The sequence below is a fragment of the Halomonas korlensis genome, assembly GCF_900116705.1.
GTDB lineage: Bacteria > Pseudomonadota > Gammaproteobacteria > Pseudomonadales > Halomonadaceae > Halomonas > Halomonas korlensis.
In genome coordinates this window covers 55291-163299 of the sequence record NZ_FPBP01000010.1, presented here as the reverse complement: position 1 = coordinate 163299, position 108009 = coordinate 55291, and the positions used below count along the sequence as shown (strand labels likewise).

Sequence of the window (108009 nt, the reverse complement as noted above, 5' to 3'; positions counted from 1 at the left end):
AGTTGCCCGTCAGGTGCATGGGTCGTTAGCTCAGTTGGTAGAGCAGTTGGCTTTTAACCAATTGGTCGTAGGTTCGAATCCTACACGACCCACCAGTCATCAAAATGCCCTCGCTTCTCACGAAGCGAGGGCATTTTTTTGACCATCATGCGTAGCGCGCAGGACTCAGTAATTTCTGGAAATCCGCCGCCGGAAGTGGCCTGCTGAACAAGAAGCCCTGGGCGCCATCGCAGCCTTGAGAGGTGAGATGGTCGAGCTGTGCTTGGGTCTCGACGCCCTTGGCGATGACGTTCAGGGACAGATTCTGACCAAGAGTGATGATGGCCTTGATGAAACGAGCATCGTCGGGGTTGCCGGTCATGTCGTGGACAAAACAGGGGGCGATGTTGAGGGCATCGATCGGAAAGCGCTTCAGGTGCTTCAGGCTGGTATCCCCGGCCCCGAAGTCGTCGATGGCAATGCGAAGCCCCAGCGCGTTCAACTCGACCAGCGTCGATACCGAGGCGTTGGTATGATGCATGAGACTGCTTTCGGTCACTTCCAGTTCGAGAAACCGCGCGTCGAGTCCCGTCTCGGCAAGGATATCGGCAATGCGGGTGGGCAGCGTCTTATCGCTCAGTTCGATGGCCGACATGTTCACCGCAATGGGCACGATGTCGACACCTTCCTCACGCCACGCCTGTAGCCGGCGGCAGGCTTCACGCAGCACCCAGTGACCAAGCGGGACGATCAGCCCGCAGGCCTCCGCGACGGGAAGAAACGACGGGGGCGGCATGAGGCCCAGTGTCGGGTCGCGCCAGCGAATCAGCGCTTCGGCACTACACATGTCACCGGTGGCGATGTCTATCCTGGGCTGAAAGTCGAGGAAGATGGCGTCTTCCTCGAGCGCCCGATGCAGTTGGGCCTCGATATAGCTACGTTGCATCATCAGGGCGTTCATGTCGGCCCGGAAGAACTGGTAGTGGTTACGACCACTTTTCTTCGAGTGGTACATGGCCGTGTCGGCATTGTGGAGCAAGGTATTGTCATCGGTACCGTCATCGGGATAGAGACTGATGCCGATACTCGTGGTGATGCGCAGTTCATGATTGCCGATTCGATACGGCTCGGCTAACGCACCAAGGATTTTCTCCGCAATTCTGGCGGCGTCCTGCGGCTTTTCGATTTCACTCAGCAGCACCACGAACTCATCGCCGCCCTGGCGGCATACCGTGTCCGTATCGCGGATGCAATCGCTCAGCCGACTTGCGACCGATTGCAGCAGACGATCCCCCAGGGCATGGCCAAGCGAGTCGTTGATGGGCTTGAAGGCATCGAGATCCAGATACATCAGGGCAACCTGATGCTGGTGTCGGTGTGCCAGGCCGATCGCCCGGGTGAGACGTTCAGAAAGCAGGACACGATTGGGAAGCCCGGTGAGGGCATCATGTTGTGCCTGATAAGCCAGCTTCGCCGATTGGGTGGGAGACTGACAGGCATCATGAAACACGATCACCGCCCCGGTGACGCGACCGTTACGGTCATGAATAGGCGCCGCCGAATCTTCTATCTCCAGTTGGCTGCCATCTTGGCGAATCAGTACGCAGTTCATGGTGAACCCGACGGTGCGGTTTTCTTCCATGGCTTGCTGCGCCGGATTGGTTGCCCCCTGGAGCGTCTGTCCATTGATGAGCGGGAAGACTTGAGCCAGTGGCTTATCGATCGCATCGGGACTCGACCAGCCGGTCAGCCTTTCAGCCATACGGTTCAGATAGGTGACACGGTTGTCCCGATCAGTCGTAAGTACGGCATCGCCAATCGAGTTCAATGTCACCTGGGCCCATTGCGCCGCGGCATGCAAGGCGGCTTCGGTGTCGCGCAGCCGCGCGTCGTTAGCTTTCTGCTCGGTAATATCCTCGACCGTCTGGACCTCACCTTCATGGCACAGGCCGCCTTGAACGGTGCCTGAGTTGATGCGCACCCAGACAGTGCGGTGGTCAGGCCGCACCATGCGCGCTTCGGCGTGGAAGGGCTGCTGATGGGATTTCGCCCGTGCCCATGCTTGCCGTAGCCAAGGGCGGTCTTCAGGATGGATCGGCAGGCTCCAGTGATCTCCCACACCATACGGCGCTGATTGCCCGGTTATTCTCTGGTAAGCCGGGTTGCTGTATAGGCAGTAGCCCTGGCTGTCGATGACCAATGTCCCGATGGGAGAAGCATCGATCATCCGGCGAAAGCGCTCATCGCCATGACGCAACGCTGCCATGGTGGCCTTATGGCCGAGAGCGGTTTCCAGGGCGCGTGGCAGCCAGTAGCCATCCAAATGGCACTTGAAGAGGAAGTCATGTATGCCGCGCTGCATGACCTCATGCTGGATCGGTGGGTCCTGGGGATCGCTCAGGCCGATAATGATGGCGTGGGGTGCCGCTGCGACCAGCCGATCAAGGGCGTGGGCCCAGAATGTATCGGGCAGTGTCAGATCGAGCAGGATGATATCGGGTATATCTTGGCTAAGCGCCGCCTCGGCGTCACCCAGTGATTGTCGCCATTCGAGACGGAAGCGCCCCAAGGGCGACACGAGGGCTGCCATGACCTGACGTGCCTGTTGCGGCTCGTCCTCGATGAGCAGTACATGCCGTATGGCGTCTTTGCGCCTTTCGGCATTGTTCGAAGTGATAATGGGCATTGATCTGGTTTGCAAGATCGTTTCCAATTCCATGGGGCCCGCTCCTTATTCCTCTACTCGCCAGATACCGGAGAGGAGTTCACCCTTTTCTTATAAAGCATTGCATTAGATACTGCCGACTCTAGGGGCATCCATGCTCCGCTTCTGTGCGCTACCGTACAAATAGCGCATTTTGCGGTGCTTTGCATGATAATGACGGAAAAAATCATGAGAAAGTATGGGGAGTGATTATTTTTTTATATTTTCTCATTAGAATGTTAATTTATTTAACATTGATCAACCTGATAATCGCTAATTAAAGAAGTTTTTTTTCAATGATACAAGAAGCGCCATGCGGGAGCGTCGAGTGTAGGATGTGGCAACAAAAAAACTGTAGAATCTCTGGTTCATGTTTATTACTAAATTAGTGTTGTTTTTCTCATAGAAAAGTTACACGGAAAGGAATCCGCCATGTCGATAAAGCCCTCCCAAGACAAATTGTTATCATATGCATTGGGGAACGGCCTGCTCAACGGATTGCTGGCACCAGAGCATGAAAGACTTAGGCCACATCTTGAAACGGTCGAGTTGGTATCAGGTGATCCACTGGGTGAGTCGGGTAAGCCGATGTCTCATGCGTATTTTCCCATAGATGCCGTCGTATCGCTACTCTGCGCAATGGATGATGGTGCCTCCACCGAAATTGCCATGGTGGGCGACGAGGGGGTAATAGGGCTCTCGCTGGTCATGGGCAGGGGGGGTATGCCTGGGCGCGCCATTGTGCAACGTGCAGGCGTTGCCTACCGGATCAAGGCCGAGTGGTTTCAGGATGAGTTCAATCGTGGCGGAGGCTTCCAGAAACAGTTGCTTTACTATATGCAGTTGTTATTGATTCAGGTATCACAAATTGCGGCATGTAATCGTTATCACACCCTCGATCAACAACTGTGTCGCTGGTTGCTGTCGAGCCTTGATCGCTTGCCGACCCATGAGTTGTTGGTGACGCAGGAATTTATGGCCAATCTGCTCGGTGTGCGTCGCGAAGGCGTCACGGAATCCGCTGGTAAACTTCAGAAGGCAGGGTTGATTTCCTATCACCGTGGGCGCATTACCATCTTGGATAGGAAAGGTCTTGAGGCGCGTGCTTGCGAATGCTATCGCGTCATCAAGCAGGGGCGTGAATATGCTTTATAACTCTGTTTGAGTAGGAAGTTAGCATCTGCGAACGCCATTCTGGCAAGAGTTGAGTATTAGGGTAGGGGAGGTTGTTTGCCGCTATTCATTGTGGTGCGTCTGCAGGAATGACTAATTATTTAATATAATAAGATTAAATACTCTGATTGCCTAACGTAGCGACCTTATCGATAATCATGATGCCACCTACGCAGGCGCTGCGTATCGAGGTGCGCAAGCGCTTGGTGCGCGCCGTCGCTCTCGCTGCTGATGGCGTCAGCTATAGAGGCATCGAGAAAAGGAAGCGGGTGGCGCTACGTTCCCTGCAGCGCATAGTGCAACGTCCTGTTTAGGCATGTCCTTTGCCACACTCGGTCCGATAATGAGCGGGAACGTTCACGCTTACTGTGCGGCAGCGTACATAGCGTTACGAAATCGCCTCTGCTGCTTTTTGATCAGGAGTCATCACCGACGTGCCCACTCACGCGCTTGGCATACGGTTACCCCTACCTTGGCAGCTATCTGTTCGGTAGCGTACAGAGTTTGCCTCCAAGCACTTTATACTGAAAAAAAGTGTGCCTAGTGTTCAAGGGAACGTTAGGCAGGAGCGGTGGAATCAAATACTCGATGGGGAATCGTAAGCCGGCGCTGGGTCCTAGACAGCGCAACAGCGAGTGATAGGGGATAAGTCACAATGCTTGCACAGCATGATTTTCAGAAAAACGGTTTGCTAGGCTCGCTATCGGAAGATGAGCTATCGAGGATCTTGCCTCATCTTGAAAAAGTGACCCTGCCGCTGGGTGAATCGCTTAGCGAATCGGGCAGGGTCATGAACCACGTTTATTTTCCGCTTGATAGCATCGTCTCGCTGCTTTGCGTGATGGAGGATGGGGCGTCGACAGAAATTGCCGTGGTGGGTCATGAAGGTGTCGTCGGCGTTTCGCTGTTCATGGGCGGAGAAACCACGCCCAGTCGAGCGATCGTGCAGAGTGCCGGGGAGGCCTACCGTCTCAAGGGCCATCTACTCAAGCGCGAATTCTATCGTGCCGGCGCGATGCAGCGGTTGCTGCTGCGCTATACCCAAGCACTGTTGACGCAGATGGCCCAGACGGCGGTCTGCAATCGCCATCACAGCGTCGATCAGCAGCTATGTCGCTGGCTGTTGCTCAGCCTCGACCGCATACCGGGTAACGAGCTGAACATGACCCAGGAGTTGATCGCCAACATGCTCGGCGTGCGTCGCGAGGGAGTGACCGAATCAGCGGGTAAGCTTCAGAAAGCCGGGTTGATCGACTATCGGCGTGGCCGTATCACCGTGGTCGACAGGCGAGGCCTGGAAGAGCGCGTCTGTGAGTGCTACGAGGTGGTCAAGCAAGAGTACGATCGCCTGCTGGAGCATGACGCCGTCATGTAAGCGACCCGAGCCGATGCGGTGACATTCGCGAGTTATGTACGCTAGCGTGCCGACGGCAGAAGTGCCTGATGGTAATCTATTGATATACCATCGAGAAACAGTTGATGGGGTCTCGATCTGCAGCCGACATCGAAATGAGTGTGACCTTCATTGTGCCGTTTGCCAGGTTCTTTTAACCGGAGCGGAACATGACCTCTCTCACTCAAATTCCCGTTACCAATCAACTTCTTGCCCAGCTACCGGCTGATGAGCGGGACGTCTTCATGGCTGCCTGCGATACCGTGGAGCTGGCCTTCGGCGAGGTGTTGGTCGAGCCCGCGGGACAGATCACCCACGTTTATTTCCCCCTCGACGGCTTCATATCATTGATCGCCATTCTTGTCGATGACAATCGGCTGGAAGTGGCGATGGCGGGACGCGAGGGCATGATGGGGATCTCCCTAGTGCTCGGCGTCGATGAAGCGCCGCTGTCAGCGTTGGTTCAAGGCGCGGGATCGGCGCTGCGGATGGAGGCTGCCCGCTTCCAGCTGCTTCTGCTGAGCAGCCCGGTATTACATCAGCGGCTGAAGCGTTATCTCTATGTGATGATGAATCAACTCGCACGCTCATCAGCCTGTAACCACTTCCATCAGGTCGAGGCACGCCTGGCGCGCTGGTTGTTGATGACCCAGGACCGTGCAGGTTCTGACCGATTGCAGCTGACCCATGAATTTCTTGCCATGATGCTGGGGGTCAGACGTGCGGGCATTACCCTCGCGGCGATTGCCTTGCAAGCGCGTGGATTGATCCATTATCACCGTGGTGAGATTACGGTGCTTGACCGGCCGGGCCTGATCGAGGCGTCCTGTGGATGCTATACCGCCGATCGTGCGCTATATGCCAAGGTGCTGGCACCATCTTGAGGGATCTATTGGCGTCGATTGTGGTCTAGAATGGGTGATGGGTTGGCCGAGGCGAGAGACGCAAGGGCCAACCCTCTGGTGTATCGCCTCGCACGGAGCGTGCAAGCGCGATACCTGGCGAAACGCAGGGGGAGCCCCTGCCAGTCACGGTGATAGACACATGACAATCATGACTTCCCGCCTTGAGGTGCGCGAGCACCTGGCACGCGCCTACTGCCCGACCCGGATTCCCGCTGAGGATGAGGCGCGCATCGATGACATCAAGCGCTTGCTGAAAGTGCACAATGCTGTGCTGGTGGCGCACTATTATACCGACGACGCCATTCAGCAGTTGGCCGAGGAAACGGGCGGCTGTGTGGCTGATTCGCTTGAGATGGCGCGCTTCGGCGCCCGTCACGACGCCGATACCTTGGTGGTGGCCGGCGTGCGCTTCATGGGCGAGACCGCCAAGATACTCTCCCCCGAAAAGCGCGTGCTCATGCCCACCCTCGAGGCAACCTGTTCGCTGGACATCGGCTGCCCGGCCGACGAATTTTCGGCCTTCTGCGATGCCCATTCCGACCGCACCGTGGTCGTCTATGCCAACACGTCTGCCGCCGTCAAGGCGCGCGCCGACTGGGTCGTGACTTCGTCGATCGCGGTTGAGGTCATCGAGCATCTCCAGGCGCGTGGCGAGAAGATCCTCTGGGCTCCCGACAAGCATCTGGGCGGCTTTATCCAGCGCAAGACCGGTGCCGACATGGTGCTGTGGGATGGCGCTTGCATCGTCCACGAGGAGTTCAAGGCCAAGGGCCTCGAGGATCTCAAGGCGCTCTACCCGGAGGCGGCGGTGCTGGTCCACCCCGAGTCGCCGGCATCCGTGGTGGCGCTCGCCGACGTGGTGGGTTCCACCTCCCAGCTGATCAAGTCGGCCAAGGAGCTGGCGAGTAACAAGCTGATCGTGGCCACCGACCGAGGCATCTTCTTCAAGATGCAGCAGGCAGTACCGGAGAAGACGCTGTTCGAGGCCCCTACCGCCGGCACCGGGGCGACCTGCAAGAGCTGCGCGCATTGCCCGTGGATGGCGATGAACGTGCTGGATAATCTGGCCGGGGCCCTGCGCGATGGCAGTGGCGAGATCTTCGTCGACGATACGCTGCGAGCGAAGGCGCTCAAGCCGCTGGAGCGGATGCTCAATTTCCAGCGTTGAGTCTCCGGCAGGTTCCTAGAACTTCTCCAGCGCTTCCCGGTAGCCCAGGAAGGCTTCACGGCGCTGCTCAATTCGGTTGGTCGCTTGCGAGTCGTCTGCCTGTTCGGCGACTCGCCTGGCCACGCTCAACTGACGGATGGCGTCGTCGATATGTCCGGTGAGCTGGAGCTGTTCGGCTCGTGCCAGATGCCCCAACGCCTCTCGACCGCTGCGCCCAGCGGCTTCCGCCAACAGCGTGAATACCTGGGGGTCTTCCGGCCGCCGGTCTGCCAACGCGTCGAGGACTCGCCAGGCCTGGTCAGGGTCGCGCTGCAGCAAGGCCTCTCCCAGCAGGCGCGTGGCAGGGACATGGCCCGGCATCAACCGCAATTGACGCCGACTACGTTCGATGGCCTCGTCGATGCGGCCGGCGTCGAACGCCACATAGGCGGCGGAGGCAGGCAGCATGGCCAGGTCGGGCAGTTCGCGGGCGAGGGAGTCGAGTTCGCGCAGGGCGGGGTCGGTCTTGCCGGCTTCGGCGTCGGTCAGCGCGGCCAGGTAGCGCTGAGCCGCTGGCGGCGCGTCATCCTGGGCGAGGCGCGTGACGGCCTGTGCGGGTTCGCGGTCATGGATCGTCAACAACGCACGGGCGCGGATCAGATGATACTCAAGGGCGTCTCTGGGAGTCGCCTCGACGCCCAATCGTTTGGCGCGATCCAAGGTGTCGCTGAGACGCGATTCAGTGACCGGGTGGGTGAGCAGAAACTCCGGCGGGTTGCCGCCCTGCAGGCTGGCCATGCGCTGCATGGCGCGAAACATCTCGACCATGGCCATGGGGTCGAAACCGGCCTCGGTCATGGCTTGCAGGCCGATGCGGTCGGCCTCCTGCTCGAAACGGCGCGAATAGGCGAGCTGGTCCTGCAACAGGGCGGCCTGGGACCCCATGGCAACGCCGATCCCGGCATCGCCCCCGCCACCCGCGGCGATCAGCATGCCGGCGAGCATGGCTGCCATGGCGGGAATCTGGGTCTGTTCGGCGCGCGCCATGCCGCGGGCATAGTGTCGCTGAGAAAGGTGACCCAACTCGTGGGCGAGCACGGAGGCTAGCGCCGCTTCTCCCTCGGCGAAGGCAAAGAGGCCCGCATTGACCCCGACCACACCACCGGGGACGGCAAAAGCATTGAGGGTGGGGCTTTCGACCAGGGTAACGAGAATGTTGGCATTTCCGAGACCACTGTGAGGCAATAGCCTGGCGATCAGCGATTCCAGATAGTCTTGCGAGATAGGATCGTCCCATTGTGGCGCATGGGCTCGGAACTGCCGTAACCAGGCGCGCCCTAGCTGGATTTCCTCATTGCTGGCTGCTTGACTGGCGCCGCTGGCAAGGTTTGGCAATCCCGGCCCACTGTAATCTTCGTCCCTGAGATCACGGACGCCGGAATCTCGCACACTGAAATCGAGTGGTGGGGCCTGCCACTGGGGCTGGCCAACAACGGGCGAGGCGAGCACCAGGCTCAGCGAGCCGGCAATGAAACAGCGGGTGATTCGGCGCGACATGTCCATCCTCGGTTGTCGGGGTTGGCGGCAGGGTTCTCTTCCGACATTGATTCGACCCGCAAAGTGCCTTTAAATCAGCAAGTGCCTTTAAATCTCAAGGGGTTTCATGCTGACAGACCTAAGACAGTCACGCGGCATACCCTTATCGCATTCTCATGGGAGACAACATGGCGCTGCAACCCGATGACGTGCTCGATGCCCGAGGTCTTCCCTGTCCGTTGCCGCTACTCAAGGCCAAACAGGCACTATCTCGGCTGGCGCCTGGCCAGGTGCTGGAGGTCATGGCGACCGATGCCGGCTCCTGGCGTGACCTTGAAACCTTCATCGAACAGAGTGACTACCAGATGCCGGCCCGTGAAGCACGTGGGGACGTTTACCATTACTGGATTCGCAAGGCCGCGGAGCCTTCTCGATGACCCTGCGATCGGTTTTCCGCGGCTGGGTTGACCATTACTTTTCGGATGAAGAGGCGGTCATACTGCTGGTGGTGCTGATTCTCGGCTTCGCCGCGGTGATCTGGCTGGGACGGATGCTGGCGCCATTTTTCACGGCGCTGGTGCTGGCTTTTCTGCTTCAGGGAGCCGTGAGTTGGCTGGAGCGCCACGGTGTGCACCATCTCCTGGCGGTGATCCTGGTATTCCTGGGGTTTATCGGCATATTGATGTCGATGGCGTTCATCCTGATGCCATTGATCTGGAACCAGTTAGTGGGGCTGGTCCAGGAAACGCCGCGCATGTTCGCCAGCGGCCAACAACTGCTGGACAACTTGCAGGAGCACTATCCCAATCTGATCACCCCGGACCAGATCCAGAACTGGATCGATGTGGCCGGACGCGAGTTGACCCAGTTCGGCCAGCGGGCGCTCACTCTGTCGTTGGCGTCGCTGGGTAACGTCATGGGGCTGATCATCTATCTGATACTGGTGCCGATTCTGGTGTTCTTCATGCTCAAGGATCGCGACAAGCTGGTGGGATTCACCCTGTCGTTGCTGCCCCAGAATCGCGACCTGATGAACCGTATCTGGAAGGAAATGGACGTCCAGATCGCCAACTACGTGCGTGGGAAGTTCATCGAGATCACCATCGTGGGCAGCGTGGCCTTCGTGACGTTCGCCTATTTCGGCCTGCCCTATTCGGCACTGCTGGCGGTGCTGGTGGGGTTCTCGGTGCTGGTGCCCTATATCGGGGCTGCGGTGGCGACCCTGCCGGTCGCGGCGGTGGCGGGGTTTCACTTCGGCCTCACCGACGAGTTCGTCTATGTGCTCGTCGCCTACGGCGTCATCCAGGCGCTGGATGGCAACGTCCTGGTCCCGGTGCTGTTCTCAGAGGCTGTCAATCTTCACCCGGTATCGATCATTCTGTCGGTGCTGTTCTTCGGTGGTATCTGGGGCTTCTGGGGCATCTTTTTCGCCATTCCCCTGGCGACGCTGCTCAAGGCGCTCGTCTATGCCTGGCCGCGTGGCATCAAGCGCCGCCAGAAGGACGGGAGGGCCGCAGCGGCGCTGATCGAAGAATGAGCCTTCAGCTTCTTGAGAATGAGCCCTCAGCTTCCTGAAGAATGAGTCCTCAGCTTCCTGAAAAATGAGCCCTCGGCGCGTTTCGATGGCTAAGCGCTCAGCGTTTCGAAGACTTGAGCCATCAACGTGCGGCGTGAAGCGCCTGAGCCGCCTCGAGCACTTCCTGTGCATGCCCGGGCACCTTGACCCCGCGCCATTCCCGGGCCAGGCGGCCCTCGGCATCGATCAGAAAGGTGCTGCGCTCGATGCCCAGATGCTCCTTGCCGTAGAGCTTCTTGAGCTTGATGACGTCGAACAGCTGACAGACGGTCTCGTCCTTGTCGGCAATCAGGTCGAACGTGAACCCATGCTTGGCCCTGAAGTTCTGCTGGGCGCGCAGGCCGTCACGCGAGACACCGACAATGAGGGTATTGGCGGTCGCGAAGGCGTCCTGGCGATCCCGGAAGTCGCCACCCTCGGTGGTGCAGCCGGGGGTGTTGGCCCTCGGGTAAAAGTAGATCACGACCTGATGTCCCTTCTGCTCGGAGAGGGAGAAGGTAGTGTCACCGGTGGCGCTGGCGGTGAAATCGGGGACGGGCTGGCCGATACCTAGACTCATGAGAGGGCGTCCTGACGGTTGCGAAAAAGAGCACCGATTACACGCAAGCACGCGGCTGCTGTCAAAGTCGCGCCCGCCCGTGCTGTACAGGCTCTGATCGGCTGAGTACCATCTACCCCTTGATTATTTGTGCCATCGCTTGCGATGTCTTCCGACGAGCGATGAAACAGTGGATATCGCCGAGGCAGCGAGCAGCAGTCGTATCGAGAGGAATGAGAGGATGATCACTGGCAGCATTGTCGCCCTGGCGACGCCGATGAAGGTCAATGGCGACATCGATTGGGAGGCCCTGCGCCGCCTGGTGAACTTTCATCTCGAAAACGGTACCGATGCCATCGTCGCGGCCGGCACCACCGGTGAGCCCACGACCATGTCCTTTGCCGAGCACTTCGACGTGATTCGAGCAGTAGTGGAAGAGGTCGGCGGTCGTATTCCGGTCATCGCCGGCACCGGCGCCAATGCCACGTCCGAGGCGGTCGAGCTGGCCCGTTATGCCGGCGAAGTGGGGGCCGACTATTGTCTGTCGGTGTGCCCCTACTACAATAAGCCCACCCAGGACGGCCTCTATCTACACTTCAAGGCAGTCGCCGAAGGCAGCAAGCTGCCGGTGATTCTCTACAACGTGCCGGGGCGGACCTGCTCGGATCTTTATAACGAGACGGTGCTGCGCCTCGCCGAGGTCGACAACATCATTGGCCTCAAGGATGCCACCGGCAACCTCGAGCGCGCCGAGGATCTGATCGCCCGCCTCGAGGGTAGCGGCTTCATGCTATATTCCGGCGATGACGGCACCGCCTGTGATTTCATGCTGATGGGGGGGCACGGCGACATCTCGGTCACCGCCAACGTTGCCCCGCAGGCGATGCACGAACTCTGTGCCGCTGCCGTGGCCGGCGACAGCGACCGCGCTCACCAAATCAACACCCGCTTGATGCCACTGCATACCAACCTCGGTATCGAGGCCAACCCGATTCCTGTGAAATGGTCTTTGCACCGGATGGGGCTGGTCGAGCCGGGCATTCGCCTGCCGATGACCTGGCTCTCCGAGAAATATCATTCCACCATCAATGAAGCCCTGCAGCTGGCCGGCGTGATCGACGACTGACCGGTGCTGAATGCCGGACCCTCAACAAGATGCAAGGTGGACGCATGAACTCTGCGCTGAAATGGATGCCACTGGTGGCGGTCATCGCCCTGGTCACGGCTGGCTGTGCCCGCGAAGGCTATTACCATGATCGCAACATCGACTACGCCGAGGCCCGAGAAGGCACGCCCCTGACGCTTCCCGAGACCCGCAACCCTGCCCGTTACCGGGACGCCATGCCGGTGCCCGAGGCGAATCGTGAGTTCCATCCCGGCGAGGAGGGCTTTGAGGCGCCGAGTCCTCAGGCACTGGGAGGCGGGCGCTCTGTCGAGCGCGAGTTCGTCGAGCGGCGCAGCGTGGGGCGCGACAGTTGGCTGATCGTTGCCGCCGATCCCGGCACTGTCTGGCCGCAGCTCGAGAGTTTCGCCAACACGCGTGGCCTCGGCGTGACCTCGACCGACTCTGCCAGCGGCGTGATCGAGACGCGCCAGGCGCGCCTCAGCCTGCGACAGGGCCTGCGCGCTGGCGACAGCGAGATACGTTGCGACCAGGGCGGCACGCCGGTGGTCGAGTGTCTCGACGCCCTGGAGCAGTATTTCAGCGCACGCAGTGCGTCTGCCAGCACCTCGTCGCTGGCCGCACAGCGCCTGGCCGGTGAGGAGCGTGTGAGCCTCGAGCAACAGGGCGATGAATGGGTCGTGGCGATTCCGCTGGATATCGATCGCACCTGGGCCGAACTGAGCTATCAGCTCGAGCAGGAATTCACCGTCGAGGAGCGCCGCGAGCTGCTCGAAAGCGACCCTCAGGCGCATGACTTCCTGATCAGCTATATGACCCTGACCGAGCGTAACCGCAACCCCCTCCAGGTCGTGTTCAGCGCCGATGTAAGGCAGATGTCCCAGCAGATCCGCCTGGTACTGGAATCGACCGGTCCGGAACAGACCGTCCTGCGCGCCGTGAACGCCAGCGAGCGTGACTTCACCTCCGGCGACCAGCGCGAGTTGCTGGAGCGGGTGGCAGGTCTGCTGCGCTGATGGCGCACTGGGTGGAGGGCAAGACCCGGCTGCGTTTTGGCTCGCTTGGCAGCGGCAGCAAGGGCAACGCTACCCTGGTCAGTGATGGCGAAACCCATGTGCTGGTCGATTGTGGGTTCGGCCTGCGCCAGACGGAGCGTCGGCTGGCCGATTTCGGCCTGCATCCGCGCCAGCTCGATGCGCTGCTGGTCAGCCATGAGCACGGCGATCATATCCGCGGTGTCGGCTCGCTGGCACGGCGTTACGATCTGCCGGTCTATCTGACGCCCGGGACCTGGCGCTCCGGCCGGCTCAACGACCTGCCGGTACGTCACTGGATCACGCCTCAGGCGCGTTTCGCCATCAAGGGGCTGGTGATCGATCCGGTGACGGTGCCCCACGATGCCCGTGAGCCGGTGCAGTTTCGCATCCATGCCCGCGGCAGGAGCCTGGGCGTGCTGACCGACCTGGGCTACCCCAGCGATCACGTGGTGGAGGCCTTCGCCGGTTGTGACGCCCTGGTGCTGGAATGCAATCACGATGTCCGCATGCTCGCCGAAGGTCCCTATCCGGCGCGGCTCAAGCGTCGCGTCGGCGGCAACTGGGGGCACCTGGCCAATAGTCAGGCAGGCACGCTGCTGCGTCGCCTGGGACTCGATGGCCTGCAGCGCATCGTCTGCTCGCACCTTTCCGAACACAACAATCGTCCCGAGCTGGTGGTCGAAACCCTGACCCCGCTGCTCGATGGCGATGCGTCACGGTTGATGGTGGCCGCCCAGGACGACAGCCTGGCGTGGCAGGCCATCGCCTGATGCCTGTTCGCTTATCCTTATCTGTGCCTGTGGAGGCTGCCATGGAAAAACGCCAAGAACTCTATGCCGGCAAGGCCAAGTCGGTCCATGCCACGGACGATCCTGACCTGCTGGTCCTGACGTTCCGCGACGACACCAGCGCCTTCGACGGTGAGCGCATGGAGTCGCTGGCTCGCAAGGGCATGGTCAATAACACCTTCAACGCCTTCATCATGGAGAAGTTGCAGGCGGCCGGCATTCCGACCCATTTCGAGAAGCGGCTGTCCGGCACCGAGAGTCTGGTCAAGAAACTCGAGATGATCCCGGTGGAATGCGTGGTGCGCAACATCGCCGCCGGTGGCCTGGTCAAGCGCCTGGGGGTCGAGGAGGGCAAGACGCTCTCGCCGCCGACTTTCGAGCTGTTCCTCAAGGATGATGCCAAGCACGACCCGATGATCAACGAGTCGCTGGCCGAGACCTTCGGCTGGGCGACCCCCGAGCAGCTCGACGAGATGAAGGCGCTGACTTTCCGGGTCAACGAGGTGCTCAAGGCGCTGTTCGAGGCGGGCGGCCTGTTGCTGGTCGACTACAAGCTGGAATTCGGCCTGTTCAAGGGCCAGATTGTCCTCGGCGACGAGTTTTCCCCGGACGGTTGCCGCCTCTGGGATGCCAAGACCCGCGAGAAGCTCGACAAGGATCGTTTCCGCCAGGGCCTCGGCGGGGTAATCGAGGCCTACGAAGAAGTGGGGCGGCGCATCGGGGTGCACTTCGATTGAACGGCGATAGTGAATCAATGAACGACCAACAGGGGCCCCGCAGGGCCCTTGTTGTGTATAGATAATGAGAGGCCATCATCGAGGCAAGCGGAAGCGCGAGCATCAAGCCGGCACGATCGCGACGACCCGCAGGGTCGTCGGCTCGCCAGGAGCTTGCTCGGCGCGAAATCGCACGTCCAGGTCGCGAAGCCTTACCCCATAGCGTCTGCCCTCGGCGCCGTGTCGGGTGTGCTGGTGGTAGGCCGGGCGCGGGTCCTGGGCCAGCACCTGGCGAATCAACTCGCGCAGGACGTCGCCATCGGCGCGACTGGCCAGCGTGCTTTCGGCCTCGGGCGAGAAGCTCACCGGCAGAACGGGTGGCGCCTCGGGCGCGAAGCCGGCGCGGGCCTCGGGGCGGGACTCTGCCCAGGGCAGGTAGGGCTTGATGTCGAGCACCGGGGTGCCACAGACCAGATCACAGTCCGCGAGATGGAGCGTGACGCCACCAGCGGTGTCGATATCGACCAGCTCGACGAGCGACAACCCCAGGCGATTGGGGCGATGGGTGCTGCGCGTGGCGAAGACACCCAGCTTGGTGTTGCCGCCGAGGCGTGGCGGGCGCACCAGGGGTGACCAACGCTCGGGATCGGGCCTTTCCGGGCTGAGGTGGAAGACGAAGGTCAACCACAGGTGGCTGAAGGCCTCAAGCCCCCGAATCGCCAGCGGGTCGTCGAAGGGCGCAGTGAGAGTCAGGCGGGCCCGTGCGGCTGGGGCGAGTCCTGGCTGGCGGGGGACGCCGAACTTGTCGGGGTAATCGCTCCCGATGCGGCCGATCGGCGTCATCGAGAAATCTGCCGTGGCAGGCGCAGGCGGTGTAGAGTCCATGGAGGCATTATGCCGACTCGTCGACGCCGGGGCGAGGGATTGGCCGGTCGCATTGGCTTGTGTAGGCTTGCAGCAAGAGGCGCCGCAAGAGACCTCACTTTTTCCGACCCATCGCAGGGCACACCATGATGAAACACCATAGCTCCGAGCAGGGGGCAGCGGGTCAGGTGCCGAGACCGCCGCGTATTGTTTACCGGTCGGCCCTGGCGCGCGATGCCGTCGATCAGGCGGAAGTCTTCCATCATGCGGTCATGCAGGGCGCCATGGGCCACTATGGCGTGGACGAGCGCGAGGCCTGGGCCGCTGCGCTGCCACGCGATGCAAGTGCCTGGGCCGCCCGCCAGGCGCTGTTCACTACCCTGGTCGCGTCCTGCGATGGCCGCTGTGTCGGCTTCCTCGAGTTGTCGCTCACCAGCGGAAGCATCGAGACCCTTTATGTCTGGCCGTCGCTGGCCAGGCGCGGTATCGGCGCGACGCTACTGGTACATGCCGAGCGGATGCTGCTGGAACATGGCGTGTCGCGGGCCCGTATCAACGCCAGCCTGGTGCTGACCGATAGCCTGGTGCGACGAGGCTGGCGCGAACTCGGCGAGGAATGGGTCGAGCGCGGGGGGCAGCGACTGAAGCGCAAGCGTCTGGAAAAGACGCTGCGCCTCGTGGAAACCTGAGGGCTGCACCGACAGAATCGTCATTTCAATACTGGATCAGGCGCATGGAAAGGTCGATGGCCTTGACATCCTTGGTCAAGGCGCCGCTGGAAATGCAATCGACGCCTGTTTCGGCGATGGTGCGTAGCGTCGCTTCGTCGACATTGCCCGAAGCTTCCAGCGTCGCCCGCCCGCCGGTACGTCTCACTGCCTCGCGCATGTCGTCGAGGCTGAAATTGTCCAGCATCACCACATCGGCCCCGGCGCTGAGCGCCTGATCGAGCTCATCGAAAGTTTCCACTTCCACTTCCACCGACAGCTCGCGAGCGATATCGCGCGCTTCCTTCACGGCAGCCTCGATGCTCCCGCAGGCAGCGATATGATTTTCCTTGATCAGAAAGGCGTCATAGAGGCCGATGCGGTGATTATGGCCACCGCCGCAGGTCACGGCGTATTTTTGTGCCAGGCGCAGGCCGGGCAGCGTCTTGCGGGTGTCGAGCAGGCGAACGCCGGTACCGTCGAGCAGGTCCACGTAATGGCGGGTGCGGGTCGCGGTGCCAGAGAGCGTCTGGAGCAGGTTGAGGGCAGCCCGCTCACCGGTCAGCAGGCTGCGCGCCGGCCCTTCCAGCTCGAGGAAGGCCTGGCCGGCGTCGAGCCTGTCACCGTCGGCGGCATGCCAGCGCAGGCTGACGCTGGCATCGAGGCGCCGGAACAGCTCGTCGACCCAGGCCACGCCGCAGAGGACGGCGGCTTCCCGCGTGATGACGGGAGCCGTTGCCATGGTGGAAGCGCCAATCAGCTGGGCGGTGATGTCACCGGGACCGACATCCTCGGCCAGCAGCCGGGCGGCACTGTCGCGGATCTCTTCGGCAAGGGCGTCCTGGTAATGCATGGTGGGCGGGTCACTCTTAAAGATGGCGAAAGGGCCGGCGAAAAAGGATAAGTGGCTGGCGAAGCTAGACAAAGCGCTGGGCGATCGCCAACTGGTTAGCCATTATAGGGGCTCAGCGGCGAGGCGTCAGGAGAACTCGAATGTCAATCAATCAGGGGTGGTGGAAAGCGGCCCGCTGCGTGCCGTCACCCAATCGGGACGCGCGTCCAAACCACGAAGTCTCGCTGCTGGTGCTGCATGCCATCTGCCTGCCACCGGGAGAGTTCGGTGGCGCGGATATCGAAAGGCTGTTCACCAACCGGCTTGATCCTGACGCCCACCCTTATTTCAAGGCCGTCGCCAAGCTAAGGGTCTCGGCCCACCTGCTGATCCGGCGCGACGGAGAAAGCGTCCAGTTCGTGCCCTTCGAGGCCCGTGCCTGGCACGCCGGCCGTTCGCGCTGGTGCGACAGCGGGTGGCCGCGCTCGGCGCTCAACGACTTCTCCATCGGCATCGAGCTTGAGGGTGACGAGCACACACCATTCACCGAGGCGCAGTATCACTCGCTGGCCGAGGTGACCCTGCGGCTGATGGAGCATTACCCGATGATCAATCAGCGCCGCATCACCAGTCATGCTCGCGTCGCCCCGCTGCGCAAGATCGATCCCGGCCCGACTTTCGATTGGGCCTACTTTCGCCAGCAGTTGAACAACCCGGTCCGTCAGACAAGTCACCAGGCGTAATTGATCGAATAGTGCCATCCTCGTTTACACGGTTGTTTCATACGCTAGTTGGTCTACAACCCGTTGGCCTGAGTCGGCTTCGACCGACGGAGGCCAACGTAAGGTATTGTGTTGCGGTGCAATAATTGTTTTTCGGAAAATATTTCCATATTCATGTGAATTGGCAGCAGCGCTGGTTTAAGGTATCTTCAGAAACATTAATAGCCGCCATGCTGGACGACCTGTAAAAACACTACATGAAGCGACGTACGGCGATAACAACAACCCTCATCCCCGAGAGAGCGTCTGGTGCCCTGGCCAGTGGCGGGGTAGCCGACACCCATCGTTATTCGGAGACACGTCTATGAGTCTGGAATCAAGAGAAGATATCGATCCGATCGAAACCACGGAATGGTTGGATTCCCTGGAGTCGGTGCTGGATCGTGAGGGAGAGGACCGTGCCCGGTATCTGATGACCCGCCTGGTGGATCGCGTACGTCGCGACGGCATGCAGGTGCCTTTTTCGGTGACCACGCCGCATCGCAACTCCATCCCGGTGCATCGGGAAGCGCCCCTGCCGGGGGATATCTTCATGGAGCGGCGGATTCGTTCGCTGGTCCGTTACAACGCCATCGCCCAGGTGATACGCAACAACCGCGCCAATCCGGGGCTGGGTGGCCACATCGCCAGCTTCATGTCGGCGGCGACCCTCTATGACGTGGGCTTCAACCACTTCTTCCGCGCGCCCCAGGGTGACTTCGAAGGCGATCTGGTCTACATCCAGGGTCACGTCGCGCCGGGCGTCTACGCCCGTGCCTATCTGCTCGGCCGGCTCAGCGAAGAGCAGATGGACAGGTTCCGCCAGGAGGTCGACGGCGACGGCTTGTCGTCCTATCCCCACCCCTGGCTGATGCCGGACTTCTGGCAGTTCCCCACGGTGTCGATGGGCCTCGGGCCGATCCAGGCCATCTACCAGGCTCACGTCATGAAGTACCTCGACGCCCGTGAGCTCAAGGCGATGTACGATCGCAAGATCTGGTGCTTCATGGGCGACGGCGAATGCGACGAGCCGGAATCGCTGGGCGCCATTCACCTGGCCAGCCGCGAGAAACTCGACAACCTGATCTTCGTCGTCAACTGCAACCTGCAGCGTCTCGACGGTCCGGTGCGCGGCAACGGCCGCATCATGGACGAGCTCGAGGGCGTCTTCCGCGGTGCCGGCTGGAACGTGCTCAAGGTAGTCTGGGGCCGCCTGTGGGACCCGCTGTTCGAGAAGGACAAGAAGGGCATCCTGCAGAAGGTCATGGACGAAACCGTCGATGGCGAGTACCAGAACTACAAGTCCAATGGCGGCGCCTACACCCGGGAGCGTTTCTTCGGCAAGTACCCCGAAACCGAGGAGATGGTCAAGGACCTGACCGACGAGGATATCTGGAAGCTCAACCGTGGCGGCCACGATCCCTTCAAGGTGTATGCGGCCTACCATCAGGCCGTGAATAACGCCAACGGCCGGCCCACCGTGATCCTGGCGCACACCGTCAAGGGCTATGGCATGGGTAGCGGTGACGGTGAGGCCGCCAATGAGGCTCACCAGGTCAAGACCATGGAATACGAGGCGCTCAAGACCTTCCGCGACCGTTTCGGCATTCCGTTGAACGACGAGCAGCTCAAGGAAGTGCCGTACTACAAGCCCGAGGAAGATTCTCCCGAGCTCAAGTACATGCATCTCCAGCGCGAGCGCCTGGGTGGCTTCGTGCCGAGTCGACGCAGCGACTTCGAGGCGCTGGATATCCCGTCGCTCGACGACAAGGTTTTCGCCTCCCAGACCGGCGGCTCCAAGGGTCGCGAAGTGTCCACCACCATGGCTTTCGTGCGCATTCTCAACGGCCTGGTCAAGCACAAGCAGCTCGGTTCGCGGGTGGTGCCAATTGTGCCCGACGAGGCACGCACCTTCGGCATGGAAGGCATGTTCCGCCAGCTCGGTATCTACACCTCGGAAGGTCAGAAATACGAGCCGGTCGACAAGGGCCAGATCATGTTCTATCGCGAGGATCAGAAGGGCCAGATTCTCGAGGAAGGGATTACCGAGGCCGGGGCAATGTCGGCCTGGATCGCCGCGGCGACCTCGTACTCCAACAACAACCTCACGCTGTTGCCGTTCTACATCTACTACTCGATGTTCGGCTTCCAGCGCATCGGCGACCTGGCCTGGTCGGCTGGCGACATGCAGGCGCGAGGCTTCCTGATCGGCGGCACCGCCGGGCGCACCACGCTCAACGGCGAAGGTCTCCAGCACCAGGACGGACACTCGCATATCCTGGCCTCGACCATTCCCAACTGCCGCAGCTACGACCCCACCTACGCTCATGAGGTGGCGGTGATCGTTCAGGATGGTCTGAAGCGGATGTTCAGCGACAAGGAAAACTGCTTCTACTACCTGACGGTGATGAACGAGAACTACGAGCATCCCCAGCTTGAGACGGTGCCTGCCGAGGACATCATCAAGGGCATGTACCTGCTGAGAGAGACCCAGGGCAAGAAGGGTCGGGTCCAGCTGCTCGGCTCGGGCACCATCCTCCGCGAAGTCGAAGCGGCGGCCGAGATGCTCGCCGACGAGTGGGGCATCGGCGCTGATATCTGGAGCGTGACCAGCTTCAACGAGCTGCGTCGCGAGGCCCTCGAGATCGATCGTCAGGCCTTCCTCAAGCCCGACGCCGAGCCGGGCAAGCCGCATATCACGAGCTGCCTTGAGGGTCGCGAGGGACCGGCCATCGTCTCCACCGACTACATGAAGCTATTCGCCGATCAGGTCCGCGCCTGGGTGCCGACCGACTACTATGTATTGGGGACGGATGGTTTCGGGCGCTCCGACACTCGCGAGAAACTGCGTCGCTTCTTTGAAGTCGATCGCTACTTCGTCACCGTGGCCGCGCTCAGGGCGCTCGCTGATCGGGGTGAAATCGATCGCAAGGTCGTCGCCGACGCCATCGCCAAGTACGGCATTGATACGAACAAGCCCAACCCCTTGACGGTGTGAGGCGTCGACCGGCTAATCCGGAGGAACGGCGGGCTTGTAGCCCGCCCCTGACAAGATTCTGAAGGAGCGCGACCTTGAGTAGCGAAATCATCAAAGTTCCCGATATCGGCGGCGACACCGATGTGGAAATCATCGAGATCGCGGTGTCCGAAGGCGATGTGATCGAGGCCGAAGATACCCTGATCACCCTGGAATCCGACAAGGCCAGCATGGACGTGCCCGCGCCCAAGGGCGGCAAGGTGCTGAAGGTGCTGGTCAAGGAGGGCGATACCGTCTCGGCGGGTGACGACATCCTCGAGCTTGAGGCCGAAGGTGACGGCGATGCCGACGCCGGAGGCGACGAGAAAAGCGACGAGAAGCCTGATGAAGCGGCCGGCAAGGCTGCCGAGTCATCGTCTGCGGAGAAGCCGCAGGAAAAGCCGCAGGAAAAGCCTGCCGCCAAGTCCTCGGGTGGCAAGCGCACCGTGGAGATCAAGGTGCCCGACCTATCGGGCTCTAGCGATGTACCCATCATCGAGATGGCAGTGGCCGTCGGTGATGAGGTGAGCGAAGAAGATCCGCTGATCACCCTGGAATCGGACAAGGCTTCCATGGATGTGCCGAGCCCCTATGCCGGCAAGGTGGCTAGCCTGGCGGTGAAAGAGGGCGATACCGTTTCCGAAGGCGATGTCATCGGCACCATGGAAATCGCCGACGAAGGCGGCGACGAGGCACCGGCAGCGTCACAACCTGAAGCCTCCGAGTCCCAGTCCGAGGCTGAATCGACCGACTCGGCACCTGCCGAGGACGACAGTGCTGGCGGGGGAGAGCCGGAGCGCAAGGAAATTCGCGTACCGGATCTGTCGGGCTCGAGCGACGTGCCGATCATCGAGATGGCGGTGGCCGTCGGTGACGAGGTGAACGAGGAAGATCCGCTGATCACCCTGGAGTCCGACAAGGCTTCCATGGACGTGCCGAGCCCCTACAAGGGCAAGCTGGTCGAGCTGACCGTCAAGGAGGGCGATACCGTCTCCGAAGGCGATCTGATCGGCTACATCGAGACGGCTGGCGCCAAACCGGCGGCCGCTGGCAAGGCGCCTGCGAAGGCTGAGCAGCCGGCGTCATCCAAGGCCGAGAAACCGGCCGCGACCCCGTCACAGGCGCCAAGCCCCGAAGCGCAGATGGCCGCCCAGAAGCCGCGTGACGGCAAACTGGTGCATGCCGGCCCGGCGGTGCGCATGCTGGCCCGTGAGCTGGGCGTCGACCTGGGTCTGGTCAAGCCGAGCGGTCCCAAGGATCGGGTACTCAAGGAAGACGTCAACGCCTACGTCAAGCAGGTCATGGCCGGCAAGGCCGAGACGCCTTCCGCTCAGGCTCCAACGGCGGCTGGAGGCGGTATTCCGCCGATTCCCGATCAGGACTTCAGCCAGTTCGGCGAGGTGGAAGAGAAGCCGATAGGCCGGCTGATGAAGATGGGGGCGACCAACCTGCATCGCAGCTGGGTCAACCTGCCCCACGTCACCCAGTTCGACGAGGCGGACATCACCGAGCTGGAAGCCTTCCGCAAGTCGATGAAGGCCGAGGCCGAGGCCCAGGGCGCCAAGCTCACCCCGCTGCCGTTCCTGATCAAGGCCTGTGCCTTCGCGCTTCGCCAGTACCCGCAGTTCAATGTCAGCCTGAAGAGCGATGGCGAGACGATGGTGCACAAGAAGTACGTGCATATTGGCGTTGCCGTCGATACTCCGGACGGCCTGATGGTGCCAGTGATTCGCAATGCCGATCAGAAATCGCTGATCGAGCTTGCCAAGGAGTCCGTGGAGCTCGCCAAGAAGGCACAGACGAAGAAGCTCAAGCGCGAGGAGATGACCGGTGGCTGTTTCACCATCTCGAGCCTGGGCTCCATCGGCGGAACAGCCTTCACGCCGATCGTCAACGCCCCCGAGGTGGCCATTCTCGGCATCTCCAAGGCGCAGATGAAGCCGGTGTGGGACGGTGGCAATTTCGTGCCGCGCCTGATGATGCCGTTGTGCCTTTCCTATGACCACCGAGCGGTCAATGGTGCCGATGCAGCGCGCCTCACTGCCTTCCTGGCCCAGGCGCTGACCGACATCCGCCGTCTACTGCTGTGAGTCAAGCGACGGCGCCTTGGGCGCCGTCGCTTGCCAGTTGGCAATCGTGGCAGACCAAAGTGCTATTACGTTGTTAAATCCTTGATCGTGAGGATTTTTTTGTTTCTGAACGTGTTATGGGGTGCCAGATTCGCTTGTCTGGGATCGGTGCCGCGGGTAAGGTTCATGTCATTCATTTTCGCCAATACACGATATTGACACTTTCAGATAATTATCAAGAATAAGGAGCCGCTAATGCGTTTGATCCTGTTGGGCGCCCCGGGTGCCGGCAAGGGGACACAGGCCCAGTTCATCTGTGAGCGCTACAAGATCCCGCAGATATCCACCGGCGACATGCTGCGCGCAGCGGTCAAGGAGGGCAGCGAGTTGGGGGTCAAGGTCAAGGAGATCATGAACAGCGGCGGCCTGGTGTCCGACGATGTCATCATTGCCTTGGTCAAGGAGCGCATCAGCCAACCGGACTGCGAGAATGGCTTCCTGTTCGATGGCTTCCCCCGCACCATCCCCCAGGCGGAAGCGATGAAAGAGGCAGACGTGAAGATCGACCATGTGCTGGAGATTGCCGTCGCCGACGAGGAAATCGTCAATCGCCTGGCGGGCCGGCGTGTCCATCCGGGGTCCGGCCGGGTCTACCACCTTCAGCATCAGCCGCCGAAAGAGTATGGCAAGGACGATGTCACCGGTGAGGCGCTGATCCAGCGCGATGACGATCGCGAATCCACGGTACGCAATCGCCTGGCGGTCTATCACGAGCAGACCGCTCCGCTGGTCAGCTACTACCAGCAGTGGGCCAAGGACGATCCGCAGACCGCACCGAGCTACCATCGCGTCGAGGGCATCGGCAGCATCGATGACATCACCGCTCAGGTGATCAAGGCCCTGGAGGGCTGAGACTGCCTCGCCAGGCGAATTCGACGGCCCGCATCCTGCGGGCCGTTATCGTATAATGCCCCGATACTTCCTTCGACACGTGTTGCCCATGCCGATCCTGCTCGCCCTGGACGCTTCCTCGAGTGCCTGTTCCGCCGCTTTGCTGCAGCGACGCGAAGGCGCCGATGACCAACTGATTGCCCGTTTTGCCCTTACGCCCCGCGAGCATACTCGCCGGTTACTGCCGATGGTCGACGAAGTACTGGCGGAAGCCGGCCTCTCCGCCTCGGCCCTCGATGCGGTGGCCTACGGACGAGGACCCGGTTCCTTCACCGGGTTGCGCATTGCCGCCGGCGTGGCCCAAGGGCTCGCCTTCGGCCTCGACCGTCCGTTGCTCGGTGTCTCGACCTTGGCCGCCCTGGCGCTCGGCGGGCATCGTCGCTATCACTATCGCTATCTGTTCACAGCCCTGGATGCCCGCATGGGGGAGATCTACGTGGCGGCCTGGCGGTGCCGTGACGGGGTGCCCGAGGCGCTGACCCCCGAGGCCGTGATGCCGCCGGATCGGCTACGCTTGCCGCCCGGCCACGAAGACCATGATTGGGTAGGTATTGGTTCCGGCTGGGGACTCTGGGAACGCATGCCGGCCGAAGTGCAGGTCGGTATCGGCCAGCACCTGCCGGAGTGGGAGGCCGATGCCAGCGATATGGCGTTGCTGGCAGCCCGGGCCTTCGAGGCCGGTGAGGGACGTCCGGCCCACGAGGTGCAGCCGGTTTACCTGCGTGACCAGGTTGCCTGGAAGAAGCCGCGATGAGAGCAGGCGTCGGTCTGTCAAAGGACGACGAGGCAGCGGCCGAGCTGACGTTGGCCTATCGTGAGGGGCGTCTCAGCCTGGTCGGCGACCCCGCACGCTACGGCCAACCGCTAGCAGTGGACTTCGTCGCGGGCCGTTCGGCCCATCGACGACGCTTCGGCGGGGGCCGAGGGCAATTGATCGCCCGTGCCTGCGGACTGAGCAAGGGTGTCACCCCTTCGGTTGTCGACGCCACCGCAGGGCTGGGGCGGGACGCCTTCGTGCTGGCGAGCCTTGGCGCCGAGGTCTTGATGGTCGAGCGAGTCGCGGCGATTCACGCCCTGCTCGAGGACGGGCTGTTGCGGGCGCTGGCCGATCCGGCGACCCGCGAGATCGCTGCACGAATGTCCTTGATTCACGGTGACGGTGCCCATCAACTGGCTGAGCTAGTGGCGGGCACCGAGGTGGCACCACAGGTGGTTCACCTGGACCCGATGTTTCCCCACCGCGACAAGTCGGCACTGGTCAAGAAGGAGATGCGCCTGTTTCGCGACCTCGCCGGGGATGATGCCGATGCGCCACGACTCCTGGAAGCCGCCCTGGAGGTGGCGACACATCGTGTGGTGGTCAAGCGGCCGCGCAAGGCGCCCCACATAAAGGGTCCCGCGCCGCGTCACGTCATCGAAGGCAAGACCAGCCGTTACGACCTGTACGTTCATCGCTCGTTAACGTCCAACTGATTCACTGTCGCAACGTCGGGTTATCAGCTGCATACGATGGCGCAGCGCCGGATCGAAGAGCTCGGCGGACAGCCTGGCCGCCGCCGGCAATCGCTCATCGAAGACCAGCTTGCCGTTCACCTGCCATAGCCAGCCTTGTACTTCCAGGCTCTCCACCAGGCTCACGAACACGCGGGTATCGAAGAATTCAGGGGCATCGAGCCCCGAGAGCACCGCGAGCCGTTCGGCCAGCTGACAGCTGAGGTTCGCCAGTTCCTCGCGCGCCAGCCGGCCCGAGCCTGCCTCGAGCAGCAGGGCGATGAGCAGGTAGCCGCGCTCCAGGGTCGGTTGCATCAACTGGCCGAGCAGGCGCAAGTGCTCGCCGGCTTCCACGGGTGTATCAGGACGCCACCAGGAGCCGCCATCGCAACACAACAAGCCCTGCTCGACCAGCAGGTCGAGCATCTCCGCCAGTGCCGCTCGCAGCGACGCGGGTGGGGCAATGACGAGTTCGCGGGCGAGTATCGGCCAGCTTGGCGCGAGCATCGCCTCCAGTTCGGAGAGGGTGTGACGCGAACGGTGCCGAAAGGCGAAGGCGGTCAGCCCGGCCAGGGCGAAAAGGTGCAGTACATTGTTGCGGTACCAGGCCAGCAGGCCGGCTTGGCTGGGGGCGGCGAGCAGCATGTCGCCGAGGGGATGGGAGCGTCGTTCGATCATGCCCAATGTCTCGACCTTCTTGATCCACGCGGTGGGTTCGCCTCCCGGCAGGCTCGCGTGGTCGCCACCGGGGCAACGGCGCTGGAGCGTGACGAGCAGGGCCAGCTGGCGTTCGAGCAGGCTGGCTTCCAGGGCATGATGCGGTGTGGCCAGCAGTACCAGCGCCACCAGATTGACAGGATTAAGCGCGGCGGCGGCATTGATGCGCCGCGAGAGCTCCTCGCCTAGCTGCGGTATCAGCGGCGTGAGCCACGCCGGTCGCGAGTCACCGATATTGTTTCGCCAGTCGCCTGCCTCGCGGTCGAGATAATCCGACAGGATCAGGGGGGCGCCGATGTTCACCGCTACGCGACCAAAAGGCTGGCGCAGCTGGCCGATTACCCGCAGCAAGGACAGCGGTGTTTCCTTGCGCTTGCGTCCGCCGCGCAGCTCACGCTGATAGCTGGCGTTCTCGATGATCCGTTCATAACCGATGTACACCGGCACGAAGGCCAGCCGCTGTGGACCGTTGCCCTTGGCGCTGCGCAGGTAGGAGCGCAGGGACATGGCGAGCATACCCGGGCGAGCCGGCAGCAGGCGTCCGCTTCGCGAGCGCCCGCCCTCAATGAAGTACTCCAGCGGGTGCCCACGGGAGAGCAGGCGATGCAGGTATTCGTTGAACACTGCGGCATAAAGGGGATTGTCGCGGAAGCTGCGCCGCATGAAGAAGGCGCCGCAGCGCCGCAACAAGGGACCGACCAAAGGCATGTCGAGATTGCGCCCGGCGGCGATATGGGGCGGCATCAGGCCTTCGTGATAGAGCACGTAGGAAAGCAGCAGGTAATCGATATGGCTGCGATGGCAGGGCACATAGACCAGCGTATGGTCCTCCGCCAGTGGTTTGAGGTCGTCCAGTCCGCGCACCTCGACTCCGTCATAGAGACGATTCCAGAGCCTTCGCAGCAGGCCGTCCATGAAACGCAGCACCGGATAGAGCATGTTCGAGGCGATCTCGCGTCCGTAGCGTCTGGCACGGGCCTGCAGGCGGGCCGGGGAGACACGCTCGCTGACGGCGAGCTCGTCGATGACCCGGCGCACCTCCGGGCTTGTGGCGACACCCTCTATCAAGGTACGGCGGTGGGATAGATCCGGCCCCAGCACGCGGGTGCGCACGCGGCGAAAATGCACGCGCAGCAGCCTGGCGGTCTTGCGGTTGGTGATGGCCGGGTCGCGGTCACCAAGGACCTCCCCGAGCCTGAGTGGGGCGCCGAAGTGAACTTCCACGTTGCGGGCATTGACCATTACCGACAGGGCGCGGCGTAGGCGTCCGGTGAGCTGCCAGCTGTCGGCCGCGAGCATGTTCCAGAAGCCGAAACGCTTGCCCGGCGCACGCCCCCAGAAAACACTCACGGGCACTAACTGCACCTCGTGTTCGGGATGTGCTTGGCGTTGCGTGAGCAGATCGAAAAAGGGCGCCTGGGGTGGCGACACGCGACGCCAGAGTCGGCGCCGCAACGTGGGCAGGGCCAGGCAGGCGGAGAGGCGCAGCGCGCCTACCCGTCGATGCCCACTTGCCGAAGGCAGGCCATGGCGTCGGGCCAACGATGCCAGCAGCAGGGCATCAGACAGCGCCGGACGCGGCAGGACGTACAACACCGGCAGCCTAGCATCGAGGCCCAGCGATTCGGGATCGGGCTCAACGAGGCGTACGTCTCCCCAAGCTACAAACAGGCGTCCCAACAGCGCATGAAAGGGAGCGAGAAGCGCTCGCCGGGGCGTCAGGCGCGAAAGGAAAAAGGCCATCCGGTCGTCCTTGCCGTGGGGAAGGAGGGCCAGTATAGCCACGCCGGCCGGCCGCGGTCAGGCCGTGTGGCTTTTCCTTCCCCGGCAATCATGCGTCAATGCGGTGGGTCTCGCTGGAGAATGCGGTTATGCATGGGGTGTGGAAGGACGGCAATCATTTCGCGTTGTTGCCGGAAGCGGCTCGCTTCCTGCCGGCCATGTTCGAGGCGGTCGGCGCGGCGCGTGAGTCAATAATGATCGAGCTGTACCTGATGGAATCGGGTCGCCTGGCCTCGGCGATGATCGAGGCATTGTGCAAGGCCGCCGGTCGCGGTGTCACGGTCATGCTCATGCTCGACGACTATGGGGCCATGGGGCTTGCCGACGAGGATCGCCGGCGACTGGAAGTCGGCGGCGTGGCGCTGCGGTTCTTCAATCCGCTGGGCTTTCATTCGCTGGCCCGCAATCTGAGTCGAGACCATCGCAAGTTGCTGGTGGTGGACGGCCGCATCGCCTTCACCGGGGGCTTCGGCGCCGTGGATGAGTTCCTGGATGCCTGGTACGAAGTGGCGGTGCGCATCGAGGGGCCTGTGGTGGCGGATTGGGTGCGGCTGTTCAGCCGCCTGTGGGATTCGTCGCTGACGCGGGGCCATGGCGACCCGGCGCTGGTGCGCCATCTGCGCCTGGCGGTATCGCCGCTGGCGGATTATCGTGGTATGCGCGGTCGAGTCGTCTGGGGCCAGGGCTACCGCTACCAGGCGATTCGTCACTCCCTGCAGTACCGCGTTTCCTCGGCGGAGAAGCGTATCTGGATATGCACGCCGTATTTCGTGCCGACCCTGGACCTGCGCCGACGCCTGGCCAGGGCCGCCCGACGCGGTGTCGATGTGCGGCTGTTATTGCCCGGCGAGCATCATGACCATCCCGGGGTGCGCTACGCGGGGCAGCGCTTCTACGGTCGCCTGTTGCGGGCCGGCGTGCGCATCTTCGAGTTCCAGCCGACCTTCATCCATGCCAAGTGCACCTTGGCCGACAACTGGGCCAGTGTCGGGTCCTGCAACTTCGATCACTGGAGCCTGCACTGGAACCTCGAAGCCAATCAGGAAGTGGAGGATGGCCGCTTCACCGACGAGGTGTCGGAGCTTTTCTCGCGCAACTTCGCGGCGAGTCGCGAGATCCACTATTCGGCCTGGTCGCGCCGCTCGCGTCTGCAGCGCTTGCGCGAATGGCTCTTCGGCTCGCTGGATGGCCTGCTGACGCGGCTTCGTTAACGGCGGTGGCTGCGCCCGGCGGAGGGCTTGCGTCGCGGCTTGGGCTTGGGGGTTTCGGGGGGGACGCGATAGTGCAGGTAGAGGTCGAGCACCAGATCGGGCAACTGTCCGGCGAGGCTCTCCAGGCGTCCGGCCTCGGCGGTGAACTCGGCCATGTCCGGCTCGTCGTCGAACAGCCCCGACAACGCCATGAACGGCAACAGCAGTGTGGCGACGGCTTCTTCATCGGCCTCGAACCACGCCCCCTCGTCCAGGAACACGCCTTCCATGAACCCGGCACACCAATCGCCGATGGGGGTTTCCTCCGGCGGCAGACCCTCGAGTACCAGTTCGAACGGCAGCTCCGGAAGCCGTCCTTGCTCGAGCGTGGCGATAGCGTTGTGCCTGAGCTGCTCCAGCAGGCCAAGAATAGTGTCGCGCTCGGCGGTATCGGCGAAGCTTGGTTCGCCATGGAACAGCTCGGCGATCCAGGTGGCGGCGTCGACCTCCCGCGGCGCTACGGCGAGCGCGACCAGGAACCCATGCGCGCCGATCAGGTCTAGCGCATCCGGGTCGACCCGCTCGGAATCGAGAAAATCGTCGAGCCTCTCGAGGTCGACATCGCTTAGCAGGGGGTGAGGGGGAAGCGTCTCGGCATCGGACATGGCGGCTCTCGCTGGGTAACGGTGGCGTGTCTTCGGCAGGGGTCTTGATCTGAGTCTTGGACGAGAAACTTTACGCGTCTTCATTGAGGCTGCATTCTACCACCCCATGACCACTCCCGTGCTTCCCTCTCCGGCGACTGCCCAACTCGACGGGCTCGATACCAAGGCCCTGCATGCCGCGCTTCACGAACGGGTGGAAGCTGCCTGGCGGCTGTGTCATGAGTTCCATCCTGGTCTGCCGCGACCGCTTGTCTGGCTGGATCTGCGCGGTAAATCGGCCGGACAGGCGCATCTGGGCCGCGGAGGATTACGCTTCAACCCGGTATTACTCGAGGAGAATCGCCTGGCCTTCATGGTCGAGGTAATACCTCACGAGATGGCGCACTGGTTGGTATTTCACCTCGAGGAGGGGCAGCGAGCCCGTCCCCATGGCCGCGAGTGGCAGACGGTGATGCGACGTCTCTTCGGTCTCGAGCCGCGCACCACGCATCGTTTCGATGTCAGCCGGGCCAGCCCTGCACCGCATCGCTATGGCTGCGGTTGCCGTGAGCATGCCTTTACCCCTCGGCGACACGCCCTGGTTCGCCAGGGTCGACCCTATCGCTGTCGTCGCTGTGCGCAGACACTGGTATATCTTGGTACGGCAAGAAGTTAAAAAACAACTTAATGTGTTGTTATAAAAAGAAAAAATATTTCTACCAATGTCTAAAGGGAAGGCAGGCCGCTGGCGTATATGCTGGGGTGAGAATGGTAGTGCCGACTTATTCGTAAAATGAGTCGGTAACATCAATCAGGGATGCATTTTTCCGGAAGAGGCCGATTCATGACCGAACAGCAGAAAGTTCACCCGGTGAGCGACGAGTTCGCTGCCAATGCTCATGCCGACAAGGCCAAGTATCAGGCCATGTATCAGCAGTCGCTCGACGACCCGGAAACCTTCTGGGCCGAACAGGCGAAGCGCCTTGATTGGTTCAGGGCGCCGACGAAGATCAAGCACACTACCTTCGATTCGCATAACGTAGACATCCGCTGGTTCGAGGATGGCAGCCTCAACGCCAGCGTCAACTGCCTCGATCGCCATCTCGATACACGCGGCGACCAGACTGCGATCATCTGGGAAGGCGATGACCCCGGTGATTCCAAGCACATTTCCTACCGCGAACTGCATGCCCAGACCGGCAAGCTCGCCAATGCGCTCAAGGAACTGGGCATCGGCAAGGGCGACGTCGTCACCCTGTACATGCCAATGATTCCCGAGGCGGCGGTCGCCATGCTGGCCTGCGCGCGCATCGGTGCGATCCACTCGGTGGTGTTCGGTGGCTTTTCACCGGATGCCGTGGCGCAGCGTGTCATCGGCGCCGATTCCAAGCTGGTCATCACCGCCGACGAATCCGTGCGTGGCGGCAAGCAGGTGCCGCTCAAGGACAACGTCGATGCGGCCCTGAGTCGCCCCGGTACCGATGTCGCCAAGAATGTGCTGGTGGTCAAGCGTACGGGCGGCGAGGTGGAATGGAAGGAAGGACGTGACGTCTGGTATCACGATCTGGTCGACAAGCAGTCGAGCGACTGCCCGGCCGAGGAAATGAATGCCGAGGACCCGCTGTTCATCCTCTACACCTCCGGCTCCACCGGTGCGCCAAAGGGCCTCAAGCACACTACCGGCGGCTATCTATTGCACGCCGCCATGACCCACCAGTACGTCTTCGACTATCAGGATGGCGAGGTCTACTGGTGTACCGCCGACGTTGGTTGGGTCACCGGCCACAGCTATATCGTCTATGGGCCGCTGGCCAACGGCGCCACTACCCTGATGTTCGAGGGGGTCCCCAGCTACCCGACCCACGGGCGCATGGGCGAGATCGTCGACAAGCACAAGGTCAGTATCCTCTATACCGCACCGACGGCGGTACGCGCGCTGATGGCGCACGGCGATGAGGTCATGGCATCAAGCCAGCGCGATAGCCTACGCGTGCTGGGCTCGGTGGGCGAGCCGATCAATCCCGAGGCCTGGGAGTGGTTTCATCGGGTCATCGGCAATTCCAAATGCCCTATCGTTGATACCTGGTGGCAGACCGAAACTGGTGGCATCATGATCGCTCCCTTGCCTGGCGCCATCGATCTCAAACCGGGGTCCGCCACGCTGCCCTTCTTCGGCGTGATGCCGGCGGTCGTCGACAATGAAGGCAATCTGCTCGAGGGTGCCACCGACGGCAATCTGGTGATGCTGGATTCCTGGCCGGGCCAGGCCCGCTCGATCTGGGGCGATCACGATCGCTTCGTGCAGACCTACTTCTCCACTTACCAGGGCATGTATTTCACCGGTGATGGCTGCCGTCGCGATGAAGACGGCTATTACTGGATCACCGGTCGCGTCGATGACGTGCTCAACGTCTCCGGTCACCGCATGGGCACCGCCGAGATCGAATCCTCGCTGGTGGCCCACGAGGCCGTGGCCGAGGCTGCCGTGGTCGGCTTCCCCCACGACATCAAGGGTCAGGGCATATATATCTATGTCACCCTGACCGATGGCGTGGACCCGAGCGATGAGCTCAAGAAAGAGCTGACCCAGTGGGTGCGCAAGGATATTGGCCCGATCGCCTCGCCGGATGTTATTCAATGGGCACCGGGCCTTCCCAAGACGCGCTCGGGCAAGATCATGCGCCGAATCCTGCGCAAGATCGCCGCCAACGAGTGCGAGGGTCTGGGAGACACCAGCACCCTGGCCGATCCCTCGGTAGTCGATGAGCTGATCGAACATCGCGCCAATCGCTGAGGTCACTTTCGGGGAGGGCTTTTCCAGCCATGCCGGCTCGCCTTGCGAGCCAAGCGATGGTAGACCCGCCTGTTCTTCGTACTTTCTTTCGCCGGCCCGAGTGGCCGGCTTTTTGCGGCCGGCATAGTCGCTCGGGGACAGCCCTGCCGTTGACATGGGTCACGATCGACGCCGCCGCGCTTGCAAGCGCTTGGGAATCGGTTTGTGCATGGGGTAACATGCCACAACAATAGCATTACCCAAGTGGCGGCCACCCGCCCGCTGCTCGAGGAACCGGAGGAGAATCCATGGCCTATGCCCAGAAATTCATCGTTGCCGATGATCATCCGCTGTTCCGTGCAGCCCTGACCCAGGCTCTCCGACAGCTGGCACCCCAGGCCGAGATCGTGGAATCCGACACCATGGCGGCCACGACAGAAGTGGTGACGCGCCATCCCGATGCCGACTTGATCCTGCTCGACCTGCATATGCCCGGCGCTCATGGATTTTCCGGCCTGATCCAGTTGCGCGGCCAGACGCCGGATATTCCCGTGGCAGTAGTATCAGGAAGTGATGAACCCTATGTGGTTCGTCGCGCCATCGATTACGGTGCCTCGGGGTTCATCCCCAAGTCCTCGTCGCTGCAGTTGATCGCCGAGGCGGTGGGTGAGATTCTCGACGGCGAGGTGTGGCTGCCCGCGGAGCTTGCCGCAACATTGGGTGATTCAAACGAGGAAGAAACGCGTTTTGCCGAGGCGATCGCCTCGCTGACGCCTCAGCAATTTCGCGTTCTCAACATGTTGACCGAGGGCCTGCTCAACAAGCAGATCGCCTATGAACTCAATGTCTCAGAGGCGACCATCAAGGCTCACGTGACCGCCATCCTGCGCAAGCTTGGGGTACATTCCCGCACCCAGGCGGTCATCGCCGCGCAAAAGCTCGAGGTTGAGCCGCCCAAGGTCGAATCCTGATCTTAAAACGGCTATCCGGACTGAAGAGAGCCCCCGCTGGCGCGAAGCCGCGGGGGTTTTTGGTTAGTTCTTGGCAGATCAGCGTGAGCCGCCGCGCGACTTGCGCTTGCGTGCGCATCAGCTCTCCTGCTGGGCCGCACGGCTGGCCTGTAGCGTGCGTGTCAGTAGCGCGCGCAGGGCTGCCGGGCGTACCGGCTTGAGTAATAGATGATAGCCGCTACGCTTGACCTCCTCGGCCACTTCCTCGGTGCGGTCGGCGGTGATCACGATGCCCGGCACCGCGCCGCTGAGCCGTTCGGCCAAGGCGTCGAGGGCCATCAGTCCGGTGACTTCGTTGTCCAGATGATAGTCGGCGAGGATGCCATCGGGGTCCGTCTCGAGATGGCGAAGCACGGATTTGGCACCGCCGATGGAAGTGGCGGTGAAGACCTCGCAGCCCCAGCCGGAAAGCATGGCCTTCATGCCCTCGAGGATCAATGTCTCGTTATCGATGCACAGGATCCGGGCGCCGGCGAGCTTGTTGCCGGCCCGCTTCGGCGCCGACTCCTCGATCTGCTGCGCCTCGCTGCGTGGTGCGACCACCGGCACGGTGACCGAAAACATGGTGCCTTGTCCCTCACGTGAACGAATGCGGATGGGGTGGTCGAGCACTCGGCTCATGCGATCGGCAATCGAGAGCCCGAGTCCCAGCCCTTTTTCGCTCTCCTTGTGCCGCGAGGCCTGATCGAGGCGGCGAAATTCCTGGAAGATCTCGGTCTGCTTGGAAGCCGGGATGCCCGGACCGCTATCCCATACTTCGATGGAAAGCCGCTCGTCGAGACGTCGACAACCGAGCAAGACGCGGCCTTCCTGGGTGTAGCGAATGGCATTGGAGAGGAAGTTCTGGACGATTCGACGCAGCATCTGCGGATCGCTGTCGACCCAGGCGCGAGTGATGACAACCACCAGGTCGAGACCTCGATCCTCGGCCATCACTTCGAACTCGGCGCGCAGCGGGCGGAAGATATCGGCGAGAGCGAAGTGGCTGCGTCGAGGCGTCAAGGCGCCGGCATCGAGCTTGGAGATGTCGAGCAGGGTGCCGAGCAGTTCCTCGGCTGCCTGTAGCGAGTTGTCGATATGGCCGATGGTGCGTTTCATGTCGACGGCATCGCTTTCATAGGCGAGGGCCGAGGTAAACAGTCTGGCGGCGTTGAGGGGCTGCAGCAGGTCGTGACTGGCAGCCGCGAGGAAGCGGGTCTTCGAGGCGTTGGCATCCTCGGCGAGTTGCTTGGCCTGGCGCAAGGCCTGCTCTGCCTCGGCGCGTACGCGGTTTTCCTGACGCAGCGCGGCATTGGCCTCCGATAGCGCCTGGGTGCGCTCACGCACACGCTCTTCGAGTGTCTCGTTGGTCTCCTTGAGGGCGATCTCCGCCAATCGGCGTTCGGTGATGTCCTGGTAGAGGGCAAAGAAGCCCAGAATCGAGCCGCTGTCACCGAAGTGGGGCGTGTAGGTCACCAGCATGTAGCGGGTTTCCTCGGCGAGAGGCAGCGAGACCTCGAAGCTGACGCGCTCCCCGGCCAGGGCGCGCTCGATCCAGGGCGCACGATGGCGAGACATCTCGGAGGAGATCACTTCGTCGATTTGTTTGCCGATCACTGCGTTACGGTCAATGCCGAAGGCCTGCTCATAAGCGCGGTTGGTAAAGAGGTAGCGACACTCCTTGTCAAAGTAGGCGATCAGTGCCGGTACGTTATCGGTATAGATGCGGATGTTGTTTTCCGAGCGGATCAGCGCTTCCTCGATGCGCTTCTGCTGGGTGATGTCCTGATAGGTATAGACGAAGCCGCCGCCGGGCATGGGATTGCCCTGTACTTCCAGCACGCTACCGTCCTGGCGATAGCGCACGTAGCGGTGGGGATGGCCCACGCGGATGTTGTCGATCAGCAGTTGCACATGCTCTTCCGGGTCGCCGGGCCCGTATTCGCCGTTGTGGGCGTTGTAACGGAAGATGCGATCGACGGGCGCCCCGACCCTGATCAGGTGGTCGGGGAAGCGGAACAGCTCCAGATAGCGCTGGTTCCAGACCACCAGGCGCAGGTTCTGGTCGACGACGCTGATGCCCTGGTTGATGTTCTCGATGGTGGCCTGAAGCAGGGCGCGGTTGAATTCGAGTACCTGGGAGGCCTCGTCGACGATCGAAATCACGTCGGATATGCCGATGCCTCGCCCCTGCAGGGCCGAGTTGACGACGATGCGTGCCGATGAGGCCCCAAGCACCGAGGCGAGAAAGCGCTCGGTGAACTGGATAATATCGATGGAGGCTCGGGTGCCGTTCTCGAGGGGTTTCGCCGTGCGTCGGGCATAGTCCTCGAAGGCGCGGTTGACCTGTTCGGCGCCCAGGAAGCGCTCACAGAGTACCTTGAGGTCGCCCACGGTCGTGGCCCCGGTCCAGGGACGGTTTACCGAGGTCTGACGGGTCTCGACACTGTCGACGAACAACGAGGCCTGAATACGCTCCACGACCCGCTGGGGAGTCATCTGGGAGACAAAGATATAGCAGAACAGGTTGACGCCCAGCGAGAGCATCACGCCATGGGTAAAGGAGTCACCGACGTTGAGGCCGAACAGCGAGGTGGGGGCTAGCCAGGCGAGCCCCAACGGACCGCCGGCAATCCAGGCCTCAGGCAAGACTCCGGCACCGATCATTGCGGGCATCAGCAGGCTGTAGGCCCAGATGGCGAAGCCGGCATTCATGCCCACGACTACGCCCAGGCGATTGCCACGCTTCCAGTAGAGCCCACCGATCAATGCCGGAGCGAACTGGGCGGCAGCAGCGAAAGACAGCATGCCGATGGAGGCCAGCGAGGCGAACTCACCGATCAGATGGTAGAACCCGTAGGCCATCGCCAGTACTGCGGCGATGGTGATGCGCCGCGCGCGCAGCACCAGACGCCCGTAATCACGGGCCTTGGTATCGAACCAGCGCAACCGGAAGAGTGCCGGAATCACGATCTCGTTGGAGATCATGATCGACACCGCCACGGCGGCGACGATGACCATCCCCGTGGCGGCCGAGAAGCCACCGATGAAGGTCAAAAGCGTCAGCCAGTGATTGTCGGCGGCCATGGGCAGCGCCAGGACGTAGGTGTCCGGCTCGACATTGCTGCCGGCGAACATCGTCAGGCCCCCAGCGGCCAGCGGCAGGACGAAGAACGAGAACGCCAACAGGTAAAGCGGAAAGAGCCAGCGCGCCTTTCTGGCGTCATCACGGTGGGTGTTTTCCACTACCGCAACATGAAACTGTCGCGGCAGGCAGAGGATTGCCAGCATGGCGAGCAGTGTCTGGGCCCAGAAGCTCTGGCCGAAGTCTTGCCGGGCTAACTGATTCTGGAGTTCCAGCAGCGCCTCGGCGCGGCCCAGCAGGTCGCCCAGGCCATCGAACATGCCCCAGGTGACATAGGCCCCGAGCGCCAGGAACGCGACCAGCTTGACCAGTGATTCGAAGGCTACGGCATGGATCAGACCTTCGTGGTGTTCGGTGGCGTCGGTATGACGGGTGCCGAAGAGAATGGCGAAGGCCGCCATGACCAGCGCCACGTAGAAGGCGGTGTCGCCGAACAGCGGTGCCCGGATAATATCGGCATCGTCGGTGAGCACGCTGAATGACGTCGAGACCGCTTTCAGCTGCAGGGCGATGTAGGGCAGGGTACCGATCAGCGCCACCAGGCTGGCGAAGGCCGCCAGCGACTGGGTCTTGCCGTAGCGTGAGGCAATGAAGTCGGCGATGGAGGTGACGTTCTGGTGCTTGGCCACGCGGATCATCTTGGTCAGCACGGGCCAGAACAACAGAAAGGTAAGAATAGGCCCCACGTAGATGCTGGCGAAGGACCAACCCGCGGTGGCGGCCTGACCCACGGCACCGTAGAAGGTCCAGGAAGTGCAGTAGATCGCCAGCGCCAGGCTGTAGATCACCGGACGTCGGCGGCTGGCGCCATGCTCACGGGCTCGACGGTCGCCGCGCCAGGCGATGCCGAACAGTACGGCAATGTAGATCAGCGAGACGACGATCAAGAGCCAGCCAGCGAACATGCAATTCTCCCTTCTTGGTGCCTGCATTCTAAGGGAATGCAGGCGGTGAGGGCAGTAGCGATCGAGGGCTGGGTAACGCTACTCCTGCTGGCAGACGACCTGAAAGAGCGGGTCCGTTTCCGTAAAGGTTTGCGTTGCCTCGGTACGGGGACGCGGCGGTTCGCCTGCCAAGGGGACGGTTTCGCGCGAGGTGCAGTTCATCAGGTAGGCCTGGTGGGTGACCTGATCCACGTATTCTTTCCTGAAGCGGTAGCGTCGATATTGTACCAGTCGCTGGCCGTCTGCCTGACCAGTGATCAGGTCGTCCTGGTCAACGACGCTGAACGCCGTGGTCATTGGAAAGGCGTAGGTCCAGGGACGCCAGAAGGCCTGCCCCTTTTCGACATCCACCACCCGAGCCGAGTCGGGTAGCTGGGTCTGCTTGTGGTCGAACCAGGAGTATTCATGGTTGATTTGGTAGGCCAGCATGCCGAGGCCAGCGCAGACCGGGACGATCCAGCGCGGTAGCCGTTTGCCGCTGACGAGACGGAGCAGTAGTCCGACCCCCGCGGCGCCCAGTCCGGCAAACACGGCGGCGATGAGGTGCCATATCATAAAGTATTCTTCCTGAAAGCAATCGGGCTTCCTGATGGAAGCCCGATTGGGTGTTGATTCCACAACGCAGACGATCTGTGTCAGGAATCCATTATCGCTTAGTGGTCAAGCGCAATACCAGCCCCTTTGGGGTAGCGCACGCTTTCCACCAGATCCTGAATTTCCTGCGGCGGCTCCTCGGTAACGCTGGAGACGGCGAAGGCAACGGCGAAGTTGATCATCGCGCCTACCGCACCGAAGGACAGCGGAGAAATACCCAGTATCCAGTTTTCCTGAGTGTTGGCGAGCATCTCGGTGCCAGGGACGAAGAACCAGCCCAGGTAGGTGAAGATGTAGAGCAGGGTGGCGAGCAGGCCGGAGAGCATACCCGCAACCGCGCCCTTGCTATTCACTCGCTTGGAGAAGATGCCCATCATCAGCACCGGGAACAGCGAGGCGCCGGCGATACCGAAGGCCAGGGCAACCGTCTGAGCCGCGAATCCGGGTGGGTTCAGACCCAGATAGGTTGCCAGCAAGATGGCCCCTCCCATGGAAATACGCGCGGCCAGCATCTCGCCTTTTTCGGATATTTTCGGGTTGATCATGGTTTTGATCAGGTCATGACTGATCGCCGAGGAAATCGCCAGCAGCAAGCCAGCGGCCGTGGACAATGCTGCTGCGATACCACCAGCAGCGATCAGGCCGATGACCCAGCCCGGCAAATTGGCGATTTCGGGGTTGGCGAGCACCAGGATGTCGTTATTGACGTCAAGCTCGCTGCCCTCCCAGCCACGCTCGGAGAAGTCAGCCGCCTCGTTGTAGAGCTGAATGCGATCATCGTTGTTCTTGTCCGTGTAGGTGATCAACCCGGTCTCTTCCCAGGTCCTCATCCAATCCGGACGCTCTTCGTAGAGGATCGGGTTGTCGATCGCCTCGTCATAGTTCTCGACCTGGCCGGCCATGTCCGGATAGACGGTGGTCAGCAGGTTCAGGCGAGCCATGGAGCCGACGGCGGGAGCGGTCAGGTAGAGCAGGGCAATGAACACCAGCGCCCAGCCGGCAGACCAGCGAGCATCGGCGACCTTGGGAACGGTGAAGAAACGGATGATGACGTGGGGCAGGCCTGCGGTACCGACCATCAGCGACATGGTGAACAGTACCATGTTCAGCTTGTTATCGACGTCGGCGGTGTAGTCGCGGAAGCCCAGCGCATTGACCACTTCATCCAGCTTTGTCAGCAGGGGGACACCGGACTCGGTGTGGGTACTGAACATACCGAACATCGGGATGGGGTTGCCGGTCAGCTCCAGGGCGATAAATACCGCGGGAATGGTATAGGCAATGATCAGCACCACGTACTGGGCCACCTGGGTATAGGTGATGCCCTTCATGCCGCCGAATACCGCATAGAGGAACACGATGAAGGCCGCGATCCAGATGCCCCAGGTGTTGGAGACTTCCAAAAAGCGCGAGAAGGCCACGCCGGCGCCGGTCATCTGACCGATGACATAGGTGACCGATGCCACGACTAGACAGATGACCGCGACCAGACGCGCAGTGTTGCTGTAGAAGCGGTCACCGATGAAGTCGGGCACGGTGAACTTGCCGAACTTGCGCAGGTAGGGCGCGAGCAGCATCGCCAGGATGACGTAGCCACCGGTCCAACCCATCAGGAAGGTCGAATTGGCATAGCCGCCCGAGGCCAGCAGGCCCGCCATGGAAATGAAGGACGCCGCGGACATCCAATCGGCCGCCGTTGCCATGCCGTTGGTTATCGGATGCACGCCACCGCCAGCGACGTAGAAGTCCTTGGTCGATCCGGCTCGCGCCCAGATTGCGATACCGATGTACACGGCGAACGAGGCGCCCACGAACAATAGGTTGATTGCAAATTGACTCATGCTGGCTTACTCCCCCAGGCCGAACTTTTTGTCGAGCCGATTCATTTTCCATGCGTAGAAGAAAATGATGCAGATGAAGGTCAGGATCGAGCCCTGCTGAGCGAACCAGAAACCCAGATCCGTTCCTCCGACGGGGATGCCCGCCAGCAGCGGACGCAGCAGGATGGCAAAGCCGTAGGACACCAGTGCCCAGACGGCCAGGCAACCTCCTATCAGGCGCTTATTCGCCTTCCAATATGCATCGGCGTTGGATGTGTCTTCAGCCATCGTGTAGCTCTCCGTTTTTTTGGGATAGTCACTTGCACCGATAGTCGGCGGACTCACCAGGGCAATTGCGCGTATACATGGTTATTTCTTCTCGCCGACATGGTGCCTTCGCATCGTGTTGCATGTCAGATGACGAGACGTCTTGTCGACGTGCAATTGCCCCTGAGTCCCGCACCGCTGAATAGTGGGCAATGAGTGCCCAAAAATAAATCCCAGACTTTGGTATCATGAGAAAAATTTTAATTACTCATATTCAACATAAAAGCATTTAAATCAACAAAATACTATCTGTTTTATGGATATATCCGGTTTCTTTTGGGCGAGGCATTGGACGATTGTCTAGGCATCAAAAGCGCCAACGAGTGTTGCCTCCCGCTAGACTCAGGGCAATGGCCTAACGGGAGCAAATAGGACGATCGTCTAGGTTCTTTCCTGAAACCCGACTTTGTTATCGTCATATCTTCGTGGCCGTGATATCTCAATTCCCCCTTGGGGGAGATGGCCACATAACGAGGACACCATCCATGGTCGAGGTCGATCTCTCTCAGCCGCCTTTTACCTTTCTCGATGAGGAAGGGCGCGAGCGCATCCGAAGTGGCATTGATTTGGCCTATTTCGATCGTGACGAGATCATTCTAGAAACCGGCCAGCCCGGAGAATACGTCTTCATCATTCACAAGGGAGAAGTCGCCGAACTGGATCCCACCCTACCCACCAATCAATCACGCATCGGCCACTACACTGCCGGCGACCTTTTCGGCGCCATCAGCATCATCAATGGAAAAAGCCGCTACCGGTTTCGTGCCGAGCAGGAGAGCCTCTGTTATCTCTTGCCCAAGGGGCTGTTCCTGCAATTGTGCGACGACTATCCGCCGTTCGATGAGTTCTTTCGCCAGACGCTATCCCACAAGACGCGCCTGCTGACTGAGCAGCGTGCCGAGGGTGGCGTAACCATGGCCGGTTTCATGCTCGCCAAGGTGAGCGAGTGCATGCGTGAACCGCTTTGCGTGAGCGAGACGGCCACCATTGCCGAGGCGGTCGCCACCCTGCACGAGAGCCATGCCGACAGCCTGCTGGTCAAGAGTGAGCGGGGGGCTGGCATGATCACCAAGACCGATCTACTCAACGCCCTCGTGCTGCAAGGGCTGGCGAAGGATAGCCCGGTCCAGTCGATTGCCCACTTTGAGCTGGTCAGCGTGGCGCCGGGTCAGTACCTCTTCGAGGTATTGGTGTTGATGACCCGCTTCAAGGTGGAACGGGTGGTCGTCGTCGACCAGGAGCGCCCGGTGGGCGTCGTGGAACTCACCGACGTGTTGAGTTTCTTTTCCAGTCGCAGTTATGTGGTCACCCTGCAGGTGGAGCAGGCCAATAGCCTCGCGGCACTGGCCACCGCCAGCCGCCGCACCCCGGAGCTGGTGCGGGCACTGATGGCGCAGGGCGTCAAGCTGCGTTTCGCCATGGGGCTGTTGGCGGCCCTCAACGGCCGCATCATGAGCAAGGCGTGGAGCTTCGTGATCGATGAGCGCTACCACGCAGACAGTTGCCTGATGGTGATGGGCAGTGAAGGGCGTGGCGAGCAGATCCTCAAGACCGATCAGGACAATGGCCTGATTCTCGCCGATGAAGTGGAGTGGCCGGACTGCGCCGAGCAGATGCAGCGGCTGACCGAAACGCTGATCGAACTGGGCTACCCGCCCTGTCCCGGCAACATCATGGTCTCCAACCCCGAGTGGGTCGCCACCGTGAGTCAGTGGCGAGACCGTATCGCTCATTGGGCGGCGACACGTAACGGCGATAGCCTGATGAAGCTCGCCATCATGCTCGATTCGCATGCCGTCGCCGGCAACCCGGTGTTGCTTGACCGAGTACGCGAAGAGCTCTTCGAGTGCTGTTCGCGAGATGAGATCCTGTTGTCCTATTTTGCTCGTACCACCCTGCGGTTCTCGACGCCATTGACGCTGTTCGGCTCCCTGAAGAAGCAGCAGCACGGTATCGACATCAAGAAAGGCGGGATTTTTCCTATCGTGCACGGCGTGCGCACACTGGCGCTGGAGCGCCGGATCCACGCCACCTCGACGCTAGAGCGTCTCGACGCCCTGGCGCAGGACGGGCGCTTGAAGCGTGACTTTGCCGATGATCTCGGTGAGGCCCTGTCGCTGTTTACCGAACTCAGGCTAAGGCAGCAGCTGGCCCGTCTCGATGATGCGCTAGACGGCAGCGACAACCCCGATCGCGTCGTGGTGCAGGACCTGTCTTCCCTGGAGCGCGACCTGCTTCGCGAAGCGCTGCATATCGTCAAGGACTTCAAACAGCGCCTGTCGCATCGCTATCACCTGGAATATTCATGAAACGGCATGAGCGGTTGTCAAGGAACGACCATTGGAAAGCAACAGAACGTCAGGGAGCATCGCAATGCTGAAGATACTGCGTCGGGCCGCCGACCGGCGCCGACAGGTTGATGGAGATTACGCCTGGCTGTTTCATCCTTATACCGGTGATGAGCTCGTAGTCATCGATTGCGAGACGACTGGCATCGATACGCGTCGCGCCGAGCTGGTATCGCTTGCAGCGGTCAAGATCCGCGGTGATCGAATACTCACCAGCGATTCGCTTGATCTGCGTCTGTCATGCCCTGCGAGCCTCAGCGGCGACTCTATTCGCGTTCACGGCCTGCGTGGCGTTGATCTGGTGGATGGCGAAACGGTCGAGTCTGCATTGGCCCGTTTTCTCGACTTCATCGGCAATCGCCCCCTGGTGGGTTGGCATCTGGGTTTCGATCTGGCGATTCTCAATCGTGAGCTGCGCCCACGCTTTGGTTTCGAGCTGCCCAATGCCGGTATCGACGTGGCTCAAACCTATGCTCGCCAGCTACGCCGCAGCCATCCCGAACTGGATGTCCGGCCGCGCTTCGAGCAGGTGGCCGAACGCCTGGGAGTGCCGGTGATGGGGCGTCACACCGCCCTGGGTGACGCCGTGACCACGGCACTGATGTACCTGCGCCTGGAGCGCGGCGCCATGCTGGCCAAACGCAGTTCATGACCCGTCACCACGCCCGATGGCGGCCTGTGGCTGGCGTCGCCAGCGAGCGGCGGCGATGGTAGGATGAGCGCCGACCATTTCCAGCCGCTCTGGCAGTGCACCGACCATGCAAGATGCCCTGAACTTCGACCCTCGCTCCACCGACTCACTATCTCCCGGCAACACGCAGCCGATGACGCGGGATAGTCTTGACGCCAACAAGAGCCGGCGTGAGTTCAACAAGCTGCAGAAGCGCCTGCGGCGGCAGGTGGGGCATGCCATCATCGATTACGACATGATTCGCGAGGGCGACCGGGTGATGGTCTGCCTCTCCGGCGGCAAGGATAGCTACACCCTGCTGGAAATCCTGCGCAACCTCCAGCGCAACGCGCCGGTGAATTTCTCACTGGTGGCCGTGAACATGGACCAGAAACAGCCGGGCTTTCCCGAACACGTGCTGCCCGAGTATCTCGACGGCATCGGCGCCGAGTATCACATCCTCGAGCGCGATACCTACTCGGTGGTCAAGGAGAAGACACCCGAAGGCAAGACGACCTGCGCGCTGTGCTCGCGACTGCGTCGTGGCTCGCTCTATGGGTTCGCCGAAGAGATCGGAGCGACCAAGATCGCGCTCGGCCACCATCGGGAAGATATCCTCGAGACGCTGTTTCTCAATCTGTTCTTCGGCGGCAGCCTCAAGGCGATGCCGCCGAAGCTGCTATCCGACGACGGCCGGAATATCGTCATCCGGCCGCTGGCCTACTGCCGCGAGGCGGATATCGCCGAATTCGCGCGGCTGATGGATTTCCCCATCATTCCCTGCAATCTTTGCGGCTCCCAGCCCAACCTGCAGCGTCAGGTGGTCAAGGAAATGCTGGCCGAGTGGGAGGCGACGCATCCCGGACGGCTGGAAAGCATGTTCAAGGCGGTGACCCAGGTTGCTCCATCACAACTCGCCGATCGAGACTTGTTCGACTTTGCGGGGCTTGAAGATAAACAGGCGCGCATGCAGGCCGACAGGATCGATATCCTCGACACCCTCAAACGGTAAGCGGGTAATGGTTGACCAGCACTTGTTGGTGAGTAACCAATGGCCAGCCACGACCGTTTAGCTAACGCCAGGCGAATCGAGGGCTTTCTTATCCCGACACAGCGCTGGGTACCCGGATCGAGGATATGAATCTCACGCCCCGAGACGGCGACCAAGCAGCTTACGCAGGTCATCGATAACCACTTTCCTGGGATCGCTCTCCCGGATCAGAAACTGTGCTTTTCCTTCCCGATCGAACGCGAATACCGCATTTGGGTGCGACACGTCATAGTGGTCGGTCTCGTCCTTTTCCCCATGGCTGTAAGTCACGCGGTAACGGCGTGTCAGGGCATTCAGCGCGTCCTCGGTGCCGGTAACCCCAACGAACTCGGGGCCGTAATTCGCAGTGTATTCACGCAAGGTATCGGGATCGTCGCGGGACGGATCCACCGAGACAAAAAGGACCTGCAGGTCGCCGCGCGCCTCTTCATCGAGTTCGCCAATGATCGAGTCGAGATGCGCCATGGTTGTCGGGCAGACGTCATGGCAGTGGGTGAAGCCGAAGAAAAGCAGCGTTACATCGCCACGAAAGGCCTGCGCAACGACCGTCTCCCCCGATTCGCTGGTGAGATCGAATTCCAACGGTGGCATGAGTCCGGAAATGTCCTTGGTCTGCCAGTCGGTGTCGGAACAACCCGCCAGCCATGAGCCGAGCATGAATACCCCTCCCATGAGCACAGCTTTCGACAAGCGCCCCGGAAGGAGGCAAGGTAGGCATCGCCCCACCGGGCCTGCAATGTGCGTCATGGCGTTCATGGTTGAGTCATCCCCCGTTCAGGGTCTGCTTTGCCCGTGTTCGCGTCGTCCTTTCCAGCGAGTATGTGGCGAACCACGATCAATATGCCGATCACGCTCATCATCGATGCGGGTATCCATGTAAGCAGGCCACCGAGCCGTTGGTCGGTCAGTGGCGCGATCGGCCAGGCGCGGCCACAGACGTCATAAACGTCGAACAGGACCCTTTCGCTGAAAGTGAAGTAGGCCCCCAACAGAACCTGTGGCGTAATCACTGCCAGCATCACCAGGATGCGTGTTCCGTACCCCAGCCCACCCTGCTCGGGGGTACGCGGATCGAGCATCAACCACCAGAACAGCAGGCCATCGAGTAGCATGCTCCAGTTCATGATCTGGTAAAGCTGACGACTGAGCATCGCATCGAAGTGGATTTCCGGGATGAGCCAGAAGTAGATCAGCCCGACGAACAGCAGCGGGGCGATCAGCGGATGTTGCAACAGGCGGTACAGCGGGCCCAGGACCCGTCCTGCCATGGCTCGCCCTGGGAGGCTCACGCTTCGAACTGGCAGACCTGCCGCCAGTACCGGCAGCGGCGCGGCCAGGGCGATCAGAAACGGCGCCATGTGATGCAATACCAGATGCTGAGCACGATGAGTGAAGAACATGAACTGGGACAGGTAGTCGTATTGCGTCTGGGTAACTGCATAGACCCCGATGACGCCCAGTAAAAAGGCGAATGATCGCCAGAGGTCCGGCGCCTGACCCTTGCTTCGCTGCCGCTTCAGGCCGCGCAGGTAGCACCCGGCCGCAACAAGACAGGCAATGGCCCAGGCGGGCGAAAACTCCCAGGGCAGCAGGTAGCCGACGACGCGCTCCAGCTCCCACATGACTCCTCCTCTGCCTAGACGAGATGCCAACCGTCTGATGCTATGTTTTTGAGCATAGCGAACATGACAAGCCGGAGCATACCGGTATCGGCAGGAGGGAATGTCTTGCCAGATGGCGCGTCCTCAACTGAATGCAGCGAATTGGCGGAAATCGAAGGGCCGACAACGAGACATCCGCAATGCTGGGCAGGAAAGAGAATCCTGGACTAGGGTAAAGCCGTTATGTTCGTAAATGTAACGATTCAGACCCAGGGCCGGTTCTGATGAGTCGTCAGGGGGATACCGCCACGCCGTGCTGATAGGCAATGGGCACAGCACCCTTGGCTACCGGTATTTGCAAGGGATGTGTCGCCATCGGTTTGCGGCGCATGATGCAACGGATTGTTCATGCAATGTCCTTGAAGAAAGTCTACCGAAAGACAGGTTGGCTCGGAGCCGTCGTTCTGCTCTTGACCGCCTGCGAAGGCTCCCAGTCGGCTCTCGATCCGGCGGGTTCGGCAGCCGAACTGATTGCCCGGCTCTGGTGGCCGACGCTGTTCGTCGCCACCCTCGTCACGTTGTTGGTGCTCACCCTGCTGGCGGTGGCTGTTTTCCGAGCCCATAAGAAACACGCTGAGCTTCCCCTGAGCGTCCGCCAGAGCCGCAACCTGGTGATTGCCGGTGGCATCATCCTGCCACTGGCCGCGACCATTCCCTTCGCCTTGTCGAGCTTTTCCATCGGACGCACGATTCATGCGCCGCTTCCCGATGACGCCCTGACCGTGGAAGTCATCGGTAAGCAGTGGTGGTGGGAAGTGCACTACCTGGATGAGGCGGGAGACCGCATCGCCACCACAGCCAATGAGATTCATATACCCGTGGATGAGCCGATCCGCTTCCTGCTGAGCTCGGACAATGTCATACACAGCTTCTGGGTGCCCAACCTGCAGGGCAAGACGGACATGATACCGGGGCGCACCAATCTCACCTCGATGACGGCGGACGAACCAGGCGTCTATCGCGGCCAGTGCGCGGAGTACTGCGGCACGCAGCATGCCTTGATGGCCTTCCTGCTCGTGGCCGAGGCGCCGGAAGCGTTCGACGACTGGTTGGCTCACCAACGCCAACCGGCCAGGGAGCCGGCGACGGACGCGCAGGCGCGGGGGCGCGAGGTGTTTCTCGAAGCAGAATGCGCCGATTGTCACACGATCCGCGGCACGCCCGCCGACGGCGAGGACGGGCCCGACCTGACCCACATCGCCAGTCGGCAAACGCTGGCCGGGGCCACAGTGCCCAATCGTATCGGACACCTGGGTGGCTGGATTACGGACCCGCAGCACATCAAGCCGGGTAACAAGATGCCGCCAAGCGAGCTGTCGCCGGAAGAGCTACAGACACTGCTCGGTTATCTGGAGAGTCTGGAATGACGGTCGAGAGCCCCGCCAACCCGCGCGACCTGACCGATTCGCCGGAGCAGACCGCTCAATTGGAGCACACCTGGCACTCGCCCGGCGGATTCATCGGCTGGTTCACCCACGTCAACCAGCGCATGATCGGCAAGCGCTTCATCATCACCGCCTTCATCTTCTTTCTGCTGGCGGGCATTCTCGGCGTGCTGATGCGGCTGCAACTGGCCGGCCCCGAGCAGCAGTTGTTCGGGCCGGAGCTCTACAATCAATTCTTCACCATGCATGGCACGGTGATGATGTTTTTCTTCGCCATTCCGGTGATGGAGGGTTTCGCCATCTATTTCGTGCCGCTGATGATCGGCACACGCGATATGGCCTTTCCCCGGCTCAACGCCTTCGGCTATTACGTCTATTTGATCGGCGGAATCGTGCTGATTGGCTCGCTACTGTTGAACATGGCGCCCAATGCCGGCTGGTTCAACTACGTACCCCTCGCCAGCAAAGAATACACCCCGGGCTACGGCGTCGACGTCTGGACCACCATGATCACCTTCATTGAAGTCTCGGCGCTGACCGCGGCGGTCGAGCTGATCGTCACTACGCTGAGGATGCGCGCGCCGGGCATGTCGCTGAATCGCATGCCGCTGTTCGTCTGGGCGGCTCTGGTGATGTCGTTCATGATCGTTTTCGCCATGCCGGCGGTGATCGTCAGCAGTACGCTGCTGATTCTCGACCGACTGGTGGATACCCAGTTTTTCATCGTCGAGAGCGGTGGCGAGCCTCTGCTGTGGCAGCACCTGTTCTGGTATTTCGGCCACCCCGAGGTGTACATCATCCTGGTGCCGGCGCTGGGTATGATCTCGACGATCATCATCACCTTCACGGGTCGTCCGATCTATGGCTACACGGCGCTGGTACTGTCGGTGGTGGCCATCGGCTTCGTCAGCTTCGGCCTGTGGGTGCACCATATGTTTACCACCGGCCTGCCGCAGCTCGGCATGAGCTTCTTTACCGCGGCGAGTGCCACCATCGCCATCCCCAGCGGGGTGCAGATCTTCTGCTGGATCGCCTCGCTATGGGGCGCCCGGATCCGCTTCGCCACGCCAATGCTCTGGGTGCTGGGATTTTTTGCCATCTTCGTCATCGGTGGTCTCACCGGCGTCATGGTGGCCTCGATTCCCTTCGATACCCAGGTGCACGACACCTTCTTTCTGGTCGCGCATTTTCACTACGTGCTGATTGGCGGGGCGGTCTTCCCGCTGATCGGCGCGACCTACTACTGGTGGCCCAAGATTACCGGGCGAATGATGAGCGAAGCGGCAGGCAAGTGGAGCTTCTGGCTGGCGTTCATCGGCTTCAATGTGACCTTCTTCCCCATGCATCAGTTGGGGCTAGAAGGCATGCCGCGGCGTATCTATACCTATGTTGAGGAGATGGGCTGGAGCGAGCTCAACCTGCTGGCGACAGTCGGCGCCTTGGTGCTGGCAACGGGCTTCGGCATCACGCTGGTCAACGCGATCTGGAGTCTGTTTCGCGGGCAGCGTGCCGAGCCGAACCCTTGGGGGGCGCCCACCCTGGAGTGGGCGGCTGACTCTCCGCCGGCCTCCTACAATTTTCGTCATATTCCCGTAGTGAAGAGCCGCTGGCCACTGTGGGACTGGGAGAGGGATCGTGAGCGTGGTGTCGTTACCGGGCTGCGCAACGACCGTCGCGAGGTGGTGCTCACCAGTATTCTGGATGCTAGGCCGATAGGCGTACAGGTGCTGCCCGAGCCGACCATCTGGCCGTTCGTCTCGGCGGTGGCCGCTTCCCTCGGCTTCGTCGGCATCATTTTCCATCCGATCTTCTTCGTGATCGCGTTCTTTCTGGTGTTCTTTAGTCTGGTGGCCTGGTTCTGGCCTCGCCGGCCATGGAGGAAAGACTGATGCGAGTGGTGCAAGGCATCGATGTCGCGGACATGACCCGCTTCAATCCGGACCGGCGGGCGCCACTGTGGTGGGGCATCCTCGGTTTGATCACGATCGAGTCGGCGGTGGTGCTGGCGTTCTGCGTTAGCTATATGTACCTGGCGGCCTATGCCGAGGCCTGGCCACCCGTTGGTGAATCCGCGCCTCCGCTGCTGTGGCCGAGCATCAACCTGGGCCTGCTGATGCTCAGTAGTCTCACCATGTTCCTGGCTGGACAAGGTATCAACCGCGGCAACAAGCGTGTGCTGGCCCTCGGCGTCAGCGCCAGCGTGCTGCTGGCCTCGGTGGTGCTGGTGTTGCGCTCGCTGGAGCTGATGGCCTACGAGTTCAGTTGGAAGGACCATGCCTACGGCTCGATTATCTGGACCATCTCCGGCTTCCATTATGTTCATGTGACATCAATCGTCGTCGGCAGCGCAGTGGTCGCCATTCTGGCCTGGCGTGGTTACTTCACCGAGCAACGCCAGATCGGTGTCGTGGTGGATACCAACTACTGGTACTTCGTCTGCTTCGCCTGGATACCCTTCTATCTGCTGCTGTACTGGGGGCCTCGCCTGTATGGCTGATGACGTGCAGGACGGCGGATTACAACATCCGCTGCGGCTATGGTCCGGCTGGGTGATCGGCCCCGCGGCTTGGGCGCTGCATCTGCTGGGCAGCTACCTATTGGTACCCAAGGCCTGCGAAGCTGAGACTGTCTGGTTGCTGCACGCCGTGACGCTGGTCACTCTGATGCTGGGCCTCGCCGGCGTGGTGGTCGCCTGGCGTCAGTGGACACGGGCCGGGCGACGCTGGCCAGGATCCGGTGACGATGGGACGTCAAACATACGTTTCATGGCGGTCATGGGGTTACTCATCAGTGCCCTGTCGTCGCTGCTCATCGTGGCCGAGGGTGTGCCTAGCTTCTTTCTGAGTCCCTGCCTATGACAGCGAAATACCTATTCATCTTGCTGTCGCCGCTGCTCCTTGCTACCGGTTGTAGCAAGGACGAAGCCGAGCCGCCGCCGGGCGATCCGGCCAAGGGTAAGGCGTTAATCCGCGACTATGGCTGCGGCAGTTGCCATGCCATTCCCGGCATTCCGGGGGCAGACGGTCGCACGGGGCCGTCGCTCGAGCGCATTGCCAGGCGTGTCTACCTGGCTGGCGTACTGCCCAATACGCCCAGTGACATGATGCGCTGGATTCGCGCTCCCGAGGCGATCGATCCACGCACGGCCATGCCGAACATGGGCGTTAGCGAAAGCGACGCACACGATATCACCGCTTACTTGTACACACTGAAATGAATAACCAGGGTCGCCAAGATTCAGTCCAGAAGATCCGCAAGCGGATCGAGATCCATGTCGGCCTCGCCATCGCGGCGCTGGTCGTTGCCATGGGGGTGGGCGCGGCCGGTTTCGTCTATTGGGGCGCCTATAACGTCTCGGCGCTGCAGCAGCATACCGAACCCGTCTTTACCGTGCTCAACCTGGCGCTGGATCGCTCCATACGCCAACGGGCCGAGGAGGTCGAGGTTCCGAAGTTGACACCCGACATGGCCGAGCAGGGACGTCGTCTCTACGAGAGCCGGTGCGTGCAGTGTCATGGCGCCCCCGGCGTGGGCCGCGATGACGTGGGCAAGGGGCTGACGCCGGTACCTCCCAATCTGGCGCATACGGCAAAAGCCAAGAGCGCTGCCGAAATTTTCTGGCCCATCAAGCACGGCATCAAGATGACCGGCATGCCGAGTTGGCAGTTCAAGTTCAACGATGAGCAGATCTGGGCCATCGTGGCCTTTATCACGCGCCTGCCGGAAATGTCTCCGGCCGACTATCAGACGATGAGCGCGAGCGGCGGCCAACCGTCTCGCGACGTAACGACCGTGAGTGCGCCCGCTCCGGCGCGGACCGCTGCTTTGCCCGACCCCGAACGAGGCAAGCTGGCTCTGTACGGTTACGCCTGCATTGCCTGCCATCGCATTCCCGGGACGGTCGGGCCGCACGCCGACGTGGGGCCACCGCTTAAAGGGATTGGTGAGCGCCGTTATATTGCCGGGGTGCTGCTCAACACCTTCGATAACATGGTGAAGTGGCTACGCCATCCCACCGAGGTGGACCCCCTTACCGCCATGCCGGACCTGGGCGTGACAGAGCAGGACGCCATGGATATGGCGGCTTATTTAAGCTCGCTGGAATGATAATCATATAATCTGAAAAAATCTTACTTACCTGCTTTCGAAATAAAAACATAATGTCCAAAAATCGAAATAACCCAAGGCCGCTTTCATGAGGTGACCAAAGGCAAAGACAGTTTATTTCTTTCTGAAAACGGGGGCGTGCTCGTGGCAAGACGTGAAAATAGGATTCCTTTATTAATATGTAATTTTATTTAAAAAACTCTTTAAGTTTCTTGCGATTTAACATTTCTGAAGGTTGCTGAGGTGTGAAGCGATACGTTAAAGGCCTTTATAGGTAATTGACCACCTCCATTCTAGCGACTATATCTTAATTGACCTTACAGGCGACTATAAACTTTATACTTTAATTATCAGCGTTCAAATTCTGGCAGGGAGGCTGGTATGAGCGATCAAGAGGTGGGCGATTTTCTCCTGAAGCGCTTGGCCGAGTGGAACATAAAGCGCCTTTATGGCTATCCCGGCGACGGCAGCAACGGCATCATGGGAGCCCTTAATCGGGCCGGCGATCAGTTCGAGTTCATCCAGACCCGGCACGAGGAGTCGGCTGCCTTCATGGCCTGTGCGCATGCCAAGTTCACCGGCGAGGTGGGCGTCTGTACCGCTACCTCCGGCCCGGGGGCAATTCATCTGCTCAACGGGCTTTATGACGCCAAGAAGGATCATCAGCCGGTGGTGGCGATCGTAGGCCAACAGGCGCGTGCCGCCATGGGCGGCGAGTATCAGCAGGAAGTCGATCTGCTGTCGCTGTACAAGGATGTCGCCCACGAATACGTGCACATGGCGACCAGCCCGGGCCAGATTCGCCATCTGGTCGATCGGGCGATTCGCATTGCTCTGTCCGAGCGTACCGTTACCGCCATCATCATCCCTAACGACCTGCAAACCCAGCCTGCCGTGGAAGAACCGCCGCATGCTCATGGCACGGTGCATTCCGGGGTCGGCTACACCCCACCGCGTTCGATACCGCATGAAGATGACCTCAGGCGTGCGGCGGCGGTGCTCAACGAAGGCGAGCGCGTGGCCATTCTGGTCGGCGCGGGGGCGCTGGACGCCACCGATGAGGTCATCCAGGTCGCGGAAAAGCTCGGGGCCGGAGTGGCCAAGGCGTTGCTGGGGCGGGCGGCGCTGCCCGACGACCTGCCGTTCGTTACCGGCTCGATTGGCCTGCTGGGCACCAACCCCAGCTGGGAAATGATGTCGAACTGCGACACGCTGCTGATGATCGGTTCCGGCTTTCCCTACTCGGAATTCCTGCCCGAGGAGGGCCAGGCGCGCGGCGTGCAGATCGATATCGACGGGCGCCAGGTAAGTATGCGCTATCCCATGGAAGTCAACCTGATCGGAGATAGCGCAACAACGCTGCAGGCTCTGCTGCCGCACCTCAAGCAGAAGACTGACCGCGACTGGCGCGAGCATCTCGAGAAGAGCATCGCCCAATGGTGGGAGGTGCTCGAGGAGCGCGCCATGGCTGAGGCCGACCCGGTCAACCCGCAGCGCGTATTCTGGGAGCTGTCGCCTCGGCTGCCCGATAACTGCATCCTGACCAGCGATTCCGGCTCGGCGGCCAACTGGTACGCCCGCGATCTCAAGCTGCGTCGCGGCATGCAAGCCTCACTTTCCGGGGGGCTGGCTACCATGGGTAACGGCGTACCCTACGCCGTCGCCGCCAAGTTCTGCTATCCCGATCGGGTCGCCATTGCCATGGTGGGTGACGGCGCCATGCAGATGCTGGGCAATGCGGAACTGGTGACAATCGCCAAGTACTGGCAACGCTGGACCGACCCGCGCCTGGTGATCATGGTGCTCAACAACCAGGACCTGAACCAGGTGACCTGGGAAATGCGCGTGATGGAAGGTGACCCGAAATACGAGGCGTCGCAGAACCTACCCGATTTCCCGTATGCCGAATATGCCGAGCTGATCGGACTCAGGGGCATCAAGGTCAGCGAGCCCGAGGCACTGGCTGGCGCCTGGGACCGTGCCTTGAGCGCCGACCGTCCGGTGGTGCTGGAAGTGATCACCGACCCCAACGTTCCACCGATTCCGCCGCATATCAAACGTGAACAGGCGCAGGCCTACATGTCGGCGCTGCTGCATGGTGATCCGGACTCGCTGGGTATCGTCAAGGCCTCGTTCAAGCAGTTCGCTCGCGCATTCATTCCCACGGCGCGCAAGCATTGATCGTGCCATGACGGCTTGCATGACACGGCGGGGGTGAGGCAATGATGGATCAACATGTCCCGATCGAAGCACTCGATGTCGCGGCCTATGAGATCCCCACCGATGCGCCCGAGTCCGATGGCACGCTCAAGTGGGATTCGACGACCCTTGTGCTGGTGGAAATCCGCGCGGGGGACAAGATTGGGCTCGGCTACACCTATGCCCATAAGGCTTGCGCCACGCTGATCCACGACACGCTGGCCGGCATCGTCGAAGGGCACAATGCGCTTGCGGTGCGCGAGGGCTGGCTGAAGATGGTCGAGGCGATTCGAAACCTCGGCCGGCCGGGAATCAGTTCGATGGCCATTGCCGCCGTCGACGTGGCGATATGGGATCTCAAGGCGCGTCTGCTCGACATTCCGCTGGTGTCGCTGCTGGGCGCGGTACGCCCGACCGTGCCCGTGTACGGCAGTGGTGGTTTCACCTCCTATTCGACCGAGCGACTTCAGGCGCAGGTAGGTGGCTGGGTCGAGGCGGGCATCCCTCGCGTCAAGATGAAGATCGGTCGTGAGCCCGAGCGCGACCTTGAGCGTATCCGCCTGGCGCGGGAAACGATCGGCCACGAAGCCGAACTCTACGTCGATGCCAACGGAGCCTATGCCCGCAAGCAAGCGTTAGCCATGGCCGACGCCTTTCAGGCTCATGACGTGAGTTGGTACGAGGAGCCGGTGTCATCGGACGACTTGGCGGGCCTGCGGCTGCTGCGCGATCGTGCTCCCGGTGGGGTCGAGGTCTCCGCCGGGGAATACGGCTTCGATCTGCCCTATTTTCGCCGAATGCTTGAGGCCGGGGCAGTGGATGTGCTGCAGGCCGATCTGACGCGCTGCGCCGGTATTACCGGCTTTCTCGATGTCGCCGCACTATGCGATGCCCATCGGGTTCCGCTCTCTTCCCATACCGCACCGGCGCTGCACCTGCATCCCGCTTGCTGTGCGACGCCGCTGCGCCATTTGGAATATTTTCACGATCATGCTCGGATCGAGGCGATGCTTTTTGAGGGAGGCGTTGACCCGGATAGCCAGGGAGACATGTGGCCAGATCTCTCGCAACCCGGTCTGGGGCTGACGTTCAAGCGACAGGACGCGCAGCATTTCAGGCTTGCCTGAGTACTCTTCATGAATTCAAGCGCAAGGATTGGCGATGAATAACGTGATCAGCACATCCCGTTTGCTGCCACGGGATGAACCGGAGTATTACCGCAGCCTGGCTGAGGAGCTGGCCGAAGCGATCGAAGGAGAAGTGCGCTTCGATGCCGGCAGCCGTGCCCTGTACGCCAACGACGCCTCGAATTACCGTCAGCCACCGATCGGTGTCACGATTCCTCGCTCGGTGGACGATATCGTCGCCATCCACCGCATCTGTCACGCCCATGGCGTACCCATCCTGTCGCGTGGCGCCGGCACCAGCCTGTCGGGTGAAACCGTCAACTACGCGGTAGTGATGGATCACTCGAAGTACCTTCATCACATCCTGGATATCGATACGCAAAACAAGCGCGTCACCGTGCAGGGCGGGGCCATCAATGACAAGGTCAACCAGGCGCTAGGGCCCTATCGTCTGGTGTTTCCACCTGACCCATCCACCCATGAGTGGTGCACGATTGGCGGCAATATCGGCAACAATTCCTGCGGTGTCCATTCCGTTCAGGCGCAGTGCTTCGGGCATGGCCCGCGCACCTGTGACAATGTGTATTCGCTGGACATCCTCACTTACGACGGCGAGCGAATGACGCTCAAGGATGGCTATAGCGAAGAGGAAATCGACGCCATTATCAACAGGGGCGGGCGTCAGGGCGAGATTTTCGCCAGATTGAGAAGCCTCCGCGACAGATATATCGAGGATATCCGCGGGAAGTACCCACAGGTCGAGCACATGCCGCGTCGCGTATCGGGTTATAACCTTGATGACCTGCTTCCGGAGCGTGGCTTCAACCTGGCAAGCGCCCTTTGCGGCACCGAGGGCACCTGCATAACCGTGCTGCACGCCACGCTCAAGCTGACGGAGGACGCCAGGCATCGCACGTTGATGGTGGTGGGCTTCGATAGCGTCGAGGCCGCAGGCGACCATGTGGCGACCATTATCGCCGCGAGGCCGATTGCCTTGGAAGCCATCGACAAGCGGCTGTTCCAGCATGAAGCCGACCAGCACATGAATGTGGAAACCCTCAAGCAGATGCCGGAAGGCGACGCCTTTCTGATGATCGAGTTCGGCGGGGAGGACTCAGCGACCACCTGTGCCCAGGCGAGACAGCTGATCGATAAACTGCGACGTTCCGACAGTGCGCCGAAGGATTACCAGATTGTCGACGACAAGGAGTACGCCAACCGTATCTGGGCAGTGCGCAAGGCCGGGCTGGGGGCGACGGCGTTTCCGCCGCCCAAGAACGCGCCGCACTGGCCCGGCTGGGAAGATTCGGCTGTTCCGCCGGAGCGTGTCGGCGATTACGTGCGTGATTTGAAGGGGCTCTACAAGAAACATGATTACGTGGGCGCGCTGTATGGTCACTTTGGCCAGGGTTGCATCCACTCGCGCATCGATTTTGACCTGCAGTCCGAGGAGGGCGTACACAAGTATCGCGCCTTTGCGGAGGAGGCGGCCGATCTTGTGGTGTCTTATGGCGGTTCGCTCTCGGGGGAGCATGGCGACGGCCAGGCGCGCGGCGAATTGCTGGAACGCATGTACGGTGCGGCGCTGATCGAGGCGTTCCGCGAGTTCAAGCGCATCTGGGATCCGCAGTGGAAGATGAACCCTGGCAAGGTCATCGATCCCTACCGGCTCGACGAGGACCTGCGCCTGCTCAATTACAAGCCAGAGAGGGTGGAGACCCACTTCCGATTTCCCGAGGACGAACGCAGCTTCGGGCGGGTTGCGTTTCGCTGTGTCGGTGTAGGAAAGTGCCGAAGCGACAGCGGCACCATGTGCCCAAGCTACATGGTCACCCGCGAGGAGAAACACACCACGCGGGGCCGGGCCCGGCTGTTGTTCGAAATGATGAACGGCGAGTTAATCAGCGACGGTTGGCAGTCGGAAGCGGTACGCGAGTCGCTCGATCTGTGCCTGGCCTGCAAGGGCTGCAAGGGCGACTGCCCGGTCAATGTCGACATGGCCACCTACAAGGCCGAGTTCCTGTCGCACTATTACGAGGAGCACCGGCGTCCCTTCAACCACTACGCCTTTGGCTTCATCGACCGCTGGTCGCGACTGGCCGCAAAGATGCCGGCGCTGACCAACTTCGTCACCCAGGCGCCGCTGCTGCGCAACGTGACCAAGGGTATCGTCTCCATGCCTCAGCAGCGCCGCGCACCGGTCTATGCACACGAGACCTTCAAGGCCTGGTTTGCCGCACGCCCCATCGTCAACGAGCATGCCACCCCGGTGATGCTGTGGGCGGACACCTTCAACAATCACTTCTATCCCGATACCGCCCAGGCGGCCACCGAGGTGCTCGAGGCGGCGGGTTATCGCGTGATGATCCCCCCTGAAGGGCTGTGCTGCGGGCGGCCGCTTTATGATTTCGGCATGCTCGATAACGCCAGGGCATATCTGGAGCGGGTGATGGCCACACTGAGTTCGGCCATTGAAATGAACCTGCCGATCATAGGCCTGGAGCCGTCGTGCATTGCCGTGTTCCGTGACGAGCTGATCAATCTGTTTCCGGACGACGCCCGTGCCAGGCGGCTCCACGACAACAGCGTGATGTTCAGTGAGTTCCTGATACAGCGCGCCGAGGACTATCGGCCGCCACGGTTTCATCGCAAGGCGCTGGTGCACGGCCACTGCCATCAAAAAGCCATCATGCACCTGGATGCTGAAAGGGCACTGATGGAAAAGATGGGGCTGGATTATGACGTTCTCGACTCGGGCTGCTGCGGCATGTCCGGTTCGTTCGGTTTCGAGCGCGACAAGTATGACGTATCGATCGGCGCTGGTGAACGGGTCCTGCTGCCGCGGGTGCGCGAGGCCGAGGCGAGCACCTTGATTATCACCAACGGGTTCAGTTGCCGCGAGCAGATTGCCCAGGCTACGGATCGACGCGCGCTGCATATCGCCGAGGTGCTGCGCATGGCCATGGACACCGTTCTGGCCGGCGGTGCGGCAGAGCAGGCCATTGTTCAACGTCGCGCTCAGGCTCAGCGTCTTGCCAACCGGCGGGCTGCCGCTGTCGCCGGCGCCGTAGTGGCCGTTGGTGGCCTGCTGGTTTGGGGATTGAAGCATCGCCAGCAGCAATATCGGTTGTAGTGGAAATCGCCATTAACGTGGGGAGAGGCTTCGCTATGCAACAGGATCAGCAAGTGGTCGCCATTACCGGCGCCGGCGCCGGTCTGATGCGTGCCACCGCGCGGGAATTCGCCCGTCACGGCGCTCGTCTGGGACTGATGTCGCGCAGCCACCAGCGTCTCGAAGCGGTGAAAAGTGAGGTCGAGGCTCTCGGAGCAAGCGCGATGACGGTGAGTACCGATGTCGCCGATGCCGAGCAGGTCGAAAGCGCGGCTGAGCAGATCGAAGCCGAGTTGGGGCCCATCGATATCTGGATCAATGGCGCGATGACCACAGTGTTCTCGCCGTTCCACGCGATGAGCGCGGCAGAATTCCGCCGCGTGACCGAGGTCACCTATTTGGGCTATGTCCACGGCACCATGTCGGCACTGCGCCGCATGCGGCCGCGCAATAGCGGCACCATCGTTCAGGTTGGCTCGGCGCTGGCCTACCGTCCCATACCGTTGCAGACGGCCTATTGCGGCGCCAAGCACGCCATCAAGGGCATGACCGAGGGACTGCGCTGCGAACTGCTGAATGAGGGCAGCAGCGTGCACGTGACGCTGGTGGAGATGCCGGGGCTCAATACACCACAGTTCGACTGGTGCAAGAGCCATCTGCCCCAGCGTGCCCGTCCCATGGCACCGGTCTACCAACCCGAGTTCGGCGCCCGTGCCATTTATTGGGCGGCGCAGCATCGTCGGCGTCAGCTATATGTGGGGACATCCTCGGCGCTAACGATCTGGGGCAACAAGCTCGCCCCGGCAGTGATGGACCAGGTTCTGGCCAGCACCGCTGTCAGCGGACAGCAGACGCCCGAGCCGCGGGATCCCAACAGTCCCGACAACTTGTGGCAGCCGGTCCGAGGCGACATGGGGGCCCGCGGCCGGTTTAATCAAGAAGCGTATGACTCAGACCCGCAGCTATGGCTGACGACTCATCGCGGTCAGGTGGGGCTTGCATTAGGCGCGGCCGTGCTCGCCGGTGCACTATGGGGCGCGTGGCGCAAGAAGCGCCAGCATCACCATCAACGTGGTGCGCCACTGGCATGGTCGCGCCGTTAGAAAATCATTGCCCTATGTCTACGTGAACTCAGGGAGCAAGGAGATCATGCCAACCGCCGTTGGACGTACTTGCTGGGTCATCGCCGAAGGGTATATTCCTGGCAATAGCCACGGTACTGAACCGCAGATGACCAGCCATGAAACGGCCTGCATTCTCAATGCTTCGCCGACTGATGCCCACATTCGCATCACACTCTATTTCAGTGACCGCGATCCGGTGGGACCGTACCGGATCACTGTGCCTGCCCTGCGCACCCATCATGTGCGATTCAACGACCTCGACGATCCTGCGCCAGTACCTCGCGATACCGACTATGCCAGCATCATTGATTCCGATGTGCCGGTCGTGGTTCAGCACACCCGACTTGACTCGCGACAGAGCGAACTGGCACTTCTCAGCACGGTGGCATTTCCTGCCTGAGCGGAAAATGGATGCCGCTGTGATGCTATGGAGTTGGGCATAAAGATAGGCCAATGCTTGGCTTCAGCCCCTTTTGCTGCGGTCTTGTGCGGGTCCCATGCGCTCGCTGAGGTTGTGGGCGCTGTTGATCAGCCCAACGTGGGAAAAGGCCTGGGGGAAGTTGCCGAGCTGGCAGCGCTTGACCGGATGATACTCCTCGGCGAGCAGACCGAGGTCGTTGCGCACGCTGAGCAGCTTATCGAACAGGGCAAGCGCCTCATCCTGTCGGCCGAGCAGCACAAGAGCGTCAACCAGCCAGAAGCCGCACACCAGAAAGGCGCCTTCGCTCTCGCTCGGATCGTGTGCCTTGTCGTGGTGACGGTAACGATACACGAATCCTTCATGGACCAGTTCCTCCTGGATGGCATCGATCGTGCCGCGTATGCGCGAGTCATCGATGGGCAGAAAGCCAACCTGTGGCAACAGCAGCAGCGAGGCGTCCAGGGCATCGGCACCATAGTATTGCACGAAGGCATTGCGCTCCCTGTTGAAGCCCTTCTCGCAGATCTCATCATGAATTCGTTGGCGAAGTTCACGCCAACTCGCGACGTCACCAGGCAGGCCGAACTCCTCGACGCTGTGAATGGCACGATCCACGGCAACCCAGACCATCACCTTGGAGTGGGTGTAATGGCGGGCCGGACCGCGGTGTTCCCATAGGCTCATACCCTTTTCCTGCCAGTGCTCCTTCAGGTATTCGATAAGCCGGCACTGGATGGACCACATGTCCTCATTGGGTTCCATGTCATGAACGCGACCAAAATGCAGGCCATCCATCAATTCGCCATAGATATCCATCTGGCGCTGCAGATAGGCGGCATTGCCGATACGCACCGGTCGGCTGCCGTTGAAGCCGCCTAGCCACTCCAGTTCGTGCTCGAAGAGGCGCCGCTCTCCCGCCAGGCCATAGATGGGCTGCAGGTTGGCAGGATCGCCGGCCACAGCGCGCAGCAGCCACTCCCGCCAGGCATAGGCCTCGTGGCGATAGCCCGACGAGAGCAGGGCATACAGCGTGAAGGTGGCGTCGCGCAGCCAGGTGTAGCGGTAATCCCAGTTGAGACCGGCGCCGAGTCTTTCTGGCAATGAGGTTGTCACCGCTCCCACCATGCCGCCGGTCTCGATATGGGTGAGCGCCTTGAGCGTAATCAGTGACCTCACTACCGGCTCGCGAAACGCTTCATCGACCTCGCAGCGCGCGCTCCACTCCCGCCACCACTGTTCGGTACGCTCCAGCGCCTGGTTGGCATCGCGTGTCTCGGGCATCTGGCCGAAGGAGCGATACCAGGTCAACACGAAGGGGATGCGTTCACCGGGGCGAACGGTGAAGCTACCCCTTAAAGTGTCATCGTGCTCCGCCAGCGACACGGGTGTTTCCAGGCGCAAGGCATCCGGGCCGGCAAACGCCGTGATGTCCTCCTGGCGTGCATGTAGCCAAGGCGTGATGTGGCCGTAGCCGAAGCGGAAGGCGACATTCGTGCACATCTTCACGCAGCCTTCGCGACCTTCAACGATACGGATCACGTCTACAACGGCATCCTCCTCGCGGGAGAGCGGCATGAAGTCAATGACCGCTACACTGCCTGAGTTCGTTTCGAACAGCGTTTCCAGCACCAGGGTTTCCCCCCGATAGCCGCGGGTAAGCGAGCGGATCTCCTCGCCACTATCGGGTGATATCTTCCAGTAGCCGTTGTCATGTTCCCCGAGCAGCGCAGCGCAGCAGGCGTCCGAGTCGAAACGCGGCAGGCATAGCCAATCAATGGATGCGTCTCGGTCGATGAGGGCGGCGGTGCGCATGTTGCCGATTAAACCGTAATCCTCTATCTGCTTCTGCCGTCCTTGTTGGCGCATTGTCGGTGCCTCTGTCCTGTTAGCAGGAATTGGCCTCAGTCCTTAACTATGGGAGCTAGACAGTAATGACTCAACCTGTATATAGAGTGGAATGTGCCAATCCTGCTGGCGGCTGGGGCAATGGGTGCCAACCCACTGTAAAGCAATATTGGATGAGGGCTTGTTGGTTCTTGGAAGTTGCTTTATTTAAAGGATGATGAACGAGGCTGAGTCAGATGACTTTGCAAGCGTCTAGCTTAAGATTCATTCTAAATAAGCTTTAATGCAAAGTTGCTGCTGTCTATTACACGCTGGAGTATAAGCAATGCGTTGAAGTACTAAACAGAGCGCTGTGCTCAGGCGATGCATCAGCACTATGTATAATATTGTTTAGTAGCTTACCGTCTTGGTTGCCCGCTAACCGGCAAATTCCAATGGAGTAGGTGAATAATGGCTGACCACTACTGACTACTGGTTGGTGAGCAGCAACTGATCAGCCACGACCGGTTAGCTAACGCCAGGCGAATCGAGGGCTCTCTCTTCCGCGACACAGCCCAGGGTATCCAGATCGAGGATATGAACCTCACGCCCCGAGACGGCGACCAGGGATTGTTGTTGAAAACGGTTGAGGATACGACTCACGGTTTCTACGGCGAGACCCAGGTAGTTGCCGATATCGGCTCGTGACATCGAGAGGCGAAAACTGTAGGGCGAGTAGCCGCGACGCCGGAAGCGCTCGGAAAGACTCACGAAGAACGACGCCAGGCGCTGATCGGCGCTCTTGCGCGAGAGCAGCCGCATCATGCGGCGGTCGTCGCGCAGCTCCTTGCTCATGGTGCGAAAGAGCTGGCTGCGTAGTTCGGGAATGTCCTGGGACAGCGCCTCCAGGCGATCGAACGGAATCTCGCAGACCGTGGTGGTTTCCAGTGCGATCACCGTGCCTGGATAGCGGGTCTCGTCGATGCCGTCCAGACCCACCAGTTCGCTGGGCAGGTAGAAATTGGTCAGCTGATCCTCGCCGCTACCTTCCGTGGTGACCTGCTTGAGGCTGCCGGAGCGAACCGCGTAGAGGCTGGTAAAAGTCGCATCCTGCAAGAACAGCGTCTCACCCTTCTTGAGCGGGGCTCGCCGACGAATAATGGCATCGAACTCATCCATATCGGTGAATTCGAGCGACAGTGGCAGGCAAAGCGGGCTGAGGCTACAGGTCTGACAGTGGGCCTCGTTGAATAGAGAGTGCCACTTGCCGGTAGTGATATCGGGCATGCTCATTCTCCCCAGTCTCCTTGAAACATCGGCTGTCCCCTTGGCGAAGGGCGTTCCCACGCGACACAGCATTCTTGGATGATCTCGATCAATTTGCGACTTGATCTTGATCAACAAACATTAGTCTAGTGGATTTCCTGGTTACCGTCGCGCTTGTATCAGGCGTGCGCATGGCTGGGCAAGAGGAGCCAGAGCTGCCAGAGGGCGAAGACAATGATCGACAGGGCCGCGAGGGTGCGTGTAGCCGGATGGCGAATCAGCGTGCCGAGCTGGCGGGCGGCGAGTCCCGTGGCGAGCAGGGCGGGTAGCGTGCCCAGGCCGAAGGCGCCCATCAGGGCCGCACCATGCAGCGGGTCGGCCACGGCAAGGCTCCAGGCCAGCATCGAGTAGACGAGCCCACAGGGCAGCCAGCCCCAGACGGCGCCCAGAGCCACTGCCTGGGGCACCTTGACCACCGGCATCAGCCGCCGGCCCACCGGTTCAAGATGCCGCCAGAGGCGGCGGCCGATGGCCTCGACCCGAAGCAGGCCCTTCCACCAGTTGGCGATATACAGCGCCATCAGAATCAGCATCACCGCGGCCAGGCCCTGGAGTATCAACCGGGTGGTAGGGGTGATGGCGACCAGCGTGCCCAGGGTAGCGACCAGCGCGCCGGCCGTCATGTAGCTGGCGATGCGTCCGAAGTTATAGCCAAGCAGCAGGCCGGTGAGTCGTGCGGGATGGCGCATGCTGGGTGGCACGGCGAAGGTCAGCGCACTCATGATGCCGCCGCACATGCCGATACAGTGGGCGCCACCAAGCAGGCCGAACACGAAGGCTGCGGCCAGGGGCGAGAGATCGAGTCCGGTGGGGTCCATCAGGTGTCGCGATCCATCCTGGTGCTGTCTGTACTGGCGTTATCCGTACCCGTATCGATGCCAGGGTTATCTTGAGCGTCTTCGGCATCGTCGCTGTCAGGTTGCTGGCGGCGCTTGCGTGCCTCTGGGGGCAAGTCGTTCTCGTCCTCGTCGAAGAGGATGCGATAGGCGGGCCCCTCGAGGTCGTCGAACTGGTCGTGCTTGACCGCCCAGAAGAATGCCCACACGGCGAGGCCCAGCAATGACAGCGACAGGGGAATCAGCAAGTAGAGGATGCTCATGCATTCACCAGGCGAAGGCTCGGATCGGCGGGCGGCGGTGTGCCGCGAAAGCGGTTAAGACGCAGGGCGTTGCCAACGACCACCAGCGAGCTTGCCGACATGCCGATGGCTGCCAGCCAGGGCGGTACGATGCCGACGGCCGCCAGTGGCAGTGCCGTGGCGTTGTAGCACACCGACCAGACGAGATTCTGATGGATGATGCGCCGGGTGGCTCGGCTGATCTCGATGGCCTCGACGATACGCATGAGCCGGGGGCCGAGCAATACCGCATCGGCGCTGGTCCGGGCAAGATCGGTAGCATCGTTCATGGCAATCGAGACATCGGCGCCGGCAAGGACCGGCACGTCGTTGATGCCGTCGCCGACCATTGCCACCGTCTCGCCCAGCGCCTGGCAAGCATGGATGCGCTCCAGCTTGTCCTCGGGGCTGGCGCCGGCCTGCCAGATGTCGAGTCCCAGCCGTTCGGCCAGCGGGCGTACCGCCAGGGTGGTGTCGCCGGAGAGCAGCTCGACCTCCAGGCCCAGCGCCTTCAGGGCCGCAATGGCCTGGGCGGCATCCTCGCGCAGCGGGTCATCGAGGCCAAACCAGGCGCGCGGTTCGCCGCCTTCGGCGAGCAGTAGCCACTGTCCCTCGCCGGGCGGCGCGGGCGGGGCCTCGGGAGCTGCGAAGTCCGGCTTGCCCAGGCGCCAGGTCTGGCCTTCGAGTTCGCCTTCCAGCCCCTGGCCGGTAACGCTGGTGACGTTGCGGGCGCGCCGCCGTGGCGTTTTCCAGGGCCGGAAGGCGCGGGCAATAGGGTGCTCGGAGTGTGCTTCCAGGGCGGCCGCCACGGCGCGGGCCTCTTCGCTTGCCAAGCCCCCCAGGGGACGGGTCTCCGCCAGCAGCATTTCGCCACGGGTCAGGGTGCCGGTCTTGTCGAAGATCACTCGGTCGAGCTGAGAGAGCGTCTCGATGGCGTTGGCCCGGGTGACCAGCACGCCGCGACGGCGCAGCTGGCCGTGGCCGGCGGTCAGTGCGGTGGGGGTCGCCAGGGCCAGCGCGCAGGGGCAAGTCACCACCAGCACCGAGAGCGTGACCCACAGCACCCGTGACGGGTCGATGAACCACCAGACGATGGCGACCCCCACGGTGACCAGCAATAACCGCAGCACAAACAGATGCGCCATGCGGGCGGCGAGTTGGGCAATGCGTGGACGGCTGGCAAAGGCGCGGTCGGTAAGATCGACGATGCCGGCAATTCGGGCGTCGCGCCCGGCATGTGTGACGCGCACCACCAGCGGGCTTTCGACGTTCTGGCTGCCTCCGGTGACCAGCTCCCCGACCCGTCGCGTGACCGGTAGCGTCTCGCCGGTGAGCATGGACTCATCGAGGCTCGACTCGCCGCTTTCGATCACCCCGTCGGCCGGGACGCCATGTCCGGGCCTGACCAGCACCCGGTCGCCGGCGACCAGATCGCTGGCCGGTAGGATGCGCTCCTCATCCTCGGCGGTCAGGCGGGTCGCCGAGAGCGGCAGGGCTCCCGAGAGCGCATTGCCGGTGTGGCCGCTGCGACGCCGGGCCCGAGATTCCACGTAACGCCCGAACAGCAGGAAGAAAGTGAACATGGCGACCGAGTCGAAGTAGACCTCGCCGGTGCCGCTGATGACCGCATAGCCACTGGCGAGATAGGCGCCGCCGATAGCCAGCGACACCGGAACATCCATGCCCATCACGCGGGAGCGCAGGTCGCGGGCGGCGCCCGTAAAGAAGGGCTGGGCCGAGAACAACACCACCGGGGTCGCCAGCGCGAAGGAGAGCCAGTGGAACAGGGCGTGAAAATCGGCGCTGAGCTCGCCAGGGTCGGACACATAGATCGGGATGGAAAACATCATGACCTGCATCATCCCGACGGCGGCGACGATCAACCGGCGCACGGTCATGCGTTCTTCATGCTGCAGTCGCTGTTGCGCCTGGTCGGGCTCGTAGGGTTGAGCCGGATACCCGATGGCAGCCATTTCGGCGAGGATGCGCGACAGCTTGAGGCGCTGCGGGTCCCAGCCGATGCGCACCCGATGATGGGTCAGGTTGACGGCGCTGGTATCGACCCCGTCCAGCGCATTGAGACGATGCTCGATCAGCCAGGCGCACGCCGCACAGGTGATGCCGTCGACCGCCAGGGTGGCCTGGACCCGCCCCTCGGCGCCGGCCTCGGGATGCACGAAGCGGCGCTGCAAGCCCGGGTCGTCGAAGACCGCCCAGGTGTCGGCGTCGGCGGCCTGGCGATCCTCCGGACGTGCGGGAAGTTCGGTGCGAAAGCGATAGTAGCTTTCCAGCCCACCGTTGACGATGGCGTGGGCCACCGCCTCGCAGCCGGGGCAGCACAGCGGATGCTGCTGCTGGTCGAGCGTGATCGACCAAGGCGTCCCATCGGGAACCCGACTGCCGCAGTGATAGCAGTCGAGGCTCGCGGTGGCGGCTGGCGCAGGGGAAGAGGCGAGAGTCATCGTCGCTCGGTCAGAGGATCATTCATCAGGAGTCGGCCGCGCGTCCCGGGGTCAGGGCGAACTCCCCTTCATCGGGAAAACGGCCTTCGCCGACCAGGCGCCAGGTCGGCGTTTCCTGGTCAGGCTGAAGCTGGAGATACCAGCGATAGCGGAGATTGTCGGGCGCCTGGCCCAGATAGCGGCCATCGCGAACGTGTTCCAGCCTCAGCTCGTGATCGCGGTCGGCCTCGGTGGGAAAGATGAGCTTCAGCACCAGGCGCTCCGGGCGGTCGTCGCCGGTCAGGTCGAGTACTGCATCGCTGGTCAGGGGGTCGATGCGCAGCGTGGCGCCAAGGTTGAGGTCGGCAGCCTGCTGCTGCTTGGCCAGTACCATGTTGATCGCCTTGCCATGCTCGTAATAGTCCTCCTGGACCATACCGTCGAAGGAGCGAATCGAGAGCACCGCGAAGCTCGTGCTGACGGCGATGGACGATAGCAGCAGGCCGATCAGAAACCAGGGCCAGAACTGCTTGTACCAGGGTTGGGGGGTGGGGTGCGATGAGCTCATCGGCGGATTTCTCCCAGAAAGCGGCTTTCCTGCTCGATCGAGATGTCGTCATTCACGGCCTCGAGGCGCATCAGGATTTCCTGGCTGGGGAGCGTGAGCGCCTCAGCGTCGACTCGGGCCTCGACGACCAGCTGACGTGCTTCCCCGGCCGGTACGCTGACCCGGTCGGTGTCCAGCGTCAGGCCCGGTAGCCCCGAGACACTCAGCCGGTAGTCATGGTCCTGGTTGTCCAGGTTGCGCACCGTCAGTGTGTAGACATTGCTGATCTGACCGTCACGGGTCATCTGGAAAAGCTGGCTGCGTTCGCGCTCGATGTCCAGGCCCAGTGGGGTACGGTCGGCGACGGCCCAGGCGAAGACACCGATCATCACCAGCAGGGCGGCGAGGTAGCCCAGCAATCGTGGGCGCAGAATCCGGCTGGGCTTGCCCTTGAGGGCATTCTCGGTGGTGTAACGGATCAGCCCGCGAGGATAGCCCATCTTGTCCATCACGCTGTCGCAGGCATCGATGCAGGCAGCACAGGTGATGCATTCGTACTGCAGGCCATTGCGAATGTCGATGCCGGTGGGGCAGACCTGTACGCAAAGGTCACAATCGATGCAGTCGCCATGCCCTGCCGCGCGCGCCTCCTGATGCGTCAGGCTCTTCCTGCGCGCTCCCCTGGGCTCGCCTCTGGTGTCATCGTAGGAAACAATCAGCGTATTGGCATCGAACATCACCGACTGGAAGCGGGCATAGGGACACATGTAGATGCAGACCTGCTCGCGCAGCCAGCCAGCATTGAGATAGGTGAAGACGGTGAAAAAGCCGATCCAGAAATAGGCCCAGCCGCTGGCATCGAGGGTCGGTAAGGCGACGACCAGGTCACGTATCGGCGTGAAATAACCGACAAAAGTCACGCCAGTGGCCAGGGCAATGGCGAGCCAGATAGTATGTTTGGCTGTCTTGCGGCGCATCTTGTCGGTCGTCATCGGCTGTTGATCGAGCTTGATGCGCTGGTTACGACTCCCTTCGAGACGGTGTTCCACCCAGATATACAGGAATGTCCACACACTCTGTGGGCAGGTGTAACCGCACCACACGCGGCCGGCGAATACCGTGATGAAGAACAGGCCGAAGGCGCAGATGATCAGCAGCCAGGAGAGCAGGATGAATTCCTGCGGGTAGAAAGTGGCGGCGAAGATATGGAACTCACGACCGGGCAGGTCGAACCAGATGGCCGGCCGGTCGCCCCAGTTGAGCCAGGGCAGCAGGAAAAACCCCAGCATCAAGGCCCAGTTGGTACCGCGGCGCAGGCGCTGAAAGATCCCCTTGATCTCGCGGACATACAGGTGTCGCCGACGGGTGTACATCTCCTGGGTAACGGTCGCCTGGGGGGCGTGATGCCCCACAGGGTCGGGTGTGATGTCACGGGTCGGTATCTGGTCGCTCATGGCAGGCTCACGCAAGTGACAGCTCGGGCAGAGTGGCAGCGGTCATTGTAGCGAGCTTTGCATGCCGCGACGCAGGATGCGACCCGTGGCCGCACCCTGCTGGCAGGCGAGATAAGGCGCTGCCTAGTCCTGCAACCGCAGGCTGTAGACGTAGGCGGCTACCAGATGAACGCGCTCCTCGCCGATATAGGCGGCCTGGGCCGGCATATGGCCGTTGCGACCATTGCGTAGGGTCTGGCGAACCGAGTCGGCCACGCTCTGCCCCGGGGCCTGATAGAGCCAAGTGTCGTTGGTCAGGTTAGGCGCACCCAATGCCTGATTGCCGGTGCCATCGGGCATATGACAGGCGGCACACACCGAGGCGTACACCGCGGCACCCTGCTCGGCACGCTCGGCCTCGTGCTCGAGATCGGAGAGGGCAAGCACGTGCTGGGTGAGGTTCTCGATGTTGTTCTCTCCCAGCTGCTGCCAGGAGGGCATCAGGCCGTTGCGACCCTGGTGCAACGTAGCTAGAAGCGCTTCGGGTTCGCCCCCGTAGAGCCAGTCCTCATCGGTCAGGTCAGGAAAGCCGTAGCCGCCACGGGCATTGGAGCCATGGCAGACCGCACAGTTGTTGAGGTAGATCCGCTCCGCTACCCGCATGGCTTCCTGATCCTCCGCCAGGTCGGGTACGGGGATTTCTTCATACTGGGCAAAGATCGGTGTGAAGCGCTCCTCGGCTTCGGCGACTTCTTCTTCCCATTGGCCTTCCTGTGTCCAGCCCAGCACCCCGGCGAAATTGCCGAGCCCCGGGTAGAGCACCAGATAGCCCAGCGCGAAGACCACTGTGGCGACATAAAGCTGGAACCACCAGCGCGGCAAGGGGTTGTCGTACTCCTCGATACCGTCGGCAGCATGCCCAGTGGTCTCGACATTGCCCTCGGCGTCTGGAGTCTTGTCGGTGCGACGATTGGCATACAGCAGCCAGAAGGCGAAACCGATGGAGCCCAGCGTGATGACAATGACCCAAGCGCTCCAGAAGCTGGAGAGGGAGTCATTCCAAAGGTAATTCATGTGTTCTTGTCTCCCTGGTTCTCTCGGGCATCGTCATCTCGGGGATCGGTCTCGTGGCGATGAGCGTCACGCGAGGCGTGCTTCGAGGAATCCTCTTCGTCGGCGAAGGGCAGGTTGGCCGCCTCGTCAAAATCGGGCTTGCGGCGCTTCGAATAGGCCCAGAACGTCAGTCCCAGAAAGGCGATGATCAAAAGGCCGGTGATGATGCCGCGGAAAGTGCCGGTATCCATGATTAACGCGTTCCCTCGAGCACAGTGCCTAATTGCTGCAGATAGGCGATCAGGGCGGTGATCTCCTGCTCGCCGCGCACCGCCTGGGTGGCACCGTCGATCTGCTCATCGGTATAGGGCACGCCCAGGGTGCGCAGGGCACGCATCTTGGCCGGGGTGGCCTGGCCATCCAAGGTATTCTCGAATAGCCAAGGGTAGGCCGGCATGATCGATTCTGGTACCACGTCGCGCGGGTTGTACATGTGGGCGCGGTGCCAGTCGTCGCTGTAGCGACCGCCGACGCGCGCCAGATCCGGGCCGGTGCGCTTGGAGCCCCACAGGAAGTTGTGGTCGTAGACCGATTCGCCGGCCACGCTGTAGTGTCCGTAGCGTTCGGTCTCGGCCCGGAAGGGCCGCACCATCTGGGAATGGCAGCCCACGCAGCCTTCGCGGCGATAGATGTCGCGGCCTTCCAGTTCCAGGGCGCTAAGCGGCTCGAGACCCTCGACGGGCTCGGTGGTCTGCTTCTGGAAGAACAGCGGCACAACCTCAGCCATGCCGCCGAAACTGATTACCACCAGGATCAATACTGCCAGCAGGCCGACGTTCTTTTCGACGATCTCATGTTTCATTGCTGTCGGGTTCCCCGGTTGGCTCAGGCGGTTTGCGCAAGCGGTTGGCGAGCTTCGGCGACGTCACTGCGCTTGACGGTCATCGTCACGTTATAGGCCATGATCAGCATGCCGACTACCCAGCACAACCCGCCAATCAGGCGCACGATATAGCCCGGTCCGCTGGCCTCGACGGACTCGACGAAGGTATACATCAGCGTGCCGTCGGCGTTGATGGCACGCCACATCAGGCCCTGCAGGATACCGTTGACCCACATGGCGGCGATATACAGCACGGTGCCGATGGTGGCCAGCCAGAAGTGCACGGCGATCAGGCTGACAGAGTGCATCTCGGTACGCCCGAACAGGCGTGGGATCAGATGATACATGGAACCGATAGTGATCATTGCCACCCAGCCAAGTGCTCCGGCATGCACGTGCCCGATGGTCCAGTCGGTGTAGTGCGAGAGGGCATTGACCGTCTTGACGGCCATCATCGGCCCCTCGAAGGTCGACATGCCGTAGAACGACAGTGCCACGACCAGAAAGCGCAGGGTTGGGTCGGTGCGCAGCTTATGCCAGGCACCCGACAGCGTCATCATGCCGTTGATCATGCCGCCCCAGGAGGGGGCCAGGAGGATGATCGACATGATCATGCCAAGGGATTGTGCCCAATTCGGCAGCGCGGTGTAGTGCAGATGATGCGGGCCGGCCCACATGTAGACCATGATCAGTGCCCAGAAGTGGACAATCGACAGACGATAGGAATAGATCGGCCGTTCGGCTTGTTTGGGCACGAAATAGTACATCATCCCCAGGAAGCCTGCGGTCAGGAAGAACCCCACGGCATTGTGGCCGTACCACCACTGCACCATGGCATCGATTGTGCCGGCGTAGATGGAGGTCGAATACATGGCGGTGACCGGAATGGCGGCGTTATTGACGATGTGCAGTACGCCGATGGTCAGGATGAAGGCAGCGTAGAACCAGTTAGCCACATAGATGTGTGAGGTCTTGCGCTGCTTGATAGTCATCAAGAAGACGATAGCGTAGCTGATCCAGACCACCGCCAGAAGAATATTGATCGGCCACTCCAGCTCGGCGTATTCCTTGGTGGTGGTGTAGCCGAGAGGCAGTGAGATTACCGCCGAGAGAATCACCGCCTGGTAGCCCCAGAAGGTGAAGGCGGACAGCTTGTCTGAGAACAGGCGCGTCTGACAGGTGCGCTGGACAACGTAATAGGACGTAGCGAACAGTGCCGAGCCGCCGAAGGCGAAGATCACGGCATTGGTATGCAGCGGCCGCAGGCGGCCGAAGCTCGTCCATGGCAGGCCCAGGTTGAGTTCCGGCCAGACCAGTTGGGCAGCGAGAAGGACACCGAGTAGCATACCCACGATGCCCCACACCACCGTCATGATCGCGAACTGCCGAACCACCTTGTAATTGTAGGTCGGGTGTTCAAGTGCTGTGCTCATGTCAGGTTCCCATCGAATGCGATCTTGGGGTTGGCCCCGCGGCATTGTGCCCGGTGGCAGCTTCCCGCAGGATGATGCAGGTCAATATCAGGTTGGAAATAGGGATTCTACCGCACCGCGGTCTCGCCTGAACATGTCAACGTGTCGATGCATGAACTCGAGAGGGTGGTCGCGTGACAACATTTTTTTACCAGAACGACCGGCGAATTTCACCTGTAAAGCTACGCGAGGCCTTGCGTTCGGGTGAGGTGGGCGAGTGGTGGGTCGATGGGCTGGGGCCGTTGGCGGTGCGTGGTGAGGCACGCCTGGGACGCCTGTTGATCGCCCATGGCGCGGGGGCTGGACAAGATTCGGTGTTCCTTGAACGCTTGCACCATGCCCTGGCCGAAACCGGCGTCCAGACCCTGGCGATGGAGTTTGCCTACCTGCAGCAGATGCGTCGTGAGGCTCGCCGGCGTCCTCCGCCCAGGATCGACCGACTGGTCGACGAACTGGCACGCTGGTGCGACACCGTGTCACATAATGATTTGCCGCCGCTCTGGGTCGGCGGCAAATCCATGGGCGGGCGAGCGGCCAGTCTGCTGGCCGCTCGTGACGCCGCCGCGGGTCTGGTGCTTTGCGGTTATCCCTTCCATCCACCCGGCAAGCCGGACACGCTGCGCCTGTCACACTGGCCGCTGATCACCTGCCCGACGCTAGTGGTGCAGGGCACCCGCGACCCCTTCGGTAGCCAAGATGAGGTGAGTGGCTATTCGCTGCCAGACAGCGTGGCGCTGCACTGGCTGAAAGACGGCGATCATGACTGGAAGCCGCGGCGCAGTTCGGGACGCACCCAGCTTGACCTGATCCAGGAGGCCGCCGAGGCCATTGCCTCCTTCATGGCCGGGGCGTCATGAGCGCCATGCTCCGGCATGAGGCTTATGCCTGGCTTGTCGGCAAGTCGATGAATGGCCGATGTTTCTCCCATCAGTACCGCTTGGTCTTGGCCAAGAAAAAGCGTTGACATTAGCGGGTACCCCTGTAGAATTCTGCGCCACGTGACCGAGGGTGGTTAGCTCAGCTGGGAGAGCACCAGCCTTACAAGCTGGGGGTCACAGGTTCGAACCCTGTACCACCCACCATTGCCGCTGGTAGTGGTCGATCATGTAGGAATCACGCAGTGGACCGGTAGTTCAGTTGGTTAGAATGCCGGCCTGTCACGCCGGAGGTCGCGGGTTCGAGTCCCGTCCGGTCCGCCATCGTGTTCCAAGCTGTCTCGTCTTATTGTGGACCGGTAGTTCAGTCGGTTAGAATGCCGGCCTGTCACGCCGGAGGTCGCGGGTTCGAGTCCCGTCCGGTCCGCCAGGATGGTCCGCAGATGCAAGATAAGTGACGCTGAGAGATGTAAGTAACGCAGCAAGATGTTCGTGGGTGATTAGCTCAGTTGGTTAGAGCACCAGCCTCACATGCTGGGGGTCACTGGTTCGAGTCCGGTATCACCCACCATGCGGACCGGTAGTTCAGTCGGTTAGAATGCCGGCCTGTCACGCCGGAGGTCGCGGGTTCGAGTCCCGTCCGGTCCGCCATCGCGATTTTGACCCCGAGGTCTCTGGCCTCGGGGTTTTCGTGTGCCTCGTGTTTTTTATGCTTAGCGTCGATTGCGCATAGTTCTTGCCCGCGCGCTCCTGATGCTGTCGTCAGTGCTCGCCGTTGCCAAGCCGGTCTTGTACTTCAACGATGACGGTCTTTTGCGTCTCCCTGTCGACTGTCATACAGTTGTTTGAATGCTGGCGATGACGACTGCGAGGATCTCGGCCGTGAGCGACACGACTCCCCATCTGTTTCGCCCCTTGAGGGTTGGCCCGCTGACGCTGCCCAACCGGGTATTGATGGGGTCCATGCACACCAACCTCGAAGAGGCACCGAACGGTTTTGCGCGCCTGGCGGCGTTTTATACTGAAAGGGCGCGCGAGGGCGTGGGGCTGATCGTGACCGGTGGTTTCGCACCCAACGCCGAAGGCGCCGTGTTTCAGGGGGCGGCGAAACTCACCACGCCCGACGAGGCCGAGCGGCATCGTCCCGTAGTCGAAGCGGTACACGCCGAGGGCGGCCGTATCTGCCTGCAGATCCTGCATGCCGGGCGTTACGCCTATTCCCCCGATCTGGTGGCTCCTTCGCCCATTCAGGCGCCGATCAACCCCTACCTTCCCCGTGAGCTTGCTGCCGATGAGGTGGCTCGGCAGATCGACGACTACGTGCGCTGCGCCACCCTGGCAAAGGTGGCCGGCTACGACGGCGTCGAGGTGATGGGCTCGGAAGGCTACCTGATCAACCAGTTCCTCTGCCGGCGCACCAACCAGCGAACGGACCAATGGGGCGGGTGTCTCGAGAATCGCCTGCGTTTTGCCGTGGAGATCGTAAGGCGCATTCGTCAGGCGGTAGGGAACAACTTCCTGCTCATCTTCCGGCTGTCGATGATCGATCTGGTGGAAGAGGGCAGCACCTGGGACGAGGTCGTGACGCTGGGTCGTGCCATCGAGACGGCCGGCGCCGATATCATCAATACCGGCATCGGCTGGCATGAGGCGCGCGTGCCGACTATCGTCACCAGCGTGCCGCGTGCTGCCTTCACCGAGGTGTCGCGACGCTTGCGGGCGGAGCTGACGATACCGTTGATCACCACCAATCGCATCAATATGCCGGAGGTGGCTGAAAGGGTGCTCGCCGAGGGTCACGCCGATATGGTGTCCATGGCGCGCCCCTTTCTCGCCGACCCGGCCTGGATCCGCAAGGCGGCCACCGGTCGTGATGATGAGATCAACACCTGCATCGCCTGCAACCAGGCCTGCCTGGATCATACCTTTCAGGGGAAACTGACCTCCTGCCTGGTCAATCCCCGCGCCTGCCACGAGACCGAGTTGCTCATCGAGCCAGCAGCAACATCTCGCGCCATCGCCGTGGTCGGTGGAGGTCCTGCGGGGATGTCGGCCGCGCTGGCGGCGGCCCAGCGCGGCCATTGCGTTACGCTATTCGAGCGCGGTGCGGAGCTGGGTGGGCAGTTCAACTACGCACAACGCATTCCCGGCAAGGAAGAGTTCGCCGAGACGCTGCGTTATTACCGGGTCATGCTGGCAAAACACGGCGTGGTAATTAAGCTCGACTGCGAAGCAACGATGGACACGCTGCGCGGCTTCGATGCCGTGGTGCTGGCCAGTGGCGTGCGACCGCGACCCCTGACCATCCCCGGGGGCGAACACTCCTCGGTGATCAGTTATCCCGAGGCCATCACCCACCCCGAGCGAGTGGGCAGGCGAGTCGCGATTATCGGGGCGGGGGGTGTCGGCTTCGATGTCGCTGAACTACTGAGTCACACCGGCCAGCCCAGCCTCGACGCAGTGGCCTGGCGCGCCGAGTGGGGCGTGGATATCACCGTGACCGAGCGAGGCGGTCTCACGGCACCGGTTGCGCCACCCATCGGCCGTCAGGTCATGTTGTTGCAGCGTAAGGCCAGCAAGCCCGGCAAGGGGTTGGGCAAGACCACCGGCTGGGTCCATCGCGCCTCGCTCCGGCAGCACCGAGTCGAGACATTGACCGGCTGCGAGTACGTGAAAATCGACGATGACGGCCTGCATATGCGTGTCAATGGCAAGATGCGTCGACTTGACGTGGACAGCATCGTGATCTGTGCTGGGCAAGAACCGGTGCGCGAACTCTTCATGCCGTTGCAGGCAGCCGGCGTGACGGTGCATCTGATCGGCGGGGCCGAAAAAGCCGCCGAGCTCGATGCCAAGCGTGCCATCGATCAAGGGGTGCGCCTGGCGTCGCAGCTATGATATCGCTCGTCGGAGGCACCTCCACGGCGCCACTATCCTTGCAGCGTTTAATACTGCACGTTTTTTCCATGAACTGCTTCTACGCACCCGGGTTCTCAATGATGAGGGCTCGTGCGTTGATTTGCTCAGCAAACCCTTATCCGCTGATGCTGTCTACGCTGTTGAGACCCCACCGCGATCAATCCCTGTACAACAAGGAAGTCGGGGGAAACGGGTATACAGGAGGAATCGATGAGCATCTTCGATCATGTGCAGAACCGCTTCGCTCGTGTCCAGCAGGAAGAGATGAGCCTGCAGGAGTATCTGGAACTCTGCCGCCAGGAGCCAGTGGCTTACGCCAGTGCGGCCGAGCGGATGTTGGAGGCCATCGGCGAGCCCGAAGTGATCGATACCGCGAAGGACTCGCGGTTGTCACGTATCTTTTCCAACAAGGTGATTCGCCGCTATCCGGCATTCGCCGAATTCTACGGCATGGAGGAGGCGATCGAGCAGATCGTGTCCTATTTCCGCCATGCCGCCCAAGGGCTTGAGGAGCGCAAGCAGATTCTTTATCTGCTCGGTCCGGTAGGCGGTGGCAAGTCGTCGCTCGCCGAGCGCCTCAAGCTTCTCATGGAACATGTGCCGTTCTACGCCATCAAGGGGTCACCGGTCTATGAGTCCCCGCTGGGGCTTTTTTCGCCCGAAGAAGACGGCGAGCTGCTTGAGAAGGAATACGGGATCCCCAGGCGCTGCATGAAGAGCGTAATGTCGCCCTGGGCGGCCAAGCGCCTCAAGGAGTTCGGCGGCGATGTATCGAAGTTTCGGGTGGTGCGCCTTTACCCGTCACGGCTTCATCAGATCGCCATTTCCAAGACCGAGCCCGGGGATGAGAACAATCAGGACATTTCCTCGCTGGTGGGCAAGGTCGACATCCGCCAGCTCGAACTCTACTCCCAGGATGATCCGGATGCCTACAGCTTCTCGGGCGGCCTGTGTCGAGCCAATCAGGGCCTGATGGAGTTCGTCGAGATGTTCAAGGCGCCGATCAAGGTGCTGCATCCGCTCTTGACCGCAACTCAGGAGGGCAACTACAACCCGACGGAAGGCATGGGGGCGATCCCCTTCGACGGTATCGTGCTGGCGCACTCCAATGAGAGCGAATGGCAGACCTTCCGCAACAATCGCAACAACGAGGCCTTCCTCGATCGGGTCTATATCGTCAAGGTGCCCTATTGCCTGAGGGTTTCCGAAGAGATCAACATCTACAAGAAGCTGCTCGAGCATTCGTCGCTGGCCGAGGCGCCCTGCGCCCCGGATACCCTGCGCATGCTGGCGCAGTTCTCGGTACTGTCGCGGCTCAAGGAACCCGAGAATTCGAGCATCTATTCCAAGATGCGCGTCTACGATGGCGAGAATCTCAAGGACACCGACCCCAAGGCCAAGTCGATACAGGAGTACCGCGACGCCGCCGGTGTCGATGAGGGCATGGACGGTCTCTCCACACGTTTTGCCTTCAAGATTCTCTCCAAGGTCTTCAACTTCGATAACCACGAGATCGCCGCCAACCCGGTGCATCTCCTGTATGTGCTTGAACAGCGTCTCGAACAGGAGCAGCTGCCCCGCGAGACCTTCGAGCGTTACCTGCGCTTCATCAAGGAGTTCCTGGCGCCACGTTATGTGGACTTCATCGGCAAGGAGATCCAGACCGCCTATCTGGAGTCCTATTCCGAATATGGCCAGAATATCTTCGACCGCTACGTGACTTATGCGGATTTCTGGATTCAGGATCAGGAATATCGAGATCCCGAAACCGGTGAGTTCCTCAACCGCCAGTCACTCAACGAGGAGTTGGAGAAGATCGAGAAGCCGGCGGGAATTTCCAATCCCAAGGACTTCCGCCACGAGGTGGTCAACTTCGTACTGCGGGCGCGTGCCCAGAACAATGGCATGAATCCCAGCTGGCAGTCCTACGAGAAGCTGCGGGGCGTCATCGAACATAAGATGTTTGCCAATACCGAAGAGCTGCTGCCGGTCATTTCCTTCAATGCCAAGGCCTCGGCAGCGGACCAGCGCAAGCACGAGGACTTCGTGGCGCGAATGGTGGATCGAGGATATACCGAGAAGCAGGTTCGCCTGCTTTCCGAGTGGTACCTGCGCGTACGCAAGTCGCAATGACCAGGCCAGCGGCCGGGAGGTCTGAATGAGTTATTTCATCGATCGACGCGCCAACGCCAAGCACAAGAGCGCCGTTAACCGCCAGCGCTTCCTCGACCGCTACCGAACGCATATCAAGCGGTCGGTCGAGGAGGCGGTCAATCGACGCTCGATCACCGACATGGAGCGTGGCGAAAAGGTCTCGATTCCGGCCCGCGACATCTCCGAGCCGGTCTTCCAGCATGGCTCGGGGGGCAAACGCACTGTTGTCACCCCCGGTAACCGAGAGTTCGTCGAGGGGGATCGGCTGCGCCGCCCCGGGGGTGGCAGTGGTGGTGGGGCAGGCGAGGGGGGCCCCTCCAATCAAGGTGAAGGCGTCGATGAGTTCGCCTTCACGCTGAGCCGCGAGGAGTTTCTCGACTTCGTCTTCGATGGACTGGAGCTGCCCCATCTGGAGCGCAAGGCATTGGTCGACCTCGACGAGGTGAGGCCGGTGCGGGCGGGCATCTCCCGTCAAGGGGTACCGGCGCGCATGAATATCGTGCGCTCGATGCGCGAGGCGCATGCACGCCGTATCGCCATGCGCGCGCCCATTCGTCGTGCGTTGCGCGAGGCGCAGGAGGCTCTGGAGGCCGAAGAGGGCAAGGACCCGGTCCTGCGCAACCCGGCGCGCATCAGCGAACTCAAGGAGGAAATCGCGCGTCTCGAAAAGCGTATGGAGGCGGTACCCTTCATCGACACCTATGACCTGCGCTACAACAACCTGACCAATCAGCCGCAGCCGTCGAGCAAGGCGGTAATGTTCTGCGTGATGGATGTCTCGGGCTCGATGACCCAATCTCACAAGGACATTGCCAAGCGCTTCTTTCTGCTGCTCTACCTCTTTCTGGAGCGCAACTACGAGAAGGTCGAACTGGTGTTCGTGCGCCACCACACCGCGGCCAAGGAGGTGGACGAGGAGGAATTCTTCTACTCGCGCGAGACCGGCGGCACCATCGTGTCCAGTGCCCTGACACTGGTCGACGAGATCATCGCCGACCGCTACCCCCCGGGGCAGTGGAATCTCTACGTTGCTCAGGCCTCGGATGGTGACAACTGGGACGATGATTCTGTTACCTGCCGCGACCTCTTGGTCGAACGCTTGATGTCACGCCTGCAGTATTTCACCTATGTGGAAATCACCCCCCACGCCCATCAAGCCCTGTGGGAGGAATATCAAAACGTGGCCGCTGAGTTTCCTGCGCGTTTCGCCATGCGCCAGATCGTCGAGGCCGGTGATATCTATCCGGTGTTCCGAGAGTTGTTCAAGCGCCGTGTCGCCAGCCCTTGACAACGAGGGCAAGCGACCAAGGAGGCATTGATGACCCGACGCAAGCCAATCGCCACGGGGTCCGACTGGAATTTCGCTATCCTCACCGAGTTCGAGGACGAGATTGCCCGTATCGCCGACGAGTATCGATTGGACACCTATCCCAATCAGATCGAAATCATCACGACAGAACAGATGATGGACGCCTACGCCAGTGTGGGCATGCCGGTCGGCTACTCCCACTGGTCCTTCGGCAAGCAGTTCCTGGCCGTGGAGCAGGCCTACCGCCGAGGGCAGATGGGTCTGGCCTACGAGCTTGTCATCAATTCAGACCCTTGCATCGCCTATCTGATGGAGGAAAATACCCTGATGATGCAGGTGCTGGTGATGGCCCACGCCTGCTATGGCCATAACTCCTTCTTCAAGGGCAACTACCTGTTTCGCACCTGGACCGACGCCTCCTCGATCATCGATTACCTGGTGTTTGCCCGCAAGTACATCGCCGAGTGCGAGGAGCGTCACGGCGTCACGGCGGTCGAGCAACTGCTCGATGCCTGCCATGCGTTACAGAATTACGGGGTCGACCGCTACAAGCGGCCTTCGCCGATCTCGGCTGCCGAGGAGGCGCAGCGCCAAGAGGAGCGCGAGGCGTATCTGCAGGCCCAGGTCAACACCCTGTGGCGCACCATTCCCACGCCTTCGGCATCGGAGGTCCTGGCCGCGGGGCCGGACGAGGAGGACCCGCTGGGCCTTCACGATGGGGGGCGCTATCCCGCCGAGCCTCAGGAAAACCTGCTCTATTTCATCGAGAAGAACGCCCCGTTGCTGGCGTCCTGGCAGCGCGAGATCGTGCGCATCGTGCGCAAGCTCGCACAGTATTTCTATCCGCAGCGCCAGACCCAGGTGATGAACGAGGGCTGGGCGACCTTCTGGCATTACACCATCATGAATCGGCTTTTCGATGAGGGCCTGGTCGATGAAGGATTGATCCTCGAGTTTCTGCAGTCGCATACCGCGGTGGTCAACCAGCCCGCCTTCGATAGCCCCTACTTCAGCGGTATCAACCCCTATGCGCTGGGATTCGCGATCTTCACCGACCTCAAGCGGATGTGCCAGTCACCCACCGACGAGGATCGGGAATGGTTCCCCGACATCGCCGGCAGCGACTGGCGGGAAACGCTGGAGTTCGCCATGCGCAACTTCAAGGACGAGTCGTTCATCCAGCAGTTTCTGTCACCCCGCGTCATTCGCGACCTCAAGCTGTTCATGGTGGTCGACGACGATCAGGAGGAGATGCTCGAGGTCGCGGCGATCCACGACGAGCGGGGCTACCGTCGCGTTCGCGAGGCGCTGGCTACGCAGTATGCGTTGTCGGTGCGCGAGCCCAATATCCAGGTCTATTCGGCGGATATCCGCGGCGATCGGTCGCTGACGCTGCGCCATGTCCAGGATAGCCGCCGACCGTTGGCGCGCAGCGTGTACCCGGTGATTCGCCACCTGCATCAATTATGGGGATTCCCGGTCAGGCTGGAGTCGATGGAGAGTGACGAGGTGGTAAGGCGCTATCAGTGGCCCCTTCCCGACGAGATCCGTCAGGAGTAAGCGTGCTCTTGCTCTGGGCGGACGCGTCAGCCGTGGCCAGTCGTCTTGCGAGGCATGTGTGCGCCGTACCAAGGCCGAAAAGCTAGTGCCGGAAACCTAGGACCTGAAACCACGACACCCGCGCCATCGGCGCGGGTGTCGGTCTTGCGTCCTGTCAGTCGCGAGTATTCAGTTGGCGGCCGACCAGGACTGGCACCAGCCCTTGGGCTCGACGCTGTGTTGCGGGAACAGCTGACAGCCTTCGGTTTCCGGTATCCAGAACATGCAGTTATCGCATACCTCGCCTTCCTCGTAGGCGGGATGATCGCTGGCTTCCTCGGCGTCTTCGACATAGTTGAGCGCCTGAGCCTGATCCGACTGAGGGTCAAGGCGAGGCAGTTCCTGGGCGAAGGCGGTCTTGGACATAATGCCCACGCCTAGCGGCAGGGCGGCAAGGCCCAACAGGCTATTGCGCATGAAATCACGACGGCTATTGTCAGCCATGGTATCTCCTCATCACGGTTTGGCGTCTTGGCACGGTCGGGCATGATATCCTGCCCGTCTGCTCTGCTGCCGGGTATCGTCTCTGCGGACGACTGCCGGTGTACGTCCACGCCTGAAGCGATCGGGACTGATCAATGCTTTCACGCAGACTCTTTCCATCTTAGTCGAGTAATCAGTGCCTCGCGATCGATCCTGCCCCGATGTGGCAATCGGTCGCGATAGCCGCTTGGGGTCTCGTTCGTCATGGATGCCGGGCAGGGCCAGGCATTGCTATACTCGCGGCAGTCCCGGTGACGCCCATAGCGGCCGCGACCTGATGCCTGAACAGGAGAAATGCCCGATGCAGAATGCCGTGATACTGATCAATACCGACAAGGGACAGGTCAAGGCGGTCGCCGAGCGCCTCGCCGACGTCGAGGGAATCAGCGAGGTGTACTCCACCTGCGGGCGCTATGACCTGGTGGCCATCGCCCGCACCCGCGACTTCGAGAGCCTGGCGGACCTGGTTACCGAGCGGCTCAATGCAGTGGAGGGTATTCGGGATACCGAGACCCTCAATGCCATGCAGGTGCATTCCCGACACGATCTGGAAACCATGTTTTCGCTGGGGTGGTGACGTGGCGATACGATGCCTTCTGCAAGAACCTACCGACGCATGACCTCTCGCTGGCGCCGCAAGGCGCGACGTTTCGGCATTACCCTGCTGTTTGTCATGGTGGGCTCCGGGCTCTGGTACGCCCAGGAGCGCGACTACCGTGACCAGCTCAGTTGGATGGGTGTGCCGGAATGGCAACAGCTGACCCCTACCAGCTTTCATCGCGTGCTGCGCAATGACGGCTACCTGCTGGGCTGGTCCGACGTACGCGTCAATGCGCTATGGGTCAGCTACCTGCTTCAGGCCGTCGAGGACCCGCGTGCCGGGCCGCGGCCCAGCTTTCGCCGCGACTGGCGAACGCTGTGGCCCGTGGGTACCGACAGCTACTTCGGCAGCGGCTACGACCGTGGCCACCTCGCGCCGAATTACGCGATCGCCGCCGTCCATGGCCCCGAGGCTCAGGAGCAGACCTTCCTCATGAGCAACATGGCGCCCCAGCGACCCGATCTGAATCGGCGCCTCTGGCAGCGCCTGGAAGAGGTGGTGATGGACCACTTCGTGCCGCGTTTCGGCGTCATCCAGGTGATCACGGGGCCGGTGTTTCCCGAACGCTTCCTGGACAACGTCACCCACCGGGTCGGTCTGGTTGAGGTGCCGCAAGCCTTCTACAAGATCCTGGTAGTGCCGGGTGAGTCGCCACGAGCCCTGGCGTTTCTCATGCCACAGGAGGTCAGTGGCGACGAGCCGCTGGACGATTTCCTGGTCAGCATCGATGCCATCGAGGCGCGTACCGGTCTGGATTTCTTCCCTAGCCTGAGCGTCGAGGCAGCAGGGGAGCTGGAGGCGGAGGTGAACACGGCGGGTTGGCAACTCGATGACGTGGCTGGCCTGCCGGCGCGCTTCTGAGCCGCAGGGTCCAGTTGCAGTCACCACAACGTGCAGACATAGCAAATGCCAGGCACAAAAAACCGCGATCATGTCGCGGTTTTTACTATCAAGCGATTCATCAGATAATTCGGACGATTCGTCTGCATGAGACGGTAACGAGGTGGTGCCCAGGAGAGGACTTGAACCTCCACATCCATACGGATACTAGCACCTGAAGCTAGCGCGTCTACCAATTCCGCCACCTGGGCACTTCATGCAAGATCTTGCGAGTTGTCTTCTGAAAAGCCTGTCATGCCTTGCTGTCGCCATTGACAGTACAGTCATCGCCTTGAAAGCGATGGTGCCCAGGAGAGGACTTGAACCTCCACGTCCATACGGACACTAGCACCTGAAGCTAGCGCGTCTACCAATTCCGCCACCTGGGCAGGCGATGCGCATGTTACCGGATCCGGTCTTTTTTGCAATAGGCTTGCCGACATGCCACGCAGATTTTTTCATCTTGAATGTGATGCCTGAGACGCGCCAAGGTTGGGTCACGGCTTAGGCGGCGCTATACTGCGCGCATGACAAACTATCAGCAATATCAGGCCTCAGGCTCGCGGCGCTTGGACGCCGCCTTTTTCATGCCGCCACAGACTCAGCCAAGGATGCTCTCCGCATGACCCATTGGACGCTCAGCGAAGATCCGCATGCCAGCCGCGAGGCCCACAAGTACGACAAACCCGCCCCCAGCCGCGAATATCTCCTGTCCCGTCTCGAGCAGGTCGGCAAGCCGATCACGCATGAGGCCATGAGCCAGTTGCTTGGCCTGGAAGACGAGGATCTCCAGGAAGCCGTGCGTCGTCGCCTGGCGGCCATGGAGCGCGATGGGCAGGTTCTTCGCAATCGTCGCAACGCCTATGCGCTGATTGACAAGCTCGACCTCATCAAGGGTAAGGTGCTGGGGCATCGTGACGGCTTCGGCTTCCTGCTGCGTGACGACGGCAAGAAGCCCGATCTGGTGATATCGCCGCGTCAGATGCGTCGCGTCTTTCATGGCGATTATGTTCTCGTACGTATCAGTGGCCGTGATCGTCGCGGAAGAGACGAGGCCACCATCGCCGAAGTGCTGTCGCGCAATACCCAGACCATCGTCGGCGTCTATCGCGAGAATACTCCCGAGTTCGGGGTGTTGATCCCCGAGAATCCGCGCATTCCCCTGGAAGTGATCATTCCTCACAGCGCCTGTGGCGGAGCCAAGGATGGGCAGGTGATCTCGGCGCGCATCGTCCAGCAACCGGAAACCCGGGTGCAGCCGGTGGGTGAGGTGATCGAGGTGCTCGGCGAGCGCATGGACCCGGGCATGGAAATCGATATCGCCATCCGCAGCTACGAGATCCCGGCCGAGTTTCCGCCGGAAGTCCATGACCAGATCTCCGAAATGTCCGCCGAGGTAGCCGAGGACGACAAGCAACACCGTGTCGACCTGCGCGACGTACCCCTGGTGACCATCGACGACGAATCCGCCAAGGACTTCGACGATGCCGTCTGTGCCTGGAAGACCAAGTCCGGCGGCTGGAAGCTGCTGGTCGCGATCGCCGATGTTTCGCACTACGTGCGTCCCGGTAGCGCTCTGGATCACGAGGCGATCCGCCGTGGCAATTCGGTGTATTTCCCCGGCCAGGTCGTCCCCATGCTGCCGGAGCTGCTCTCCAATGGGCTGTGCTCGCTGAACCCGGCGGTCGATCGTCTGGCGCTGGTTTGCGAGCTGAACATCTCCAAGACCGGGGCCATCAGCCGTTACCGCTTCTATGAGGCGGTGTTCCGCTCCCATGCCCGGCTGACCTACAACAAGGTGGCGGCCGTCCTGCATGACGAAGGCGAGGAGGGCGAGACACTGCGCGAACAGTATCGCGAACTGATCCCGTCGATGAAGAACCTGCATGAGCTCTATACCGTGCTGCGTCAGGCGCGGGTCGAGCGCGGCGCCATCGATTTCGAGACTACCGAGACGGAAATTGTCTTCAATGACGAGCGCAAGATCGAGAAGATCGTGCCGCGCTCGCGCAACGACGCTCACAAGATCATCGAGGAATGCATGCTGGCGGCCAACGTCGCGACCGCTCGCTTCCTCGACAAGCACGACCTTCCAGCGCTCTATCGCATCCATGAACGGCCCTCGCCGGAGCGGCTCGACAAGCTGCGGCTGTTTCTCAATGAGCTGGGCCTGTCGCTGGGAGGTGGCGACGAGCCGACCCCGCAGGATTACCGGGACCTGGCCGAGGCGATCAAGGAGCGTCCCGACTTCGACGTCATCCAGACGGTGATGCTGCGCTCGATGAGCCGCGCGGTCTATTCGCCGCAAAACGATGGTCATTTCGGGCTGGCCTATCCGGCCTACGCTCACTTCACCTCACCGATCCGGCGCTACCCCGACCTGCTCGTGCATCGGGCGATTCGCTCGGTAATCCGCGGTCCGCGCAAGACCAATACCGTGTTGCGCGCCGAGGGCGCGCCGGTGGAGCCGCCGAGCAAATGGGCGCCCTATACCTTCGAGCAGATGCTCGAGCTGGGCGAGCACTGCTCGATGACCGAGCGGCGCGCCGATGACGCCACCCGCGACGTGGACGACTGGCTCAAGTGCGAGTTCATGTCGGACAAGCTGGGAGAAATCTTCGATGGCACGATTGCCTCGGTGACCCAGTTCGGCATTTTTGTGCGTCTCGACGATTTTTATGTCGAAGGCCTGGTGCACGTCACCTCGTTGCCCTCCGACTACTATCACTACGAGCCGGAAAAGCATCGTCTCAAGGGCGAGCGCAGCGGCATGAGTTATCGCCTGGGCGATGGCGTCACCGTGCAGGTGGCGCGCGTCGATCTCAACGATCGCAAGATCGACTTCGAGCTGGCCGATGACAAGCCGCGGCCCAAGCGCCAACCGCGCCGTCGACGTGCCGTGGATGCGGCGCCTGACAAGGGCCGGGCCAGAGCTGGCGGCAAGCCGCCCAAGACCGAACAGTCCGATGCCAAAGGCGACGGCAAGAGCGATGCCAAACCGAAGGGCAAGCGACGCGGACCTCGGCGAAGCGCCAAGCGCTGAGCGTCTCGGGCTGAGCGCCTCGCTCGTCTCGGCAAGGGCTCCTCTTCAAGGGAGCTCGCCTTGCCGATGTTCCTCGTCATCGTGAAGCCGGCAGAGTGATTCCATGGGCATGAAGAAACGCAGTCCCCGCCGCGGCGAAGGCGCTCCCGGCGGTCTCGAGTCGGTGTTCGGCGTGCATGCCGTTCGGGCCTTGCTGGAGCGCGGTGAGATACCGCGCGAGCTCTGGGTTCAGGAAGGCAGCGCGGGCGCACGGCTCGCCGAACTGGTCGAGTCGGCCCGCCAGGGTGGCGCTCGCGTCCAGGCCCGGCCACGCGACGACCTCGAGCGCCTGGCTCAGGGGGCCGCCCATCAGGGCATCGTTGCCTTCACCACGCCGCTGGCCTTCGAGGCTGAAGCAACGCTTTGGTGGCGTCTCGATAACTGGGCTCAGGCTACTCCCCCTTTGCTGCTGGTGCTGGATGGTATTACCGACGTGCACAATTTCGGCGCCTGCCTGCGCAGCGCCGATGCTGCCGGCGTTCATGGCGTGATCGTGCCCAAGGACAAGGCCGCCCCGCTCAATGCGGCGGTGCGCAAGGTGGCCTGCGGTGCGGCGGAAACCGTGCCGGTGTATCAGGTCACCAACCTGGCCAGGGCCATGGCCAGGTTGAAGGCGGGCGGCGTCTGGATCACCGGTACCGCGGGCGAGGCCAAAGCGAGCCTGTTCGATACCGATTTCACCGGTCCAGTAGCGCTGGTGATGGGCGCGGAAGGCAAGGGCATGCGTCGGCTGACCCGCGAGGCCTGCGACACTCTGGTCAAACTCCCCATGGCCGGTAGCGTCTCCAGCCTGAATGTGTCGGTGGCCACGGGCATCTGTCTTTTCGAGGCAGTACGCCAGCGCTGCCTTGCATCCCGGGGCTGAGCTCACTAGAATACCTGCGCCCGCTCGTCCCTCGAGCGGAATTGTGTGTGGCAAGCCAATTCGCTTGCTGCCAAGGAAACTTGGCAATCACTCCTTGCTTCCCCTGAGCGATCGACATCCTCAATGCGGAAGCTGCCAAACCGCAAGGAGATCCAATGCGTCATTACGAAATCGTCTTCATGGTCCACCCGGACCAGAGCGAGCAGGTCCCCGCCATGGTCGAGCGCTATACTGGGCTCGTTACCGAGAATGGCGGTACCGTGCATCGTCTGGAAGATTGGGGCCGCCGTCACATGGCCTACCCAATCAACAAGATTCACAAGGCTCACTACGTGCTGATGAATATCGAGTGCAGCGGCGAGACTCTCGACGAGATCGAGAATATCTTCCGCTTCAACGATGCCATCATTCGTAGCCTGGTGGTACGCGCGAAGGAAGCGATCACCGAGGCGTCGCCGATGATGAAGCCGGCGGAAGAGAAGCGTCCGCGCCGCGAAGACAAGCCGCGCAGCGCCGAAACTGCTTAAGCCACCCATCGTACGTTTGAAGGAGTCATTTCATGGCACGTTTTTTCCGTCGCCGTAAGTTCTGTCGTTTTACCGCCGAAGGCGTGAAGCAGATCGATTACAAGGATCTGGATACGCTCAAGGCCTATATTACCGAGACCGGCAAGATCGTTCCCAGCCGCATCACCGGGACCAAGGCTCGTTATCAGCGTCAGCTGTCCTCCGCCATCAAGCGGGCACGTTATCTGGCGCTGTTGCCCTACACCGATAGTCACCAGTAAGCACTAGCGAGATGCTGTCGATCGCCCGATGGACGATGCGTGGTACGCCCTATGCCATTGGAGCTGTGGTCGTCTCGACGCTTATCCCTTGGCTGTTCTGGCTGGGGGCGGCCATCACCGCTTTGGTCACCTTGCGGCGAGGCATGTCCCCGGCGTTACCGGTGATTGTGGCCGCCGCCTTGCCGGCAGGCTGGTGGTGGACGCGGGGCGATGCCATCCCGTTGGCCAGCATCCTGCTGGTGACGCTGATGGCGGTGGTGCTTCGCTCCCGCATGCGCTGGAGCGAGGCCTTGATCGCGGGCGCCCTGGCCGGGGCGGGCATGATCCAGTTGGGAATCTTCCTGCCGCCGGGGGGCGCGGGCCCGATGCTGGAGCAGTTGCGTCAGGGATCGCCGGAAATCGAGACCATGCTCACTGAGCTGACCCGGCAGGGGATGGATACCGAGCAGGTGGCATCGCTTCTGATCAGTGGTGTCACCGGTCTGATCGTGCTGCTCGCAGCGGTGGGTTGCCTGGCGTTGGCGCGTGGCTGGCAGGCGGGGCTCTACAATCCCGGCGGGTTTCGCGAGGAGTTCCACGGCCTGCGTCTGACCATCAGGGAACTTGCCGTACTGGCCGTTCTCGGGGTGATCGGCATGCTGTTGGGCCTTCCTGGGCTTGGCATGCTGCTGTGGGTGCCCTTGTTGATCGGGGGTATCGCGCTGGTACATGGGGTTATTGGTTTAAAGGGAATGAACGGGTTGTGGCTGGTCGCCTTCTATGCGCTGTTGATCACCACCTGGCCCATGATTCTCATCGTGCTGCTGCTGGCCTTCATCGATGTCTTTGCGGACTTTCGCGGGCGTCTGGCCAGTCGCCACTGACAAGAGGTTTACGAGATGAACGTCATTCTGCTCGACAAGATTGGCAAACTGGGCGGTCTGGGTGACCAGGTCACCGTCAAGCCCGGCTATGGCCGTAACTACCTGGTGCCCTACGGCCTGGCCGTACCGGCAACCAAGGATAACGTCGCCGCATTCGAGGCCCAGCGCAGCGAGCTCGAGGCCCAGGCCGCCGATCGCAAGGCCGAGGCCGAGAGCCGCGCCGCCCAGCTGAATGAGATCGAGCTTTCGCTGGTCTCCAAGGCCGGTGACGAAGGCAAGCTCTTCGGATCCATCGGGCCGCGCGATCTGGCCGAGGCCATCGCCTCTGCCGGCATCGACGTCGCCAAGAGCGAAGTGCGCATGCCGGAAGGTCCGATCCGCCAGACCGGCGAGTACGACATCGCCCTGCATCTGCATGCCGAAGTCAACGCCACCGTTAGAGTCGTGGTGGTGGCCGAGTAATCGGCCTAGCGGTAGGTATGATCAGGAGGCGTGGGGACCGAGTCCCTGCGCCTCTTTCTTTTGCTCGGCTGAAGGCGTGATGCGACATCTCGGGCCGAGGTGTCTGTCGCGGCGCTGGCGTCATAGCGCCCTGTGGGCGGGCATGACGTTGGAGTAGACTATTCCAGCCGTCTCATCCGAGAACTGCTCTATCATGAACGACACCCTCGAGTTCGATCAGGAAACCGCCGCCCTCAAGGTGCCGCCGCATTCGCTTGAAGCCGAACAGTCGGTGCTGGGCGGCCTGATGCTCGACAACCTGGCCTGGGACAACGTCTCCGAGCGCCTGGTGGCTGACGATTTCTATCGTTACGAGCATCGGCTGATCTTCAACGTCATGGTCAGCCTGGCCGAGGGCGGGCGTCCTTTGGATGTCGTGACGCTCTCCGAGGCCCTGGAAGGTCGGGATCAGCTGGGTACGGTCGGTGGCCTGGCTTATCTGGCCGAGCTGGCCCGCAATACGCCTTCGGCGAGCAATATCCGCGCCTACTGCGACATCGTCCGTGAACGCGCCACCCTGCGCAAGCTGATCCGTGCCGCGGGCCAGATCGCCGAGGGCGCGTTCAGCCCCCAGGGCCGGCCGGCCGACGAGCTGGTCGATGAGGCCGAGCGGCTGGTCTTTCAGATCAGCGAAGAGCGCCCCAAGTCAGGCGGCCCGATCGGCATGAGTGAGCTGCTGGCCAAGGCGGTCGATCGCATCGACGAGCTGTTCAACATGCAGGGCGAGATGACCGGGCTCTCCACCGGTTTTCGTGATCTCGACGAGATGACCTCGGGCCTGCAGCCCTCGGACCTGGTGATCATTGCCGGTCGGCCATCGATGGGCAAGACAACCTTTGCGATGAACGTGGTCGAGCACGCGGTGATCGCCAGCGACAAGCCTGTGATGGTGTTTTCGATGGAAATGCCCGCCGATTCGCTGATGCTGCGCATGCTCTCCTCGCTGGGGCGCATCGACCAGACCCGGGTGCGCACCGGGCAGCTCGAGGACGAGGACTGGCCGCGGCTGACCTCGGCGGTCAACCTGCTCAAGGACAAGCAGCTGTTCATCGACGATACCGCGGCCCTCTCACCCAACGAGATGCGCTCGCGGGTGCGCCGCCTGATGCGCGAACACGGCAACATGTCGTTGATCATGATCGACTATCTTCAGTTAATGCAGATCCCGGGCTTCTCGGAGAATCGCACCGGTGAGATTTCGGAAATCTCTCGCTCGCTCAAGGGGTTAGCCAAGGAGTTCGGCTGCCCGGTGGTGGCGCTCTCCCAGCTTAATCGCTCGCTGGAGCAGCGCCCCAACAAGCGCCCGGTGATGTCCGACTTGCGCGAGTCGGGGGCCATCGAGCAGGATGCCGATATCATCGCCTTCGTCTATCGCGACGAGGTGTACAACCCCGACAATCCCGATAATCAGGGGATCGCCGAGCTGATTATCGGCAAACAGCGTAATGGGCCTATCGGTACCGTGCACATGGCCTTCATCGGCAAGTACACCCGTTTCGAGGATCTCGCGCCCGACAGCTATGGGCAGGCGTTTGGCGACTAACTCTCCCTTGAGCCCCGAGACGAGCCCCGTATAATCCGCGACTTGTTCCCACAGGAAGGAGGCATCATGGCAGCTGGATTCCGGCGCGGTAACCGTCAGCGAACCCCGAAACTGGAAGGACGTGGCGAGCTTGAATCGCTCGAGCGCGAAGGCCCTTTCAAGGAGTGGCTGGGCATGCCCGACCTCTATCGCTACCACCTGATAGTGGATGGCGAGGCGTACAGCTATCAGACCGAAGATTCGGAAGTCCCGGTCGAGGTTGGCGACAAGGTGGTGTTCCGCTACAAGGAAACTCGCGCGGGCAAGTGGGTGGACCGCCGGTCGCTGGGCAAGGCGATCGACCCCGCCGACTATCAATAGACAGTAGAGCGGGAACCTGACGGGCAATCGCACAGGAACCTGACGGGTCGGTCAGGGTCACAGGAATGACATGTTAATGATATACCAATGTCATCGAGTGCCGTCACGCTGAACGCCACGCATTTTCTGTCACCGCTTGGGCTCTACCTTGTGCCACGGCATCGATGGCCCGTCTATCAGGGAGGCAATATCCATGGAATTTCAGGAACTCAAGGATTTCGTGGCGCGGCACGACAATATCGAGGTCCGCGTTATCACCCACGCCGGCAGTCATTTCTATCAGATCGAGGTCGAGGATAGCGAAGGCAGGCGCCATATGATCACCCGACGCGGCAAGCCGGGATTGTTCCGTTCGCTCGATGACGTCTATCTGGAGCTCAAGCGTGCCGGCATACATCGCGCCTATCTGGTCCAACAGGTGCCCCACGACGAGATGATCGGTCACGAGGCGCATTATCACGATCCACTGACATCCCGCATGCCGCTGGTATTTTGATCACTCCTGTCTGTCTCTACCGCCGCCCATCGGGGTTTCCAGTGTCGTCGGCGGTAAGCCGTGTCCGGTTGCCGAAGCCTGACGGTCTTTCGAGAGCTGATCTCAAGCTGTACAGATCGCGTCGATAGTACAACTTCATCCTGCCTGGTGGCGATCCGCCTGATAGACTATCGGTCCACGTCCGATAGCGACCAGAGGAACCCGACGCATGCGTTCAGAGAACTCGGAACTTGATCCGCCCGGCAGCGGACGCCTGGCCCACGCCCCAGTTGACCACCCGGCGGTGCCGCGCAAGAAAGTGGGGGTACTGCTGGCCAACCTGGGCACCCCCGACGCCACCGATTATTGGTCCATGCGCCGGTACCTAAGTGAATTTCTCTCCGATAAGCGAGTCGTCGATTATTCTGCCTGGCTCTGGCAGCCGCTGCTGCAGCTGGTGATCCTGACCCGGCGGCCCTTCAAGTCCGGCGAGGCCTATCGGGGAATCTGGAACACCGAAAAGGACGAGAGTCCGCTACTGACGACGACCCGCGACCAGACGCGCAAGATTGCCGAGGGCTTGCATGAAGCCTATGGCGACGACGTGGTGGTGGATTTCTGCATGCGCTACGGCAATCCCTCCACCGACAGCGTGCTGCGACGCATGCAGGCGCAGGGCTGCGAGAAGATCCTGTTCTTTCCGCTCTACCCGCAATATGCGGGTCCGACGACCGCCACCGCCAACGACCAGGTCTTTCGCACCCTGATGACGCTCAAGTGGCAGCCATCATTGCGCACGGTGCCCGCCTACTTCGAGCACCCGGACTACCTCGAGGCGCTCAGCAACTCAGTCCGCGAGGCCTATTCGGCCGCCGAGTCGACCCCCGACGTGCTGGTGGCCTCCTACCATGGTGTTCCCAAGCGTTACCTGATGGAAGGCGATCCCTACCATTGCCAGTGCCAAAAGACGACACGGCTTCTGAAGGAGCGGTTGGGGTGGCGCGATGAGGAAATCGTCACGACCTTCCAGTCAAAGTTCGGCCCCGAGGAATGGGTAGGGCCGGCGACCGTCGATCATGTCGCCGAGCTGGCCCGACAGGGCAAGAAGCACATCGCGGTGGTGTCTCCGGCGTTCTCGTCGGACTGCGTGGAGACGCTCGAGGAGATCAACGAGGAGATCAAGGATAGCTTCGAGGCGGCCGGGGGCGAGACGTTCACCTATATCCCTTGCCTCAACGACCGCGACGACCATATCGCCGCCCTGCTCACGATCATTCGCAACGAGCTGGGCGGCTGGCTCTAGCTGCCCTCAGCCATGGCCGCGGTCGGGGTGCAGCACCGGCTTCTCGCCGATTTCCTCCTTGCGCAGCTCGGAAGGGCGGCCCTGGGTCTTGTCGACGTGGCGCAGCTGCAGGTGGAGGCCGGTCTTGGCCATCAGGTGGGCGCTGACCGGAGCGGTGATGAACAGAAAGAGCGTAATCAGCACTTCCTGAGCGTCGGGCCTGCCGTCCACGACCCAGAAATACAGCATCGAGGCCATCAGCATGCAGCCGATACCCAGGGTGGTGGCCTTGGTGGGGCCGTGCAGGCGCATGTAGAAGTCGCGCAAGTGGGCCATACCCAGCGAGCCGATCAGCACGAAGGCGCCGCCGGCCACCAACAGGAAAGCAATGACGCCTTCCAGGATCACGTAGTGGGTCATCCGTTTGTCCTCATTCGATGATATCGCCGCGCAGCAGGTACTTGCAGACCGCCACGGTGCTAATGAATCCGAGCATGGCGATCAACAGCGCCGATTCGAAGTAGGTCTTGGTGTTGAGCCATAGCCCCATCAGCACGATCAGCGCAATCGCGTTGACATACATGGTGTCCAGCGCCAGCAGGCGGTCCGGCATGTCGGGTCCCTTGGCGAGACGGTAGACGTTGAGCAGCAGGGCCAGGACCACCATGGCAAGGCTGAACGTCAGGGCGGTGTCGAGCATTCGTAGATCTCCTTGAGAGGACGTTCGTAGCGCTCGCGGATCTGCGCGATCAGCGCCTCCTCGTCATCGACGTGCAGGGCGTGAATCAGCAGCGTCTTGCCGTCCATGCGCAGGTTGGCCGACACCGTGCCCGGCGTCAGGCTGATGGTATTGGCCAGCAAGGTAATGGTGAAACGCTTCTCCAGCATCAGGGGGTATTCGATGAAGTGAGGCTGTAGCCGCCGCCAGGGATTGATGATCAGCCAGGCCACCTCGACGTTGGCGATGACGATGTCACCGAGCACCCGCAGCGCGAAGCGCAGCAGCAGCCAGGGGTTGCTGACATGCGGCTCGAGGTCCCAGAAGCGATAGGTGGCCAACGGAATCGCGACAGCCAGTACGCCGCCGAGCAGGAAATGACCGAACGCCAGGCTGCGCACCAGGAGCAGCCAGACTACTAGTAGCAGGATCGACAACAATGGCGTTGGAAGCCAGGCACGAGGCTTGATCATGGGGCGTCTCCGGCGTCGTTCAGCAGGGCATCGATGACGATGGCGGGGTTGGCCAACTGGTTGGCGGTGGCCAGCGTGTACTCGCTGACCGGGCCCGCGAGGACCACCAGCAGCGGTGACGCCCCCAGCAGCCAGGCCACCCCGAACCAGCGGTGGCGCGACAAGGGCTGTCCGCCGGGTTCACCCTGGCTTCGCCAGAACAGTGTCGAGCCGGCGCGCGACAGGGCGACCAGCGCGCACAGGCTGGTGCCCAGCAGCATCGGCCAGATCCAGGGCCGCTGGCCGACTTCTGCCGCCTCGAGCATCAGCGCCTTCCCCAGGGCGCCGGAAAGCGGCGGCAGCCCCGCCACCGACACGGCGCCCAACAGGAAGAGCCCCGCCAGCCAGCCGCCTTTCTGCAAGGGGCGGCCCTTGACCAGCCGGGTGCCCGCCTTGCCCCGCTGCAGGCCGATCAGCTCGGCAAGCAGGAACAGGCCGCCAGTGACCAGGGTGGTGTGTATCAGATAGTAGAGCAGCGCCGAGACGGCTTTCGGCGAGCCCATCCCGATCCCGGCCAGCAAGGTGCCCACTGATACCAGCACCAGATAGGCCACCAGCAGGCGCAGGTCGCGCGCCGCCAGCACACCGATGCCGGCCACCGCCAGGGTGGCCAGCGACAGCCACCAGACCCAGGATTGCCCGAGGGCTTCAAGGGGGCCGGCCTGCTCGCCGAAGATCAGTGAATAGACCCGCAGGATGGCGTAGATACCGACCTTGGTCATGATCGCAAACAGCGCTGCCACCGGCGCGGGCGCCGCCGAATAGGCCCGTGGCAACCAGAAGTAGAGAGGCAGGATCGCTGCCTTCAGGCCGAAGACCACCAGCAGCATCAGGGCGCCGGCGCTGACCAGGCCGGTGCGCTCGGCGGGCAGTTCGGTCAGTCGTACCGCCATATCGGCCATGTTGAGGGTGCCGGTGGCGCCATACAGCACCCCGACGGCGATCAGAAACAGCGACGAACCGGCCAGATTGAGCACCACATAGTGCACCCCGGCCTGGATGCGTGCCTTGCCGCCGCCATGCATCAGCAGGGCGTAGGAGGCCAGCAGCAGTACCTCGAAGAACACGAAGAGGTTGAACAGGTCACCGGTAAGGAAGGCACCGTTGATGCCCAGCAACTGCCACTGGAACAGGCCGTGAAAATTACTGCCCTGCTCGTCGTCACCGGCGCAGGCGAAGACCACCGCGCCGAGCGCCAGCAAGGCGGTCAGCAGCACCATCAGCGCCGAGAGGCGGTCGAGTACCAGCACGATGCCGAAGGGCGGTTGCCAGTCACCGAGCGCGTAGAACGTCACTTCGCCGCTGCTGGCGCACGCGACCAGAGCAATGCCCACGACGACCAGCAGCGCCGTGGCGCCGACGCCGATCAACCGCTTGGTACGTGTGCGGCCCTGACGGTCGTAGAGCAGCAGAATACCGGCAACCAGGGGGAGTACCACGGGCAGGACGATCAGGTGGTCTATCATCGACGCTCCTCCCCGTCGTCATGCTTGCGGCCGTCGACGTGGTCGTTGCCCATTTCGCCCCGGGCGCGCATCGCCAGGATCACCACGAAGGCGGTCATGGCGAAGCCGATGACGATGGCCGTCAACACAAGCGCCTGGGGCAGCGGGTCGGCATAGGCCGCCGGCCCATTGACGATGGCCGCACCGTCGGTGGTCAGTCCGCCCATGGAGAACAGGAACAGGTTCACCGCATAGGACAGCAGGGTGAGGCCGACGACCACCGGGAAGGTGCGTCCACGCAGGGTCAGGTAGAACCCACAGGCCGAAAGTAGGCCGGTGGTGATGGCGTAAAGGCTTTCCATCAGCGCTTCTCCTTGCTGGCTGGGTCGGCGGTGGGTGGGGGAAGCTGTTTCGTCGGACGATGGGTCGTCGTCAGCTTGCCGAGGTTGGCAAGGATCATCAGGGTGGCGCCGACCACGGCAAGAAAGACGCCTAGATCGAAGAGCATCGCGGTGGCCAGCTCGAACTCGCCCACCAGCGGCAGCTTGAAATAACCGAATGCCGAGGTCAGGAAGGGCCGACCGAACAGCCAGCTGCCCAGGCCGGTCAGCGTGGCGATCGCCACGCCGGCGACGGCAACCGGCTGATAGGGAAAGTCGAGCCGCTGCTGAACCCATTCCACACCGCGGGACATGTACACCAGGATCAGCGCCACGGCGGTGATCAGGCCGGCAATAAAGCCGCCTCCAGGAAGATTGTGCCCGCGCAGGAAGATAAACGCCGAGACCAGCAGAGCCAGCGGCAGGATGGCCTGGGAAATCGTTGTCAGGATCATTGGATAGCGGTCCGGTGACCAGACACGCCCCTCGCCGTCACTGTGCGGCATGAACAGCCGCAGGCGGTTGAGCAGCTTGAAGATTGCCAGGCCAGCCAGTGCGAGAACGGTGATTTCACCTAGGGTATCGAAGCCGCGGAAGTCCACCAGGATCACATTGACCACGTTGTGGCCGCCGCCGCCGGGTACGCTGTTGTCGATGAAAAAACCCGAGATCGGGGCATTGTCGCGGGTGAGCACCGCGTAGTTGAGGCTCGCGACCACGGCTCCCAAAGCGCCGGCCAGCAGGATGTCGCGAAGATTGCGCATCGGAGACGACTCGCGGACGGTCTTCTGTGGCAGGAAAAACAGCGCCAGCATCAGCAGGATCATGGTCACCACTTCAACCGAGAGCTGGGTCAAGGCCAGGTCGGGTGCCGAGAAGCGGGCGAAGGTCAGCGCCACCACCAGCCCTACCACCGAGAGCATCAGCAGCGATATCAGTCGGTGGCGATGGGTGAGTACGGTGCCCAGGCCACCGAAGATCAGCAGGCCGGCACCCAGCAAGAGGACGGCATCGACGGGCTGATTGCCATGCTCCCCGGTAAGCACCGGCATGCCGGCGAGGCCCAGGCCACCGGTAACCAGTGCTGCCAGCCAGAGATAGCTCATGTAGCGTTGCAGCGAACCACCGTCCAGCCGGGTGATGGCAGCCTCCGAGCCGCGGACCAGCCGCTGGATGGCGCCTTCGAACACCAGGCGAGCGTCAACCGGGTGGAAGGAGCGGATCAGGCGACGAAGCTGCGGATGCCACAGGTAGCTTGCGGCCCCGGCCCCCAGCGCCACCAGGCTCATCAGCAGCGGCAGGTTGACGCCATGCCAGATGGCCAGGTGGAAATCCAGTGACTCCCCAAGCACAGCCTCGGTGGCAAGCTCGAGAAGCCCGGTGGCAAGCGCAGCGGGGAACAGCCCCACCAGTATGCAGATGGCGACCAGGATCGCCACGGGCGCGTGCATCAGCCGCGGCGGCTCGTGAGGTGGCTTGGGGGGCGCCTGGCGGGGCGGTTTGAAGAAGACGGCATGCACCAGGCGCAGCGAGTAGCCAACGGACAGGATGCCGCCTAGTGTTGCCAGTAGTGGCAACAGCCAACTGAGCCCACCCAGTACCGGCGTGGCGAGGGTTTCGGTGAAGAACATCTCCTTGGAGAGAAAACCATTGAACAGCGGCACGCCCGCCATTGCGGCACCGGCCAGGGACATGAGCAGGGCGGTGATCGGCATCGCCCGACGAAGGCCGCCCAGCTTGCCGAGCTCACGGGTTCCCGTCTCGTGGTCGATGATCCCCGCCCCCATGAACAGCGCCGCCTTGAAGGCGGCGTGATTGAGAATATGGAAGAGGGCCGCAAGCACCGCCATGGGGCTACCGATGCCCAGCAGCATGGTGATCAACCCCAGGTGGCTGACCGTGGAAAAGGCCAGAATAGCCTTGAGGTCGGTCTTGAGCAGGGCGAACCAGGCGCCGTAAAGCAGGGTGGCTGTGCCGACCAGCGCGACGACCGCGGACCACAGCTCGCTGCCGGCAATGGCCGGATGTAGCCTCGCCATCAGAAAGATGCCGGCCTTGACCATGGTCGCCGAGTGCAGGTAGGCCGACACCGGCGTGGGAGCGGCCATGGCGTGTGGTAGCCAGAAGTGGAAGGGAAACTGTGCCGACTTGGTGAAGGCGCCCAACAGCACGAGCGACAGCATCAGCGGGTAGCGCGAGTCGGCCCGGATCGCCTCGCCGCTTTCGAGTACCACGTTCATGTCGAAGCTGCCGACCATATCGCCGAGCAGCAGCAAGCCGGCCAACAGCGCCAGGCCCCCCGTGCCAGTCACGGTCAGGGCCATGCGGGCGCCCTTGCGCGCATCGCTGCGATGCGACCAGAAGCCGATCAACAGGAAAGAGGAGAGGCTGGTGAGTTCCCAGAACAACCACAGCAGGATCAGGTTGTCGGACATGGCGATGCCGACCATGGAGGCCATGAACAGGATCAGGTAGGCGTAGAAACGCCCGAAAGGCTCGTCGGGTGAAAGATAGAAATGCGCATAAAGCAGAATCAGCAGCCCGATGCCCAGGATCAACAGATTGAACAACAACGACAGGCCGTCCAGGCGAAAGGCCAGCTCCAGTCCCAGGCTGGGCAGCCAGTCAACGGAGAAACGCAGCATTTCTCCAGCGGCCAGGCTTGGCACCTGGAACAGCATCAACAGCAGGGCAACGGCAGGCAGCACGGCGGTTGCCAGGGAACATTCGCGGCGTCCGCGCCTGGCAGTGAAGGCCGGAACCAAGGAACCGAAAAGCGGCAACAGAGCTATCCAGAACAACGTCATCGATCAGTCTTCCTGCACGGTTTCGGTAAGCGAGAGGAGGCTGTCCGCCTGTGGTTGAACGACGCTGGCGCCAGGCGTCGCTTCCCGCGCAGGTGGGCAGATCCATCAATGGCATAGGTCTCTCCACTCTAACGCAAAGTGCGCAATCTCGCTGCTTCCTTGCCTTTCAACACTTTGTTTCTATAGAGTTGGCCGATCTGATCGAGCGGGCGATATGCGTCGGCCTTGGAAACCAAGCGGAGGGGCATCATGCAACTTGCCGTGCTGGGAGGCTTTGTACTGGCGGCCTTTGCGCCATTGCTGCACCACTGGTTTGGTGCCCGTACTCCGCTGGTAATGGCGCTCTTTCCTGCTGGAATGGCGCTCTGGCTGCTGGGCCAGTGGCCTGCGATCGCGGCCGGCGAGGTGCTGCTGCTGGAATGGGGCTGGGTGCCGGGGCTGGATATCACCCTGACCTTCCTGATCGATGGCTTGGCCCTGGTCTTTTCGCTGTTGATCACGGTGATCGGCGCGCTGGTGCTGGTTTACGCCGGGGAATACCTGCGGGGTCACCGCGACCTGCCACGCTTTCTGGTGATCATCACCGCCTTCATGATGTCGATGCTCGGCCTGGTGCTGGCCGACAACCTGGTGACACTGTTTGTATTCTGGGAACTCACCAGCATCACCTCCTATCTGCTGATCGGCTTTGACCATACCAGCCTCGCCGCGCGCAAGGCGGCGCTGCAGGGGTTGTTTGTCACCGCCGGTGGTGGCCTGGCGCTACTCGCTGGCTTCGCCATGCTGGGGGTCGCCGGGGATAGCTGGTCGCTGGTCGAGCTGAACGCGCAGGGTGACCTGCTGCGCAATCACGAACTCTATACACCCTTGCTGATCTGCGTACTGCTTGGTGCCTTCACCAAGTCGGCGCAGTTTCCCTTCCATTTCTGGTTGCCCAACGCGATGGCCGCCCCCACGCCGGTGTCGGCCTACCTGCACTCGGCAACCATGGTCAAGGCCGGGGTGTACTTGCTGGCGAGGCTGCATCCCTCGCTGGGCGGAACCGAGACCTGGGTGATTACTCTCTCGCTGATCGGTGCGCTGACCATGGCCACGGGGGCCTTTCTGGCGATACAGCACACCAATATCAAGAAGCTGCTGGCCTATTCCACGATCATGGCGCTGGGCACCCTGACCATGCTGCTGGGGATCGGCACCGAAGGGGCGTTGGTCGCCTTTACGGCCTTCCTGCTGGCGCACTCGCTCTATAAGGGGGCACTGTTCATGGTCGCCGGTATTCTCGATCACGAGACTGGCACCAAGGACGTGACGGCGATGGGAGGGCTACGCCGGGTAATGCCGATGACCGCCGCAGTGGCCTTCGTGGCCGCCCTGTCGCTGGCCGGTCTGCCGCCGATGCTCGGTTTTCTCGGCAAGGAGTTGATGTTCGAGTCGGTACTCGGGGCGAGCGACTATCGATTCGTTATCCTGCTGCTGGCCTTCACGGCCGCCTTCCTGACGCTGGCAGTAGCGGCGATCGTCGCCCTGCGCCCGTTTCTGGGAACGCTTCGCGAGACACCAAAGGTGCCCCACGAAGCCCCGCTTGGCATGCTGGCCGGGCCGGCGCTGCTCGCCGCCCTGTCGTTGCTCACCGGCCTGGCGCCGGGGATGCTCGACGGCCTGGTAGGCGCCACCACCGCAAGTCTTGGGGCGACGGATTCGAACGTCCATCTGGCGCTGTGGCACGGCTTCAACCTTCCGCTGCTGCTGTCGCTGCTGAGTCTCGCCCTGGGGGCGCTGGCATTCCGCCACTGGGATCGCCTGCGGGCACGGCTGGCCAAGCTCGAGCCGGTCATGGCGCGGGGTCCCGAAGCCGGGTACGAGGCGATGATGCAGGGACTGGTGAGCGTGGCCGGCTGGCAGACTCGCATGCTGCAGAATGGCTATATTCGCAATTATCTGGTGATGACGCTGTTGGTGCTGCTGGGGCTGGTGGGACACGCGCTGTTCATCCGGCACTCGCCGCGTTTCGATCTGGGCCTCGACGTCTACTTTCATGAGGCAATCGTGGCCGGCTTGATTATCGCGGGGGCCGTCGCCGCCTGCGTCATGCGCTCGCGGCTGGCGGCGGTGGCAGCGGTGGGGGTCATGGGGTTCTCCATTGCCTTGACCTTCGTACTGTTCAGTGCGCCTGACCTGGCGATCACCCAGTTGCTGGTCGAGACGCTGACGGTGATCTTGCTGGTGCTGGTGCTGTTCCGCCTGCCGCGCTTCGCCACGTTGTCCACGCCGCTGGAGCGTCTGCGTGACCTGGTGATCGCCACCCTGACCGGCGGGATGATTACGCTGCTGATGCTCTCGGTACTGGCCGGTGAGCGGTTGCCACGCATTTCCGATTACATGGTCGCCAACAGCCAGCCGCTGGGGCACGGGCACAACATCGTCAATGTCATCCTGGTCGACTTCCGGGCCCTGGATACGCTGGGCGAGATGTTCGTGCTCGCCCTGGCGGCGATCGGGGTCTATGCCATGCTGCGCTTCCATGCCGAGGAGTACGATACCCGGCGTTCCTCCGCCTCGCCGGAGAAACACGATGGTTAGATCGGGCACACTGATCCTCAACGTTGCGGCGCGCCTGCTGCTGCCGCTGCAACTGATGTTCTCGCTGTTTCTGCTGCTGCGCGGCCATGACGAACCGGGCGGAGGCTTCATTGCCGGCCTGGTGGCGGCGGGGGCTTTCGCCCTGTATCTCTTCGCCCATGGCAGGCGAGCCATGAGCGAGATGCTCAAGGTGTCGCCGCGCGATCTGGTGGGCATGGGATTGCTGCTCGGCGTGATCTCGACCCTGCCGGCCTGGTGGAATGGCGATCCCTTCTTTACCGCCCAGTGGTGGACGATTCCGATCATTGACTTCAAGGCCTCGACGCCGCTGATCTTCGACATCGGCGTCTATCTGGTCGTGCTGGGCTCGGTATTGACAGCGATTACCGCACTGGTGAAGACCGACCACGAAGATAACGCCCAAGGCTGAGGAGGCTTCATGGAACCCCTGTTGGCCGTCGCCATCGGCGTCCTGTTTGCCGCCGCCATCTACATGATGCTGCGCCGGTCGATCGTCAAGCTGGTCATCGGCCTGATGCTGCTCTCCAATGCCGCCAACCTGCTGATTTTCGCTACGGCCGGGCTGGTGCGCGGGGCGCCACCGCTGGTGCCTGCGGGCCTCTCGGCGCCCGAAGGTGTGGTGGCCGACCCGCTCCCTCAGGCGCTGGTGCTGACGGCCATCGTCATCGCCTTCGGCGTACTGTCCTTCGCCGTGGTGCTGGTACGCCGCGCCTGGGAGATCGTGCGCGCCGATGACCTCGACAAGATGAAGGATACCGACACGTGAATCCGCAGATCGCGCTGCCCATCCTGATCCCGCTGCTGTCGGGCGCCATCTCGCTGGTCTTCTGGCGTTCGCGGGGGATGCAGCGGGCCGTTGCCGTGGCCGGGACGGCGGCGCTGTTACTGACCAGTCTCTGGCTGATGATGACGGTCAACCGTGACGGCATCCTGGTGATGCAGATGGGCGACTGGCCGGCCCCGTTCGGCATCAGCCTGGTGGCCGACCTGCTGGGCGCTATCATGGTCGTGCTCACTGGCATCATCGGCTTTGCCGTGGCGCTGTATTCGCTGGCGACCACCGGACGAGGCCACGAGGCCTACGGCTACTTCCCGCTGATGCACCTGCTGCTGGCGGGCGTCGCCGGGGCCTTTCTCACCGGCGATATCTTCAACCTCTACGTATGGTTCGAGGTGATGCTGGTGGCTTCCTTCGCGCTGCTCATTCTGGGTAGCGAGAAGGCCCAGATGGAAGGGGCCATCAAGTACGTGACCCTGAACCTGGTCTCCTCGGTGATTTTCCTGGTCGCGGTCGGGCTGCTCTACGGCATGGTAGGCACGCTCAACATGGCCGATATCGCTCGCCGCATGGCCACCCTGGAAGACCAGGGGATGGTCGACGTGCTGGCGATGATGTTCATGGTGGCCTTCGGCATCAAGGCGGCGGCCTTTCCGTTGTTCTTCTGGCTGCCGGCGTCCTATCACACCCCACCGGTGGCGGTATCGGCGCTGTTTGCTGGCCTGCTGACCAAGGTCGGGGTCTATGCGCTATATCGAGTCTTCACGCTGATTTTCTATCACAGCCCCGGCTATACCCACGAGATTCTGCTATGGGGGGCGGGGCTAACCATGCTCTCCGGCGTGCTGGGGGCGGCGGCGCAGTTCGAGTTTCGCCGCATCCTGTCGTTTCACATCGTCAGTCAGATCGGCTACATGATCCTGGGGCTTGCGCTGTTTACGCCCCTGGCGATCATCGGCGGGGTCTTCTACATCATGCATCACATTATCGTGAAGACGAATCTGTTCCTGATCAGCGGCATCGTCAATCGCCTGCGGGGCAGCTATGAGCTCAAGCATCTGGGCGGCTTCTATCGTAGCCATCCCTGGCTTGCCGTGCTGTTCTTGATTCCGGCGCTGTCGCTGGCGGGGATGCCGCCGCTCTCCGGCTTCTTTGCGAAGTTCATCGTGATCCGCGCCGGCATCGAGGCCGAGGCCTATGGCGTCACCTTCATTGCCTTGCTGGTGGGGTTGCTGACGCTCTACTCGATGATCAAGATCTGGGCCGAGGTGTTCTGGAAGGTGGCGCCGGAGGAGGGCAAGACCGACCCCTATCCGTCGGTCAGCCAGTCCGAGCTCTGGCTGATGACCACGCCGGTGGTTGGCCTGGCGCTTTGCACCTTGCTGATTGGTCTCAATGCCGAGCCCATCTATGCCCTGGCCGAGGCCTCGGCCAGTGAGCTGCTCGACCCCGAGCGCTACATCGAGGCCGTGCTTGGCAGGCAAGAGGAGCTGACGCCATGATCGGGGCCGCCTGGAATCTGCTGCTGGGCTTTGCCTGGGTTGTCCTCACCGGCGACTTCAGCGGTCGCAACCTGCTGGCCGGTGTGGTGTTCGGCTATCTGGTGCTGGCGCTTATCCAACCCCAGGTGCCGGCCCTGGCTGGCCATGCACAGCGATTACCACGCTTGATCGGTTTCATCGGTTTCTTCCTCAAGGAACTGTTGCTTGCCAACCTCAAGGTAGCCTTCGATATCATCACGCCGCCCTGGTACATGAAGCCGGGGGTGATCGCCATGCCGCTCAAGGCGCGCACCGAATTCGAGATCACCTTTGTCGCCAACCTGATTTCCCTGACGCCTGGCACCTTGAGTCTGGATGTCTCCGATGACCGTCGCGTGCTGTATATCCATGCCATGTTCCTGGACGATGAACAGGAACTGCGCCGTAACCTGGCAGAGATGGAACGGCGGGCGCTCGAACTGTTTCTTTGAGAGGAGTCGATTCGTGTCGACCGTGATCATGCTGAGCCTGGTGCTGATGTCCCTGGCCTTGTGTCTGACTTTCGTGCGGTTGTTTCGCGGCCCGAGCCTGCCGGACCGTGTGGTGGCGCTGGAGCTTTTTTCCTCGATCCTGGTCGGCTTTATCGGCGTGGTGGCCATCGCCTCCGACGTGCCCAGCCTTCTGGACGTGGCGATCGTCATGGCGTTGATGGCTTTCATGGCCGCCATTGGTTTCGCACGGTTCCTGGAGCGGGGAGGGCCGCGCGATGATTGAGTTCGTCAAGGGAGCGTTGGTTCTCTCGGGCGCTATGTTCATGCTGTTGGCGGCGCTGGGCGTGCTGCGCCTGCCCGATCTGCTGACCCGCATGCACGCCACGACCAAGGCGGCAACGCTGGGTGCCAGCCTGATCATGCTGGCGGTGGCGTTGCATTTTCCCCAGGTGGCGGTAGTGGCCCGTGCCATGGGGGTCATCCTGTTCATCATGCTCACGGCCCCGGTGGCCGCGCATGTCATCGGGCGAGCCGGATATTTTGTCGGCTCCCGCCTCTGGGACGGCACCGTGAAGGACGAGTTGCGCCCCAACTACGATCCCCTGACCCACGAGCTCAAGAGCGGTCAGGAAGTCCCGGAGCCCGGGGTCGAACCGCCTCCCGTCTCACGAGAGGAGTGAGGCTTCCTACCGTTTCCGCGAAACTCATCGTTCCAACAGGGCCGCCTTCGGGCGGCCCTGTTGCGTTGGCCGCTCGCCAGGCAGGGTGCAAAAGGGAAATATTGATGTACAATAATTGTACATAAAAAATAAGTTGTCCATGAATGGCTGTTGCCGGCGAGGTATCGATGCACCGCAAGCCTGAACTGCCGAGCAAGGTCTGCCACGGGTGTGAGCGAGGTTTCGTCTGGCGTCGCAAGTGGGCCCGCTGTTGGGACGAGGTTCGCTACTGCAGCGAACGTTGTCGCCGTGACGCGCGTTGCGCCTGGAGAGCGGGATGAGTACGCAGATTGCCTGGTTCCGGCGCGACCTGCGGCTGGCCGATAACCCCTTGGTGCGTTTCGCGGTCCCGCCGGAGCAACTGCTTTGTGTCTATGTTCTCGACGAGCGTTGGCTAACGACGCTGCCGGCCACCGGCAAGCCGCGCATGGGACCCGCCCGGCTGCGATTCCTGTGGGAATGTTTGATCGAATTGCGCGGCGAGCTGCTCAAGCGGGGAAACGACCTGCTGGTGCGCATCGGCGATCCGGTGGCAGTGGTGGTCGAACTGGCCGAGACCCTGGGCGCGAGTGCCGTACGCGTTCGCCGCGATGCCGGAGACGAGGAGGCCTGGGCGGTCGACGCCCTCACCGAGCGACTGGCAGGGCGTACCGAGGTGGTGAGCCTCGATGCGGGGCTGTTGTTCGACGAGGTGGCTCTGCCCACCTCAGTCGCGGCGCTGCCCGCGAGCTTTTCCGCGTTTCGTCGTCGTGCGGAGCAGCAGTGGGCGGTGAGCGCCGCCGAGCCGGCGCCGCTCACCCTGCCGCTGTGGCCGAGAGGTGCGGCGCGAGGGCTACCGCCTCTGCATGAGGTGTGTGCGCTGAGTTCAGCCTGGCGGTCCGACCCGCGCGGGCAGTTTCGTTTCGAGGGCGGTGAGGCGGCCGGTCTGGCGCGTCTGGAGTATTACCTCTGGCAGTCCAACGCCGTGGCACGTTACAAGACGACCCGCAATGGGCTGCGCGGTGCCGACTTTTCCACACGCCTGTCGCCTTGGCTCGCGCATGGCTGCCTGTCGGCACGCCAGGTTCATGACGCCGTACGCGCCTGGGAAGCTGAACAGGGCACCTGCGCATCCAGCGACTGGGTCATACTCGAGTTGTTGTGGCGCGACTACTTTCATTGGGCGGGTCGCCAGGAAGGGCCGGCGCTGTTCGGTGGCCTTGTGCTGCCCTCGGCTGGCCCCGCCTTTACCGCCTGGTGCCAGGCCCGGACGGGCGTGCCGTTCGTCGATGCCGCGATGCTGGAACTGGAAGCCACGGGCTGGCTTTCCAACCGTGCACGACAGAACGTGGCGAGTTTTCTGGCCAAGGACCTTGGGGTGGATTGGCGCCTGGGCGCAGCATGGTTCGAGCACTGCCTGGTCGACTTCGATGTGGCGAGCAACTGGGGAAATTGGCGCTATGTAGCCGGCGTGGGGCGTGACCCCCGCGATCGCTGGTTTCATGTGCTCCGGCAGGCCGAGCAGTACGATGGCGAAGGCGACTACGTGGCACACTGGCAACCGGCGCTGCGCGAGTTGCCGGCGGGACGCGAGAGACACCAGCCCTGGCGAGTGGCGCCGCAGTGCTTTCCCGTGCCTCAGGTCGTGCCGGCCGCCTGGCAGGACAGACTGCTCGGTGATGACGAGGCCTTCGAAAGCGATGACTGAGAATGCTGGTCTGGCGGCTCTCCGGCCATTGATCGGACTGGCTGTCTCGTTCGATATCAGCGATGATCGTGCCCGATCAATGTTATGGAGTGCACAGGCAACGATGAAACGGATGCTGACGACCCCCTTGTTGCTGGCGCTGCTCGCCGGCTGCCAGGCCGCCCCGACCAATGAAGCCACTGCCGCAGATGCCGCGGTGAGCCCCGAGACTGAAGCTGGCGGTCCGCAGGCCAATGGCGACGCTGCCGAGACGGCAGAACCGGAGGCTACACCGGAAGACTTCGCGACGTGGCTCGCGGCCTTCCGCCGCGACGCCCGGGCGCAGGGGATCGACGAGGCCACCCTGGACCGCGCCCTGGACGATGTACGCTACCGTCCCCGTGTCATCGAGCTTGACCGTTCACAGCCGGAGTTCGTCCGCCCCATCTGGCAATATCTCGACACCGCGGTATCGGCGACACGGATCGACACCGGGCAGGAGCGCTTGGCGGCTCACCGCGATACCGCCCGGCGTATGGAGCAGCGCTTCGGCGTGCCGCCGGAAATCATCGTGGCGATCTGGGGCATCGAGAGCAATTACGGCAGCAACTTCGGGAATTTCTCGACCCTTGAGGCGTTGGCCACGCTGGCGTTCGATGGGCGGCGTCGCGATTTTGCCCGCGCTGAGCTGCTGGCGGCCTTGCGCATCCTCGAGGCGGGCGACATCAGCCCCGAGCGCATGGTCGGCTCCTGGGCCGGCGCGATGGGGCATACCCAGTTTATTCCTTCGAGCTTCGAGGCCTACGCCGTGGATGGCGATGACGATGGACGGCGAGATATCTGGGGCAGCATCTCGGATGTGATGGCCTCCACCGCCAATTACCTGGCCCGGGCAGGCTGGCAGCCTGGCCGGCCCTGGGGCGTGGAGGTAGCACTCACCGATGACTTCGACTATTCCCAGGCCGAGCTGGAAACGCGTCGTGCCAGCAAGGTATGGGCCGAGCGTGGCGTGCGTGCGTTGGCCGGAGAGGCGTTGCCCGATTTCGAAAGCGCCTCGGTGATTGTACCGGCGGGTGCCCGGGGGCCGGCTTTCTTGGTGGGAAACAATTTCCGCGCCATCCTGCGCTACAACAACGCCACCAGCTATGCGCTGGCGGTGGGGAGTCTGGCCAATGAAATCGCCGGACGCGCCGGCATCCAGGGAGACTGGCCTCGCGACCAACAGCCCTTGATGCGTCGTCAGGTGCGCGAGCTGCAGCGTCTGCTCAACGAGCGTGGTTTCGACGTAGGGCAGCCCGATGGCATCATGGGGCCCAATACCCGCCGTGGCCTCAGGGCCTACCAGCGCGCCATCGGCGAGACACCCGATGGCTTCGCTACCCTGCGGTTACTGGAGCGCCTGCAAGGCTGAGCTGACGACTTGGAGAACTTACATGACAGTTAATCGATTCTGCGTGACCGCTGCCCTGCTGCTGGCTGCTGCCTTTCCAGTATCGGCCGAGCAAGACGACAAGGTCTTTGGCTGGGTGGAAAGGGCGACCCTGGAGCCGTGGAAGGTCGAGGTGAAAGCCAAGCTCGACAGTGGCGCCCTGACGTCATCGTTGGATGCGCGCGACATCGAGTACTTTGAAAAGGACGGCGAGGATTGGGTGCGCTTTCGCCTGAAGCTGGAGGATGTGGAAAGCGGTGAGGATTTCAGCGAGCGAATGGAACTGCCGCTCTATCGCGACCTGCGTGTGCGCGGAGCGGGGGGCATGGACGAACGGCCGGTCGTGCTGATGAACGTGTGCATGGGCGATACCGTCTATGAGGAACAGTTCAGCCTGCGCAACCGCGAGAAGATGAACTATCCCTTGTTGCTGGGGCGGCGGACCATCGGCCATCTGGGCTTGTTGGATGTGCGCGATACCTTCCTGACCGAACCGAGCTGTGATGACGAGTCGCGCTTTGTGCCTCACGAGCCGCCGGAAGACGACTGAGCGCTGCCCGTGTCAGGCTAGTTACTTTGGCTCCGATCTCTGCGGCTTCGGTTTCTCTAGATCGATCTCGTTAGAAAAGACGCGCCAGCAGGGCCGTCACGGCGGTTTCCACGCGCAGGATGCGCGGGCCCAGGTGGATGCCTTCGCAGCCCGCGGCCAAGAGCTTTTCTATCTCCCAGTCAATGAAACCACCCTCGGGGCCGACCAGCAGCAGGGTCGGCGCCGTCAGGTTGCGTGGGCAGGCGTGTGGCATGCCGGGGTGCGCCACCAGCCCCCGGCGTTTTTCCAGCAGGTCCGGCAGGCTCTCCTCGACGAAGGGGCGA

At 61.9% G+C, this 108009-nt stretch carries 95 protein-coding genes and 8 tRNA genes (1 of these 103 only partly in view); 69 read left to right on the top strand and 34 right to left on the bottom strand.

Features of this window, described 5'->3' with window-relative positions; all coding sequences use genetic code 11:
• Positions 1-19: 19 nt before the first annotated feature.
• Positions 20-95 (top strand) — tRNA-Lys (locus tag BM341_RS14070).
• 50 nt (positions 96-145) lie between these two features.
• On the opposite strand, the gene BM341_RS14065 is transcribed toward BM341_RS14070, so the two are convergent.
• Positions 146-2665: an EAL domain-containing protein gene (locus BM341_RS14065; RefSeq protein ID WP_089796706.1), complete on the bottom strand. Its 2520-nt coding sequence runs from the start codon at positions 2663-2665 to the stop codon at positions 146-148.
• Between the two features lie 450 nt (positions 2666-3115).
• On the opposite strand from BM341_RS14065, the gene BM341_RS14060 reads away from it, so the two are divergent.
• From BM341_RS14060 to nadA, 4 genes are all read left to right on the top strand, one after another.
• Positions 3116-3838, top strand: a complete 723-nt coding sequence (locus BM341_RS14060; RefSeq protein WP_089796694.1) for a Crp/Fnr family transcriptional regulator — start codon at positions 3116-3118, stop codon at positions 3836-3838.
• A gap of 673 nt (positions 3839-4511) precedes the next feature.
• A complete protein-coding gene (locus BM341_RS14055; protein WP_089796693.1) occupies positions 4512-5231 on the top strand; it encodes a Crp/Fnr family transcriptional regulator in 720 nt (239 codons plus the stop codon).
• 188 nt (positions 5232-5419) lie between these two features.
• Entirely contained in the window at positions 5420-6133 is a 714-nt protein-coding gene (locus BM341_RS14050; protein WP_089796692.1) for a Crp/Fnr family transcriptional regulator, read from the top strand.
• Positions 6134-6293: 160 nt separating this feature from the next.
• Positions 6294-7322 carry a quinolinate synthase NadA gene (gene nadA / locus BM341_RS14045; protein WP_089796691.1) on the top strand — a complete coding sequence of 343 codons (1029 nt, stop codon included), beginning with the start codon at positions 6294-6296 and terminating at the stop codon, positions 7320-7322.
• A 15-nt stretch (positions 7323-7337) separates the two neighbouring features.
• Here the strand turns inward: nadA and BM341_RS14040 are convergent, their stop codons facing one another.
• Positions 7338-8858, bottom strand: a complete 1521-nt coding sequence (locus BM341_RS14040; RefSeq protein ID WP_089796690.1) for a M48 family metalloprotease — start codon at positions 8856-8858, stop codon at positions 7338-7340.
• 167 nt (positions 8859-9025) lie between these two features.
• Here BM341_RS14040 and BM341_RS14035 point away from each other — a divergent pair, with 167 nt between their 5' ends.
• Positions 9026-9274 carry a sulfurtransferase TusA family protein gene (locus BM341_RS14035; protein WP_175507874.1) on the top strand — a complete coding sequence of 83 codons (249 nt, stop codon included), beginning with the start codon at positions 9026-9028 and terminating at the stop codon, positions 9272-9274.
• Positions 9271-10374 (top strand): AI-2E family transporter, encoded by a 1104-nt coding sequence (locus tag BM341_RS14030; RefSeq protein ID WP_089796688.1) that lies wholly within the window; start codon positions 9271-9273, stop codon positions 10372-10374. Before BM341_RS14035 ends, BM341_RS14030 begins: the two co-directional genes overlap by 4 nt.
• Positions 10375-10495: 121 nt before the next feature.
• On the opposite strand, the gene BM341_RS14025 is transcribed toward BM341_RS14030, so the two are convergent.
• Entirely contained in the window at positions 10496-10972 is a 477-nt protein-coding gene (locus tag BM341_RS14025; RefSeq protein WP_089796687.1) for a peroxiredoxin, read from the bottom strand.
• 220 nt (positions 10973-11192) lie between these two features.
• Between BM341_RS14025 and dapA the strand changes: the two genes are divergently transcribed.
• Genes dapA through purC form a run of 4 tightly spaced genes read left to right on the top strand, consistent with a single transcriptional unit; the run spans position 11193 to position 14636 of the window.
• Positions 11193-12077: a 4-hydroxy-tetrahydrodipicolinate synthase gene (gene dapA, locus BM341_RS14020; protein ID WP_089796686.1), complete on the top strand. Its 885-nt coding sequence runs from the start codon at positions 11193-11195 to the stop codon at positions 12075-12077.
• 44 nt (positions 12078-12121) lie between these two features.
• Positions 12122-13090 carry a lipoprotein, NlpB gene (locus BM341_RS14015; RefSeq protein WP_245784280.1) on the top strand — a complete coding sequence of 323 codons (969 nt, stop codon included), beginning with the start codon at positions 12122-12124 and terminating at the stop codon, positions 13088-13090.
• Positions 13090-13881: an MBL fold metallo-hydrolase gene (locus tag BM341_RS14010; protein ID WP_089796685.1), complete on the top strand. Its 792-nt coding sequence runs from the start codon at positions 13090-13092 to the stop codon at positions 13879-13881. Before BM341_RS14015 ends, BM341_RS14010 begins: the two co-directional genes overlap by 1 nt.
• A 41-nt stretch (positions 13882-13922) precedes the next feature.
• Positions 13923-14636 (top strand): phosphoribosylaminoimidazolesuccinocarboxamide synthase, encoded by a 714-nt coding sequence (gene purC / locus BM341_RS14005; protein WP_089796684.1) that lies wholly within the window; start codon positions 13923-13925, stop codon positions 14634-14636.
• Between the two features lie 102 nt (positions 14637-14738).
• On the opposite strand, the gene tsaA is transcribed toward purC, so the two are convergent.
• Positions 14739-15458: a tRNA (N6-threonylcarbamoyladenosine(37)-N6)-methyltransferase TrmO gene (tsaA, locus tag BM341_RS14000; protein WP_089796683.1), complete on the bottom strand. Its 720-nt coding sequence runs from the start codon at positions 15456-15458 to the stop codon at positions 14739-14741.
• A gap of 167 nt (positions 15459-15625) precedes the next feature.
• On the opposite strand from tsaA, the gene BM341_RS13995 reads away from it, so the two are divergent.
• Positions 15626-16168 carry a GNAT family N-acetyltransferase gene (locus BM341_RS13995; RefSeq protein ID WP_245784279.1) on the top strand — a complete coding sequence of 181 codons (543 nt, stop codon included), beginning with the start codon at positions 15626-15628 and terminating at the stop codon, positions 16166-16168.
• Positions 16169-16193: 25 nt separating this feature from the next.
• On the opposite strand, the gene nadC is transcribed toward BM341_RS13995, so the two are convergent.
• Positions 16194-17039: a carboxylating nicotinate-nucleotide diphosphorylase gene (gene nadC / locus BM341_RS13990; protein WP_089796682.1), complete on the bottom strand. Its 846-nt coding sequence runs from the start codon at positions 17037-17039 to the stop codon at positions 16194-16196.
• A gap of 140 nt (positions 17040-17179) precedes the next feature.
• On the opposite strand from nadC, the gene ampD reads away from it, so the two are divergent.
• From ampD to BM341_RS13960, 6 genes are all read left to right on the top strand, one after another.
• Positions 17180-17761, top strand: a complete 582-nt coding sequence (ampD, locus tag BM341_RS13985; RefSeq protein ID WP_089796681.1) for a 1,6-anhydro-N-acetylmuramyl-L-alanine amidase AmpD — start codon at positions 17180-17182, stop codon at positions 17759-17761.
• Between the two features lie 343 nt (positions 17762-18104).
• Complete coding sequence (gene aceE / locus BM341_RS13980; RefSeq protein WP_089796680.1) at positions 18105-20777, top strand: pyruvate dehydrogenase (acetyl-transferring), homodimeric type; 2673 nt, start codon at positions 18105-18107, stop codon at positions 20775-20777.
• A 74-nt stretch (positions 20778-20851) separates the two neighbouring features.
• Positions 20852-22885, top strand: coding sequence for a pyruvate dehydrogenase complex dihydrolipoyllysine-residue acetyltransferase (gene aceF, locus BM341_RS13975; RefSeq protein WP_089796679.1), 2034 nt, complete (start codon positions 20852-20854; stop codon positions 22883-22885).
• 234 nt (positions 22886-23119) lie between these two features.
• Positions 23120-23776, top strand: coding sequence for an adenylate kinase (adk, locus tag BM341_RS13970; RefSeq protein WP_089796678.1), 657 nt, complete (start codon positions 23120-23122; stop codon positions 23774-23776).
• Between the two features lie 88 nt (positions 23777-23864).
• Positions 23865-24569, top strand: a complete 705-nt coding sequence (tsaB, locus tag BM341_RS13965) for a tRNA (adenosine(37)-N6)-threonylcarbamoyltransferase complex dimerization subunit type 1 TsaB (RefSeq protein WP_089796677.1) — start codon at positions 23865-23867, stop codon at positions 24567-24569.
• A complete protein-coding gene (locus BM341_RS13960; RefSeq protein WP_089796676.1) occupies positions 24566-25288 on the top strand; it encodes a class I SAM-dependent methyltransferase in 723 nt (240 codons plus the stop codon). Before tsaB ends, BM341_RS13960 begins: the two co-directional genes overlap by 4 nt.
• Here BM341_RS13960 and plsB read toward each other — a convergent pair.
• Positions 25274-27766 carry a glycerol-3-phosphate 1-O-acyltransferase PlsB gene (plsB, locus tag BM341_RS13955; protein ID WP_089796675.1) on the bottom strand — a complete coding sequence of 831 codons (2493 nt, stop codon included), beginning with the start codon at positions 27764-27766 and terminating at the stop codon, positions 25274-25276. The genes BM341_RS13960 and plsB overlap by 15 nt on opposite strands.
• 128 nt (positions 27767-27894) lie before the next feature.
• Between plsB and BM341_RS13950 the strand changes: the two genes are divergently transcribed.
• Entirely contained in the window at positions 27895-29016 is a 1122-nt protein-coding gene (locus BM341_RS13950) for a phospholipase D-like domain-containing protein (RefSeq protein ID WP_089796674.1), read from the top strand.
• Here BM341_RS13950 and BM341_RS13945 read toward each other — a convergent pair.
• Complete coding sequence (locus BM341_RS13945; protein WP_089796673.1) at positions 29013-29660, bottom strand: YecA/YgfB family protein; 648 nt, start codon at positions 29658-29660, stop codon at positions 29013-29015. The two genes, BM341_RS13950 and BM341_RS13945, sit on opposite strands and share 4 nt — an antisense overlap.
• 106 nt (positions 29661-29766) lie before the next feature.
• On the opposite strand from BM341_RS13945, the gene BM341_RS13940 reads away from it, so the two are divergent.
• From BM341_RS13940 to BM341_RS13930, 3 genes are all read left to right on the top strand, one after another.
• Complete coding sequence (locus BM341_RS13940; protein WP_089796672.1) at positions 29767-30315, top strand: SprT family zinc-dependent metalloprotease; 549 nt, start codon at positions 29767-29769, stop codon at positions 30313-30315.
• A gap of 168 nt (positions 30316-30483) precedes the next feature.
• Complete coding sequence (acs, locus tag BM341_RS13935; protein WP_089796671.1) at positions 30484-32433, top strand: acetate--CoA ligase; 1950 nt, start codon at positions 30484-30486, stop codon at positions 32431-32433.
• A 287-nt stretch (positions 32434-32720) separates the two neighbouring features.
• On the top strand, positions 32721-33383 hold the full coding sequence (locus BM341_RS13930) for a LuxR C-terminal-related transcriptional regulator (RefSeq protein ID WP_089796670.1): 663 nt from the start codon (positions 32721-32723) through the stop codon (positions 33381-33383).
• A 117-nt stretch (positions 33384-33500) separates the two neighbouring features.
• On the opposite strand, the gene BM341_RS13925 is transcribed toward BM341_RS13930, so the two are convergent.
• The 4 genes from BM341_RS13925 to BM341_RS13910 all read right to left on the bottom strand — a co-directional run bounded on the left by BM341_RS13925 (position 33501) and on the right by BM341_RS13910 (position 40192).
• Positions 33501-37451 (bottom strand): hybrid sensor histidine kinase/response regulator, encoded by a 3951-nt coding sequence (locus tag BM341_RS13925; RefSeq protein WP_089796669.1) that lies wholly within the window; start codon positions 37449-37451, stop codon positions 33501-33503.
• 78 nt (positions 37452-37529) lie between these two features.
• On the bottom strand, positions 37530-38045 hold the full coding sequence (locus BM341_RS13920; RefSeq protein WP_089796668.1) for a hypothetical protein: 516 nt from the start codon (positions 38043-38045) through the stop codon (positions 37530-37532).
• A 98-nt stretch (positions 38046-38143) separates the two neighbouring features.
• Positions 38144-39925 (bottom strand): sodium:solute symporter family protein, encoded by a 1782-nt coding sequence (locus BM341_RS13915; RefSeq protein ID WP_089796667.1) that lies wholly within the window; start codon positions 39923-39925, stop codon positions 38144-38146.
• A gap of 6 nt (positions 39926-39931) precedes the next feature.
• Positions 39932-40192 carry a DUF4212 domain-containing protein gene (locus tag BM341_RS13910; protein ID WP_089796666.1) on the bottom strand — a complete coding sequence of 87 codons (261 nt, stop codon included), beginning with the start codon at positions 40190-40192 and terminating at the stop codon, positions 39932-39934.
• A gap of 524 nt (positions 40193-40716) precedes the next feature.
• Between BM341_RS13910 and BM341_RS13905 the strand changes: the two genes are divergently transcribed.
• From BM341_RS13905 to ttcA, 3 genes are all read left to right on the top strand, one after another.
• The gene (locus BM341_RS13905; protein ID WP_089796665.1) at positions 40717-42540 is read left to right on the top strand and encodes a DUF294 nucleotidyltransferase-like domain-containing protein; all 1824 of its coding nucleotides are present in this window, start codon (positions 40717-40719) and stop codon (positions 42538-42540) included.
• Between the two features lie 64 nt (positions 42541-42604).
• Positions 42605-43231 carry a 3'-5' exonuclease gene (locus tag BM341_RS13900; protein WP_089796664.1) on the top strand — a complete coding sequence of 209 codons (627 nt, stop codon included), beginning with the start codon at positions 42605-42607 and terminating at the stop codon, positions 43229-43231.
• Positions 43232-43337: 106 nt separating this feature from the next.
• Positions 43338-44261 carry a tRNA 2-thiocytidine(32) synthetase TtcA gene (ttcA, locus tag BM341_RS13895; protein ID WP_089796663.1) on the top strand — a complete coding sequence of 308 codons (924 nt, stop codon included), beginning with the start codon at positions 43338-43340 and terminating at the stop codon, positions 44259-44261.
• Between the two features lie 132 nt (positions 44262-44393).
• On the opposite strand, the gene BM341_RS13890 is transcribed toward ttcA, so the two are convergent.
• Both BM341_RS13890 and BM341_RS13885 read right to left on the bottom strand, forming a co-directional pair.
• Positions 44394-45056: an SCO family protein gene (locus BM341_RS13890; RefSeq protein WP_245784278.1), complete on the bottom strand. Its 663-nt coding sequence runs from the start codon at positions 45054-45056 to the stop codon at positions 44394-44396.
• On the bottom strand, positions 45053-45922 hold the full coding sequence (locus tag BM341_RS13885; protein ID WP_089796662.1) for a cytochrome c oxidase assembly protein: 870 nt from the start codon (positions 45920-45922) through the stop codon (positions 45053-45055). The genes BM341_RS13890 and BM341_RS13885 overlap by 4 nt, the downstream gene beginning before the upstream one ends.
• Before the next feature lie 449 nt (positions 45923-46371).
• Between BM341_RS13885 and coxB the strand changes: the two genes are divergently transcribed.
• The 11 genes from coxB to BM341_RS13830 all read left to right on the top strand — a co-directional run bounded on the left by coxB (position 46372) and on the right by BM341_RS13830 (position 59415).
• A complete protein-coding gene (gene coxB, locus BM341_RS13880; RefSeq protein ID WP_217646241.1) occupies positions 46372-47328 on the top strand; it encodes a cytochrome c oxidase subunit II in 957 nt (318 codons plus the stop codon).
• Positions 47325-49235: a cytochrome c oxidase subunit I gene (ctaD, locus tag BM341_RS13875; protein WP_089796660.1), complete on the top strand. Its 1911-nt coding sequence runs from the start codon at positions 47325-47327 to the stop codon at positions 49233-49235. Before coxB ends, ctaD begins: the two co-directional genes overlap by 4 nt.
• Positions 49235-49843 (top strand): cytochrome c oxidase subunit 3, encoded by a 609-nt coding sequence (locus BM341_RS13870; RefSeq protein ID WP_175507873.1) that lies wholly within the window; start codon positions 49235-49237, stop codon positions 49841-49843. The genes ctaD and BM341_RS13870 overlap by 1 nt, the downstream gene beginning before the upstream one ends.
• Entirely contained in the window at positions 49836-50204 is a 369-nt protein-coding gene (locus BM341_RS13865; protein WP_089796658.1) for a hypothetical protein, read from the top strand. The genes BM341_RS13870 and BM341_RS13865 overlap by 8 nt, the downstream gene beginning before the upstream one ends.
• A complete protein-coding gene (locus BM341_RS13860; protein WP_089796657.1) occupies positions 50201-50563 on the top strand; it encodes a c-type cytochrome in 363 nt (120 codons plus the stop codon). The genes BM341_RS13865 and BM341_RS13860 overlap by 4 nt, the downstream gene beginning before the upstream one ends.
• A complete protein-coding gene (locus tag BM341_RS13855) occupies positions 50560-51453 on the top strand; it encodes a c-type cytochrome (RefSeq protein WP_089796656.1) in 894 nt (297 codons plus the stop codon). Before BM341_RS13860 ends, BM341_RS13855 begins: the two co-directional genes overlap by 4 nt.
• Before the next feature lie 381 nt (positions 51454-51834).
• Positions 51835-53634 carry a thiamine pyrophosphate-requiring protein gene (locus BM341_RS13850; protein WP_089796655.1) on the top strand — a complete coding sequence of 600 codons (1800 nt, stop codon included), beginning with the start codon at positions 51835-51837 and terminating at the stop codon, positions 53632-53634.
• 41 nt (positions 53635-53675) lie between these two features.
• A complete protein-coding gene (locus BM341_RS13845; RefSeq protein WP_089796654.1) occupies positions 53676-54779 on the top strand; it encodes an enolase C-terminal domain-like protein in 1104 nt (367 codons plus the stop codon).
• A 34-nt stretch (positions 54780-54813) separates the two neighbouring features.
• Positions 54814-57912, top strand: coding sequence for an FAD-binding and (Fe-S)-binding domain-containing protein (locus BM341_RS13840; protein ID WP_089796653.1), 3099 nt, complete (start codon positions 54814-54816; stop codon positions 57910-57912).
• A 35-nt stretch (positions 57913-57947) separates the two neighbouring features.
• Positions 57948-58994, top strand: coding sequence for an SDR family oxidoreductase (locus tag BM341_RS13835; protein ID WP_089796652.1), 1047 nt, complete (start codon positions 57948-57950; stop codon positions 58992-58994).
• Positions 58995-59040: 46 nt separating this feature from the next.
• Entirely contained in the window at positions 59041-59415 is a 375-nt protein-coding gene (locus tag BM341_RS13830) for a sensory rhodopsin transducer (protein WP_089796651.1), read from the top strand.
• Positions 59416-59478: 63 nt separating this feature from the next.
• On the opposite strand, the gene BM341_RS13825 is transcribed toward BM341_RS13830, so the two are convergent.
• The 11 genes from BM341_RS13825 to ccoN form a co-directional block, all read right to left on the bottom strand.
• Complete coding sequence (locus BM341_RS13825) at positions 59479-61302, bottom strand: glycoside hydrolase family 15 protein (RefSeq protein WP_089796650.1); 1824 nt, start codon at positions 61300-61302, stop codon at positions 59479-59481.
• 486 nt (positions 61303-61788) lie between these two features.
• Positions 61789-62547 carry a fumarate/nitrate reduction transcriptional regulator Fnr gene (fnr, locus tag BM341_RS13820; protein WP_089796702.1) on the bottom strand — a complete coding sequence of 253 codons (759 nt, stop codon included), beginning with the start codon at positions 62545-62547 and terminating at the stop codon, positions 61789-61791.
• A gap of 158 nt (positions 62548-62705) precedes the next feature.
• Positions 62706-63404, bottom strand: coding sequence for a sulfite exporter TauE/SafE family protein (locus BM341_RS13815; protein ID WP_089796649.1), 699 nt, complete (start codon positions 63402-63404; stop codon positions 62706-62708).
• Entirely contained in the window at positions 63404-63685 is a 282-nt protein-coding gene (ccoS, locus tag BM341_RS19565) for a cbb3-type cytochrome oxidase assembly protein CcoS (RefSeq protein WP_245784277.1), read from the bottom strand. Before ccoS ends, BM341_RS13815 begins: the two co-directional genes overlap by 1 nt.
• Positions 63682-66165, bottom strand: a complete 2484-nt coding sequence (locus BM341_RS13805) for a heavy metal translocating P-type ATPase (protein ID WP_089796648.1) — start codon at positions 66163-66165, stop codon at positions 63682-63684. Before BM341_RS13805 ends, ccoS begins: the two co-directional genes overlap by 4 nt.
• Positions 66166-66190: 25 nt before the next feature.
• Positions 66191-66712, bottom strand: coding sequence for a FixH family protein (locus BM341_RS13800; RefSeq protein ID WP_089796647.1), 522 nt, complete (start codon positions 66710-66712; stop codon positions 66191-66193).
• Positions 66709-68145, bottom strand: coding sequence for a cytochrome c oxidase accessory protein CcoG (ccoG, locus tag BM341_RS13795; RefSeq protein ID WP_245784276.1), 1437 nt, complete (start codon positions 68143-68145; stop codon positions 66709-66711). The genes BM341_RS13800 and ccoG overlap by 4 nt, the downstream gene beginning before the upstream one ends.
• A gap of 123 nt (positions 68146-68268) precedes the next feature.
• A complete protein-coding gene (gene ccoP, locus BM341_RS13790; protein WP_089796646.1) occupies positions 68269-69198 on the bottom strand; it encodes a cytochrome-c oxidase, cbb3-type subunit III in 930 nt (309 codons plus the stop codon).
• Complete coding sequence (locus BM341_RS13785) at positions 69195-69428, bottom strand: cbb3-type cytochrome oxidase subunit 3 (protein ID WP_089796645.1); 234 nt, start codon at positions 69426-69428, stop codon at positions 69195-69197. The genes ccoP and BM341_RS13785 overlap by 4 nt, the downstream gene beginning before the upstream one ends.
• 2 nt (positions 69429-69430) lie before the next feature.
• A complete protein-coding gene (gene ccoO / locus BM341_RS13780; protein WP_089796644.1) occupies positions 69431-70039 on the bottom strand; it encodes a cytochrome-c oxidase, cbb3-type subunit II in 609 nt (202 codons plus the stop codon).
• 23 nt (positions 70040-70062) lie between these two features.
• Entirely contained in the window at positions 70063-71493 is a 1431-nt protein-coding gene (ccoN, locus tag BM341_RS13775) for a cytochrome-c oxidase, cbb3-type subunit I (protein ID WP_089796643.1), read from the bottom strand.
• A gap of 173 nt (positions 71494-71666) precedes the next feature.
• Here ccoN and BM341_RS13770 point away from each other — a divergent pair, with 173 nt between their 5' ends.
• The 10 genes from BM341_RS13770 to BM341_RS13725 all read left to right on the top strand — a co-directional run bounded on the left by BM341_RS13770 (position 71667) and on the right by BM341_RS13725 (position 80349).
• Entirely contained in the window at positions 71667-72389 is a 723-nt protein-coding gene (locus BM341_RS13770) for an alpha/beta family hydrolase (protein WP_342713899.1), read from the top strand.
• A 149-nt stretch (positions 72390-72538) separates the two neighbouring features.
• Positions 72539-72614: transfer RNA gene (locus tag BM341_RS13765), tRNA-Val, on the top strand.
• 40 nt (positions 72615-72654) lie between these two features.
• Positions 72655-72731 (top strand) — tRNA-Asp (locus BM341_RS13760).
• 29 nt (positions 72732-72760) lie between these two features.
• Positions 72761-72837, top strand: a tRNA-Asp gene (locus BM341_RS13755).
• 64 nt (positions 72838-72901) lie between these two features.
• Positions 72902-72978, top strand: a tRNA-Val gene (locus BM341_RS13750).
• 3 nt (positions 72979-72981) lie between these two features.
• A tRNA-Asp gene (locus BM341_RS13745) sits at positions 72982-73058 on the top strand.
• Positions 73059-73289: 231 nt separating this feature from the next.
• On the top strand, positions 73290-75305 hold the full coding sequence (locus BM341_RS13740) for an NADPH-dependent 2,4-dienoyl-CoA reductase (RefSeq protein ID WP_245784275.1): 2016 nt from the start codon (positions 73290-73292) through the stop codon (positions 75303-75305).
• Positions 75306-75536: 231 nt separating this feature from the next.
• The gene (locus tag BM341_RS13735) at positions 75537-77459 is read left to right on the top strand and encodes a PrkA family serine protein kinase (protein WP_089796642.1); all 1923 of its coding nucleotides are present in this window, start codon (positions 75537-75539) and stop codon (positions 77457-77459) included.
• Positions 77460-77484: 25 nt separating this feature from the next.
• Positions 77485-78768, top strand: a complete 1284-nt coding sequence (locus BM341_RS13730) for a YeaH/YhbH family protein (protein ID WP_089796641.1) — start codon at positions 77485-77487, stop codon at positions 78766-78768.
• A 30-nt stretch (positions 78769-78798) separates the two neighbouring features.
• On the top strand, positions 78799-80349 hold the full coding sequence (locus BM341_RS13725; protein ID WP_089796640.1) for a SpoVR family protein: 1551 nt from the start codon (positions 78799-78801) through the stop codon (positions 80347-80349).
• A 168-nt stretch (positions 80350-80517) separates the two neighbouring features.
• Here the strand turns inward: BM341_RS13725 and BM341_RS13720 are convergent, their stop codons facing one another.
• Positions 80518-80832 (bottom strand): high-potential iron-sulfur protein, encoded by a 315-nt coding sequence (locus BM341_RS13720; protein WP_089796639.1) that lies wholly within the window; start codon positions 80830-80832, stop codon positions 80518-80520.
• A 340-nt stretch (positions 80833-81172) separates the two neighbouring features.
• Here BM341_RS13720 and BM341_RS13715 point away from each other — a divergent pair, with 340 nt between their 5' ends.
• Entirely contained in the window at positions 81173-81448 is a 276-nt protein-coding gene (locus BM341_RS13715; RefSeq protein ID WP_089796638.1) for an Lrp/AsnC family transcriptional regulator, read from the top strand.
• Positions 81449-81487: 39 nt separating this feature from the next.
• Complete coding sequence (locus BM341_RS13710) at positions 81488-82333, top strand: DNA/RNA non-specific endonuclease (protein WP_089796637.1); 846 nt, start codon at positions 81488-81490, stop codon at positions 82331-82333.
• Between the two features lie 143 nt (positions 82334-82476).
• Here the strand turns inward: BM341_RS13710 and BM341_RS13705 are convergent.
• Positions 82477-82563 (bottom strand) — tRNA-Leu (locus BM341_RS13705).
• A 90-nt stretch (positions 82564-82653) separates the two neighbouring features.
• Positions 82654-82740, bottom strand: a tRNA-Leu gene (locus BM341_RS13700).
• 233 nt (positions 82741-82973) lie between these two features.
• On the opposite strand from BM341_RS13700, the gene rnr reads away from it, so the two are divergent.
• The 10 genes from rnr to hemH all read left to right on the top strand — a co-directional run bounded on the left by rnr (position 82974) and on the right by hemH (position 92130).
• Complete coding sequence (rnr, locus tag BM341_RS13695; protein ID WP_089796636.1) at positions 82974-85394, top strand: ribonuclease R; 2421 nt, start codon at positions 82974-82976, stop codon at positions 85392-85394.
• A gap of 109 nt (positions 85395-85503) precedes the next feature.
• The gene (rlmB, locus tag BM341_RS13690) at positions 85504-86298 is read left to right on the top strand and encodes a 23S rRNA (guanosine(2251)-2'-O)-methyltransferase RlmB (RefSeq protein ID WP_089796698.1); all 795 of its coding nucleotides are present in this window, start codon (positions 85504-85506) and stop codon (positions 86296-86298) included.
• A gap of 155 nt (positions 86299-86453) precedes the next feature.
• Positions 86454-86825 (top strand): 30S ribosomal protein S6, encoded by a 372-nt coding sequence (gene rpsF, locus BM341_RS13685; RefSeq protein WP_089796635.1) that lies wholly within the window; start codon positions 86454-86456, stop codon positions 86823-86825.
• A 32-nt stretch (positions 86826-86857) separates the two neighbouring features.
• Positions 86858-87085 (top strand): 30S ribosomal protein S18, encoded by a 228-nt coding sequence (gene rpsR, locus BM341_RS13680; RefSeq protein ID WP_089712195.1) that lies wholly within the window; start codon positions 86858-86860, stop codon positions 87083-87085.
• Positions 87086-87096: 11 nt separating this feature from the next.
• Positions 87097-87948 carry a hypothetical protein gene (locus BM341_RS13675; protein ID WP_089796634.1) on the top strand — a complete coding sequence of 284 codons (852 nt, stop codon included), beginning with the start codon at positions 87097-87099 and terminating at the stop codon, positions 87946-87948.
• Positions 87949-87963: 15 nt separating this feature from the next.
• On the top strand, positions 87964-88410 hold the full coding sequence (gene rplI, locus BM341_RS13670; RefSeq protein WP_089796633.1) for a 50S ribosomal protein L9: 447 nt from the start codon (positions 87964-87966) through the stop codon (positions 88408-88410).
• A gap of 193 nt (positions 88411-88603) precedes the next feature.
• The gene (gene dnaB / locus BM341_RS13665) at positions 88604-89992 is read left to right on the top strand and encodes a replicative DNA helicase (protein WP_089796632.1); all 1389 of its coding nucleotides are present in this window, start codon (positions 88604-88606) and stop codon (positions 89990-89992) included.
• A 66-nt stretch (positions 89993-90058) separates the two neighbouring features.
• Positions 90059-90352 carry a Hint domain-containing protein gene (locus BM341_RS13660; protein ID WP_089796631.1) on the top strand — a complete coding sequence of 98 codons (294 nt, stop codon included), beginning with the start codon at positions 90059-90061 and terminating at the stop codon, positions 90350-90352.
• A gap of 193 nt (positions 90353-90545) precedes the next feature.
• Positions 90546-90848, top strand: a complete 303-nt coding sequence (locus BM341_RS13655) for a DUF6482 family protein (protein WP_089796630.1) — start codon at positions 90546-90548, stop codon at positions 90846-90848.
• 208 nt (positions 90849-91056) lie between these two features.
• A complete protein-coding gene (gene hemH / locus BM341_RS13650) occupies positions 91057-92130 on the top strand; it encodes a ferrochelatase (protein ID WP_089796629.1) in 1074 nt (357 codons plus the stop codon).
• Between the two features lie 6 nt (positions 92131-92136).
• On the opposite strand, the gene BM341_RS13645 is transcribed toward hemH, so the two are convergent.
• The 6 genes from BM341_RS13645 to BM341_RS13620 are packed head-to-tail and all read right to left on the bottom strand — an operon-like array spanning position 92137 to position 97971.
• Complete coding sequence (locus tag BM341_RS13645) at positions 92137-92529, bottom strand: Na+/H+ antiporter subunit G (protein WP_089796628.1); 393 nt, start codon at positions 92527-92529, stop codon at positions 92137-92139.
• A gap of 10 nt (positions 92530-92539) precedes the next feature.
• The gene (locus BM341_RS13640; RefSeq protein ID WP_089796627.1) at positions 92540-92809 is read right to left on the bottom strand and encodes a K+/H+ antiporter subunit F; all 270 of its coding nucleotides are present in this window, start codon (positions 92807-92809) and stop codon (positions 92540-92542) included.
• A complete protein-coding gene (locus BM341_RS13635) occupies positions 92791-93300 on the bottom strand; it encodes a Na+/H+ antiporter subunit E (protein ID WP_089796626.1) in 510 nt (169 codons plus the stop codon). Before BM341_RS13635 ends, BM341_RS13640 begins: the two co-directional genes overlap by 19 nt.
• Positions 93297-94805, bottom strand: coding sequence for a monovalent cation/H+ antiporter subunit D (locus BM341_RS13630; protein ID WP_089796625.1), 1509 nt, complete (start codon positions 94803-94805; stop codon positions 93297-93299). The genes BM341_RS13635 and BM341_RS13630 overlap by 4 nt, the downstream gene beginning before the upstream one ends.
• A complete protein-coding gene (locus tag BM341_RS13625; protein ID WP_089796624.1) occupies positions 94802-95146 on the bottom strand; it encodes a Na+/H+ antiporter subunit C in 345 nt (114 codons plus the stop codon). The genes BM341_RS13630 and BM341_RS13625 overlap by 4 nt, the downstream gene beginning before the upstream one ends.
• The gene (locus BM341_RS13620) at positions 95146-97971 is read right to left on the bottom strand and encodes a monovalent cation/H+ antiporter subunit A (protein WP_089796623.1); all 2826 of its coding nucleotides are present in this window, start codon (positions 97969-97971) and stop codon (positions 95146-95148) included. Before BM341_RS13620 ends, BM341_RS13625 begins: the two co-directional genes overlap by 1 nt.
• A 249-nt stretch (positions 97972-98220) precedes the next feature.
• Between BM341_RS13620 and BM341_RS13615 the strand changes: the two genes are divergently transcribed.
• The 11 genes from BM341_RS13615 to rloA3 all read left to right on the top strand — a co-directional run bounded on the left by BM341_RS13615 (position 98221) and on the right by rloA3 (position 107686).
• The gene (locus BM341_RS13615) at positions 98221-100551 is read left to right on the top strand and encodes a putative monovalent cation/H+ antiporter subunit A (protein ID WP_089796622.1); all 2331 of its coding nucleotides are present in this window, start codon (positions 98221-98223) and stop codon (positions 100549-100551) included.
• Positions 100544-100981 carry a Na+/H+ antiporter subunit B gene (locus BM341_RS13610; protein WP_089796621.1) on the top strand — a complete coding sequence of 146 codons (438 nt, stop codon included), beginning with the start codon at positions 100544-100546 and terminating at the stop codon, positions 100979-100981. Before BM341_RS13615 ends, BM341_RS13610 begins: the two co-directional genes overlap by 8 nt.
• A gap of 9 nt (positions 100982-100990) precedes the next feature.
• On the top strand, positions 100991-101338 hold the full coding sequence (locus tag BM341_RS13605; protein WP_089796620.1) for a Na+/H+ antiporter subunit C: 348 nt from the start codon (positions 100991-100993) through the stop codon (positions 101336-101338).
• A complete protein-coding gene (locus BM341_RS13600; RefSeq protein WP_089796619.1) occupies positions 101335-102852 on the top strand; it encodes a Na+/H+ antiporter subunit D in 1518 nt (505 codons plus the stop codon). The genes BM341_RS13605 and BM341_RS13600 overlap by 4 nt, the downstream gene beginning before the upstream one ends.
• Positions 102849-103322, top strand: a complete 474-nt coding sequence (locus BM341_RS13595) for a Na+/H+ antiporter subunit E (protein ID WP_089796618.1) — start codon at positions 102849-102851, stop codon at positions 103320-103322. The genes BM341_RS13600 and BM341_RS13595 overlap by 4 nt, the downstream gene beginning before the upstream one ends.
• A gap of 13 nt (positions 103323-103335) precedes the next feature.
• A complete protein-coding gene (locus BM341_RS13590) occupies positions 103336-103605 on the top strand; it encodes a cation:proton antiporter (protein WP_089796617.1) in 270 nt (89 codons plus the stop codon).
• Positions 103598-104002 carry a monovalent cation/H(+) antiporter subunit G gene (gene mnhG / locus BM341_RS13585; protein ID WP_089796616.1) on the top strand — a complete coding sequence of 135 codons (405 nt, stop codon included), beginning with the start codon at positions 103598-103600 and terminating at the stop codon, positions 104000-104002. Before BM341_RS13590 ends, mnhG begins: the two co-directional genes overlap by 8 nt.
• Before the next feature lie 143 nt (positions 104003-104145).
• Positions 104146-104322, top strand: coding sequence for a DUF2256 domain-containing protein (locus tag BM341_RS13580; protein ID WP_342713898.1), 177 nt, complete (start codon positions 104146-104148; stop codon positions 104320-104322).
• Entirely contained in the window at positions 104319-105728 is a 1410-nt protein-coding gene (locus BM341_RS13575) for a DASH family cryptochrome (RefSeq protein WP_089796614.1), read from the top strand. Before BM341_RS13580 ends, BM341_RS13575 begins: the two co-directional genes overlap by 4 nt.
• A gap of 112 nt (positions 105729-105840) precedes the next feature.
• On the top strand, positions 105841-107118 hold the full coding sequence (locus tag BM341_RS13570) for a lytic murein transglycosylase (protein WP_089796613.1): 1278 nt from the start codon (positions 105841-105843) through the stop codon (positions 107116-107118).
• Between the two features lie 22 nt (positions 107119-107140).
• Complete coding sequence (gene rloA3, locus BM341_RS13565; RefSeq protein ID WP_089796612.1) at positions 107141-107686, top strand: retropepsin-like aspartic peptidase RloA3; 546 nt, start codon at positions 107141-107143, stop codon at positions 107684-107686.
• Between the two features lie 70 nt (positions 107687-107756).
• Here the strand turns inward: rloA3 and BM341_RS13560 are convergent, their stop codons facing one another.
• A protein-coding gene (locus tag BM341_RS13560; RefSeq protein ID WP_089796611.1) for a 16S rRNA (uracil(1498)-N(3))-methyltransferase crosses the window boundary here: on the bottom strand, positions 107757-108009 show its end. It continues 461 nt past the right edge of the window; 253 of the gene's 714 nt are visible here — the last part of the coding sequence; the start codon falls outside the window, past its right edge; it ends in the stop codon at positions 107757-107759.

Coding starts and splice junctions, on each gene's coding strand:
- BM341_RS13570 (WP_089796613.1), top strand. CDS start 105,841: ATGCTGACGACCCCCTTGTTGCTGGCGCTGCTCGCCGGCTGCCAGGCC.
- BM341_RS13675 (WP_089796634.1), top strand. CDS start 87,097: ATGCTGTCGATCGCCCGATGGACGATGCGTGGTACGCCCTATGCCATT.
- ccoO (WP_089796644.1), bottom strand. CDS start 70,039: ATGAAACATGAGATCGTCGAAAAGAACGTCGGCCTGCTGGCAGTATTG.
- BM341_RS13805 (WP_089796648.1), bottom strand. CDS start 66,165: ATGACTCTCGCCTCTTCCCCTGCGCCAGCCGCCACCGCGAGCCTCGAC.
- BM341_RS13885 (WP_089796662.1), bottom strand. CDS start 45,922: ATGTGGGAGCTGGAGCGCGTCGTCGGCTACCTGCTGCCCTGGGAGTTT.
- ccoP (WP_089796646.1), bottom strand. CDS start 69,198: ATGAATTACCTTTGGAATGACTCCCTCTCCAGCTTCTGGAGCGCTTGG.
- BM341_RS13960 (WP_089796676.1), top strand. CDS start 24,566: ATGAGAGCAGGCGTCGGTCTGTCAAAGGACGACGAGGCAGCGGCCGAG.
- adk (WP_089796678.1), top strand. CDS start 23,120: ATGCGTTTGATCCTGTTGGGCGCCCCGGGTGCCGGCAAGGGGACACAG.
- aceE (WP_089796680.1), top strand. CDS start 18,105: ATGAGTCTGGAATCAAGAGAAGATATCGATCCGATCGAAACCACGGAA.
- rpsR (WP_089712195.1), top strand. CDS start 86,858: ATGGCACGTTTTTTCCGTCGCCGTAAGTTCTGTCGTTTTACCGCCGAA.
- purC (WP_089796684.1), top strand. CDS start 13,923: ATGGAAAAACGCCAAGAACTCTATGCCGGCAAGGCCAAGTCGGTCCAT.
- BM341_RS13890 (WP_245784278.1), bottom strand. CDS start 45,056: ATGAACGCCATGACGCACATTGCAGGCCCGGTGGGGCGATGCCTACCT.
- BM341_RS13910 (WP_089796666.1), bottom strand. CDS start 40,192: ATGGCTGAAGACACATCCAACGCCGATGCATATTGGAAGGCGAATAAG.
- ccoG (WP_245784276.1), bottom strand. CDS start 68,145: ATGAGCGACCAGATACCGACCCGTGACATCACACCCGACCCTGTGGGG.
- ctaD (WP_089796660.1), top strand. CDS start 47,325: ATGACGGTCGAGAGCCCCGCCAACCCGCGCGACCTGACCGATTCGCCG.
- BM341_RS13610 (WP_089796621.1), top strand. CDS start 100,544: ATGGTTAGATCGGGCACACTGATCCTCAACGTTGCGGCGCGCCTGCTG.
- BM341_RS13605 (WP_089796620.1), top strand. CDS start 100,991: ATGGAACCCCTGTTGGCCGTCGCCATCGGCGTCCTGTTTGCCGCCGCC.
- BM341_RS14010 (WP_089796685.1), top strand. CDS start 13,090: ATGGCGCACTGGGTGGAGGGCAAGACCCGGCTGCGTTTTGGCTCGCTT.
- BM341_RS13620 (WP_089796623.1), bottom strand. CDS start 97,971: ATGACGTTGTTCTGGATAGCTCTGTTGCCGCTTTTCGGTTCCTTGGTT.
- BM341_RS13915 (WP_089796667.1), bottom strand. CDS start 39,925: ATGAGTCAATTTGCAATCAACCTATTGTTCGTGGGCGCCTCGTTCGCC.
- BM341_RS13870 (WP_175507873.1), top strand. CDS start 49,235: ATGCGAGTGGTGCAAGGCATCGATGTCGCGGACATGACCCGCTTCAAT.
- BM341_RS13720 (WP_089796639.1), bottom strand. CDS start 80,832: ATGGCTGACAATAGCCGTCGTGATTTCATGCGCAATAGCCTGTTGGGC.
- acs (WP_089796671.1), top strand. CDS start 30,484: ATGACCGAACAGCAGAAAGTTCACCCGGTGAGCGACGAGTTCGCTGCC.
- BM341_RS13655 (WP_089796630.1), top strand. CDS start 90,546: ATGGAATTTCAGGAACTCAAGGATTTCGTGGCGCGGCACGACAATATC.
- BM341_RS13800 (WP_089796647.1), bottom strand. CDS start 66,712: ATGAGCTCATCGCACCCCACCCCCCAACCCTGGTACAAGCAGTTCTGG.
- BM341_RS13625 (WP_089796624.1), bottom strand. CDS start 95,146: ATGGAAAGCCTTTACGCCATCACCACCGGCCTACTTTCGGCCTGTGGG.
- rplI (WP_089796633.1), top strand. CDS start 87,964: ATGAACGTCATTCTGCTCGACAAGATTGGCAAACTGGGCGGTCTGGGT.
- BM341_RS14030 (WP_089796688.1), top strand. CDS start 9,271: ATGACCCTGCGATCGGTTTTCCGCGGCTGGGTTGACCATTACTTTTCG.
- BM341_RS13630 (WP_089796625.1), bottom strand. CDS start 94,805: ATGATAGACCACCTGATCGTCCTGCCCGTGGTACTCCCCCTGGTTGCC.
- BM341_RS14040 (WP_089796690.1), bottom strand. CDS start 8,858: ATGTCGCGCCGAATCACCCGCTGTTTCATTGCCGGCTCGCTGAGCCTG.
- BM341_RS13615 (WP_089796622.1), top strand. CDS start 98,221: ATGCAACTTGCCGTGCTGGGAGGCTTTGTACTGGCGGCCTTTGCGCCA.
- BM341_RS13730 (WP_089796641.1), top strand. CDS start 77,485: ATGAGTTATTTCATCGATCGACGCGCCAACGCCAAGCACAAGAGCGCC.
- BM341_RS13930 (WP_089796670.1), top strand. CDS start 32,721: ATGGCCTATGCCCAGAAATTCATCGTTGCCGATGATCATCCGCTGTTC.
- BM341_RS13735 (WP_089796642.1), top strand. CDS start 75,537: ATGAGCATCTTCGATCATGTGCAGAACCGCTTCGCTCGTGTCCAGCAG.
- plsB (WP_089796675.1), bottom strand. CDS start 27,766: ATGGCCTTTTTCCTTTCGCGCCTGACGCCCCGGCGAGCGCTTCTCGCT.
- BM341_RS13840 (WP_089796653.1), top strand. CDS start 54,814: ATGAATAACGTGATCAGCACATCCCGTTTGCTGCCACGGGATGAACCG.
- BM341_RS13845 (WP_089796654.1), top strand. CDS start 53,676: ATGATGGATCAACATGTCCCGATCGAAGCACTCGATGTCGCGGCCTAT.
- BM341_RS13595 (WP_089796618.1), top strand. CDS start 102,849: ATGATCGGGGCCGCCTGGAATCTGCTGCTGGGCTTTGCCTGGGTTGTC.
- BM341_RS13865 (WP_089796658.1), top strand. CDS start 49,836: ATGGCTGATGACGTGCAGGACGGCGGATTACAACATCCGCTGCGGCTA.
- fnr (WP_089796702.1), bottom strand. CDS start 62,547: ATGCCCGATATCACTACCGGCAAGTGGCACTCTCTATTCAACGAGGCC.
- ttcA (WP_089796663.1), top strand. CDS start 43,338: ATGCAAGATGCCCTGAACTTCGACCCTCGCTCCACCGACTCACTATCT.
- BM341_RS13580 (WP_342713898.1), top strand. CDS start 104,146: ATGGCTGTTGCCGGCGAGGTATCGATGCACCGCAAGCCTGAACTGCCG.
- BM341_RS13925 (WP_089796669.1), bottom strand. CDS start 37,451: ATGTTCGCTGGCTGGCTCTTGATCGTCGTCTCGCTGATCTACATTGCC.
- BM341_RS14015 (WP_245784280.1), top strand. CDS start 12,122: ATGAACTCTGCGCTGAAATGGATGCCACTGGTGGCGGTCATCGCCCTG.
- nadC (WP_089796682.1), bottom strand. CDS start 17,039: ATGCATTACCAGGACGCCCTTGCCGAAGAGATCCGCGACAGTGCCGCC.
- BM341_RS13950 (WP_089796674.1), top strand. CDS start 27,895: ATGCATGGGGTGTGGAAGGACGGCAATCATTTCGCGTTGTTGCCGGAA.
- BM341_RS13995 (WP_245784279.1), top strand. CDS start 15,626: ATGATGAAACACCATAGCTCCGAGCAGGGGGCAGCGGGTCAGGTGCCG.
- BM341_RS14050 (WP_089796692.1), top strand. CDS start 5,420: ATGACCTCTCTCACTCAAATTCCCGTTACCAATCAACTTCTTGCCCAG.
- BM341_RS13640 (WP_089796627.1), bottom strand. CDS start 92,809: ATGCTCGACACCGCCCTGACGTTCAGCCTTGCCATGGTGGTCCTGGCC.
- BM341_RS13725 (WP_089796640.1), top strand. CDS start 78,799: ATGACCCGACGCAAGCCAATCGCCACGGGGTCCGACTGGAATTTCGCT.
- BM341_RS13815 (WP_089796649.1), bottom strand. CDS start 63,404: ATGGACCCCACCGGACTCGATCTCTCGCCCCTGGCCGCAGCCTTCGTG.
- BM341_RS14060 (WP_089796694.1), top strand. CDS start 3,116: ATGTCGATAAAGCCCTCCCAAGACAAATTGTTATCATATGCATTGGGG.
- tsaA (WP_089796683.1), bottom strand. CDS start 15,458: ATGACGCCGATCGGCCGCATCGGGAGCGATTACCCCGACAAGTTCGGC.
- BM341_RS13860 (WP_089796657.1), top strand. CDS start 50,201: ATGACAGCGAAATACCTATTCATCTTGCTGTCGCCGCTGCTCCTTGCT.
- BM341_RS13835 (WP_089796652.1), top strand. CDS start 57,948: ATGCAACAGGATCAGCAAGTGGTCGCCATTACCGGCGCCGGCGCCGGT.
- nadA (WP_089796691.1), top strand. CDS start 6,294: ATGACAATCATGACTTCCCGCCTTGAGGTGCGCGAGCACCTGGCACGC.
- BM341_RS13830 (WP_089796651.1), top strand. CDS start 59,041: ATGCCAACCGCCGTTGGACGTACTTGCTGGGTCATCGCCGAAGGGTAT.
- ccoN (WP_089796643.1), bottom strand. CDS start 71,493: ATGAGCACAGCACTTGAACACCCGACCTACAATTACAAGGTGGTTCGG.
- BM341_RS13905 (WP_089796665.1), top strand. CDS start 40,717: ATGGTCGAGGTCGATCTCTCTCAGCCGCCTTTTACCTTTCTCGATGAG.
- BM341_RS13920 (WP_089796668.1), bottom strand. CDS start 38,045: ATGATATGGCACCTCATCGCCGCCGTGTTTGCCGGACTGGGCGCCGCG.
- BM341_RS14025 (WP_089796687.1), bottom strand. CDS start 10,972: ATGAGTCTAGGTATCGGCCAGCCCGTCCCCGATTTCACCGCCAGCGCC.
- BM341_RS13785 (WP_089796645.1), bottom strand. CDS start 69,428: ATGGATACCGGCACTTTCCGCGGCATCATCACCGGCCTTTTGATCATC.
- BM341_RS13900 (WP_089796664.1), top strand. CDS start 42,605: ATGCTGAAGATACTGCGTCGGGCCGCCGACCGGCGCCGACAGGTTGAT.
- BM341_RS13710 (WP_089796637.1), top strand. CDS start 81,488: ATGACCTCTCGCTGGCGCCGCAAGGCGCGACGTTTCGGCATTACCCTG.
- mnhG (WP_089796616.1), top strand. CDS start 103,598: ATGATTGAGTTCGTCAAGGGAGCGTTGGTTCTCTCGGGCGCTATGTTC.
- ampD (WP_089796681.1), top strand. CDS start 17,180: ATGTCAATCAATCAGGGGTGGTGGAAAGCGGCCCGCTGCGTGCCGTCA.
- rpsF (WP_089796635.1), top strand. CDS start 86,454: ATGCGTCATTACGAAATCGTCTTCATGGTCCACCCGGACCAGAGCGAG.
- BM341_RS13635 (WP_089796626.1), bottom strand. CDS start 93,300: ATGATCAAGCCTCGTGCCTGGCTTCCAACGCCATTGTTGTCGATCCTG.
- BM341_RS13575 (WP_089796614.1), top strand. CDS start 104,319: ATGAGTACGCAGATTGCCTGGTTCCGGCGCGACCTGCGGCTGGCCGAT.
- BM341_RS13715 (WP_089796638.1), top strand. CDS start 81,173: ATGCAGAATGCCGTGATACTGATCAATACCGACAAGGGACAGGTCAAG.
- ccoS (WP_245784277.1), bottom strand. CDS start 63,685: ATGAGCATCCTCTACTTGCTGATTCCCCTGTCGCTGTCATTGCTGGGC.
- rlmB (WP_089796698.1), top strand. CDS start 85,504: ATGAAGAAACGCAGTCCCCGCCGCGGCGAAGGCGCTCCCGGCGGTCTC.
- dapA (WP_089796686.1), top strand. CDS start 11,193: ATGATCACTGGCAGCATTGTCGCCCTGGCGACGCCGATGAAGGTCAAT.
- BM341_RS13825 (WP_089796650.1), bottom strand. CDS start 61,302: ATGCGCCAACAAGGACGGCAGAAGCAGATAGAGGATTACGGTTTAATC.
- BM341_RS14035 (WP_175507874.1), top strand. CDS start 9,026: ATGGCGCTGCAACCCGATGACGTGCTCGATGCCCGAGGTCTTCCCTGT.
- BM341_RS13855 (WP_089796656.1), top strand. CDS start 50,560: ATGAATAACCAGGGTCGCCAAGATTCAGTCCAGAAGATCCGCAAGCGG.
- BM341_RS13660 (WP_089796631.1), top strand. CDS start 90,059: ATGGCAGCTGGATTCCGGCGCGGTAACCGTCAGCGAACCCCGAAACTG.
- BM341_RS14055 (WP_089796693.1), top strand. CDS start 4,512: ATGCTTGCACAGCATGATTTTCAGAAAAACGGTTTGCTAGGCTCGCTA.
- BM341_RS13850 (WP_089796655.1), top strand. CDS start 51,835: ATGAGCGATCAAGAGGTGGGCGATTTTCTCCTGAAGCGCTTGGCCGAG.
- rloA3 (WP_089796612.1), top strand. CDS start 107,141: ATGACAGTTAATCGATTCTGCGTGACCGCTGCCCTGCTGCTGGCTGCT.
- BM341_RS13945 (WP_089796673.1), bottom strand. CDS start 29,660: ATGTCCGATGCCGAGACGCTTCCCCCTCACCCCCTGCTAAGCGATGTC.
- dnaB (WP_089796632.1), top strand. CDS start 88,604: ATGAACGACACCCTCGAGTTCGATCAGGAAACCGCCGCCCTCAAGGTG.
- BM341_RS13645 (WP_089796628.1), bottom strand. CDS start 92,529: ATGACCCACTACGTGATCCTGGAAGGCGTCATTGCTTTCCTGTTGGTG.
- BM341_RS14065 (WP_089796706.1), bottom strand. CDS start 2,665: ATGCCCATTATCACTTCGAACAATGCCGAAAGGCGCAAAGACGCCATA.
- rnr (WP_089796636.1), top strand. CDS start 82,974: ATGACCCATTGGACGCTCAGCGAAGATCCGCATGCCAGCCGCGAGGCC.
- tsaB (WP_089796677.1), top strand. CDS start 23,865: ATGCCGATCCTGCTCGCCCTGGACGCTTCCTCGAGTGCCTGTTCCGCC.
- hemH (WP_089796629.1), top strand. CDS start 91,057: ATGCGTTCAGAGAACTCGGAACTTGATCCGCCCGGCAGCGGACGCCTG.
- BM341_RS13940 (WP_089796672.1), top strand. CDS start 29,767: ATGACCACTCCCGTGCTTCCCTCTCCGGCGACTGCCCAACTCGACGGG.